Genomic DNA, 111,249 nt, shown 5'->3' on the forward strand with positions numbered 1-111,249 from the left:
ATACGAGGCCACGTTCACCATGGTGCCGCGCGCCTTGGGCTCGGGCACCTGGTCGTGGCTCTGCTCGTCGGTGAAGACGATCAGGCGATCGCCCTTGCGGTCGATCCCGGCGATAGCCTTGCCGAGATAGGTCGCACCGTGCGGCTGCGAGTTGATGATCGCGTCCCGCAGTGCGAAGCCGCGGCGGGGCGGGACCTTCACGACCTCATTGCTGAAGGTGAAGATCTCGACCTCGTCGCAGATCTCACGTGCGAGGATGGCCAGGCCACACGCCGCCTCCGCGCGCGTCATTTCCGACTGCGCGGAGAGGGCCGCGAACATCGAGCCCGACACGTCGATCAGGAGCCTGGTACGGCCCGGGAGCCGAACGTGATCCTTGACCGACTTGAGCATCGCAGCCTCGAGCTCGGGCTCGAAGTCCGGCGCATAGCGCGCCGCCGTGATGAAGCGATAGGGAAGGATACGATCCGTCCGCATCGCCTCGATTGCGCCTGCGATGGTCTCGCGCGGGACTTCTGCGTTCTGCATCAGCCGCAGATTGCGCAGGAGCGCCAGGCCGCCGAGCTTGCGCTCGGCGATCAGCCGCTCGAAGGTTTCGCGCTTGCGCTTGCTCTTGCCGGCCGAGAGCGAGACCTCCCAGGTGTCGGGGGAGGCGAGCTCGCCGTCGACGAGCTGCTTCCACACCTTGGCCTGGTCGGCGTCCTTCGGCTTGGCGTGCACCAGGAACAGCACGTCCCTGATCCGCACCGCACCGTCGCGGTCCCACTTGGCGAGCTGGTAGGCGTCGAACTTGGTCAGCGCGCGGGCAAGGCCCTTCTTGACCTGCGCGGAGACCGGCTGACGCTTGCGCTGCTGCTGAGGACCGAGTGCATCGGCCCAGTAGATCGCGAGCAGCTCCGTCATCTCGTCGGGGCGCTGGATCACCTGGGCGAGCGTGTCGGCAACGAGGGCGCGGTGCTTTTCGCTGCGCGCCATCTCGCGGATGACGAGCAGCGGCGCGTGCCGCAGCTTCATCACCTCGCGCGCCTCGATCGCAAGCTGCGCCACGCGGGCAGGGGCGACCTTGGGCACGAGTGCCTTGATGCGGTCGGCGATGGAGACGCCGTCCTCGTAGAACTGGTTCTCCCACAGGAGGCAGTTCATCAGCGCGCGCTTCAGCTCCATCTCGGGCGTGAAGCGAATGGCGCGCGCGCCCTCACGCGTGAAGGCGCGAACGATCTTGTTGAGCCTGACCATGACGGCCTCCTCTGGGTTTGACGGGGACATGAAAACGGGTGCCGGGGAACAAGCGAGGCTGATCGTGCTCTACCAACTGAGCTACGGACTGACGTCCGGGAGGGCTCGAACCTCCGACAGCGAAGTAACAGCGCTCTTCACCACCGGCGGTGGGGACGAGAAGGACACGATCCGGGAACGGACGATTGCTGTGACCCGGCAAGCAAAAGCCTGCCGGAAAGCGCTCTGGCCATTGAGCTACCGGTGCATGGCACACCGGGCGGGATTCGAACCCGCGTCTCTCGCTTTGGAGGCGAAGTAACAGAAATCTTCACCACGGACCGTGATGGGGTTGGCGGGGAACGGGCGATGCTGTCGCTGCTCTGTGAGCTTACTGAGCTACGGCATTTCAGCCGGCGGGAGTTGAGCCCGCGACCTCCGGCCCAGAAACAAGGCCGGCGCTCTACCGAAGTAACAGGCATCTTCACCACCGCCAGGCCGATGCTTTCGCATCGGCCGTTGATGGGTACGCTGGGGAACGGGCGATGTCGGCGTCAGTGACGACAACACAGGCCTGTCCTTGCGGACAAATCCTGCGCCGGGCCGCGTGCAAGCCTCTCCCAAGGCCGCATCCCGGTGCGTGTGTCAAGGGCGGGATTCGAACCCGCTTTACCGTGAAGAAGTATCCGACATCTTCACCACCAGCGTCGGTTGAGCCGCGATCATCGCGGCAAACCGAGTTACAAAAATTCTGTCGCGGCGCTGTCGACGCGCCGCACTTTGCGAACCATCGGGGTTCGCTCTGCCATCGGTGTCCGGCTCATCGCCTCGTTCCCTCCGGCAGGCCCCGCGCACTTGGGCACGCGCATCTCCAGCGCGAGCCCCGAGATCCGGGTCTCTCGTTCCGGCGATTGCCGGGATGTTCGATGGGGCCGCGGAAGGCAACAAAAAACCCTCCGGAGCGGCAGGCTCGGGAGGGTCCGTGAGAAACGGACTATCGATCTTGCGGTCAGGCAAGATCGCTCCCATGAGCCGGACATCCGACATCGAATAGCTTGGAGCTATTCAGCGTGCGGACAATTCTTTCGTAGCGGTTCAGCATCGCTCGGTTCATGGTGTCTGTCGCGAACGGAAGTGTTCGCGAGGCCGCGGGAAATACGCCTGCAACTTGCGGATGTCAAGCGACGCGCGTGTGAAAATTGAAAATGACGGACGCATGACGTGCCAAAATATCTCGGTCTCGATGGATTTCGTTTCGGCTGGGTTGCTGCGTGGATCGACGAGCATGGCGATCATGGTTTTGATTATTCGCCGGGCCTCACGCGATTGCTCGCGATGCCGCATGCGCGGGCGATGATCGACATGCCGATTGGTTTGGACGTGAGCGGCTATCGCGTTTGCGACCTGCGTGCGCGCGAACTGGTCGGCGCTGCGGTGTTCCTCGGCGCGCGGCGTGACCTCTGGACATTCCCCGACATGGCGGCAGCCAATCGCCACTACTGGAAGCATGAAGGCAAAGGTAAGGGTGTGTCGGCGCAACTCTGGAATATCCGGGACAAGATCAGGGACGTCGACGAGATCATGACGCCGGCGCGGCAGGCGACGATCGGCGAAGCGCATCCGGAATTGATCTTCTGGAATCTCGCAGGCCGCGTGCGGCTTGAACCCAAGACGTCACCGCGAGGTCGCGAGCAGCGAGTCGCGTTGCTGAGAGATCGTGGCTTCACAAAAATCGAAAGATGGCTGAAGCTTCGCTACGGCACCGGCATCGGCCGCGACGATCTCATCGATGCCTGTGCCTGCGCCGTTGCGGCGCGCGACAGCACGCAGCGTGTCGGCGGGGAGGAGGTCGATCCGCGCGGATTGCGGATGGAGATCAATTATTGAACCTTGCGTCGTTCCACTCGTTGCCTAGATTAGACACGCATCAACATCAGATTGCAGGTCCCGATGTCCGATCTTTCCTCTTTTCCCATCACCAAGCGCTGGCCGGCCAAGCACCCGGAGTTGCTCCAGCTCTATTCGCTGCCGACGCCGAACGGCGTCAAGGTTTCGATCATGCTGGAGGAGATCGGGCTTCCCTACGAAGTCCATCTCGTCGATTTCGGCAAAGACGACCAGAAGACGCCGGAATTCCTCTCGCTCAATCCGAACGGCAAGATCCCGGCGATCCTCGATCCCAATGGTCCCGGCGGCAGGCCGCTGCCGCTGTTCGAGTCCGGCGCGATCCTGCAATATCTCGCGGAGAAGACCGGCAAGCTTTTGCCGGAGGATGCAGCGCGTCGCTATCAGACGCTCGCGTGGCTGCATTTCCAGATGGGCGGCATCGGGCCGATGTTCGGCCAGGTCGGCTTCTTCCACAAATTCGCCGGCAAGGATTTTGAGGACAAGCGGCCCCGCGATCGTTACGTCAGCGAGGCCAAGCGTCTGCTCGGTGTGATGGAAACGCATCTCACGGGCCGGCAATGGTTTATGGATGACGACTACACCATCGCCGACATCTCGATGCTCGGCTGGGTGCGCAACCTCAACGGTTTCTACGGCGCCGGCGATCTCGTCGGATTCAGCGAGTTCAAGTCGGTTGGCGCGTGGCTGGAACGCGGCCTTGCGCGCCCGGCCGTGGAGCGCGGGCTGAACATTCCGAAGCGGCCGTGAGCTAGCTCAACGCCTTGTAGGTCATGTAGAGCGCCATCAGCGAGATGAGGGCGATCATGGCCCAGCGCAGCACCGATTTGCTGACGCCATTGGCTGCGCGTGCGCCGAGATCGGTGCCGATCCAGAGGCCGGCCAGAATGCCGACGATGGCCGGCCAGCCGACCATGAGGCCCTTGCTCCAGTAGATTGAGGCCGCCGGAATGTTGGCCGGGATCACCGAGAAGATGAGGCTGACGAGCTGCGCCTGATGTTGCGGCACGCGTAGCCCGGCGGTGAGCCCGACCGTGATCGCGAGGCCGCCGCCGATCCCCATGAAGCCTGAGGAAAAGCCGGCCAGCGTGCCGATGAGGAACAGGGGTAGCCAAGGCAGCTTTTCGCTGTCGCGGGTCTCGCTGCTCCCATTCTTTCCCTCACCGCGTACGATCAGAAGAACGAGCAACGCGACGAGATAGACGACATAGGTCCATTGCAGGACTGCGTCGGACACCGTGGCCGCGCCATAGCCGCCGCCCGCACCGCCGACGAGAAATCCGATGCCGATCCAGACGATCCATAGCAAGGGACTGCGATTGCCGTTCTGCCAGTAGCGGCGCACGCCGGCGAGACCCGTCGGAGGGATTTGCGTGATCAGCGAGGTGCCCTGGGCGACGTGTTGCTCGGCGCCGAGCAACAGCACCGAGAAGATCACGAGGCCGCCACCGGGGCTCGTGCCCGTGAAGCCCGATGCCAGCCCTGCGACCAGACCGACACCGCCACCGGCGATGAGTTCGTGAAGCCAGGACATCGGCTACGTCCTGGTTCGTCGCTTGATGTCGGGCTTGGTACGAAATCCTTCGATCACGCCGGTGACTGCGGCCATGCAGCCCTCGACGTCAAAATCCTCGCCCCAGCATTTTTGCAGCACAAAGCCCTGGAAGATCGCGATCAGCACGCGTGCGATTGCTTCCGCGCCGAGATCGCGCTTGATCAGGCCGTCATGCTGGGCGCGCTCGACCAACGCCACGATCAGGGCGCGCGGCATGTCGATGCCCTCGACGACGCTGGTGCGGACGCGGCGGTTGCGCAGCGCCTCGGCCCAGCCATGGATGCCGACGCGACGGCGAGCCTCGCCGGCGGGATCGGTGAGCCATTGTGCGTAGACGCGCACAAGCGCGTGCAGTCCTTCGATCGGATCGCCCGATCCTTGCGCCACCGAATTGAGCACGGTTTCGCGGCGATGCCGGTCGTCGGCGAGCGCCTCGATCAGATCGTCCTTGCTCTGGAAGTAGAGATAGACCGCACCGTGGCTCAAGCCCGACCGTTTAACGATGTCGGCCATGCTGGTCTGGTGAAAGCCGTCCTCGGCGAAGCAGGCAAGCGCGGCTTCGAGGATCTGCTGCCGCCGGCCTTCGCGCTGCTTGTCGCTGATCTTGGGCATTTTGGCCGTCCATAAATAACTGACAGGTCGATCGTTTTAGCTATGGGCTAGAAAGTGCCGGAACAGGGCCGATCTGGATAAAAAACGATCAGTCAGTCATTTTTATTGGCAAAATGGATTTTGGTCAAGTCCGGGTCGCCCGGAGTGGGGCACCAGGGGAGTAAACCGCGGTTAGTGCGCCGGCAGACGCGACGCTGCAGCTCGATCGCGCGCGGCTAAAACAGCCGTCCGCCGTTCGGCACGGGCTTGCCTGGCTGCACCAGCACGACCTTGCCGTCGGCATCCGGAAAGCCGAGCGTCAGCACCTCCGACACGACAGGTCCGATCTGGCGCGGCGGGAAATTGACGACGGCCGCGACCTGTTGCCCGACCAGCGTTTCGAGCGGATGGTTTTCGGTGATCTGCGCCGAGCTCTTGCGCACGCCGATGGCGGGGCCGAAGTCGATCCACAGCCGCCAGGCCGGCTTGCGCGCCTCCGGGAACGGTTTTGCATCGACGATGGTTCCGACGCGGATATCGACTGCGAGGAAGGTGTTGAAGTCGATGGTCGGCGACGCGGTCGCGGCGGGATCGTGGGTGACGTGCATCAGGTGTCCGTTCGGATGGCTTCGTTCGCAATATTGTCGCGCGAAGCAGAGTTTCGTACAACGCCGCAGCCGAAGCACCACGCATGCGCGAGGAACTGGTCTTGCCCAACATTATCTATGGCATCAAGAACTGCGACACCATGAAGAAGGCGCGCACCTGGCTCGACAGCCATGGCGTCGCGTATGAATTCCACGATTACAAGGCGGCGGGCGTCGAGAAGGACAAGCTCAAGCAGTGGAGCGACAAGGTCGGCTGGGAGACGCTGCTCAATCGCGCCGGCACGACCTTCAAGAAGCTTCCCGAGGCCGACAAGGAAGGCCTCACCGAGAAGAAGGCGCTGGCCCTGATGCTAGCGCAACCATCGATGATCAAGCGGCCTGTGCTGGAAGTCGGTGGCAAGCTGCTGGTCGGCTTCAAGCCGGATATCTATGTCAAGGACGTCAAGGCCAAGTAGGATCAGATCGCGCTGAGCGCTAGTTCAGCTCGACGATCTCGGTGGTGACGCCGGGCTGTTCGGCAAACTCGACCACGTCGGCCGCGGCAATGCGGCCGGGCGCGCGATGAAACAAGTCGCGATCGATCACCGCGCGCAATTTCGGCCGCGGCAGCGCGTCATTTCCGCGCATCAGATTCTTGATCTCGAAGCCGCCGTCCTCACAGAATGTCTTGAGCGAGGCGATGACGTGGCAGACCTTGCCTTCGGTCTGGAACGGCAGCAGCAGCCGCTCGTAGGCAACCACACGTCCATAGATGTCGTCGACGTCGGCAACGCTGTAGACCGGCAGCCCGCGCGCGACGCATTCATGATAGAACGGCATCACGAAGGGGACGAGCCGCGGCCCGATATAGTCGTCGAGCAGAACGCCCTTGCCGGTATGTCCATAGGCGCGCGAGATGCGCGTGCCTTCGCTCTGGATCGTAAGGCGTGGCGTCGGCTCTGAAATGTCCACTGTATAATAGATGAGATCGGACAGCTCTTCCTCGAGCCGCGCGGGCTGGTACTCCCAGATCGCCGGCGCCATCTGCTCGCGCGCATAAAGTCGCAGCCACGTGTTCAGGAGATCACGCTGCCTGATCGACTTGACGGCAGAAGGAGGGGCGCTTGCAAAATCCAAGACAATATTCCCGACGTCTGAAAACCCGCGCATGATGCAGCTTGCGGGAAAATTTTCTATGAAGGCTGGCGCGCGGGACGAAAGACCGTTAACGACGCCTTGATGACCGGTGCCTTGCGAACCGGGAGGCCGGGCAGGCAACATCAAAAAAGGTCCGACTAAGGGAGCATAAGTCTCCCGGCCGGAGACCTGATCTGCTCAGCTTTCCGCCTTGCCTAACCCCCGTCACCTCCGGCATATTCCGCGCCCGGAGGCGGCGTTCCGGGAAGGCTCCAAGGCCCCCGGAAAGCCGAAGCAACTAAGGACAGCCACGCGTATTGCGCGGGCGGGGGGAAATCTGTTTGGCCGATGAGTTCATTCTCGAAACGGAAGGCTTGACCAAGGAGTTCGCGGGCTTCTTCGCCGTCCGCGACGTTGCGCTCAAGGTTCGCCGCGGGAGCATTCACGCGTTGATCGGCCCGAACGGGGCCGGCAAGACGACGTGCTTCAATCTTTTGACCAAGTTCCTCAAACCGTCTGCCGGAAAAATCCTGTACAAGGGGCAGGACATCACCGCGATGGCGCCGGCCGACGTAGCCCGCCTGGGCCTGGTCCGTTCATTCCAGATATCGGCGGTATTTCCGCATCTCACCGCGCTGGAGAACGTTCGTGTCGCACTTCAGCGCCAGCACGGCAGCTCGTTCGATTTCTGGCGCTCCAAGTCCGTGCTGAACCAGTTCAACGATCGCGCGCGCGAGCTGTTGAACGATGTCGGCCTCAGCGAGTTTGCCGATACGCCCGCGGTCGAGATGGCCTATGGCCGCAAGCGCGCACTCGAGATCGCAACCACGCTCGCGCTCGACCCCGAGATGATGCTGCTGGACGAGCCGATGGCCGGCATGGGCCACGAGGACATCGATAAGATCGCAGCGCTGATCAAGCGCATCTCCGCGAAATACACCATCCTGATGGTCGAGCATAATCTGAGCGTCGTCGCCAATCTCTCCGACATCATCACCGTGCTGACGCGCGGGCAGGTGCTTGCGCAGGGCCATTACAGCGAGCTCACCAAGGACGAGCGCGTCAAGGAAGCCTATCTGGGAGCTGGTCATGGCTGAGAGTACAACTGCGGACGCTCCCGCAAAGGCTGCAACCGGCGGCAACATCCTTCAGGTGCGCAACCTGGAAGCCTGGTACGGCGAGTCGCACATCCTGCACGGGATCAATTTCGACGTGAACGCGGGCGAGGTCGTCACCCTGCTCGGGCGCAACGGCGCCGGCAAGACGACCACGCTGAAGTCGATCATGGGGATCATCGGCAAGCGCGCCGGCTCGGTGAAGTTCAACAACCAGGAGATCATTCGCACGACCTCCGACAGGATCGCGCGCATGGGTATCGCGTTCTGCCCGGAGGAGCGCGGAATTTTCTCCAGTCTCGACGTGCGGGAGAATTTGCTGCTGCCGCCGGTGGTGCGCCCGGGCGGATTGCCGCTCGAACAGATCTTCGACCTGTTTCCGAACCTGAAAGAACGTCTCAACAGCCAGGGCACCAAGCTCTCAGGCGGCGAGCAGCAGATGCTCGCGATCGCGCGCATCTTGCGCACCGGTGCGAGCTTCCTGATGCTGGACGAGCCGACCGAGGGTCTGGCACCGGTCATCATCCAGCAGATCGGCCACACCATCGCACGGCTCAAGAAGGAGGGATTTACGATCCTCCTTGTCGAGCAGAACTTCCGCTTCGCATCCACCGTCGCCGACCGCTATTACGTGGTCGAACACGGCAAGATCATTGACGGGTTTGCCAATTCGGAGCTTGCCGCCAACATGGACAAGCTCCACACCTATCTCGGCGTCTAGAACGGCCTGAATTAGGACGGCCACGAGAGAATTCACGAGGGAAGTCACATGAAAAAGTCGATTGCATCGTTTCTGCTCGGCACCGCGTTGGCCGTGACCACCGCGGGCGCAGCCTTCGCGCAGGACAAGACCGTCAAGATCGGCGCGCTGTCCGATCAGTCGGGCCTCTATGCCGACCTCGGCGGTCCCGGCTCGACGCTCGCAGCCCAGATGGCGGTCGAAGATTCCGGCCTGGCTGCGAAGGGCTGGAAGATCGACGTCATCTCGGGCGATCACCAGAACAAGCCCGACATCGGCACCGCGATTGCGCGGCAGTGGTTCGACGTCGACAAGGTCGACGTCATCGTCGACGTGCCGAACTCCGGCGTGGCGCTCGCCGTCAACAACGTCATCAAGGAAAAGAACGGCGTCTACATCAATTCGGGTGCGGCGACCTCTGACCTCACCAACGCGCAGTGCTCGCCCAACACCGTGCACTGGACCTACGACACCTACATGCTGGCCCACACCACGGGCCAGGCGCTGGTGAAGGCCGGCGGTGACAGCTGGTTCTTCCTGACCGCGGACTACGCCTTCGGTGCGGCGCTCGAGCGTGACACTACGGCCGTGGTCACCGCCAACGGCGGCAAGATCGTCGGCGGCGTCAAGCATCCGCTGAACACGCCGGACTTCTCGTCCTTCCTGCTCCAGGCGCAGGCCTCCAAGGCCAAGATCATCGGCCTTGCCAATGCCGGCGGCGACACCACCAACTCGATCAAGCAGGCGGCCGAGTTCGGCATCGGCAAGGGCGGCCAGAAGCTGGCGGCGCTGCTTTTGTTCCTCACCGACGTCAAGGCGATCGGTCTGGAGACCGCGCAGGGCCTCAACTTCACCGAGACCTTCTACTGGGACATGAACGACCAGACCCGTGCATTCTCGAAGCGCTTCGCCGACAAGATGAAGAGCAACGCACCGCCCACCATGGTGCAGGCCGGCGTCTATGCCGGCGTGCGCCATTATCTCAAGGCGCTGGACGCACTCGGCGGCAACCCTCATGACGGCGTCAAGGTCGTCGACAAGATGAAGTCGATGCCGACCGAGGACGATCTGTTCGGCAAGGGCGAGATCCAGCCCAACGGCCGCACCATTCACAGCGCTTACCTGTTCGAGGTGAAGAAGCCCTCGGAGTCCAAAGGGCCGTGGGACTTCTACAAGCTTGTTGGCAGTGTGCCGGGTGACCAGGCGTTTACGCCGCTCGCCGAAAGCAAGTGCGCGCTGCTCAAGAAATAAGACCAACAGCCCGCCGGCCTCGAGCCGGCGGGCAGCTATTTAGGGAACGCCGAAGGGACCGGGTGCGGGATCGATGCAGGCTCTTTACGCTCAGCTACTGGTGGGACTGATCAACGGCTCGTTCTACGCGCTGCTCAGTCTCGGGCTCGCCGTGATCTTCGGCATGCTCAACATCATCAATTTCGCCCATGGCGCGCTCTACATGATGGGCGCCTTCGTTGCCTATTTCCTGCTGAGCCTCGGCGGCATCAATTACTGGTGGGCGCTGCTGTTCGCGCCGATCATTGTCGGCATCTTCGGCATGATCCTGGAACGGACCATGCTGCAATGGCTCGCCGGCCTCGATCATCTCTACGGGCTGCTGCTCACCTTCGGCCTGGCGCTAATTATTCAAGGGGTGTTCCAGAACTACTTCGGCTCCTCCGGTTTGCCCTATTCGATCCCCGATGCACTAAAGGGCGGAATGAACCTGGGATTCATGTATCTGCCGATCTATCGCGGCTGGGTGGTGGTGTTCTCGCTCGTCGTTTGTTTTGCCACCTGGTATTTGATCGAGCGCACGCGGCTGGGTGCTTATCTGCGCGCGGCGACTGAAAACCCGACGCTGGTGCGAGCCTTCGGCATCAACGTTCCCAGGATGATCACGTTGACCTACGGGCTCGGAGTCGGCCTGGCCGCACTCGCCGGCGTGCTGTCGGCGCCGATCAATCAGGTCAGGCCGCTGATGGGCGAAAATGTTATCATCGTCGTGTTTGCGGTGGTGGTAATTGGTGGCATGGGTTCGATCATGGGCTCGATCATCACGGGCTTTGCGCTGGGCGTGATTGAAGGGCTGACGAAGTATTTCTATCCTGAGGCCTCCAACACGGTCGTGTTCGTGCTGATGGTGCTGGTGCTCCTGGTGAAGCCAACGGGACTGACGGGAAGGGCCGCCTGATATGACCGTAGCAACTGACGACACTTTGCCGGCGACCCCACGCGCATTGCGCGACGAGATGATCGTCTTCGTGGTGATGGCGGTACTGCTTGCCGCCGTGCCGTTCACCAAGATCTATCCGTTCTTTGTGATGCAGGCCCTCTGCTTCGCGTTGCTGGCCTGCGCCTTCAACCTGTTGATCGGCTATGGCGGTTTGCTGTCGTTTGGCCACGCGATGTTTCTGGGCACGGCGGGTTACGTCTCGGGCCACGCCTTGAAAGTCTGGGGCCTGCCGCCTGAGCTTGGCATTTTGGCCGGCACCGCCGCCGCCGCCGGGCTTGCCGTCATCACCGGCCTTATCGCAATCCGGCGCCAGGGCATTTATTTCGCAATGATCACGCTGGCGCTCTCCCAGCTATTGTATTTCATCTATCTGCAGGCGCCCTTTACCCACGGCGAGGACGGCATCCAGGGCATTCCGCAGGGCTATCTGTTCGGGATATTCAATCTCGCCAATCCGACGATCCTTTACTACACCGTGCTTGCGGGTTTTCTGTTCGGCTTCCTCGTGATCTTTCGCGCCATCAACTCGCCGTTCGGCGAGGTCCTGAAGGCGATCCGTGAGAACGAGCAGCGCGCGATATCGCTCGGCTACAAGACCGATCAATACAAGCTGATCGCCTATATCCTGTCGGGAACGCTGGCGGGGTTGGCCGGCGCACTGAAGGTGTTTGTCGCGCAAAATGCCTCATTGACTGACGTCGAGGTGGCGATGTCAGGGCTAATCGTGCTGATGACGCTGGTCGGCGGTCTCGGCACCGTGTTCGGCCCGGTTTTCGGCGCCTTTGTCATCGTCGCGATGCAACAATACCTGTCCGGTCTGGGGCAATGGGTCACAGTGATCCAGGGCTCGGTCTTCGTGATCTGCGTGCTCGTCTTCCGCCGTGGTGTGGTCGGTGAATTCGCGCATTTTTTCCGACGGTCTCTCTAAGATATTGATCTGGCGTCAATTTATTGGCGCGTGAAAGCGGTGGATGATCCGGCTCCGCGGGCGTGAGGTGACACGCGCGCGGATTGAAAATGGTCTATGACAGTTTCGTGACGGCCCGTCCGGGCCGGGCCATTTCCAACCGGTAGTCACTCCCCATGATGCGATGGTTTCGCGCTTTCCTGCCCAAGGAAGAACGGTTCTTCGAGCTGTTCGATCGCCACGCCCAGACCGTGATCCAGGGCTCCATCGCGCTCCAGGGCATGCTGAACGGGGGCGAGGAGACGCCGGTCTACTGCCAGCGCGTCAACCAGTTCGAGAACGACGCCGACAATATCACCCGCGAGGTGCTGACCGCGGTGCGCCGCACCTTCATCACGCCGTTCGACCGCCTCGACATCAAGAACCTGATCACCTCGATGGACGATGCCATCGACCAGATGCAGCAGACGGCCAAAGCCGTGATGCTGTTCGAGGTCCGCGCCTTCGAGCCGCCGATGCGGGAGATCGGTGGGCTCTTGATCGAATGCGCCAATCTGGTCGGCCGCGCGCTGCCCCTGATGCAGGAGATCGGCAAGAACGTCGCCATGCTGACCGCGATCACGGAAGAGCTGACCAAGCTCGAAGGCCGGGTCGACGACCTCCACGACATCGGCCTGAAGGAGTTGTTCCTCAAGCACCGTGACGGCAGCGCGATGAATTTCATCGTCGGTGCCGAGATCTACGACCATCTCGAAAAGGTGGCCGACCGTTTCGACGACGTCGCGAACGAGATCAACAGCATCGTCATCGAGCAAGTGTAGGGCAGGGCCTCGCCGTGGATGCTGCGTTGGGTGTTCCCGTCCTGATCGGATTGATCGCCGTCGCGCTGCTGTTCGACTTCCTGAACGGCCTGCACGATGCCGCCAATTCGATCGCGACCATTGTCTCGACCCGCGTGCTGCGGCCGCAATTCGCGGTGCTCTGGGCTGCGTTCTTCAATTTCGTCGCCTTCATGGTGTTCGGCCTGCACGTCGCCCAGACCATCGGCACCGGCATCATCGATCCCGCGATCGTCGATGCCCAGGTGATCTTCGCAGCCCTGGTCGGCGCCATCGTCTGGAATCTCGTGACGTGGGCCCTCGGTATCCCATCGTCTTCGTCACACGCGTTGATTGGCGGCTTGTTCGGTGCCGGTGTGGCCAAGGCCGGGCTCTCGGCCGCTGTCTGGAGCGGTCTGTCCAAGACGGTGATCGCGATCGTGCTGTCTCCGCTCGTCGGCTTCCTGCTTGCGGTGATGCTGGTCGCGATCGTGTCCTGGGCCTCGGTGCGCTCGACGCCGTTCGCCGTGGATCGCGCCTTCCGTATCCTGCAATTCGCCTCGGCCTCGCTCTATTCGCTCGGTCATGGCGGTAATGACGCGCAGAAAACCATGGGCATCATCGCCGTGCTGCTCTATTCGCAGGGCCATCTCGGCGGCGAATTTTTCGTGCCGTTCTGGGTGGTGCTGTCGTGCCAGGCTGCCATGGCGATGGGTACGCTGATGGGCGGCTGGCGCATCGTCCGCACCATGGGATTGCGAATTACAAAGCTGACGCCGATGCAGGGCTTTTGCGCCGAGACCGGGGGCGCTGCGACCCTGTTCATGGCGACCTTCCTCGGAGTTCCCGTCTCGACCACCCATACCATCACCGGCGCCATCGTCGGTGTCGGCGCCGCCCGCCGCCTTTCGGCGGTGCGCTGGAACGTGGCGAGCTCGATCGTCTATGCCTGGGTCATTACGATGCCGGCCTCGGCCATCGTCGCCGCGCTGACCTGGTGGGCGGTCAAGCTCCTCGTCAGGTAACGAATTTCAGCCCCGCGATGCCGGCGACGATCAGCCCGATGCTGGCGAGGCGGAACGCCGTGGCCGGCTCGCCGAACAGGATGATGCCGAGCGTCGCGGTCCCGACCGCGCCGATGCCGGTCCACACCGCATAGGCGGTTCCAATCGGCAGGGATTTGAGGGCGAGGCCGAGCAGGATGACGCTGCCGGCCATGGCCGCGAGCGTGAGAACCGATGGAACGAGCTTGGTAAAGCCCTCGGTGTATTTGAGACCGATTGCCCAGGCGATCTCCAGCAGACCGGCGACGAACAGGATGCTCCAGGCCATGACGACCCTCCATTGAAGGCAGGGTCGTCCCCGCGGCTGATATGCTGATGAGCAGGGAGGCCGTCCTCCCCCAAGGTCAATATGACCAAGGCCGATATGGGGCTGGCCGAAGGGCTCCGCAATCACCAAATGAGGCTTGATCCGGCCCATTTTCCCTGCCAAACGCTGCGGCCATGTCCGACATCGCCACCACCACAGCCGAATCGCCGGCCCGCTCCCCGCTTGCCGCTGAAGTGGCGCGGCGGCGCACCTTTGCGATCATCTCGCATCCGGACGCCGGCAAGACCACGCTGACCGAGAAGCTGCTGCTGTTCGGCGGCGCCATCAATCTCGCCGGCCAGGTCAAGGCCAAGGGCGAGCGGCGCAACACCCGTTCGGACTGGATGAAGATCGAGCGCGAGCGCGGCATCTCGGTCGTGACCTCGGTGATGACGTTCGAGTTCGAGGGCCTCGTCTTCAACCTGCTGGACACGCCGGGCCACGAGGACTTTTCGGAAGACACCTATCGCACGCTCACCGCCGTGGACTCCGCGGTGATGGTGATCGACGCTGCGAAGGGCATTGAGGCGCGCACGCGAAAGCTGTTCGAGGTGTGTCGTCTTCGCGACATCCCGATCATCACGTTCATTAATAAAATGGATCGCGAGAGCCGCGACGTGTTCGATCTGCTCGACGAGATCGAGAAGACGCTGGCGCTCGACACCACGCCGATGACCTGGCCGGTCGGCCGCGGTCGCGATTTCCTCGGCACGTATGACGTCATCAATGGCGGCGTGCGCCTGCTCGAAGGCGGCGGCGCCAAGACCGGCGCGGCGCAGCAGATCGAGATCGCGGAGCTCGCAAAGCTCAACGCGAATCTCGACATGTCGGCGGTGAAGGACGAGCTCGAGCTCGTCACCGCGGCTTCCAAGCCATTCGAGCTTGAGGCGTTCCGCGAGGGTCATCTGACGCCGGTTTATTTTGGCAGCGCGCTGCGCAATTTCGGCGTCGGCGACCTGCTGCAAGGTCTCGGCAAGTTCGCACCCGAGCCGCGTGCGCAGGAGAGCGATCAGCGCAGGGTCGAGGCGACCGATCCGCGCATGAGCGCCTTCGTGTTCAAGATCCAGGCGAACATGGACCCGAACCACCGCGACCGTATCGCGTTTGCGCGCCTGTGCTCCGGCAAGCTCAGCCGCGGCATGAAGGCGAAGCTCGTGCGCACCGGCAAGAGCATGCCGCTGTCGAGCCCGCAATTCTTCTTCGCGCAGGACCGTTCGGTCGCGGACGAAGCCTTTGCGGGCGATGTGGTCGGCATTCCCAATCACGGCACCCTGCGCATCGGTGACACGCTGACCGAGGGCGAGGATTTCAACTTCGTCGGCGTTCCGAGTTTTGCGCCGGAAATCGTTCGCCGCGTCCGTCTCACCGACGCGATGAAGGCGAAGAAGCTGAAGGAAGCGCTTCAGCAGATGTCGGAAGAGGGCGTCGTGCAGGTATTCCGCCCGCGCGACGGTGCACCTGCACTGGTCGGCGTGGTCGGCGCGCTCCAGCTCGACGTGCTCAAGGCGCGGCTGGACGCGGAATACTCGCTGCCGGTCGAGTTCGAGGTCAGCGAGTTCCAGCTTGCGCGCTGGGTCTCCTCGGACGACCGCAAGAAGCTCGACACCTTCATCGCGGCCAACACCTCCAGCATCGCCGACGATGTCGATGGCGATCCCGTGTACCTGGCGCGGAACGAGTTTTATCTCGGCTACACCAGGGAACGCGCCGAGGGCATCGCGTTCACCAACGTCAAGGACGTCAAGAAGAAGGGGTAGCGGCTGCGCCCCGGCCCCTTGAACGCGAGCATGTGAACGTTCACAGGCTTGACGTTGTCGGGGGCAATGCCACGTTCCACCCATATGATCTTGCGAGCTCGCATCATGTGGCGCGGCATTCTCGTTCTCATCCTGCTGGCGATCTCGACGGTTGCCGCCGACGCGCAGCGCCGCCAGATCAATCCGATCCCGTTTTCGCATGAGCCGTGCAGCGTGCTCGACGGCCGCCCCTGCACGCCGTCCTATTGCAGCCCGCTCGAGCCCGGCCCCTGCATTCCCGAGATCGATTATCCCTACGGGCAGAATCTCCAGCTCACGATTCAGAGCGTCCCATCCGATGCCGACCGCGCCAAATATCAAAAGCCCGATCACGATCTCGATACGATCGGCGACCTCTTCGCCGAGTTGCGCACCTGCTGGTCGCCGCCGCCATCAGACGATGCGCGCGCGGGGATGCAGATGTCGGTGCGCTTCAGCTTCAACAAGGCGGGCGGCCTGATCGGCCCGCCGCGGCTCACATATGCCACCGCGGGCGTCCCGGCCGACACGCGGACGACTTATCTCAACGCGATCAATTCATCGCTGAAAGCCTGTCTGCCGCTGAAACTCACCGGCGGTCTCGGCGGCGCGCTGGCCGGGCGGCCGATCGCGATCCGCTATGTCGATAATCGAGACCTGGGCAAGTAGCCGGATCGGTTGCGACCGGCGGCCAATCGATGATACCTCAGGGTGGGGGCTACTTGAGGGGAGGATGTCATGGGTCTGTTGGTCATGATCCTGGGGCTGGTGCTGTTTTTCGCGCCCCATATTTTCACAACGAAACGTGATGCGCGTGCGCAGGCGATCGCAAGGCTCGGCGAGGGGACCTATAAGATCCTCTATGCTCTGGTCTCGCTTGCGGGGCTGGCGCTGATCGTGTGGGGCTTTGCCCATTATCGCAGCTCCGGCTGGATCGACGTCTGGTACCCGCCGAAGGCGCTGAAGCACATCACGCTGGCGCTGATGCTGCCCGCGGTGATCCTGTTCGTCGCCTCCTACTTGCGCGGGCGCATCTATGCGACGCTGAAACATCCGATGCTGGCCGGCATCAAGCTGTGGGCGGCGGCGCATCTGCTCGCCAATGGCGATCTCGGCTCCATCATCCTGTTCGGCTCGTTCCTGGGCTGGGCGGTGTATGACCGCATTTCGCTGAAGCATCGCACCGATGGCGGCGGCCCGCCGATTCCGGTGGGCGGCGTCACCAATGATCTGATCGCGGTCGCGGTTGGCGTTGTCGCCTATCTGGCGTTGGCGTTTGCGTTCCATCCCGTCGTGATCGGTGTTCCCGTCGTGGGTGTCTAGCCGATCGGCGCAAGACAGGGCCGCGGGCCCATGCGCGGAAGGTGACAAGGCAACGAGCTCAGGGCATTCCGATGGACTGGTCGCAATCTCAGATCCCGCCGATGCGGCTCGAGGCGCGCTTTGGCGATCGGGTTGTCCCGGCGTTCCGCGACCGGCCGGCGAGCTTGTGGGCGATGATTGCGGACGCTTGCGCCCGCAATGCTGATGGCGAGGCGCTGATCGCAGGCAATGTCCGGCTGAGCTGGCGGCAGGCGGTGGAGCAGGCCGCGCGGCTCGCAGCGGGCCTTCGCAAGCTCGGATTGCAGCGCGGCGATCGTGTCGCGATCCTGCTCGGCAACCGCATCGAGTTTCCGTTGCTGCTGTTTGCGGCTGCGCATGAGGGGCTCGTGACGGTGCTGCTCAGCACGCGCCAGCAGAAGCCCGAGATCGCCTATGTTCTCGCCGATTGCGGCGCCAGGATCCTGATCCACGAGGCCGCACTCGGTGAGCGGCTACCCGATGCGCTAGACGTGCCTGATGTGATCCACCGCATCGCCGTCGACAGCGATCCGGCTTTGTCGCGCCTCGCCATACTCGCCGACAATGCGCCAGCTCCGGCGCCGGTCGAGGTGAGCGAAGAGGACACCGCGATGATCCTCTACACCTCCGGCACGACCGGCAAGCCGAAGGGCGCAATGCTCGCGCATTGCAACATTGTCCATTCCTCGATGGTGTTCGTGTCCTGCCTGGAACTGACGGAGGCGGAGCGTTCGATCGCGGCGGTGCCGCTCGGTCACGTCACCGGAATCGTCGCCAACATCACCACCATGATCGGCTGCGGCGGTGCGCTGATCATCATGCCGGAGTTCAAGGCGGCCGATTACCTCAAGCTCGCCGCGCGCGAGCGCGTCACCTACACGGTGATGGTGCCGGCGATGTATAATCTGTGCCTGCTCCAGCCTGATTTCGAAAGCTATGACCTGTCGAGCTGGCGCATCGGCGGTTTCGGCGGTGCGCCGATGCCGGTCGCGACCATCGAGAAGCTCAAGACGACGATTCCCGGTCTGAAGCTGGCGAACTGCTACGGCGCGACCGAGACGACATCGCCTTCGACGATCATGCCGGGCGAATTGACCGCGAGCCATATCGACAGCGTCGGCCTGCCGTGTCCCGGCGCGCGCATCATCGCGATGGGACCGGATGGGCGCGAACTGCCCCGTGGTGAGATCGGCGAGCTCTGGATTCAGAGCGCATCCGTCATCAAGGGCTATTGGAACAATCCGAAGGCCACGGCCGAGAGCTTCACCAGCGGATTTTGGCATTCCGGCGATCTCGGCTCGGTCGATGCGCAGGGGTTTGTCCGCGTGTTCGACCGGCAGAAGGACATGATCAATCGCGGCGGCCTGAAGATCTATTCGGCCGAGGTCGAATCCGTGTTGGCGGGCCATCCCGCGGTGATCGAGAGCGCGATCATTGCCAAGGCCTGCCCGGTGCTGGGCGAGCGGGTTCACGCCGTGGTGGTGACGCGCGCGCCGGTGGCCGGCGAGGCGTTGCGGGCCTGGTGCGCCGAGCGGCTGTCCGACTACAAGGTCCCGGAGACCATGGTGATCACTGCCGAGCCGCTGCCGCGCAACGCCAATGGCAAGGTGCTGAAACGGCAGTTGCGGGCGCTCTTGGGTGCCTGAGCCGGGTGGGCGGTCCCCGGGCTCTTCCGGGTGGTTAACGCCTTGATCGGGCTCGCTTTGCCTTGCCAGCGCCATATCGTTAGGGTACCCCGCCGCCATGTGGGGGACGGGATTCCTGACGCGACTGCTTTGGCGTGCGCACCCGGACGGGCATGGGATTAGCATAAGTGTCTGAATTATTTGACGAAGTCGACGAGGAAGTACGTCGCGAACAGCTCAAGAAGCTGTGGGATAGATATTCGGTCTATTTCATTGCTTTGATGGTGCTGATCGTGGCCGCCGTCGGCGGTTGGCGCGGTTACCAATATCTTGAGGCCAAGAAGGCCGCCGAGGCCGGCGCCGCCTTCGAGAAGGCCGCGGAGCTGTCCGAGCAGGCAAAGCATGCGGAGGCCGAGACAGCCTTCACCGAGCTCGCCGCCAAGGCTCCGTCGGGCTACCGAACCCTGGCGCGGCTGCGAGCTGCGGCCGAGGCTGCGGCCCGCGATCCCAAGGCGGCCGCCAAGCTGTATGACGACATTGCCGCCGACCGTAGTGTTGGTGGCGAGTGGCAGGATCTGGCGAAGATTCGCGCTGCCGGCCTGCTGGTTGACAGCGCCTCCTATGCCGACATGCAGCAGCGGCTGGAGTCTTCCGCTACACCCAAATCGACCTTCCGCCACAGCGCCCGCGAGATGCTGGCGCTGTCGGCCTGGCGCAACAACGACGCCACTGCGGCCCGCAAATGGCTCGACGCGATCGCCGAGGACGGCGAGACGCCGTCCGGCCTGCGCTCGCGCGCCGAGGCGCTCCAGGCCCTGCTGCCGCCCGTCGCCAAAAGCTGACGGCCAAGTAGGCTGAGCTACAAGTAAGCTAAGTGAGCTGAGACGAGATATCGATATGCGCCGTACGTCACGCTTGATCGCAGCCGCCGTCCTGATCGCCTTCACGGGCGTCCTGGGCGGCTGCTCCAGCTTCGATCCGAGCGACATGCTCGACTGGCTCGACACCAAGAAGAAGCTGCCGGGCGACCGCAAGCCGGTCTTCCCGGAGGGCGTGCCGGGCCTCGAGCAGGGCGTGCCGAAGGACATGTACAAGGGCGCCCAGCAACAGCAGCCGGATCCGAACGCGCCTGCCGTTGCCTCTCTGCCCTTGGAGCCGCAGCCGCCAGAGTCTGCAAAGCCGGCGAAGGGCGCAAAAGCCCGGAAGACGGCCAGGCAGCCGGCGGCCGCTCCGGCCGAGGCGCCTGCCGGCGAGGTCGATGGCGAGGCCCAGCTCGAGGCGGCACCGCCCGCAGCCGCTCCGCCGCCCAAGCAGAAGATTGTCCGCAAGCGCACCACCGCGCCGCCGCCGGATCAGACCGTCCAGCAGGCGCAACCGACCCAGACCACTCAGCAGCAATCGCAGGGAGCTTTCCCGGCGCCGATGCCGAGCGGCAGCTTCTCGCGCTGATTGTTTTCATTTCATTGACAGGCGCAGCCTCTGCGGCGCACGAATGACCCATGCCCTTTACGATTGCCATTATTGGCCGACCCAATGTCGGAAAGTCGACGCTGTTCAACCGTCTGGTGGGACAGAAGCTCGCGCTCGTCGATGATCTGCCCGGCGTCACCCGCGACCGCCGCGAGGGCGAGGCCAGACTAGGCGACCTCGAATTCACCATCATCGATACCGCCGGCCTCGACGAGGGCGCCAAGGGCTCGCTGACCGCGCGCATGCAGGAGCAGACGGAGGCCGCGATCGCGCAAGCCGACGCGCTGTTCTTCGTGGTCGACGCGCGCGCAGGCCTGACGCCGAACGACAGCGCCTTCGCCGATTTCGCCCGCCGCGCCAACAAGCCGGTGCTGCTGGTCGCCAACAAGAGTGAGGGCAAGCACGGCGATGCCGGCGCGATGGAGGCCTTTGCGCTGGGGCTCGGCGATCCCATCCAGATCTCCGCCGAGCATGGCGAGGGCCTCGGCGAGCTCTACGACGCTCTGCGTCCGCTGATGCCGGAGCCGGTGGAGGACGACGAGCTCGATGATGACGAGCCGCTGACCGAGGAAGAGGCCGCCACGCGCCCGATCCGGGTCGCCATCGTCGGCCGGCCCAACGCCGGCAAATCGACGATGATCAACCACCTGCTCGGCGAGGAGCGCCTTCTGACGAGCCCTGAGGCGGGCACCACGCGCGATTCCATCGCGGTCGAGATCAACTGGAAGGGCCGCGAATTTCGCGTGTTTGATACGGCGGGTCTGCGCCGCCGCTCGCGTATCGAGGAGAAGCTGGAAAAGCTCTCGGTTGCTGACGCGCTGCGCGCCGTGCGTTTTGCCGAAGTCGTCGTGATGATGATGGATTCGCAGAACCGCTTCGAGGAGCAGGATTTGCGTATTGCCGATCTGATCGAGCGCGAGGGCCGCGCCATCGTGCTCGCCGTCAACAAATGGGACCTGATGGAGAGCAAGGGCGGCGGCGCAATCTCCAACCTGCGCCGGGATGCCGACCACTTGCTGCCGCAGGTCAAGGGCGTGCCGATCGTTGCCGTCTCCGGCCTGATGGGCGAGGGCATCGACCGGCTGATGCAAGCGATCCAGGATGCCTACGCGCTCTGGAACAGGCGTGTGTCGACCGCGGCGCTGAACCGCTGGTTTGAGGAGGCGGTCCAGGCCAATCCGCCGCCCGCCGTGTCCGGCCGCAGGCTGAAACTGAATTACATCACGCAGACCAAGGCGCGCCCGCCGAGCTTCGTGCTGTTCTGCTCGCGTGCCGACGCGGTGCCGCAATCCTACATGCGCTACCTCACCAATTCCATGCGCGAGGCTTTTGAGCTGCCGGGTACGCCGGTGCGCATCACCTTGCGTGAGAAGGCCAATCCCTTCGCCCACAAGCGCAAGCGGCCGTCGTGAGCGGAGAGGCCGGCGAGGCGACGGCGCAAAGCGCTGCGCCGGTCCGGCGCGGGGCCGTCGCCTTCATCTTCGTCACCATCCTGCTCGACATGCTCGCGCTCGGCGTGATCATGCCGATCCTGCCAAAGCTCATCGAGAGCTTTGTCGGCAACGACACGGCGCATGCGGCCCGCATCTTCGGCCTGTTCGGCACCGCCTGGGCGCTGATGCAGTTCGTGTTCTCGCCGGTGCTCGGCGCGCTGTCGGATCGCTTCGGACGGCGGCCGGTGGTGCTGCTGTCGAATTTCGGGCTCGCGGCCGACTACGTGCTGATGGCGCTGGCGCCGTCACTGGTCTGGCTGTTCGTCGGCCGTGTGATCTCTGGCATCACCTCGGCAAGCATCTCGACGGCCTTCGCCTATATCGCCGATATCACGCCGCCGGAGCGGCGCGCGGCGGTCTTCGGCAAGATCGGTGCTGCGTTCGGTGCCGGCTTCATCCTGGGCCCGGCGCTCGGTGGTCTGCTTGGCGATATCGATCCGCGCCTGCCGTTCTGGGCGTCAGCGGCTCTCAGCTTTGCCAACGCTCTCTATGGGCTGTTCGTGCTGCCGGAATCGCTGGCGCCCGACAAGCGCGCGCCGTTCCGCTGGGCGAGCGCCAATCCGGTTGGGGCGTTGCGTCTGCTGCGCACCAACGCGGCGCTTGCCGCATTGTCGGTCGTCAATTTCATCGCGCAGGTCGCCCATGTCGTGCTGCCCTCGACCTTTGTGCTTTATGCGACTTATCGCTATGGCTGGGATTCCAAGACGGTCGGACTGACGCTCGCGATGGTCGGCATCTGCGCCATGGTCGTGCAGGGGCTCGCCATCGGCCCGATCGTGCGCGTGCTCGGCGAGCGGAACGCGCTGGTGATGGGCCTGTGCTGTGGCGCCATCGGCTTCGTGATCTTTGGCGCTGCGCCGACCGGGCCGCTGTTCTGGATCGGCATTCCCGTGATGTCGCTGTGGGGCATCTCGGGCGCCGCCATGCAGTCGCTGATGACGCGGCTGGTTGCGCCCGATCAGCAGGGCCAGTTGCAGGGCGCAACCGCGAGCGTGCAGAGCGTGTCGCAGCTCGTCGGCCCGTTCCTGTTCACGCTGACATTTTCCTATTTCATCGGCACCAGCGCGCCGTGGCAGTTGCCCGGCGCGCCGTTTTTGCTGGCAGGCGCGTTGATGGTGGTGTGCGTGGCGATCGCGATGCGGACGCTGGCTGCGACGAAGCCGGTTTCGTAGGGTGGGCAAAGCGAAGCGTGCCCACCGCTTCTTTCGATTACGGAGAGATGGTGGGCACGGCGCTTACGCGCCTTTGCCCACCCTACGGCAGCATCGACTTACTTCTTCACCAGCGGGCAATCGCTGTCCTTGAGCGGCTTGGCTGCTTCTTCCGCCGGGATGGTCGCGACCAGCTTGTAATAATCCCACGGTCCCTTCGACTCCTCCGGCTTCTTCACCTCGAACAGATAGGCCGGGATGATGCGGCGTCCGTCCTCGCGCAGGGGGCCCTTGCCGAACAGCGGATCGTCGGTCGGGATTTCCTTCATCTTGGCGACGACCTTGGCACCGTCATGCGGATTGCCGCCGAGGGCTTCCAGCGCCTTGAGGTAATGCAGCACGGCGGCGTAATTGCCGGCCTGCGTCATCGACGGCATCGCCTTGTTGGTCGCCTTCTCCTGGAAACGCTTCGAGAAGGCGCGGGTGCCTTCGTTCAGGTCCCAGTAGAAGGACTCGGTGAAGGTCAGGCCGTGGGCGGTCTTCAGGCCGAGCGAGTGGACGTCGTTGATGAAGAGCAGCAGCGCGGCGAGCTTCTGACCGCCCTCGACGATGCCGAACTCGGCCGCCTGCTTGATCGAGTTGGTGGTGTCGCCGCCGGCATTGGCAAGCCCGACGATCTTCGCCTTCGAGTTCTGTGCCTGGAGCAGGAACGACGAGAAATCCGACGTGTTGAGCGGGTGCTTGACGCCGCCAAGCACCTTGCCGCCGGTCGCGGTGACGACCGCGCTGGTGTCACGCTCGAGCGCCGCGCCGAAGGCGTAGTCAGCGGTCAGGAAGAACCAGGTGTCGCCGCCCGCCTTGGTCAGCGCCTTGCCGGTGCCGGTGGCGAGCATGTAGGTGTCGTAGCTGTAGGAGATGGTGTTGGCGTTGCAGGCCTTGCCGGTGAGGTCGGCGCTGGCGCCGCCATTGTTGAGCAGGACTGCGTTCTTCTCCTTGACGAGGTTGCTCACGGCGAGCGCGACGCCGGAATTCGGCGTGTCGGCGATTGCGTCGACCTTCTGGGTATCGATCCACTGGCGCGCGATGTTGACGCCGACGTCAGGCTTGTTCTGGTGGTCGCCGCTGATGACCTCGATCTTCCAGCCCTTCGCGAGCAGGCCGGAATCCTCGACCGCCATCTTGACCGCCATGACCGCGTTGGGGCCGCCGATATCGGCATAAAGGCTCGACATGTCGTTGAGCACGCCGATCGTGGCGGTCTTGTCCTGGGCGTAGGCGGATGTGGCAAAACCGAAAGCGGCACAGGCCAGAAGGGCCGCAGTGCGGCGCGCGAACGTCGTCGTCATAAAAGGTTTCCTCCATTGTCAAATATGCGGACGGCTCTCTTGCGGGGCCTTGGTCCGGTTGATGGCTCTACCGTGTCCGAGGGCTTGCGGCAATGCGCCTAAAGCCGGATGACGCTGCGTCGTAGCGTCATCCGTCGGTTAACTTTTGGGCAAAATGGGTCAAGGCGCTATTTCAGCGCGTCCGACGTCAGCTTGAACTTCTGGATGCGCTTTCCGGTGTCGACCTCAGCGGTATAGACGTTACCCCTCGCGTCGACCGCCATGGCATGCACCCAGTGGAATTGCCCGGCATTGCGGCCGTTGTGACCGAAGCTGCCGACCACGCTGCCGTCCTCGCGCTTGATCACCCTGATCTCGTTGTTCTCGCCGTCGGCGCTGAGCAAAAAGGTCTGTTTCGGATCGGGCCAGATCGCGACGTCCCACACCGCGCCGTTGCCGAGCGTGTTCTTCTCGAAAAAGAACTCCTTCACGAAGGTACCGTCCTTCCTGAACACCTGGATGCGGTTGTTGATGCGGTCGCAGACATAGACCAGGCCGTCATTGGCGAGCTTCACGCAGTGGACGGGGTTGGCGAACTGCTGCGAGACCGGCGCCTTGGGATCGTACGGGGCCTGCTTGCTGTCGTCAGGCTTGTTGCCATAGGCGCCCCAGTGCCGCTTGTAGGCGAGCGTCGTCGCATCGAACACGATGACACGGCGGTTGCCATAGCCGTCGGCGACATAGATCTCGTTCGCCTCCTTGTCGATCGCGGTCTCCGCGGGCTTGCCGAGCTGCGTCGTGTCGTTGCTGCCGAGGCTCGGCGCGATCTTGCCGATCTGGGCGACGAACTTGCCGTCGAGCGTGAATTTCAAAATGGCGTTGTCATTGTCGGCATTGCCGCCGACCCAGACGAAGCCGCGCTCGTCGACCTCGATGCCGTGCTCGCGGCCGACCCATTCATAGCCTTCGCCCGGGCCGCCCCAGGACCGCAGCAGATTGCCGTCCGCGTCGAATTCGAGCACGGGCGGGGCCGACACGCAGCACTTCGAGCGCGGCGGGTTGAGGCTTGCGCCCTTCTCGTCGTCGGTGAGCGAGCGCGGGCGATGGATGACCCAGATATGCCCCTGCCAGTCGACGGTGATGCCGCCGACCTGGCCGAGGATCCAGTTGTTTGGCAACTGCTTTGGCCAGGAAGGATCGACCGCGAAGGTGGGGATGTCGCCCGCCTGGGCCGGTGCAGGCAGGCCAATGAGGGCGGCCGCCGTAAGGCACGCGGAGATCAGGCCACACAGGTTGAAACGCACGCGAGTGAGTATCGGCGTCATGAGAATCTCCCGAGATTTCCTGCTTATTTGAGCGCGTCCGACGTCAGCTTGAACTTCTGGATGCGCTTGCCCTCGACCTCGCCGGTATAGACGTTGCCCTTGGCGTCGACCGCCATGGCGTGAAGCAGGGCGAACTGCCCGGCATTGCGGCCGCTGTGGCCGAAGGAACCGACCACGCTGCCGTCGTCGCGCTTGATGACGCGGATCTCGTTGTTGGTGCCGTCGGCATTCAACAGATAGGTTTGCCTGGGATCGGGCCAAAGTGCGAGGTCGAACACCGCGCCGTCGCCGCGGCTGTCCTTCTCATAGATCCACTCCTTCACGAAGGTGCCGTCCTTCTTGAACACCTCAATGCGGTCCTGGCTGCGGTCGCAGACATAGACGAGGCCATCATTGGCGATCTTGATGCAGTGGACGGGATTGCCGAACTGCTCCTGCGAGGCGGCGGCCGGATCGTAGGGCGGCTGCTTGTCGTCGTTCGGAGTTTTGCCGTGACCGCCCCAATGCCGCTTGTAGGCGAGCGTGGTGGCGTCGAACACGATGACGCGGCGGTTGCCGTAACCGTCGGCGATGTAGAGCTCGTTGGCATCCTTATCGATCGCGATCTCGGCGGGACGGCCGAGCTGTGTCGTGTCGTTGCTGTTGGTGCGCGGCGCAATCTTGCCGATCTGGCCAAGATATTTGCCGTCGAGCGTGAATTTCAGGATCGCACTGTCATTGTCGGCATTGCCGCCGACCCAGACGAAGCCGCGCTCGTCGACCTCGATACCGTGCTCGCGGCCGACCCATTCATAGCCGTCGCCGGGCCCGCCCCAGGACCGCAGCAGATTGCCGTCGACGTCGAATTCCAGCACCGGCGGCGCCGGTACGCAGCATTTGGCCCGTGGCGGGGTGAGGGTCGCGGCCTTCTCGCCGTCGATCAGCGAGCGCGGGCGGTGGATCACCCAGATATGCCCCTGCCAGTCCACGGTGATCCCGCCGATCTGGCCGATGATCCAGTTGTTCGGGAGTTGCTTGGGCCAGGAGGCATCGACCGTGAAGGTCGGAACATCGCCTGCTATGGCGACGCTCGGCAGCACGAATGCGACGGCTGCAATCAGAATGGAGAAAGCGTGAGAGACACTCGCGAGCGCACGCGTAAAGCCTGCGCGATCATGCCATGGCGCCATGGCAACCTCCCTTTTTTGGCTTGCGGCTTGCTGCCGCTTGAGCGCGGGCAGTCAATCGCGGGGAGGGACGCGAGTCAATCAGGCCGGGGAGCGGAAGCTCATCAAGGTGCGGGTCTTGTAGTCGTAGAACTTGCCGGTCTCGGTCCAGCCGGGCGCGCACATCGGCACGATCAATTCGGCGACCTGCTCGGCCGTCTCCAGCGTCGCAGGATCCTCGCCCGGCATCAGCGTCGCGCGCATGCGGGTGCGGACGGGACCCGGATTGAACAGGTTGACGCGCAGCTTGGTGTTCGCGGTCTCCTGCGCCCAGGCGCGCGCCAGCGTCTCCAGCGCGGCCTTGGAGGCGGCGTAGGGGCTGACATAGGCGGTGGCCTTGTTGGCGGCGCCTGAGGTGATGAACACGGCGCGGCCGGCGTCGGACTGCTTCAGCAACGGCTCCATGCAGCGGATCAGCTGGAAGTTCGCGGAGACGTTGATCGCCATCACGTCGGTGAAGGCCTTCAGCTCGATATGGCCGACCGGCGAGGACGGGCCGAGCACGCCGGCATTGCCGACGAGGATGTCGAGCTTGCCGTAGCGTTCGTGCAGGCCCGCGCCGAGCCGCGCGATGCCGTCGGAATCGGTGAGGTTGAGCGGCACCAGCGTGGCGCTGCCGCCGCTTTTCCGGATCTCGTCGTCGAGCTCTTCCAGCCCGCCTTGCGTCCGCGCCGTTGCAACGATATGCGCGCCGGCCTTCGCCAGGGCGATGGCCGTAGCATAGCCGATGCCGCGCGAGGCGCCGGTGACGAGAGCGATGCGGTCGGCGAGTGGCTTTGTCATGGCGGGGTTTTACAGGCGTGGATGGCCGGGACAAGCCCGGTCATGACGGAATTCTTGCCCTTGAACCTCAGCTACCGCCGCCCGACTGCATATTGTCGCTATTGGTAGCGTTTCCCGAGCCGTCAGGTGTCACCTTCATGCCCTGCCTAAAGGCAAAGACGATGAAGCCGATCAAAAGCCCTCCGCAGAGAATGGCAATGATCAGCTGCATCGTCGCGGCCTCGCGTCAGCTCGCTTCCGCCAGCAGCGACAATTGTCGCGGCTGCTGCTCGGTCTGGGTCTGGTCGGTGAGGTGGGTCGGATACGCCCCGGTGAAGCAATGATCCGAGAATTTCGGATTGGCGGGGTCGCGGCCGGGCTCGCCCATGCCGCGATACATGCCGTCGATTGACAGGAAGGCGAGCGAGTCGGCGCCGATGATCTCGCGCATCTCCTCCAGCGAATGCGTCGCCGCAAGAAGACCGCCGCGATCCGGCAGGTCGATGCCGTAATAGTCGGGATAGAGGATCGGCGGCGAGGCGAGGCGGAAGTGAACTTCCTTGGCACCGGCATCGCGCATCATGCGCACGATCTTCTTCGAGGTGGTGCCGCGCACCAGCGAGTCGTCGATCAGGATGATGCGCTTGCCTTCGATCGCGGCGCGGTTGGCCGAATGCTTCATTCGCACGCCGGACTCGCGGATCGCCTGCGTCGGCTGGATGAAGGTGCGGCCGACATAGTGGTTGCGGATGATGCCGAGCTCGAACGGAATGCCGGAATGCTGGCTGTAGCCGATCGCCGCGGGCACGCCGGAATCCGGCACCGGCACGACGACGTCGACCTCGACATGGCTCTCGCGGGCGAGCTGCGCGCCGAAATTTTTGCGCACCTCGTAGACCGAGCGGCCGTGAACGATTGAATCCGGACGGGAGAAGTAGATGTATTCGAAGATGCAGGGACGCGGCGCCATCGGCGGGAACGGCTTGTGGATGTCCTGGCCGTTCTCGTCGAACACAATGACTTCGCCGGGCTCGATGTCGCGGACGAAGCGTGCGCCGATGATGTCGAGCGCGCAGGTCTCCGAGGTCAGGATCGGGCAGCCGTCGAGGTCGCCGAGCACCAGCGGGCGGATGCCGCGCGGATCGCGCGCTCCGACCAGCTTCTTGTTGGTCAGCGAGACCAGCGCGTAGGCGCCTTCGATCTCGCGCAGTGCGTCGATGTAGCGCTCGATGAAGCGGCTGCGCCTGGAGCGCGCGACCAGATGCAGGATCACCTCGGTGTCGGTGGTCGACTGCATCATCGACCCGTTCTTCACGAGCTCGCGGCGCAGCGTCAGGCCGTTGGTGAGGTTGCCGTTGTGGGCGACCGCGAGGCCGCCGGCATTCAGCTCGGCAAACAGCGGCTGCACGTTACGCAGGATGGTCGCGCCGGTGGTGGCGTAGCGGACGTGGCCGACGGCCATATTGCCGGGCAGGCGGTCGATCACCTCGCGGCGGGAGAAGGTGTCGCCGACCAGGCCGAGGCGGCGTTCGGAATGGAAGCGGCTGCCGTCGTAGGAGACGATGCCGGCGGCTTCCTGGCCGCGATGCTGAAGGGCGTGAAGGCCGAGCGCCGTGATGGCGGCTGCGTCCGGGTGACCATAGATGCCGAAGACGCCGCATTCCTCGCGCAGCGTATCCCCCTCCAGATCGTCCTGTAGCTCGAGCGCGGCTGGGCCGAGATCAAATTGGGCGTCCTGGTCAGGGTATCGCATCTCGTCCGCGCCTCTCGTTAGGGCCAAATCAACGCGCCGCAGGTTTCTCGATCAGCTTTTTCAGGCCGTCACGAGCAGGTTTGCTGTAGCCGTCGCCAGTGCCCGAAGGCTGCTGGTCGGTATCAGCTTGATCATCATCTGGTTTGTTTTTCTTGAATCTCTTCAAGATGGTGTTCTCGGGGTCATCAGGCAAGAGGGCCATCAGCCAATCCCCGGTTCCCTGGAGCACCACGCGGGATTTGGCCCCCGCGACCCAGTCCGGGCGCTGCTTGTCCGGCACCAGCCAGGTGAAGAACAGGAACGCGACCACGACGATCAAAAGCCCGCGAGCGAGGCCAAACAGGAAGCCCAGGGTGCGATCCAGCGCGCCGATGCGCGAATCCAGGATCATGTCGGAGATCCGGACCGTGATCACGGAGACCACGACCAGGGTACCGATGAACACTCCCGCCACCACGACCACGCTCGCGACGGTGTCGTTGTTGAAATAGGTTTTTGCGGTCGGAAGCAGCTTCGAGAAGGAATACAGCGTCACGATCGCCGCGGCGCCCCAGGCCGCGATCGACAGGATTTCGCGCATGAAGCCGCGGACCATGGCGAGCAGGCCCGAGATCAGCATCACACCGAGCAGGATCAGGTCGAGGAGTGTTACTGGCATCGGCTGGTCTGGTCCGCTCGTACGTCGAAGGTGCTCAGCGAATCGGTGTTTGGCCGTGGCCCTAAGTGAGGGTCAGACGGCGTTCCCGGCAAGGCCGCAACCACGCAATCCCATGCTGCTTTTGTGACGGCTGTATAGCCGTGGAGGCCGGAAACGTCACCTCCACCTAACCCTCTCCACGGCGGAATCTTGCCGGTGTGGCATTTTTCTCCGCCGGTGGGCTCGGGTCGCCGCGTCGGGAGCCCTTGGCGGCGATCTCGGCGACCAATGTCGTGAGGCTGTTGACCGCGTTCAGGGTCAATCCGGCGTCGCCGCTGGCATCGCCGCCCCGTGCCGATTCGGGCAGCACAGCGCGCTTGAAGCCGAGCTTGACCGCTTCCTTGAGCCGCGCCGGGGTCTGCGCCACCGGCCGGATGACGCCGGAGAGCGAAATCTCGCCGAAATAGACGGCATCGGTAGGTAACTGCGCATTAACCAGGGATGACACCAGCGCGGCCGCTGCGGCCATATCGGCCGCCGGCTCGTGGATGCGCAGGCCGCCCGCGACGTTCAGATAGACGTCGTGGCCGGACAATTTCACGCCGCAATGGGCCTCCAGCACCGCCAGCACCATCGAGAGCCGGCTTTGATCCCAGCCGACCACAGCCCGGCGCGGGGTGCCGAGCGAGGTCGGGGCCACCAGTGCCTGCAATTCGACCAGAACGGGCCTTGTGCCCTCAATCCCTGCAAAGACGGCGGTGCCGGGTGTGCCGAGGTCACGCTCGGACAGGAACAGCTCGGAAGGATTGGTAACCTCGCGCAGGCCGAGGCCGGTCATCTCGAACACGCCGATCTCGTCCGTCGGACCGAAACGGTTCTTCACGGCGCGCAGGATGCGGAATTGCTGCGAGCCTTCGCCTTCGAAAGACAACACCGCATCGACCATATGCTCGACGACGCGGGGGCCGGCGATCTGGCCGTCCTTGGTGACGTGGCCGACCAGGATGATGGCGGCGCCCGTCTTCTTGGCAAACCGTATCAGCGCCTGCGCCGAGGCGCGCACCTGAGTGACGGTGCCGGGCGCCGATTCCACGGTGTCGGTCCACATGGTCTGGATCGAATCGATCACGATCAGCCGCGGCACCGCGCCTTCCGACAGCGTCGAGATGATGTCCTCGACCGAGGTCTCGGCCGCGAGCTGCACCGGCGCATCCGACAGCCCGAGCCGCTCGGCGCGCAGCCGCACCTGCGCGATCGCCTCTTCGCCGGAGATGTAGACGATGCGGTGGCCGGCGCGCGCCATCAGACTGGTGGCTTGAGTGAGCAGCGTCGATTTGCCGATGCCGGGATCGCCACCGACCAGCAGCACCGAGCCGCGGACGAAGCCGCCGCCGGTGACGCGGTCGAGCTCGGTCATGCCTGAGGACAGGCGCGGGGCGTCCTGGGTTTTTCCGGCCAGGCTCTCCAGCGCAAACGTGCGGCCCTTGCGCTTGGAGCGGATCGAGACCGGGACGCTGCCGGTCGCGTCCTCTTCGGCCAACGTATTCCACTCGCCGCAGGACTCGCACTTGCCCTGCCAGCGGTTATAGGCCGCGCCGCAGTTCTGGCAGACGAAGGAAAGCGTGTTCTTGGCCATGGGGACGGTTGAGTCGGAGGGCTTGAGGTCTGCTGATAGCACGGAATGGCGGGCCGTGAGGCCGATCACCCGCGCGCCAAATATCGCAATTCAATGCAACCGGTACACCCTTTGTTAGCTCTAGGCGGCCACGCCGCGCCGGACTTTGCCAAATGTTAGCGGACGCGGGTCCATTTTCGGAACCAATATCGGGTGGCGAAAAAAAATGACGGTCTTCTTGCGCATCTTGCTCGTTGTGGGCATGGCCTGCGGCGTGTTCACGCCGATCGGCGGCGCCGTCGCGTCCGATGCAAAGCCTCTCAACATCGTCTTCGTCAATCCCGGCAAGACCGGCGAGGTCTATTGGGACATGGTCGCGCAGACCATGCAGGCCGCCGCCCTTGAGCTCGATGCGCATGTCGAGGTGCTGACCAGCGAGCGCAATTACCGCATCATGCAGGAGCTCGGGCTCGGCGTGTTGGCGCGTTCCGACAAGCCCGATTTCCTCATTCTCTCGAACGAGGAGGCCGCCGCCGTTCCGGTCCTGGAAGCGGCCGAGGCTGCCGGGGTCAAGACGCTGCTGCTGTCGAACACCCTGATTGGCGAGGATGCGGCGCGTCTCGGACCGCCGCGCCAGAAGCTCAAGACCTGGCTCGGCGATATCACGACCGATCTCCAGACCGCCGGCGTGCGCATGGCCAACGCCCTGATCCGCACGGCGCGTGCCGAGAAATGGCAGAGCCCGGACGGCAAGATCCACATTCTCGGCATCGGTGGCGACGAGATCACGCCGGCCTCGATCGCCCGCAACGCCGGTCTCAAGCTTGCCGCAGACGCCGCGTCCGATGTCGTGGTGGACCGGATGCTGTTCGCCAACTGGACGCAGTCCGAGGCCGAGCAGGTCACGACGAATTATCTGAGTTGGGCCTCGCGCAAGGGGATCCGGCCGGCCGGCGTGTGGGCCGGCAACGATCCGATGGCGCTGGGAGCCATCAAGGCCATCTCGACGGCAGGCCTTGTGCCCGGCCAGGACATCCAGGTGGTCGGTCTCAACTGGTCGGAGGACGCCTTGCGTGCGATCAAGGCAGGCCGACTGCTTCTGACTGACGGCGGCCACTTTCTGCTCGGCGGCTGGTCGATCGTGCTGCTCCGCGACTATGCCGATGGTTGCGATTTCGCGGCGACTTCGCCCCATGTCGAGGTCAAGACGTCTGCGATCACCCGCGCAAACCTTGCATCCGTCAGTGACCTGATCAGGACCCGCGCCTTCGAGCGGATTGACTTCACGCGGTTCAGGGCGAGGGCGGGACGCTGCGGGCAATATGATTTCTCCATCAATGCGCTCATCTCGTCGCTGGCGCCTCTGGAAGGTACTGCTGACTGATGCGAAACGGCGACGACATGAGTAATCCGGACCGCAAGGCGGCGCCTTCACGCTCGCGCTCGGTGGTTCGTGCGATGATCTGGGCCACCGTGCCGGTGCTGCTGGTGGTGCAGTTGCTTGCCTCCGCCGGTGTCGAGGTCTCGAGCTTCTGGTCGCAGATCAAACAGCTCGACGCGCGCATTGCACGCGTTGCCGAGAGCCGTGCCGAGCTGATCGCCGAGCCGCTCTGGAAGATGCGCTACGACCAGGTCACGAGCGTGCTCAACGAGATCATGCACGACGAGACCATCGCCGCCGCGGCTGTCTATGACGACACAGGCGTTGCAATCGCCCGGGTGGTGGCGCGACCTGCGGATCAGGCGGTCTCGGAGGTTTCTCGTCCAATCGGCTACCGCAACGGCAACATCGCCGTTGAGGCCGGCCGCATCGTGATCGCCTATTCCTACGCGACGGTCTATGCCGACACGGGCAGCCAGCTGATGCTGCTTCTCGTCGTCGGCCTGCTCGCAACGCTTGCGACTGTCGTTGCCATGCGGATATCGGCCAACATCTTCATCGGCAGGCCGCTCGCCGCGATCACGTCGGCAATCCAGCGCAGCAAGCAGGACGGGCGCGCTTATCCGGCGGACATCAAATCGTCGAACGAATTCGGTCAGCTCGCGCAAGCCTTCAATGCCATGCAGCACACGACGTCGGGCGCGCTCGACCGGCTCGGGCACATGGCCTCGCACGATCCGCTCACCGGCCTGCCCAATCGCCGTTCGTTGTCCGAGCATTTGGTGACCTTGAGCCACGATGCCGGCTCGCCGGACTCGCTGATCGCCTTCTGCTTCATCGATCTCGACGATTTCAAGGGCATCAACGACACCTTTGGCCACGATTCCGGCGACAAGTTTCTGGTGCACATTTCCGAGCGCCTTCGCGCCGCGGTCGAGCCGCAGGACTGGGTCGCACGGCTCGGCGGCGACGAGTTCGTCGTCATCCGCCCCGAGGTCAGCAACGAGGCGACCGCGCAAGCATTCGCGCGCCAGCTGCTGGACGCCATTTCCGAACCGATCCGGCTGCACGACAAGCAGGTCGTGCCGCGCGCCAGCATCGGCCTTGCTGTGCGCCGCGCCGGCGATCCCGAATTGTCGCATCTGCCGGCGCTCGCCGACATCGCGCTCTACCATGCCAAGAGCAAGGCGCCGGGCACCGTGGCGGTGCTGGACGAAGCGCTCCAGCGCGACTATCGCCGCCGCCGGGATCTGGAACTCGCCATTCCCGCGGGCTTCACCGAGGGGCAGTTCGAGGTCTGGTATCAGAGCCAGGTCGATCTGGAGAGTCAGGCTGTCGTCGGCTTGGAGGCCCTCATTCGCTGGCGTCACCCCGAGCACGGGATCATCGGTCCCGGCGAATTCCTGCCGTTGATCGAGCGCAGCGGCAACAATGCGCGGCTGACGCGCTATGTGCTGACCGATGCCTGCCGTGCGCTGCAGCGCCTCATGGCCGCCGGCAAGCCGCAAATCCGGATCGCGATCAATCTGCCGCCGTCCGAGCTCGCCGACCATTCATTCGCCGCCGAGCTGCGTGCGACCTGTGCGCGCTTCGATGTCGCGCCTTCCTCGCTCGAGCTCGAGATCACCGAGGGCTCGCTGATCAACAACATCGCCAGCGCCTCCGAGACGCTACACCGCCTGCGGCGGCTGGGGGCCACGATCGCACTCGACGATTTCGGCACGGGCTACAGCTCGCTCGCGCACCTCAGGCGTTTCCCGCTGGACAAGGTCAAGATCGACAAGGCCTTCATCAGCGAGATCCCCGGCAGCGCGGAAGACAAGGCCATCGTCGGCGTCATCGCATCGCTCGCGGGTACGTTGGGGCTGACGCTCGTCGCGGAGGGCATCGAGCAGGCCGAGCAGGCCGAGGCCATGCGCGAGATGGGCGTGATGCTCGGGCAGGGCTTTCACTATCATCGACCGCAGCCGCTCGACGCCGTGCTGCAATGGCTCGAGACACAGGCGGCGCCCGAAAGCCGCGTCCTTGCCGACAGCCCGTCGATCGCGCCTGAATTCGCCTGAGCGCGGCTACGGCTGCGTCGCGTTCCAGAGCATGGAGAGCCCGGCCGCGATCATGATCGCGTCCATCACCAGGCGGAACATCTCCGGCTTCAGATGCAGCACGAACCGCTTGGCGATGAAGGCGCCCGACATCAGCGAGGAGCCTGCGACCAAGCCCTTGATGAAGACGTCCTGCGTCAGCGCGCCGAAACGTTCGAAAGTCACGGACTTCGCGAAATAGAGTCCGAGCGAGGAAGCGGCTTCGGTGGCGAGGAACGCGCCCTTGGACAGCCCGTAGAACAGGAACAGCGGCACACTGAGCGGACCGGTCGAGACCACGATGCCGGTGAGATAGCCGATGATCGCTCCGCCGATGGCGAGATGCCAGAGATTGGCCTTCAGGTCATGCCGGGCCAGCCAGTGCCGTACCGGCACCATCGCGATCAGGAAAATGCCGATGGCGAGATCGACGGCATGCGAGGGCAGCGCCAGCAGCGTGCGCGCGCCAAGGACTGCGGCCGGAATGCCCGTCACCGAATAGGCCGCGCAGGCCCGCCAGTCGACATCGCGCCACCAGGCGAGAATCCGCGAAAAATTCGCCATCACGGAGGCCACCGCCATGATCGGCACGGCCTCCTTTGGTCCATAGGCATAGACCAACACCGGCATCAGCATGATCGACGAGCCGGTGCCGACGATGCCTGAGACGGTGCCGGCGATCAGACCAATGATGAGGACGAAGAGAAAGGCCAAGATGCTCTCCACGAATCGGGAGAGTGTAGCCGTGACGGGCGCGGCGGGCGATCCGTTCTAGGCGAGGGAGCCCATCGCTTGGGACAGGCTTGCCCTCAGCCTTGCTCGTCCATGACGCGCAGCTTTTCCACGCGACGGCGGAAATCTTCATCCGTCGAGAATTCGGCGGAGAGATAAGACGAGACCAGATCCACGGCGAGCCAGGCGCCGACGATCTGGGCGCCGATGCACATGACGTTGACGTCGTCGTGCTCGACGCTCTGATGGGCGGAATGGATGTCGTGGCAGACCGCGGCTCGGATGCCCTTCATCTTGTTGGCGGCGATCGAGGCACCGACGCCGGTACCGCACACCATGATGCCGCGCGCGGCTTGGCCCGACGTCACCTTCTGCGCCACCGCGCGGGCGATGTCGGGGAAGTCCACCGGCTTGTCGTCATGGGAGCCGACATCGACGATGTCGTGGCCGAGGCTGCGGATGTGGTCGATGACGGTCTGCTTGAGCGGCCAGCCGGCGTGGTCGGATCCGATGACGAGACGCATGTGATGTCCTTCTTGATTTGCATGGGCCGTGACGGCCGGAATGCGGCCGTCACGGCTTTTTCTGATCTTAGCTACGCATGTCCGCCGGCAGATCGACGCCGTGGAATTTCTTGTAGATCGCGTTGAGCTTGCCGTTCTTGACGTTCTCGGTGATCCAGGCGTTGAGCTTGTCCATCAGGCGCTGCTCGCCTTTCTTCAGGCCGATGGCGAGATCGAAGGTCGCCAGCGGAATTTTGGATTCGAAGATGCGGGCCGGATTCTTGACGCCGATCTGGTTGATGATCGTCGCGGAAGTTCCGACGCAATCGACCTGGCCGGAGACGGCGGCCGTCACTTCCGTGGCGTCGTCGTCATAGCGGGCGATCTTCAGGTCCTTGTCCTTCATGTTCGACAGGGTGGTGTCCTGCGTGGTGCCGCGCGAGACGCCGATCGTCTTGTCCTTCAGGTCGGGCCAGTCCTTGACGTTGAGCGACTTCAGGCAGCCGACGTCGGATTGCAGCGTTGCATAGCGCTTGGTGAAGTCGATCACCTTGGCGCGCTCGGCCGTCACCGACAGGGTCGATATGATGATGTCGGCCTTGCCGGTCAGGACGTTGGGGATGCGGGTCGCGCCGGTGGTCTGGATGAATTCGAGCTCGAGGCCCCAATCCTTGGCGAGCAGTTGGGCGACTTCGACGTCCGAGCCGGTCGGCTTCATGCTGGAATCCATCATGCCAGAGGGCGGGATGGCGACGTCCGTTGAAATGCGGATTTTCTTGGCTTGCATGATGTCGTCGAGCAAATCGGCAGAAGCTGGCGTGGCTGATATCATGATGAGGCCGCATAGCGCGGCGGCAGCTCCAAGCAGTTTCTTGTTTGTCATCCTTGGTTCTCCTCTCCCTGTTATGATTTTAAGTTTCCGGTGCCGACGAACTGCGTCAGCTCCGGCGTCGTCGGCGTCGTCAGGATCGAGGCGGGTCCGGTCTCGTGGACCTTGCCGCGATGCATGAAGACGATGCGATCAGCGATGCCCTTGGCAAAACCCATCTCGTGGGTGACCATCACCATGGTCATGCCATCCGCCGCGAGTTGCTCGATCACCTTGAGCACCTCGGCGGTGAGCTCAGGGTCGAGCGCGGACGTGACCTCGTCGAACAGCATCACCTTCGGCTGCATCGCGAGCGAGCGGGCGATCGCCGCGCGCTGCTGCTGGCCGCCGGAGAGCTGCTCGGGATAAGCGTGCAGCTTCTCTTCGAGCCCGACCTGCGCCAGCACTTTTCGCGCGAGGTCCTTCGCCTGCGAGGCGGCCAGGCCTTTCACCGCGCAGGGCGCGAGCGTGATGTTCTGCTCGATCGTGAGATGCGGAAACAGATTATAGCTCTGGAACACGATGCCGACGTCCTGGCGCAGCGCGCGCAGATCGACGTCAGGACGGTCGACGCGGTGACCGCAGACAACGATCTCGCCGCCGTCGACTTTCTCGAAGCGGTCGATGCAACGCAGTGCTGTGCTCTTCCCGGAGCCGGAGCGGCCAATGAGGGCGAGCACTTCGCCGCGCTCGACGGCAAAGGAGACGCCGTCGAGCACAAGGAGCGGGCCAAAGCTCTTCTGCACGTCGCGGAGCGACACGATCGGTTCGGAGGAGGGGGGTTGCTGCATGTCAGGCTGGCGCGAGGTTGGATCTGCCACGCCCCATCCGCCGTTCCAGCTTCTGGCTGAACAGGGAGAGCGGATAGCACATGGCGAAATAGGTGACGGCGATGATGGCGTAGATGGCGAACGGCTCGAACAGCGAGTTGTTGACGATCTGGCCCGAGCGCATCAGCTCGACGAAGCCGACCACGGAGGCGAGCGATGTGTTCTTGACGATCTGCACCATGAAGCCGACGGTCGGCGGCGTCGCGATGCGGATCGCCTGCGGCAGGATCACCTTCATCATGCGCTGGATCCGGCTCAGCGCCAGGCCTTCTGCGGCTTCCCATTGCGGCTTCGGCACCGACTGGATGCAGCCGCGCCAGATCTCGCCGAGATAGGCGGCGACATAGAGCGTGAGCGAGGCGCCGGCGGCCGTGAGCGAGGAGACCTTGAGGCCGATCGCGGCGAGGCCGAAATAGCCGAGGAACAGAATGACGAGCAGCGGCGTGCCCTGGATCAGCTGGACATAGACGGCGCTGGCGATCCGCACGGATTTAAGCGGCGATATCCTCGCCAGCGCGATCGCGAAGCCGACGATGCCGCCGCCGATCAGCGCGATCACGGATAGACCGATGGTCCACAGTGCGCCCTGGCCGAGGAACATCAGATGGTTGATGTTGAGATGTCCGCCCATGGTCATCTCACAACGGCGTGCCGAGCCGGCGACGGCGCGGAAACAGCACCAAGCCGAGGCCCCAGAAGCCCGCGCGCATCACCAGCGACAGGATGATGTAGAGCACGGCGACGATGATGTAGGTCTCGAACGCGCGGTAAGTATCCGACTGGATGTAGTTGGCGACCGCGGTGAGTTCTTCCGCCGAAATCTGCGAGCAGACCGAGGACGCCAGCATCAGCAGCACGAACTGGCTGGTCAGCGCCGGATAGACCCTCTCGATCGCCGGCAGCAAAATGATGTGCCAGTAGATCTGCAGGCGCGACAGCGCCAACCCTTCGGCGGCCTCGATCTGTCCGCGCGGGATCGCCTCGAAACCGGCGCGCATGATCTCGGCGGTGTAGGCGCCGACATTGATTGTCAGTGCGGCCACCGCCACGGTGAAGGCCGAGAATTTCAGGCCGAGGCTGGCGAGGCCGAAATAGACCAGGAAGATCTGCACCAGCAGCGGCGTGTTGCGGATGGCCTCGACATAGATCTTGCAGGCGCCTGCGATCAGCGAATTGTGCGCGCCGCGTCCAACCGCGGCAAGCGTGCCGAGGACCGCACCGCAGACCGTCGAAAAGGCCGCCAACTCCAACGTCAGCGCAGCGCCGGCCAGGAAATGCGGCCAACGCTCCAGCACTGCGGGAAAGTCGAGTTGGAGGCTCATCGTATCAGGGTCAGCCGGTGGTCTGGTTGGTCATGCGGTCATAGACGCGGAACAGCGCCTGGTTGCCGTTGTTGCCTTCGCCGTGTGCGCGGGCGTCGACATACTGGCTGGTGACGAGGGCGGTGCCGGGCAGCGGCACGCTCAGCGCCTGCGCGTGCTCTTGCACGAGGCGAAGGTCCTTGAGCTGCAGATCGATCCGGAAGCCGGCGGAGGCGTCGCCCGCGATCATCGCGGGGCCGAGCTTGTCGAGCATCCAGGAGGCGGCGGAGCCGCCGAGCAGCACGCGGCGCAGCAGATCGAGATCGAGGCCCGAGGCGCGTCCGAGCGCGAGCGCCTCGCAGATGGCCTGGATGTTGATGCCGCAGATCAGCTGATTGCAGAGTTTGACGGTCTGGCCGGCACCGGACGCGCCAACATGGGTGATGGTCGTCCCCATCGCGCGGAAGAACGGCTCGGCCTGCGCGAAGGCTGCCGCATCGCCGCCGGCCATAATCGAGAGTGCGGCATTCTTGGCGCCAACGGGCCCACCCGAGACCGGTGCATCGATAAAGCTGACTCCGATTTTTTGCAGGTCGGCATGGATGCGGCGGACCGCGACCGGCGAGATCGTGCTCATGTCGACGACGAGCTTGCCGGATGGCGGCGACTTCAGCAGGCCGTGCTCGCCGTAAATGGTTGCCTCGACATGGGGCGTGTCGGGCAGCATGGTGATGACGATGTCGGCGCCTTGCGCGGCATCGGCAGGACTTTTGGCGCGTACCGCGCCTTCCTTGACGATGCCAGCCACGACGGCTTCGTTGAGATCGAACGCGTGCACCGTGTGCCCGGCTTTGAGAAGGTTGCGCACCATCTCCAGGCCCATCGTGCCGATGCCGATGAAGCCGACACTGCCCTTGTCGTTCCGTCCCATGTTGTCAGTCCGTTTCTTGATTGGCCTGCGATCAGCCTGAGGCGCTGGTCTTGTCGATGTCGCCGACGACGGCGCGCCTGCGGTATTCGTCGCCGATGGCAAAATGCTTGCGCAGCGTCGCATCCGCCCGTTCCGGATCGCGTGCGATGATCGCGTCGAAGATGCGCCGGTGGTCGTCGATCAGATACGTCTTCATCGACGGGAAGGCCTGCACCAGCTCGCGGCGGCTGCGATGCGAATGCGTCAGCAGGCCCGCCATCGAACCATGCAGGACCGTCAGCGTCTCCGAGTGCGATGCCGTCACGATGGAGCGATGGAATTCGAAGTCGGCCATGCCACCGGCATCCGCCTCGTCGATCGTCTCGCCGATCTTGGCGAGCGTGCGCTGCAGGCGCTCGAAATCGGCAATGTTGGCGCGCTCGCAGGCGAGGCGGATCGCCTGACATTCGATCGCGACGCGCGCCTGCATGACGTCATCGAGCATGTCGGCCTGCTGGGCGAGCGCAAAGGTGAAGAAGTCGTTCAGCACCGAGACGTCCGGCCGGGTCACGACAGTGCCGATGCGGTCGCGGATCTCGACGATGCCGAGCACAGTGAGGGCGCGCAGCGCCTCTCGGACGATCGGCCTGCTGACGCCGAGCAGGGTTGCGAGCTCGCGCTCGGAAATCAGGCGATCGCCGGGCTTGAGCGAGCCTGCAAGCAGGCGCTCGCGCAAGAAGGCGAACACCTTCTCGAACCCTTTTTCGCCTTCGGCGGCCCGCTTCAGTTCCATCCCGGTCTCTTGTTGGTCTGATCTTGGTCAGACCAGTAGGCTAACCAGAGCGGCCGCGTCAAGGGCCCTGGTTAATGGCCGATGTCGCAGGCGTCGCCAATCCGACCGGTTCCCCGGCCGGATACTTAGAATTTGAAGCTTATTGATCGGAGCGTTCGCCTAGAGAATTTGAGGTCTGCGATGCCCGATCATCATTCCTTCTCCGCGCTCGACCGCTATGCGGTGCTCAGCGGATCCGACAACGGCTTTCCCTGGTTTGCCGGCGCGATGCTCGCGGTTGAAGCGAGCGAAGTGGTGCGGCTGCGCTGCGAGAAGCTCAGCCATGGTGATGAGGCTGCCGGGTTGGAGGCCGTGCTGATGGTGAGCGAGAAGATCGCTGCGGCATTCGAGGCAACCGCGAGCCTGCTCGCCGGCGCGACGCCGGCGGCCGTCGTCCAGCGCTATCGCGAGCATGTCGCGGCGAATGCCAAGCGGCTGTCCACGAACGAAACTCCCTGACGAAGCTTTCGCTGCTGACAGCATGTTGGCAGCAGGGCCGGGCTACGACCATCTCCTGACAAAACGGGGAGCGGGTTATGCCGATCGAGGCAAGCTGTCATTGCGGTGAAACGGTATTCGAGGTGACGGAGGCGCCGTCGGGTGTGACGCGCTGCACCTGTTCGCTCTGCGCCAAGCGCGGCGCGCTGTGGGCCTATTACACGCCGTCACAGTTTCGCCTGCTGTCGCCCGCCGACAACGTCGCGACCTATCGCTGGGGCAGCCGCACGGTCAAACACCATTTTTGCGCGAACTGTGGCTGTGGCACCTATTCGGAGTCGCCGGACTGGTCGACCGGCAAGCCCGATTTCGACAATCCCAGGGTTGGCGTCAACGCGCGCTTGTTCGACGATTTCGATCTCGAGGCCGTGCCGGTGAACATGATCGACGGCAAGAATTTGTGGTGAGCACTTTGGGCGCACGCATAGCTGCTGCACGTCCGTGCTCTTGAGGCCTTTTTGAAAAGCTGATTTGTTCCGCCTCTAGAAAAAGGGGAGGAAGCCGATGACGCGTCTTTTTGCGCGAGTGATGCTCGCAATGTGTCTGGCCGTTGCAGCCGGCTTCAATGCACAGGCGCAGACCAGGCCGAAAGTTATCTCGCTCGGACCTGACTTCCCTAAGGCCGCGCTGTTCGTCGGTAACAGCTTTTTCTACTACAACAACGGCATGCCCGGGCATCTCTCGTTCATGGAGCGGGCCGCGGATGCCGACAACAAGGCGGCGTATCGCAACACCATGGCCACGATCGGCGGCTCCGGCCTCGACTGGCACGACATGGACAATCTGCTGCGGCCGGGCGGCATCGGTGCTTATTCCTTCGACGACCAGAACGTCGTCGTCTTCAACAAGCCGGGCAGGCAGTTCGATGCCGTCGTGATGATGGATTGCAGCCAGTGCCCGATCCATCCGCAGTTGAAGGATGCGTTCACGACCTACGCGAAGAAGGACAGCGAGATCGTTCGCACCCACGGCATGCGGCCGGTGTTTTTTATGTCCTGGGCCTATGCCGACAAGCCGGAAATGACGGAAGGATTGGCCGAGGCCTACACGATCGCGGGCAATGCCAACGATGCGCTGGTGATTCCCGCAGGTCTCGCGTTTGCACGCGTGCGCAAGCTGCAGCCGGAGCTCAATCTCTATGCGCCGGACAAGCGGCATCCGAGCCCCGCGGGAACGTATCTGGCAACCTGCGTGACGCTGGCTGCGCTGACGGGACGCTCGCCGGTCGGCAATTCCTACACGACAGGGCTGGACCCGGAGACGACGCAGCTTCTGCAAAAGGCAGCGTGGGACACGGTGCAGGACTATTACGGGCGCTGACCTATCGGAGCACCACCCATGCCGGCGCATGATCACTCGCGCCATCCTCGCCGCGAACCTTCTTATCGACGCCGGCTTTTGCCAGCCGCGAGACGAGGGCAGGGCTCAGCAGCAGATGATCGAGCCGCAAGCCCGCATCGCGCGGCCAGCGGTTTCGCTTGTAATCCCAGAACGTGTAGATGCGTTTCTCGGGATGCAACTCGCGGATCGCATCGCACCAGCCTTGTTCGACCAGCGAGGCGAAAGCCGCGCGGCTCTTCGGCTGGATCAACGCATCCTTGTCCCATGAACGCGTTGGATAAATGTCCACCTCCGTTGGCGCGACGTTGTAATCGCCGGCGAGCACGACGGGCAGATCCTGCTTGATGAAGGTTTTGGCGTGGCGCTTGAGCCGCGCGAACCAGTCGAGCTTGGCGTCGAATTTCGGCCCCGGCTGCGGATTGCCGTTTGGCAGGTAGATGCTGGTGACGATGACACCGCGCACCGCGGCCTCGATGTAGCGGGCTTCGAGATCGCCCGGTTTTCCCGGCAAGCGATCACGGGTGAGAATGGGGTCAGTGTTGCGGGCGAGGATGGCGACGCCGTTCCAGGTCTTTTGTCCGCGCCAGACTGCGCCGTAGCCGGCCTTTTCGATCGCGGCTGCCGGAAATTCGCCATCACTTGCCTTCAATTCCTGAAGCGCGACGACATCGGGTTTTGCCGCCTTCATCCATGCCAACAGATTGGGCAGGCGGCGGTTGATGTTGTTGATGTTGAATGTCGCAATCTTCATGTAGAGCTACCGGCCTCTCACCTTCCGTCACCGGAGATACAATGTCCAAGTTGAACTTTGCTGCTTTCGTCGTCGTTGCCGCGATCTCCGGAGCGGCTTCGGCACAATCGTCCGATCCGCGCGGTGCTTGCAAGGCGGACTATGACAAATTCTGCGCCGGCATCGCGCCCGGTGGCGGCAAGATCATCGCCTGCCTCGACGCCAAGCGCGATCAGCTCAGCGCGTCCTGCAAGACGGCGCTGGACGGCCGGAAGAAGAAGTAAGCGACCGCTCTCGTGTCCCGGACGCGGCGCAGCGTACAACGCTGCTCCGCAGAGCCGAGACCCATCTCTCCACGAAAACTGGGCCCCGGCTCTGCAGTGCACTACGCCGCGAAGCGCGGCGCATTGCGCTGCGTCCGGGGCACGAGAGCGTTGACTAGGACGGCAGCGGTGGCGGAGCCGCTGGCTGCTCGATCGGCGGCGGGGAGGGCGGCTGCTCGGCCGCTTGCGCGGGCTCCGGCTTGGCCAGCGGCTCCACCACATTGCCGCCCTTGTAGATTCGGGCGTAGCGGTGGCCGAGGCTGGTCAGCACCTCATAGCCGATCGTGCCGAAATGATGCGCGAGCTCGTCGACGGTGATGCCCTCGCCAATCAGCGTCACCATGTGGCCGCGTCGCGCCGCGTTCGGCGGCAGATCGGTGATGTCGATCGCGATCAGGTCCATCGAGACGCGGCCCGCGACCGGGCAGCGCTTGCCCGCGACGATCACCTCGGCGCCGCGGGTGCCGTCGTTCGAGCTGGCGGCGCGGAAATAGCCGTCGGCATAGCCGACCGCGATGATTGCGAGTTTCGTCGGCCGCCGCGCGGTCCAGGTGCCGCCATAGCCGACGCTCTCGCCGCGCTCGATGGTGCGGATCTGCACGATCCGCGCCTTGAGGTCGACCACCGGCTGCATCGGATTGTCGGCCTCCGGCGTCGGGTTGACGCCGTAGAGCGCAGCGCCCGGCCGCACCAGGTCGAACACGAAGGGCGCGCCGAGGAAAATTCCCGAGGAGTTGGCGAGCGCCGCCGGCACGCCGGAGAATTCGCTGGCGATGCCGCGGAAGGACGCGAGCTGCTTTGCGTTGATCTGGCTGTTGAGCTGCTCGGCCGAGACCAGATGGCTCATCACCAGCGTGATGCCGTGATCGCCGGCATTGATGCGGGGGATGATGGCCTGCGTTTCCGATAAAGTCAGTCCGAGCCGGTTCATGCCGGTGTCGATATGGATCGCGGCGCCCCCGGACCAGCCGGTGCGGCGGCAGAACACGTCCCATTCGGCGAGCTCGTTGAGATCGCCGATCACCGGCCGGCAGTTGATCTTGGCGTAGTGCTCGCCGGTGTTCTGGAAATAGCCGCCGAGCACGTAGATCGCGGCGTCCGGCACGGCACCGCGGACGTTGCGGGCTTCCTCGATGGTGGCGACGAAGAAGGTCTTGCAGCCGGCCTTGTTCAGGGCCCGCGCGACCTGCGCGGCGCCGCAGCCATAGGCATCGGCCTTGATCACCGCCGAGCACTCGGCCGGCACGGCGGTTTTCTCGAGCTTGCGCCAATTGGCGATGATGGCGTCGAGATCGACGGTGAGCACGCCGCCGAAGGCAGCGAGCGCGGCAGCCTGATTGGCCTCCGTGGAGAGAAGGCCGGATTGCGGGATCATGTTTGGGTCGGACGCCATTGTCATGGCGTCGTTTTACGCAAGAGGCAGGTCCGGTTCAAGGAACTCAGTAGTCGTTGTTGCTGCGAGCCGGCATCTGAGTGTCAGGCGCGAGGTCGCTGAACCGCGTGACCGAGGCTTCGAACGCCAAATCGACGGTGCCTGTCGGGCCGTGACGCTGCTTGCCGATGATGACTTCGGCCTTGCCGAACGCAAGGTCCATGTCCAGGCGCCATTTCTCGTGTTCGGGCGTGCCCGGGCGTGGTTCCTTCATCGCGAGGTAGTATTCCTCGCGGTAAACGAACAGCACGACGTCGGCGTCCTGCTCGATTGATCCGGATTCACGCAAGTCGGAGAGCTGCGGCCGCTTGTCCTCGCGGGATTCGACCTGACGCGAGAGCTGCGAGAGCGCGATCACGGGGACGTTGAGCTCCTTCGCCAGCGCCTTCAGGCTGGTCGTGATCTCCGTGATTTCCTGCACCCGATTGTCGCTCCGCTTGCCTGAGCCGGAGAGCAGCTGGATGTAGTCGATCACGAGCAGATCGAGGCCCTTCTGTCGCTTCAGCCGGCGCGCACGCGCCATCAGCTGCGCGATCGACAGGCCGCCGGTCGCGTCGACATAGAAGGGCAGCGATTGCAGCTCGATCGAGACCTCCCGGATCTTGTCGAAATCGGCTTCCGTGATGCCGCCGCGACGGATGTGGGAGGAGGAAATGCCGGTGCGCTCTGACACGATACGGGTGGCGAGCTGGTCGGCCGACATTTCGCAGGAGAAGAAGCCGATCACGCCGCCATTGGCGGCCTTCATGGTGCCGTCGGCCTGGAGCTCGGCGACATAGGCCTTGGCGACATTGTAGGCGATGTTGGTCGCCAGCGACGTCTTGCCCATGCCGGGACGTCCGGCCACGATGATGAGGTCGGAGTGTTGCAGGCCGCCCATCTTGTTGTCGAGGTCACGCATGCCCGTGGAGATGCCGGACAGCTTTCCATCGCGCTGGAACGCCTTTGCAGCGAGATCGACCGCGACCGCCAACGCCTGCGAGAATTTTTGGAAGCCGCCGTCATAACGGCCGGACTCGGCGAGCTCGTAGAGCCGCCGCTCGGCGTCCTCGATCTGCGCCCGCGGCGCGAAGTCGACCGGCGCGTCATAGGCGACGTTGACCATGTCTTCGCCGATGCCGATGAGATCGCGACGCAGCGCCAGATCATAGACAGTGCGCCCATAGTCCTGGGCGTTGATGATGGTGGTCGCCTCAGCCGCGAGGCGCGCCAGATATTGCCCGATGGTCATGCCGCCGACGTCGGTATCGGCGGGGAGGAACGTCTTCAGCGTCACGGGCGTAGCGATCTTGCCCATTCGGATCAGGCTGCCGGCGGTCTCGTAGATGGTCTGGTGCAGCGGCTCGAAATAGTGCTTCGGCTCCAGGAAGTCGGAGACGCGATAGAAGGCGTCGTTGTTGACCAGGATCGCGCCCAGAAGGCTCTGTTCCGCCTCGATATTATGCGGCGCGCTCCGATAGGCGGGAGTTCCGGCTTCGGGCGCGAGTTTGAGGACGTTCGAATCAGTCAGGGCCATGGTCGAGCGATAGCAATTTTCTGGGGCGGATGCGGGGCCGGGATAAAGCGCCGCCTCGGCTCAAAGCGGAAGCGAAAGCTCGCTGCTATCAACTGATCTTAAAAGCGGTGGATGATTAGCAGCCGCAGCACGCGCCGTGCTTGACGGATTTTTACGGAACTCGCGCGGCCCAGAAGTGGCCGCGACCGCGCCGTGGAAAAATCCTGAAACCGTGAACCTAATGAATTGGCGCGAAGACGTATCGGAGAGCGTGCAAAATAGCACGCGCCGGGAGCTTTCGGCTCGCCTTCAGACCAGCAGGAGGTAGACCAGCGCAACCAGGGCCGCTCCGACGCCGGTGGCGATCAGGGCGTAATCGGTGCGGAGGTCGTCCTGCACGTCGAATGAGGTTTGGGTCTCTTTGCTCATGGCGACGGTCTAAGCCAGACCCGACGAGACTTGTGTGAAGCAGATCACATCTCCCCGGATTCTTTCGGGGTTAGAGCCGGAACAGGCAGGCGGGCAGAGGATTGTCCCCGATGACCCGCCAACAGGGAACGAGGCTAGCGATGCGGCCCGAACGGCAGCAGCAGAATTGGCGAAGCGAGGCAGGCAGCCGGCTTTGGTTGTCCGGGCTGATCGCGGCCATGCAGCATGCCGAGCAGCCGGAAGTCCGCCGCCAGCCGGTCGCACCCGAGATCCTGGACGAACTGCGGGCGCAACTGTCGTTAACGGCTTCCTTCCGATCTTGCCCGATTTCGACCCTGCGTCACTAGGGTCTGTTCACCAGTCAGTTTCAGGCTTGGCACGTTCAGGTTTGGCACGGCACAGCCCTTATGGGCCGGAGCCGCGCTCATGCGACGTTGTGACTTTGCGACCATCTGCCACTTTCCGACAAGTTGGGCATCATCGCGCAGCTCCAGCGTTCGAATGAGGTGCAGTGCTATTGCGTTGTGTTCAAAGCCGATATTCCAAAAGCGCTTAATCACATCCTTGCGCTTGGAGCCTGCTTCCATTCGCGGCTCAATCGGCTAAAAGGTGACCGCCGCCGCGCCTTATGCCGGCTGTACCTCTCGGAATTCAATGGAGATGATGGGAATGTCGAGCCGAGCGCTCAGCCTCGCGACGGTATTGGTTCTGATCGGCTTCGGCGCGACCGATACCGTTCTTGCGCAGGCGACGAACCTCGAGGCCGGCAAAAGCCCGTCCCAGATTTTCGCGCAGACCTGCAATGCGTGCCACAAGAGCCCGCGCGGTCTGTTGAAGACCGTGCCGCCGGGCTCGCTGCCGGGCTTCCTGCGTCAGCATTACACGACCAGCTCGGACATGGCGGGCATCCTTGCCTCCTACCTCGTCTCCAATGGTGCCACCGACACCCGCTACCAGGCCAAAGACGGTAAGGACGGCAAGGACAAGAAGGACGGCGCCAAGGAGAAAGAAGCGAACACAGCGCCTGGCCAGCCGCCCGAGCATCAGGGTCGCCGCCAGCGTTCGCCGGAAACCGCCAAGCCGGAAGCTGAGGGTGCAGCACCGCCTGCCGAAGGCCGCCAGAAGCGCGCGGCGCGGCCGAGCGAGGAGGGCGCCAAGCCAGAGGGTCAGGCTGCGCCTGAGGGACGCAAGGGCAAGCGTCGCGGCAAGCCCGGGACCGAGGAAGCGCCGAAGGTCGACGCCGCCGCACCGGCAACTGAAGAGAAGAAGAGCGAGCCGAAGGCCGAGTCCAAGCCCGAGATCGCCAAGCCCGAGACCGCCAAGGTCGAGCCCGAGGCCAAGCCTGACAGCGGCAAGCCGTCCGAGAAGCCTGCTGAAGCCAAGCCTGAGAGCGCCAAGGTCGAGCCGCGCGGGAGCGAGGCTCCGACATTGCGGTCCGATCCGGTGCCGCAGGTGACGCCGGCTCCGCCGGCTGCCGCCGCGCCCAAGCCGGTGGAAGAAGCGGCTCCCAAGCCGGCTGCGCCCGCCGCGAGCTCCGAACCGGCGGCCAAGCCGCAGGAGCCGACCCGGCCCGCGACCGCCGCGGCTCCGCCTCCGGCAGAGTCCTCCGGACCGCCCGCACCGCCGATCTCGCGCTAACACCCCACAATTTCCGATCGCCTTGCGGAGGCCGCGTTCATCGCGGCCTCCGCATTGTCTTGACCGTGACTAGAGCAATACTCTAGAGTGAAACTCTAGGAGACGCCCATGACGGCGAGCGTGCGTGACGATTTGCTGGCGGCGGGACTTGCCGTGTTCGACCGTGTCGGCTTCGAGGCCGCGACGGTGGCGGCGATCCGCACCCGGGCGCGCGCCTCCAATGGCAGCTTCTTTCATGTGTTCGGATCGAAGAAGGAGCTTGCGGGGGCGCTGTTCCTGGAGGTGCTCCGGCACTATCACGCCGCAGTGCTGGCCGCGCTCGATCCTGTCCCCGATGCCGGGCAGGGCATCGATCGCCTGATCCGGGCGCATCTCGACTGGGTGGTCACCAGCCGCCGTGAGGCGCGCTATCTGTTCGAGATCTCGCGCAGCGAATGGGGCGAGGACGTCCGCGACGCCCAGCGCGCACAGAATGCACGCCTTGCCGAAGGCATCGAGCGCTGGCGCGCGCCGCTGGTCGCACACGGCGAATTGCTGCCGATGACACCGGTGATGTTCGTCAGCCAGCTGATCGGCTCGGCCCAGATTTTTTGCCGCGCCTTCCTGTCGGGACGCGATCGCACCGATCCGCGCGGCGAGGCCGATACGCTGATTGCCTGCGCCATTCGCGCGCTGGTGCCGCCCGATCGCATCAGGAAACAATAAGGAGAGGCCGCATGCGTAACGAAGCAGATCCCGAATTCGCAGCCGTCGCCGAACGCATCCACGCCAATGTCGGCCGGCAGGGTTTTATGAATCTGGTCGGTGCCGAGCTGTCCGAATTGTCGCGCGGCACCTGCACGATTGCAGTCGAGCGCCGGCCGGAGCTCTTGCAGCAGCACGGCTTCTTCCACGGCGGCGTCACCGCCTTCCTGGTCGACAACGCCACGACGATCGCGGCCGCCACCTCGCGCGGCCAGGCGGCGCTGACGGCGGAATACAAGCTCAATCTGCTCTCGCCTGCGGTCGGCGAGAAGCTGATCTGCCGGGCCAGGGTGATCAAGCCGGGCCGTCAGGTCTCGGTGGTTGCGGCCGACGTGTTCTGTGTCAGTGACGGTGTCGAGAAGCACACGGCAACCGCGCTCGCCTCGATCGCGATGCTGAGCGAGGACGTCGCCGCCAAAACGAAAAGCCCGGCCGCCTGAGGCGACCGGGCTTCGCAGCCTGCGTGAATGCGCGGCTTACTTTTCGGTCTCTTCCGCAGCCGGCGCCGGCTCTTCGTCGTCCTGCTGAGCTTCCGGATCGAAGAACTCGCCGGCGGCGGCGATCGCCTCGGCGGCGGCATCGCGGTCCTCGTTGCGGGTCGAGATGTTCTCGCCGCGGTTGATGCGCTCGGCCTCGTCCTGGCTGCGTGCAACCGTGACGGAAACCTCGACCTCGACCTCGGGGTGGATGGCGACGGTGATGGAGTGCTTGCCGATGGTCTTGATCGGCGCGTCAAGCTGCACCTGCGCGCGATCAAGCGTAACGCTGTCGGCCTCGAAGGCGGTCACCACGTCGCGAACCGTGACCGAGCCGAACAGCTGGCCGGCTTCCGACGCCTGACGGATCACGATGATGTTCTTGCCCTGGACCTTCTCGGCGATCTTGGAGGCCTCGCCCTTGCTCTGGAGGTTGCGAGCCTCGAGGTCGGCCTTCATGCCGTCGTACTTGGAGCGGTTGTCGGCGGTGGCGCGCAGCGCCTTGCCGCGCTTGAGCAGGAAATTACGGGCATAGCCGTCGCGAACCTTCACGACTTCGCCCATCTGGCCGAGCTTGGCGACGCGTTCCAGCAAAATGACTTCCATATTCGTTCTCCTTTTGAAGTGTTGAGTGAGTTGGATTTTCAGACTTGAACTTAAACGGTTGGCAGCGGTGGTGGCTGTCGCGTGCGCAGGAAGCGCTCGCGGAAACCGAACACGGCGTCCGCAAGGCCGAGGATCACCATCGCGATGACGGGCCATCCGAACACGACGACGACGGCGTAGGTCGAGCCGAGCCAGAAGGTGCGGCTCTTCAGTGCCAGCGTCAGCGTATGCAGCACGGCAAAGCCGGCGAGCGCGTAGCCCATCATCAGCGCCGCCGTGGCGATCTGTGCGACGATCGCGAGCAGCCCGCCGGTGAAGCAGAAGGCAAGGGCGATGCAGAGCGCCACCAGCGTCATCGGCGGCAGCTCCGCCGTCATCATATCGGGCCAGGGACGGCGCAGCCGGCCCGACGTCGCCGTCACCTTGGCGCTGAGCCAGAGATTGAGCGTCAGCGTCATCATCGCCACGATGGTCGCGGCGGCGGGTGCGACGTGCACCAGCGCGTCGACGAACCGGTCGGCTTCGCCTGCGGCTTGCGGATCCGTGGTGCGGAGGAGGCGCATCAAGCCGCGCCGCAGCGTGCCGATGATGGTCTCGGCGTCGGTGCCGAGCGTCAACAGGGCGGCGATCGTGGTCAGCGCAGCAAAGCCCGCGATCCACAGCAGGATGCGTCCGACCGGATACCATTCGAGCTCAGGCTCCGCCGCCGGCTCGGTGGCGCCGTCAGGCGCAGCAGGCTCGATGCGTCGGCTGAGCAGGACGAGATGGCCGAGCCACCAGGCCGGCAGCGCGACGGTGACGGCAAAGGCGATGCAGTAGGGCAGGCCGAACAGTGCGCCGAGGCCGATCGCGGCGGCGATGCCTCCGAGGCTCGCGCAAAGCGGTCCCCAGCCGATTGCGGCGACCATCAGCGGCAGCGGTGCGAGATAGAACAGGACGAGCGAGATCAGCGCGCCCGATGCGATCGAGGCGAACATCAGGGCCGACGCAGCGCCGGCGATCAGGGCTATCAGTCCAAAGACCATCATCAGCTGTCCCGCTCCTTTCGAGCGGTTAGAGGCATTTCGCCCCAACCATCGGCGACCGGACGACCCGGAAGCCTTATGAGTTCAGAAAATCACGACCGGCGGCGTGATCGCCGCCGGTCGAATTCGTCTTAGCGAATGACGTAGGGCAGGAGGCCCAGGAACCGCGCGCGCTTGATGGCGCGGGCGAGTTCACGCTGCTTCTTCGCGGACACTGCGGTGATGCGGCTCGGCACGATCTTGCCGCGCTCGGAGACGTAACGCATCAGCAGCTTGGAGTCCTTGTAGTCGATCTTCGGAGCATTCGCGCCCGTGAACGGGCAGCTCTTGCGGCGACGGAAAAACGGACGGCGTGCACCAGCTTCAGCCATTGTTCTTACTCCGCATCCGTCGTGGTGGTCGGGGTTTCAGCATCCTCGCGCGGACGGCGCGGGCCGCGATCGCCGCGGAAGCCACCACCGTCACGATCGCCGCCACGGAAACCGCCTTCACGGTCGCCACGGAAGCCACCGCCTTCGCGGTCGCCACGGAAGCCGCCGCCACGGTCGTCACGCTCGCGGTCACGGTCGGCCTTGCGCATCATCGCGGACGGGCCTTCCTCGAGCTCCTCGACGCGGACGCTGATATAGCGGATCACGTCTTCGCTGATGCGCTCCTGGCGCTCGATCTCGGCGATCGCCGCGGACGGCGCGTCGATGTTGAGCAGCACGAAGTGCGCCTTGCGATTCTTGTTCATGCGGTAGGTGAGGGAGCGAACGCCCCAATTCTCGGTCTTGGTGACCTTGCCGCCGAGACCCTCGACGATGCCGGTCATCTGCGCAGTCAGCTCTTCGACCTGCTGAGTGCTCGCGTCCTGACGCGCAAGAAAAACATGCTCATAGAGAGCCATGGTGGTCCTTTCCTCGTGTTGGCGCATCGCCCGGCGTCAAGCCCTTAAGAGGCCTTGGGAAAGGACTCTGGGATTAAGCTCAGAAGGCGGAAGCACGGGACGACGGGCCGACTGGCCCTGCCACACCAAAATCACGAATGATTTGTTGAGACCGTCCGTTCAGCTCCCGGCCGGGGTCTGCGGATGGCGCGCTTATACGGATTTTGGCCGGCTTTGCAAGGTTGGAGGCCGCATTTTCGGCCCGGAGGGTTCCGGTTCGGGCGGCCGGGATCGGTCCTCCCATACCACATCCTGCTTGATCTCATTGTTTGTATGTCATACAAACAAATCGAATGAGAGGCCCTCCATGGCGGAAAAGTCGGCCCATGAGCCGTTAGAGGTGGCAGGCGACCCCAAGCACGCGGCGCGCGCCACGCGCTCGGCCGGGCGCAAAATGCGCTCGCTGCTGCTGGACGCGGCGAGCCCGCTGTTCCGGGAGCGGGGGCTGTCGGGCACGGCCATCACCGACATCGCGGCCGCCGTGGACGCATTCCCGAGCCAGATCACCTATTATTTCCGCACCAAGGAGTCGCTGTTCGTCGAATGCGCCTGCCGCGACCTCCTGTATCTGGCGCGCGCGACCGAGCAGGCGGCGCTGAAGGCGCGTACGCTTGGGGATTACACCCACGCGCTGGCCGAGACGGTGACGGCGAGCGATTCGGTCGCTTTCTTCGCCGAGGCGTTGACGCTGACGCGGCGTCGGCAGGATCTCGCGCCGCTGGTCGAACGCACCATCGAGCGCCTGCACAGCGAGGGCGCGCGGGCCTATGCGAGCCAGGTCGCACGGCATGGCTGGCGCTCATTGCGCGCACCCGACGAAAGCTCGCGGCGGTTCTGGGCCGTCGCCATCGGAATCATCCTCGAAGGCTACGCCATGGGCCGTTCGCCCGACGCATTGTGCGCCGAGATGCTGCGCGTGCTTGGCGAGCAGGCGAAATCCACCGGCGAGGCCGCGCGCCTGCGTCTCGTCGACGAGCGCGACGCATCAAGCAATTCGAACGAGGAGGGCTAGGCCATGACCGCGCTTCGCATGCGTGCCCGCGATTTCCTGACCGACGATCAATTGGCCGACATACGCCAGCGCGTGACGTGGAAAGGCGTTGCGCTGATCGCGCACGCCTGGGCCCTCATGATCGGTGCGATCGCGTTGGTCGCGTGGTGGCCCAATCCGGTCACCTACGTTCTGGCGGTCGCCATCATCGGCTCGCGCCAGCTGGGCTTGGCGATCCTGATGCATGACGGCGCCCATGGCTGCCTGTCCGCCGACGAAAAAACCAATCTGACGCTGAGCCAGTGGTTCTGTGCCTATCCGCTCTTTGCGGAGACGCGCAGCTATCGGCGTTACCACCTCCAGCACCATGCGCGCACTCAGCAGGAAGACGACCCCGATCTCGTGCTGTCGGCGCCATTTCCGATCACCAAGCTGAGCTATCGCCGCAAGTTCATTCGCGACATCACCGGGCAGACCGGCTATCAGCAACGCAAGGCGCAACTGCTCAACGCGTTCGGGCCGAAGGACTGGCCGTGGCGCCAGCGTGCCGCGCATTTCCGGGAGAAGCTCGGCCCGCAATGCCTCGTCAATGCCGCGATGTTTGCTGGCCTCGCGGCGGCCGGCGTGTGGTGGGCCTATCCGCTGCTATGGCTGGTGCCGCTGCTCACCTGGATGATGGTGATCACCCGCATCCGCAACATCGCTGAGCACGCCGTCGTGCCCGATAGCAGCGATCCCCTGCGCAACACCCGCACCACGCATGCCAATTTTCTCGAGCGTCTGTTCATCGCGCCGTACTACGTGAACTATCACCTTGAGCATCATCTGCTGTTCTACGTGCCCTGCTACAATCTGCCGAAGGTGCATCGCCTGCTTAGCGAGAGCCGGCATGCCGGTCGCATGGAAGTGCAGCCGAACTACGCCGCTGTGCTGAGGCTCGCCACCGCCAGGCCGAACCGCGACGACCGGCCGGGCCAGCTGGCCAGCAGCGCGCGCCGCGCGCAGGCCGGCGCAGAGGTCGGTGCGGATCAGAAGGCAGGCGGATTCTAGCCGACCAGCGCCGGGGCTTGTGCCGCAGGGACGAGCGGCACGATCTCGGTGAGCAGATCGACGCCGGAGGCGTGGATCACGAAGCCGCCCTTGCCGCGGCGCTTGGCCTCGTACATTGCGCGGTCGGCCGCGCTCAGCAATTCGTCGGCGGTCATCCCGTCCTGTGGCGCAGATGCGAGGCCGATGCTGGCGCCGACACGCGCGGCGGGCGCAAACTCGAACGGCTCCGAGATCCGCGTGATGATCCGACGCGCAATGTCGGTGGCCTCGCCATTCGTGATGTCGGGCAACAGGACGACGAATTCGTCGCCGCCAACACGGCATACGACGTCGGCCTCGCGCACGCTGGCGCGCAGGCGACCTGCGACCGCGATCAGGACGGCATCGCCGGCTGCATGTCCGAGCCGGTCATTGACACTCTTGAAGTTGTCGAGATCCACACAGAATACGGTGAGCTTTGCGGCCGATGGCGTTGCCACCGGCCATGGACCGTCGAGCAGCTCGGAAAACAGCTTCCGGTTCAGGGCGCGATTGGGCAGGCCGGTGAGCAGATCGTGATGCGCCATCAGGCGATTGTTGCGCTCGGAGCGATGCAGGTTGAGCAGGATCTTGTGATTCTCGAGCAGCAGGAAAATCATCCCGGCGGTGTAGACCGGCGTTTGCAGGCCGATGACGAACAGGAAGGAGATCGGCGACAGCATCGTGGCGACCGCAAAGGGTAGCGTCAGGATGCAGATCATGAGGATGCCATAGCGCGGGGTGGCGGCGCTGCGCGAGGCGATGCCGCCGATCAGATTGGCAAGGCTGATGCCGGCTGTCAGCACCAGCAGCAAGTGCCCCGACGCGACGCATTGATAGCAACCGGCGGAAATCAACATCACTGAGAGCAGCCCGGCCCAGATCGGCGTGCCGCTCGCAGCCGCGGGGCCCTCGGCCTTCGCCCGCGCGGCGGCTTTCATCATCAGGTAGAGGCGGGTGCCGCCCATAACCAGCTCCGCCAGCACCCAGGCATAGGCCCAAATGGCTCCAGTCATGGCGGCGGCAATGCACGCGATCAGCAAGGATGCGAGAACCGCCACCACGAGCGTCCTCGTTTTGGTCGACCTCTGCTGAAGAAACTCGCTCTGGATATCGTCGGACTGCGGGCCCGGTCCGGCGAGCAACCAGTCGACGAAGCTTTGCCACAGCCGCGGTTGCGCGGCAGCGGTTGACGCTGTCGAAGTCGATGGAACTACGAATGCCATGGCGGCAGTTTTGGCACCCTGAATTTAGGGCGGCTTAAGGCGCGGCGCCGAGTTCCAGACAGCGTAAACGTTTGCCTGCGAAGTCACTGACGACTGACGGCATGGTGGCACCGCCCGTGGCGACGGGCGGGGGTCCAAACGGGGGGGGCCCGCAGGGCGTAGTCCGTCGCCGATCCCCAGCCCTGGACGTGGTCGCGGCTTGACAGTTTGGCCTCTGTCAGTGTCTACGGCCCCCTTTGGAGCATGATCGGGAACCAGGGGCGCGTCCCGGCGTAGAGAATGGCCGCCCGGTCTGACCGATGTTCGAACGATCCAGGGAGCGCCGATGACGGCAGCATTCACATTTCCGGGGCAGGGGTCCCAGGCGGTCGGCATGGGCAAGGCCCTGGCCGATGCCTTCCCGGTGGCGCGCGCCGTGTTCGACGAGGTCGATGCCGCGCTTGGGGAGAAGCTGACGTCGACCATCTGGGATGGCCCGGCCGAAACCCTCCAGCTCACCGAGAACGCGCAGCCGGCCCTCATGGCTGTGTCCGTTGCGACCCTGCGCGTGCTGGAGGCTGAAGCCGGTTTTTCCGTGGGGCGGGATGCGGCTTTCGTCGCCGGCCACTCGCTCGGTGAATATTCAGCGCTGGCTGCTGCCGGCAGCCTGACGGTGTCCGACACCGCGCGGTTGCTTCGCATCCGCGGTCTCGCCATGCAAAAGGCCGTCCCGGTTGGGGTCGGCGCGATGGCCGCGCTGCTCGGCCTCGATTATGAGGCCGCCATGGCGGTCGCCCATGAGGCGGCGCAGGGCCAGGTCTGCCAGGCTGCCAACGACAATGGCGGCGGCCAGGTGGTGGTCTCCGGCGACAAGGCTGCGGTCGATCGCGCCGTCGAGATCGCCAAGACCAAGGGCGCCAAGCGTGCAATGCTGCTGCCGGTGTCCGCGCCGTTCCATTGCAGGCTGATGCAGCCCGCGGCCGATGCCATGGCCGAGGCGCTCGCGAAGGTCACGATCAAGGCGCCGGCGGCGCCCCTGGTATCGAACGTGCTGGCGAGCGCCATCACCGATCCCGACGAGATCCGCCGTCGCCTGGTCGAGCAGGTCACCGGCACCGTGCGCTGGCGCGAGTCGGTTACCTATATGGCAGGGCAGGGCGTCACCCGTTTCTTCGAGATCGGCGCGGGCAAGGTGCTGACCGGTCTCGTCAAGCGTATTGCGGAAGGCGCTGTCGGCGTTGCGGTTGGCGGTCCCAACGACATTGCCGCCGCTAGGGATGCATTGGCCGCTGCGACGCAGGCCTAGAGGAGTTTTCAATGTTCGATCTGACTGGCAAAAAGGCGCTCGTCACCGGTGCGACCGGCGGCATCGGCGGCGCCATCGCGCAGGCGCTGCATGCGCAGGGCGCCACCGTTTCGATCTCGGGAACGCGCAAGGAAGTGCTGGATGAGCTAGCCGGCAAGCTCGGCGAGCGCACTCACGTGTTGCCCTGCAATCTCTCCAAGGCCGACGAGGTCGAGGCACTGGTGCCTGCCGCGGAAGCGGCGATGGGCCAGGTCGACATCCTCGTCGCCAATGCCGGCATCACGCGCGACAATCTCTTCGTGCAGCTCCGCGACGAGGATTGGGAGGAGGTCATCAACATCAATCTGACCTCGACCTTCCGCCTGGCGCGCGCCGCGACCAAATTGATGATGCGCAAGCGCTTCGGCCGCATCATCGCCATTACCTCGGTGGTGGGTGTCACCGGCAATCCCGGGCAGGGCAATTACACGGCGTCAAAGGCGGGCCTGATCGGCATGATCAAGACGCTGGGTGCCGAATACGCCAAGCGTGGCGTGACCGCGAACTGCATCGCGCCCGGCTTCATCAAGACGCCGATGACGGACGCGCTCAACGACAAGCAGCGCGAGACGATTCTGACCAAGGTTCCGGCCAACCGCCTGGGGACGCCAGAGGACATTGCGGCCGCCGCCGTCTACCTGAGTTCGAACGAAGCAGCCTACGTCACGGGGCAAACCATCCATGTCAATGGCGGCATGGCCATGATCTGAAGCCCTCGTTCCGCACTGCCCACAGGGGCGGTGCGGGATGCGGCAAACGGCCGTTTCCGGAGCGAAATGAGGCTTGTAGTCAAGGCAGTTGAAGTATGATAACCGGACCTTCAACGGATGGGCAAAGAACGCCATTGCAGGTTTTTGAAACCCTGTATATTGGCGATGCGGTGCCTTGGCCGTCGTTCGCCGGGGCCCTGCATCGGTTTGGATGGGGCCAAATCTAAAGTTCGTAAGCGAAGGCAGTAACACGACCACGACGGCTCGTATCGTCCCGGGGGGTCGGGTCTACAGGGAACAACACGAGGTTATGCAATGAGTGAGATTGGCGAGCGGGTTAAGAAGATCGTGGTCGAACACCTTGGTGTTGAACCCGAGAAGGTTGTCGACGCGGCGAGCTTCATCGACGACCTCGGCGCCGACAGTCTGGACACCGTCGAGCTGGTGATGGCGTTCGAAGAAGAATTCGGTTGCGAGATTCCGGACGACGCGGCGGAGACGATTCTCACCGTCGGCGACGCCACGAAGTTTCTCGAGAAGAACGCGAAGAGCTAAGGCTCTTCATTTTCGCGGGGACAACATTGAAACCGGACGGGCCGCTTCCCAGCGGTCAGCCGGTTTCTTGTTATTTGCCGTGAATCTTTCGATGCGGAGTTTTCGGATATGAGGCGGGTTGTCGTCACGGGTCTCGGCATGGTGTCGCCGCTCGGCTGTGGCGTCGAGCCGACGTGGAAACGTATCCTCAACGGCGAAAGCGGTGCGCGCAGGATCGAGAGCTTCGATGTCTCCGATCTTCAGACCAGATACGCCTGCACGGTCGTGCGCGGCGACGGCAGCAACGACAGCTTCAATCCCGATATCTGGATGGAGCCGAAGGACCAGCGCAAGGTCGACGACTTCATCATCTTCGGCATGGCCGCAGCCGGCCAGGCGCTCGACGATGCCAACTGGCATCCCGAGACCGAGGAGGACAAATGCGCGACCGGCACCATGATCGGTTCCGGCATCGGCGGCCTCAACGGCATCGCTGACACCGCGATTCTGTTGAAGGAACGCGGACCGCGCCGGGTGTCGCCGTTCTTCATCCCGGGACGCCTGATCAATCTCGCCTCCGGCTATGTCTCGATCAAGCACGGGCTGAAGGGACCGAACCATTCGGTGGTCACGGCCTGCTCGACCGGTGCGCATGCGGTCGGTGATGCCGCCCGCCTGATCGCGCTCGGCGATGCCGACGTCATGGTGGCCGGCGGCGCCGAATCGCCGATCGGCCGTATCGGCATTGCCGGCTTCAACGCCGCGCGCGCGCTCTCGACCGGCTTCAACGAGACGCCCGAGAAGGCATCGCGTCCCTACGACAAGGATCGCGACGGCTTCGTGATGGGCGAGGGCGCCGGCGTCCTGGTTCTTGAAGAGCTCGAGCACGCCCAGCGCCGCGGCGCCAGGATCTACGCCGAGGTGATCGGCTACGGCCTCTCGGGCGATGCCTATCACATCACGTCGCCGGCGCCCGACGGCGACGGCGCGTTCCGCAGCATGGCGGCGGCGCTCAAGCGCGCCGGCCTCACGGCATCCGATCTCGACTACATCAACGCGCACGGCACCTCGACACCACTGGGTGACGAGATCGAGCTCGGTGCGGTGGAGCGCCTGCTCGGCAACGCCGCCTCAAAGGTCGCGATGTCCTCGACCAAATCGTCGACCGGCCATCTCCTGGGCGCGGCCGGTGCGCTCGAGGCGATCTTCGCCATTCTCGCGATTCGCGATAATGTCGTGCCGCCGACCATCAACCTGGACAATCCGTCGGTCGAGACTGCGATCGATCTCGTGCCGCATATTGCGAAGAAGCGTGAGGTCAACGTCGCGTTGTCGAATTCTTTCGGTTTTGGCGGTACCAACGCGTCGGTGATCTTCCGGCGCTTGGTCCATTAGTTTGTGGTTGAGACGAATCCACCGTTTTGCCGTATTCGGCGATAGTCATGGGTGTGGGCGCGTGCATTTGGCCGGACAAGCGATTGTCGGGCCGCGATTGAACCGGCAGGATTCAGGTTGTTTCGATGAGTGAAAGGCCGCCCATTTCGCCCCGGAGTCCGCGGGCAGCGCTCGAGCCCGAGCAGGTCCCGCCGCCGCCGAAGCGATCGGACCGTGCGCGCAATCCGTTCGTGATCGTCGGCAACGCCATCATCACCTTGCTGCTGATCTCCATGATCGGCGCCGGCGGCGTCTACTATTACGGCCGGCAGGTGCTCGAGGCCCCGGGTCCGCTCAAGGACGACAAGATCGTCAACATCCCGCAGCGTGCGGGCAAGCGCGACATCGCCGAGACGCTGAACCGGGAAGGCGTGACCGACGTCAATCCGTGGATTTTCATCGCCAGCGTCGCCGCGCTGAAGGCGAGCTCGGACCTCAAGCCCGGTGAGTATTCGTTCCAGAAGAATGCCTCGTTGCGCGACGTCATCGGCACCATCGTCGAGGGCAAGGTGGTGCAGCATTCCGTCACGATCCCGGAAGGCCTGACCTCCGAGCAGATCGTGGCTCGGCTGTCCGACAACGACATCTTCACCGGCAGCGTGCGCGAGCTGCCGCGCGAGGGTACGCTGCTGCCGGAGACCTACAAGTTCCCGCGCGGGACCCCGCGTGATCAGGTGATCCAGCGCATGCAGCAGTCGCATAAGCGCGTGCTCGCGGAGATCTGGGATCGCCGCAGCCAGGACGTTCCGGTCAAGACGCCGGAGCAATTGGTGACGCTGGCTTCCATCGTCGAGAAAGAAACCGGAAAGCCGGATGAGCGTAGCCGGGTCGCCGCCGTGTTCACCAATCGGTTGAAGCAGAAAATCAAGCTCCAGTCCGATCCCACGATCATCTACGGTCTCGTCGGCGGCAAAGGCACGCTCGGCCGCCCGATCAAGCGCAGCGAGATCACGCAGCCCTCGCCCTACAACACCTATGTGATCGAGGGCCTGCCGCCGGGCCCGATTGCCAACCCTGGCCGCGCCTCGCTCGAGGCCGCCGCCAATCCGGCCCGCACCCGCGACCTGTTCTTCGTTGCCGACGGCACCGGCGGGCATGCCTTCACCGAGACCTACGACGCGCATCAGAAGAACGTCGCCAAGCTGCGCGCGATGGAAAAGCAGATCCAGAACGACACGGTCGAGCCGGCCGAGGATGCGCCGCCGCCGGCTGCTGCGGCGCCCACAGCCGCCGACACGCCGACCGCGACGACGCCCAGGCCGAATCAGCAGAAGAAGCCGCCGGCTGCGCGCCCGGCCAATCCTGCGCCGGCCCGGCAGGGCGCGGCACAGCCGACCCCGCCGGTGATCCAGCGCTAGGCTTTCGCAGACCTGCCTACGGGACTTTGCGGATTACACTTTCCCGCAAAATAGTCTTAAGATTCGCGTGGCCTGATGGCCTCGCGAATCCTGTGTTTCCGGAGAATTTGACCTGATGGCCTTGTCGTCCATGACCGGCTTTGCCCGAAGCCACGGCGCGAGCGGGCCGTATACGTTCGAATGGGAATTGAAGTCGGTCAACGCCAAGGGCTTTGACCTCAGGGTGCGGCTGCCGCAGGGGTTCGATGAGCTCGAGGCCCACGCCAAGAAACGCGCCGGCGAGTTGCTGTCGCGCGGCACCGTCTACGCCAATCTCACCGTCAAGCGCGCCAATGCGGCGGCCTCCGTCCGCGTCAACGAGGACGTGCTCAACGCCGTCCTCAAGGCCGCCGCGGTGATCGCCGGCAAGGTCGACGCGGTCGCGCCGAGCGTCGACGGTCTTCTGGCCATCAAGGGTGTCATTGAGGTTGCCGAGCCCGAGGGCGACGAGGAGGAGGACAACGCCGCGCGTACTGCTGTGGCCGAAGCCTTCAACAAGGCGCTTGCCGAACTCGTCGAGATGCGCAAGCGCGAGGGGACGTCGCTCGGCCAGATCCTGATCCAGCGGGTGGACGAGGTCGAGCAGCTGGCGAAAAAGGCGGAAGGCTCGCCCGGCCGCAAGTCCGAGGCGATCAAGGCCAGGCTCGCCGAGCAGATCGCGACACTGCTGGACACCTCCGACCGTTTCGATTCCGACCGCCTGATGCAGGAAGCGATCCTGATCGCGACCAGGGCCGACATCCGCGAGGAGCTCGACCGCATCGCCTCGCACGTCGCGCAGGCGCGCGAGCTGATCGGCAAGGGCGGCCCGGTCGGCCGCAAGCTCGATTTCCTGGCGCAGGAGTTTCACCGCGAGGTCAACACCTGCTGCTCGAAGTCGAACGACATCGAGCTGACCAATACGGGGCTCGCCATGAAGAACGTGGTCGAGCAGTTCCGCGAGCAGGTCCAGAATCTGGAGTGATCGATGACGAAGGGCGGTCACGGAACTGACGGTGTCGAGCGGCGCGGCTTGATGTTCGTGCTGTCCTCGCCCTCGGGCGCGGGCAAGACGACGCTGTCGCGGCTGCTGATCGATCGCATGCCCGGGCTGAAAATGTCGGTGTCGGCGACCACGCGCGCGATGCGGCCAGGCGAGGTCGACGGCCGCGACTATCTGTTCGTCGACAAGCCCCGCTTCGAAGCGATGGTGAAGGACGACGAGCTGCTCGAATGGGCGACCGTGTTCGACAATCGCTACGGCACGCCGCGCAGCCCCGTCGAAGCCGCGCTGTCGGCCGGGCAGGACGTGCTGTTCGACATTGACTGGCAGGGCACCCAGCAGCTGCGCGAAAAAGCGCGCGCGGATGTCGTCAGCGTGTTCATCTTGCCGCCGTCAGCCGCCGATCTCGAGAAGCGCCTGCACTCGCGCGCGCAGGATTCCGACGAGGTGATCCGCAAGCGCATGAGCCGCGCCAGCCACGAGATGAGCCACTGGGCCGAGTACGACTACATCGTGATCAACCATGACGTCGACGAGGCCTTCGCCGAGGTGCAGTCGATCCTGAAGGCCGAACGCCTCAAGCGCGAGCGGCGGACTGGCCTCGTGGGCTTCGTGCGAGGTCTACAAGGACAGCTCCAGGACTAAAGTCGCGACTGGAGCCAGGGGTAGGCGGCGACAGCCGCGGCCCTTCCTGCGCCAACCGTTCCAGCATCGCCGTGATGATGTCGATGTCGACGGAATCCTCGGCCTGCACCTCTTCGTTGCGATCGGCGGGCTTGTCGTCGACAGGCTCTTGGTCATGAGTGTCGTTGACCGCGAGCTGAGGCGCTGACGCCTCGATCTCGAACTCTCCGTTGAATATGTCGGCCTCGTCGAGGTCTGCTGCGACCTCATGACGAGGGGAACGGGATTGTGCCGCGATCCGGCCGATCTCGTCCCCGAACGCGGCGAGTTGCGGGGCTTGCGGACGCGTGGCCAGCGGACGTGCGGCATCGAAGTCGATCGGGTGCGTCAGCTGCGCGCGTCGCGTGACGGCCGGGGTCGCGTCGAGCCAGGGGGCGCGGTTGTCGTCGAGATCGTGCGGCTCCCGATCGTCCCAATTCACGCGGCGGTGGTCGGCTGCCTGGACGCGGACGCGCCCGCCGGCAAAGCGGTAGATGACGCTGGCGAGGAGGCCTGCGAGCGCCAGCGCGCCGCCGATCACGAGCAGCAGCATCTGCAGCGAGCCGGTCGGCTTGTCGGCGGGAATTTCAGCTGAAGCAAGCGCCACCGGAGTTGCGGGCTTTGCCGGTTTCGCGCTCGGCTGCGGCGCAGGGGCCGTCGCAGAGGCATCGGGCCAGCGCGCGGCGACAGCGGGCTGCTCTACGTTGCTATCGGTCACGGTGCTCGATGGTTGCTGCGCGACCGGCGGCGCGCTCGCTACAGCCGGGGCTTGCGTGGTCTGCGGCGCGATGTATTCGGCACGCGCGTTTTGCACCGATGGCGATGCGGCTGAATCCGTGCCTGGTGTGTCGGTTGCCTGCGCGCTCTGCGTGACCTTGCCGCCTTCGGCGCGCAGATACCAGCATTGCCGCTTGGTCGCGCGATCGAGGCGATAGTACCAGTGCTGGCCCTGCGGCGCGGTGCCTTTTGCCGAGGCGAGACAGTCGCTCGCGGCGTTGGCCGCGTTCGGTGCGGCCGGCGCGTTCTGTGACACGGCGGCCAGCGGCACGCCGGCAATGATACTGCCAACAAGCGCGGATATGAACTTTGCGGTGCGGTTGCCCATCCTGGTCTCCCGTTTACGCATGACGCAACTCTTTACCGGCCCTTTGTCATCAAAAACTTGGGTAGCAATGAGCCGCAAATCCGGAGAGGATGTGGCTTGAATTGGGCCCCGCGCGCGTTGGTTCCGCCGCGAAATCAGGCTTTTTTCTGGCGCCGTTGCTTGCGCGCGCATCGAACGGCGAGGGGGCATGGCGACGGCGCGGTGCGGCAAGGTGAGGGGAGAATAGCCATGAACCGGATCGCCGGGCTCGCAATGACAGGATGGGTGGTGACCTGCCTCGGCGCCAGCGCAACGCTGGCTGCAACAAACAAGACAGACCCGAAATTCGTATGGCCGAAGGACAATCGATTTACCTGCCGCGGCGTCATGGCCGAAGAACAGGGCGTTTTGCTGCTGACGCCGGATCAGAATATGCTGACATGGAGTGATGCCGATATCGATGACAAGGACAGAATCCGCGTGCTGAAGGTCTGCAAATTGGGGGATCGTTGCGAGATCAAAGGCACCATCAGGGGGCACGGGACCTTTGGCTGGGTCGAGATCAATTCGATCGTCCGGCCTGTCTCGCCGCGATGAGCTGCCTTGCGGAAGTTATCTCCACACCCGCGCCAGCATCAGCGCCAGGCACCCCAGCACGGCGCTGATCAATCCTACCATCGCATAGGACTGCGCAAACACACCGGTCTGGATGAAGACCTGGCACGCGATGGCGATGCAGACGGCGGCGAGCAGCAGGCAGGCGCAACCGACGGCGATCGAGAGATAGCGGATCGCGGTTGCGACCGGCTTTGCGGGTGATGCGGGATCGTTCATGCAGGGGTACAACGGCGCGGTCGGCGGCAGGTTCCTCCGCCGCTGCGCACGGCGGGCGCGTCAATCGCGTGCGCAGCAATCGACGAGCGCGCGCCAGATGCGCTGAACTTCGATCGTTCTCTCGAGCTCCAGGACATGGTTCGCGCTCGCAGCCGGGGCTGTCGCCCGAAGGCGCGCTTCACGCGGTGCGATCCAGCGCTCGGATATCGGATCGTACCATTTGCCTGTCATGACCAAGCGCGTCTCTCCTCTTCGGTCCCCCGAATGAGTGTCTGGTGTCCCTGACGAAAGGCAAACGCATGGGAGGCGCGTGGCGTTCCAATTTCGATCCTGTTGTGATCGGTCGTGAAAAGGCGCCGAGGGCTATCGCTTCGGCTCATCTCGCGCATCATGCGGCGATACGTCGGTCTGTTGTCGCGCCTCGCCGGCGCGGACCTCTTCGAGGATGGTCTCCAGCGATCGTTCGCTGGCTGCGGCCCCGGGCGGCGGGCCCGACTTGCAGTATTTCCTGACCAGCCGCTTGATGTCGTCGGCCGCTTGCAGCAGCGGCGGCGTCAGCGAGAACAAAGCGCCCATTGCGATGGCGATGATGGTGTGCCGAAGCGACACCTTGTCGTCTTCGTCGAAGGGGTAGGCGTTGCCCTCGATCGCTATGGGGGCGAGGCCTTCCTGCGATCGCGGACGATCCGGCTTCTGCGGCTTTCGCGGCGGCATCATGATCACGACAAAAAGCACGTTGATCAGGAGCCAGATGCCGAGGACGACGAGAAATGTTTGCATTCCAAAAGACCGGAAAAATAATGTACTGTGGGCTAAACGAATATTGAATGGCCGTTCGCGCACTAACGCAAGTTGTGCCTGAGGAGCGCAAGCCGATGACGGGCGAAGCGCGGCGAAATCGCTATCGAAATTTGGCAACGACGGCGTTGCGGTGTCGCCAAATCCATCCTGCGGAGTTGGCGCGACCGCCTAGCTCGCCGAGGACGCGCGACCAAACACCTCGCCAAAATGCTTCTTCACCGCGCCATTGCAGGTGCAGGCTCGGGCCTGGAGCGCGGGCGCATCGAGGATCAGGATGGCGCCGCGGCGGGTTGCGAGGATGCGCCTTGCCTTGAACATCTGGATGACGCGGCTGGCATAGCTGCGGGAGACGCCAAGCATGCCGGCGAGCTGCTCGTGGGTGAGGGGGATCTCGGCCTCGCCGATATGCTCGTGCACGGAGACGATCCATTTGGCGGCGCGCTGCTCGATCGAATGTGCAGCGTTGCAGGCCGCGGTCTGGAGCAGCTGCGCCAGCTGGCAGTCGACATAGCGCGACAGCATGTCCTGGAGCGTTGCCGATTTCTGCTGCGCCTGCTCGAGCGCGCGCTGCGGCAGCCGGACGAGTGTACCGCTCAGCTTCACGACGATGCGCGAATAGGCGAGCGAAGCGGTGCGGCCGGCGGCAACGCCCACCGCCCCCTCGCGGCCCACCAGCAGGCTCTCGACCTCGCGGTCATCCTCGACCGGCACGGCGAACGACACCAGCGCGGAGCCGCAGGGAAAATGCACCGCCGTCACCGCGTCGCCGGCGTGATGCAGGATGTGGCCGGCCGCGAGGTCGACCGGCTGGAGGTGCGGCGCGATCAGTTCGAAATCGTGAGGGGTGAGCTGCCGGAGCAGATCGTTCTGGGGCCGACCGGTCACTTGTTGTTGTCTCTTGCCGTTTTTTGCCGGGAATCGGCACCGGCCAGAACCCTACGTTTCCGCAGCGGAACCGACGGTTCCAAAGTGCACACAAGGAATTCTTGGGCGTTGAAAACTTGGACGTTGAAAACTTGGACGTTGAAAAATCGACTCAGCCTTGCGGAGTTTCGGAATGCGCGGGGACAATGGGCCGGATGGCGTGGCCCTGACTTCGCGCGCTCTGTTCAGGAGTGAACACAAGGGGTGGGCGGATCGGCGTAGCGTCCCCCTGCGGAAGCGCCGTAACCCCGTGCGCTCTGCCCGACGACCGCCGGCCCATAGCTCTCGAACGCCGCCGGGCCGGCGGGTCCGAGGGCATCGCCTCCGATCAGCCGAAGCGCGCTTGCTGCGGCGGCGGGCTTTGCGTTGCGTGCGCGCGCCAGGCGTCGATCGCCTTGTTGGCGAGCATCAGTTGCCGGCGTTCGCCGCGCCTGAGCTGCGCTTCGATGGCGTCGAGAAGGACGTTTGCGGTCTCGTCCGCGGGGCCGAGCTCGCCGCTACCCTCCAGAAAATTCCAGGCGATGAAGAATGCGCTCTCGACGGTGCAGCGAATGGACATGCGCTGCCAACGCGACGGCCGCGGGGGCGTTCCGCGCGCGGGGAGTGCCGTGAGTGAACGGCGTTGCTTTACTTCAGCGAGGCGCTGATCGAGCCGAACTTCAGCTTGAGCGTCGAGCCGAGATTGTTGACCACGGCGATGATCGCAAGCGCGATGCCGGCGGCGATCAGACCGTACTCGATCGCGGTGGCGCCGGATTCGTCGGCCAGAAATCGGCGGATGGTCTGCATGGTCTCACCAGAATTCCGAAGAGGGGTTTGGCGAGGACTATAGTCCGCTGATCGCCGGTTCCCCTATGGGGAACCACGGCATGCGTCAATTCCGAGTTAATTGCATGAAGGAATGCGGGCCGGCGAGACCTGCATCTCGCCGCCAAGCCTGACTTGATGTTTGCGTCAGTTCTTCAGCACGATGCGGCCGACGACCTTGCCGGCGCGAAGCTCCTCGATCCATTTCTGGACATCGCCCATCGGTTCCTCGCGCATCGGCGTCGGCTTGATCTTGCCGGCGCGGGCCAGCGCCATCAATTCGTGCGCCTCGGCAAGCGTGCCGACCATGAAACCTTCGACGGTGAGGCGCTTGTAGACCCATTGCACCATCGGCAGCGTGAACTGGCCGCCCATCAGGCCCGAGACCACGACCTTGCCGCCGCGCGCGGCAACCGCCACGGCAAACGCCATCGACTTCTCGTTGCCGGCGAAGTCGACGACCTCGTCGAAGCCGCCCTCGGTTTCCTTCAGGATGCGCTTGATCACATCGGGCTCGGACGGATCGTAGGCGTTGGCAGCACCGTTCTTCAGCGCGGTCTCGCGTGCGGCCGGCGAGAGATCGGCGACCGTGATCGGCTGCTTGAACATCGCCTGCGCGAACGACAGGCCCATCATGCCGACGCCGCCGAGGCCGATCAGCAACAGGTTACGCTGACGCGGACGGTCGACCAGGCGCTTGAGCGCGCCATAGGCGGTGACGCCGGAGCACATCAGGGTCGCGGCCTGGTTGACGGGCAGGGGATCGTAGTCGAGCAGGTATTTCGCGTCGGGTACCAGCACGTGGGTGGCAAAGCCGCCGTCGATGGAGACACCGAGGAAGCGTTGCTTGGCACAGAGGTTCTCGTCGCCATTGGCGCAGTCGCGGCACTGGCCGCAGCCGATCCACGGAAACACCGCCTTCTTGGCGCCGACGAGGCCAGCCGCAACGTCAGGCCCGACCTCGTCGACGACGCCCGCGATCTCGTGGCCGAGCGTGAAGGGCAGATTCATGCCGCGCGTGGTGTCGAGCTTCTTGCCGCCGCCGAGATCGGCATAGCCGTCCTGAATGTGCAAATCGGAATGGCAGAGGCCGCAACGCTCGATGCGCACCAGCACCTCACGTCCCTGCGGCCTTGGCGTGTCGACGATGGTCTCGCACAGGGGCGCATCGAACTTGACCAGCGACTGCCGACGCATCAACGCCATATTCTCTCCTCCGGAATTTGCACCAAAGCGCGATCGCGCGCTTTGGTTTTGTTATTTAAGCATGATCTCTTCGGAAAACCGCTTCACACTTTTCCGGATCATGCTTTATTCAGCTTGCTTTCGTATATCCGCCAATTCACGCGCCATGGCAACAAAGCCCGAGATCGGAATGGTCTCCGCGCGTCGCGTCGCATCGACGCCTGCGGCAGATGCAAGCCGCGCGGGATCGACGCCGAGCGATTTCAGACTTTGCCGCAGCATTTTCCGGCGCTGGCCGAAGGCGCTGGCTGCGACCTGCTCGAGCAGTTTCCGATCGCAGGGAAGCGGCTCTGCGCGCGGCACCAGACGCACGACGGAGGAGGTGACCTTCGGCGGTGGCACAAAAGCGGAAGGCGCAATGTCGAACAGAATCTTTGTCTCGCAGCGCCAGTTGGCGAGCACGCCGAGGCGGCCATAGGCCTCCTCGTCTTCGCGTGCGACGATGCGCTCGCCGACCTCGCGCTGGAACATCAGCACCAACATGTCGTACCAGGGCGGCCAGGGCTCGGTGGTGAGCCAGCCGATCAGGAGCGGGGTCGCGATGTTGTAGGGCAGATTGGCGACGATTTTTGCGCGCTCGCCCGCGAGCAGCGGACGCGGATCGAAGGTCATGGCATCGCCATGCACGATCTCGAGCCTATCGGGGTAGCGCGCGGAAATATCCTGTAAGGCCGGGATCGCGCGCTCGTCGTGCTCGATCGCGATGACGCGCTTGGCGCCGAGCGCGAGCAGCGCGCGCGTCAATCCACCGGGGCCGGGACCGATCTCGACGATGGTGGAGTCTTCCAGGGGAGCAGCTGCCCGCGCGATGCGCGCGGTCAGGTTGAGGTCGAGCAGAAAATTCTGGCCGAGCGATTTGCGGGCCGACAGCGCGTGCTGGCGAATGACCTCGCGGAGCGGCGGGAGGTCGTCGATCGCGCTCATCAGCTTGTTGCAGCCGTCATGCGGCTGGCGAGCTTCAGCGCGGCGATCAGGCTGGCGGGATTGGCCTTGCCGGTGCCGGCGATGTCGAAGGCGGTGCCGTGGTCCGGCGAGGTGCGGATGAAGGGCAGGCCGAGCGTGACGTTGACGGCGTCGTCGAAGGCGACCGTCTTGATCGGGATCAGCGCCTGGTCGTGATACATGCAGACCGCGCAGTCATAGGTCGCGCGCGCGGCCTCGTGGAACATGGTGTCGGCGGGCAGCGGGCCTTTTGCCTCGATGCCGTCATTGCGCAGAACTTTGAGCGCCGGGGCAATCACGGTCTGCTCCTCATGGCCGAGCGAGCCGTCCTCGCCGGCATGCGGATTGAGGCCGGAGATCGCGATCCGCGGCCTGTCGATGCCGAAGCGGGATTTCAGCTCGCCTGCAACGATGCGCACGGTCGAGACGATCAGCTCGCTGGTGAGCTGGACAAGCGCATCGCGCAAGGCGACGTGGATGGTCACGGGCACGACTGCGAGCCGCGGCGACCACAGCATCATCACCGGCTGCGGCACACGGCCGTCGCTGCTAGCAAGCTCGGCGAGGAATTCGGTGTGGCCGGGATGGCGGAAGCCTGCGCGGTAGAGCACGCTCTTGGCGATCGGATTGGTGACGACGGCGCTGGCACGGCCTGCGCGCACATCGCCGACCGCCTGGCGGATCGAGGCAAGTGCGGCCGGCGCGCTCGATTCATCGGGCTTGCCGGGTTCGGCGGTGGCGTGCTCGCCGGTTGCCACCACGGGCAGGGCCTCGGTGAAGGTGGCTGCGGCTTCGCTCGGGCTCACAGAGGCGATCCGGAAATCGGCGCCGAGCGCCTTCCCCAGGGCCTTGGCGCGGCGGGCGATGAAAGCCTCGTCGCCGAGCAGATAGAAGGCGGGCAGGTTCAGCTCACGGCGCCGGAGCCAGGCTGCGATCGTGATGTCGGGACCGATGCCGGCGGGCTCTCCCAGGGTCAGGGCGAGGGGCTTTATCGGGTGGTTGGCCATCAGCGGTTGCGGTATTCGATCATCGCCGCCTTGCGGAGCTCTTCGAGATAGGTCTTCTGGGTCTTCTCGTACTTCTCCTGATACATCTTCTCGCGGACCTCGCGCTTCTTCGGCGTGTCGATCATGGTCGGCTTACGCGCGCACAGCACCACCATCTCGATGCCCGCCTTGGTCACCTCAGGCGCGGTCAGATGGCCGATCGGCAAGTCGTCGAGCACCTTGCGGAGCGCCTCGGGCAGCTCCGCCGTGGTCTTGGTGACGCTCTCGCGGATGGTGGCGTTCGGCGTCGAGCGGAACAGCGAATTGGCTTCCTCGCAGCTCCCGACGCGCGAGCGATATTGCTCGGCTTCCTTCATGCGCGTCTCCTGGAAGGCCGGGGACGAACCGCGCGGCACGATCAGCACGATCGGCTGCATCTTGTATTCGGTGCCCTCGATCTGGAGCTTGTCGCCGTTCTGGGCCTGCACCGCCTGCGCGACGTCGCGCTCGCCGACCATCAGCTTCTCCTTGTAGCGGCCGCGCACGAGACTGGTCCAGACCATCTCGGACTTCATGCGGCCCTTCAGCGTCTCGGGGCGGACGCCTTTCGATTCCAGCGACTTGGTGAGCTGGTCCGGGGTGAGGCGCATGCGCTGTGCCATGCCCTCGTAGGAGCCGTTGATGTCGGAGACACCGGGGTCGACGCCATACTTCTTGCCCTCCTTCATCTTGATCTTGTCTTCGATCAGCTCGTTGATGACGTCCTGCCGGGCCGGGACCTTCTGCGTCGTCAGCTGGTCGAGCTTGGAGCGCTGCTCGATGTCGAAATCGGTGATCGGATCGCCGTTGACCATGACGACGATGTTCTGCGCGCGCGACGGCGCGGGCAGACCGGTCAGGATCAGTCCGGCACCGAAGGCGAGGAGAAGGCGGAAGACAGGCAATGGGGTCGTCATGATTGTTGTCGCTCGCATGTCAGCCGGATGAGCTCGTGATCGGGAGCGCCGGGCCGTCACTTCAAATGGTTCACTGCAGGCCGGAAGTGCTTGACCCCGTCGAGGTCGCCAGCGTGCGCAGGCCGATCTGGAACATGAACGCGTGGCTCAGCGTGGGCGGTATCGAGCCGGCTGAGTAGCTATACGAAGTTACATAGTTCGCCGCCAGTACGAAGCAATCGTCGACATAGCCTGCACCGACCACATACTGGTTGATCTTGTTGGCCTCGAGGTCCCACCGCGCCGAGCCCGTCACCACCCAGTTGGTCGCGACCTTCAGCGAGCCCGACGTCAAAATGCCCTCGCGGCGCGTCAGATAGCCGAGTTCCGGCTGCGCCGCGTAATTGCCGTACATCATGCTGATCGACCAGCGATTGAAGTTGGCGCGGCCTTCGGCCTCGAAGCGCTGGATGTTCCAGGTCTGCTCGTCCATGCGGGAGCGGACGCTGAACGTGTAGGTGCTGTTGGGCGAGTAGGCGACGCTCGCGACGTAGTCGGAGCGCGGCTTCTGCAGGCCGGAATCGACGCCGGTATTGATGGTATCCTGGACCGCAAAGGAGTTCATGCCGAACAGCTGGTAGGACTGCCCGAACAGCGTCTTGACGGCGCCGCCCTTGTCGAATTGCGTGGTGGCCTGCACGCCCACATTGGCGCGGCCGCCGCCCTCGACGCGGTCGTAACCGGAGAACTTGTCGACACTGAACAGGTTCGAGGTGTCGAACACCAGGCTCTGAGCGTCCTCGTTCGGCAACTTGCCGGCATAGGTCTCGTTCGGCCGGATGATGATCTGCGCGATCGGTTCGATGGTGGTCGAACCCCACGGCTGAACGTTGATGAAGGGATAGCGGTATTCGAGGCCGACGGTCGGCATCAGGCGCAGCGCCTGGGTGTCGCCGACGGGCAAATAGTTCGACACGCCCGGCTGGTTGGAGACCGAGGCGTTGATCGCGTCGGCGCGGACGATGGCGAACGGCGTCCAGATCTCACCGAACGGGTCGGTGAAGGACTTGCGCCACTGCGCTTCGGCCGTGAGGCGGGTGTAGGTGCCGGGAACGCCGCGCAACAGGCACTGCGACGGTGTGCGGGCGAGCGGATCGGCCGACGTCGTCGTGCACAGGCTGCTGGTGTTGGCGACCGTCGTGATCGGATCAAAGACGGCGTCGTTGCGGGTCAAATTGACGAAGTTCGTCTTGTAGGAGAACTCCCCGCCGAACACCGGATAATTGAGCACGTTCGAGTAGTCGATCACGGGATAGACGACCGGGACCTGCTGCTGGTTGCCCGAGAAGCTCAGCCAGTACATCGTGCGCGCGTCGAAGAAGCTGCGATTGCCGACGCCGGTCAGATAGAGCTGCGAGATCGCGTCGGTCGGCAGGTTCAGGAACGAGCCGAGCGGATCGCGATAGGCCGACAGGCGATAGTCCGACATGAAATAATAGTCGGAGAGCACGACGCCGTCCCAGCCCCAGACCCATTTGTCGTTCAGTGCGAACTGGCCCTTGGTCTCGACGCCGCCGCGGAACTGGCGGTCGCCCGGCAGGCCGGCGAACTTGTCGGGGTTGAGCTGGTCGATGCCGTAGACGCGGATCTGATAGGCGCCGTCCATCAGGCGCTGGCGGAACTCGGCCTGGAACAGCACGCCCTGCTTGGAGGTGATGCGCGGGCTGAAGGTCGCGTCCATGTCGGGCGCGATCGCCCAGTAGAACGGGACTTCGATGCCGTAGCCGAATGCGGTGTAGGAGGTGAAGCCCGGCATCAGGAAGCCGGTCTTGCGCTTCACGGTCGGATCGGGCGTCGAGAAATACGGCATGTAGGCGATCGGCACGCCGAAGAACTCGAGCTGCGCCGTCTCGAAATACAGCATCTTCTCCTGCTGGTCGTGGATGATGCGGGCACCCTTGACCTGCCAGAGAGGCGGCTTCTTCGGATCGTCCTTACACGGTGCGCAGGCCGTGTAGACGCCGTTCTCGAACACCGTGTAATTGCCGCTGGAGCGGTCGGCGCGGCTCGCGGCCATGCGGGTCTGGTCGGCGGTGTCCACGCGCAGCGAATCGACGAAACCATCGCGGTAGTCGTCCGACAGATCCAGGATCTCGGCATAGGTGATCTTGCCGTCGGCATCCGTCATGCGGATGTTGCCTTCGGCATGCAGCCGCTTGGTCTTCTGGTCGTAGATGACCTTGTCGGCCTCGACGCTGGTGCCGTTATAGAACAGCTGGACGTTACCGACCGCGGAGACGCGCGAATTGTTGTAGTCGTAATCGACCTCGGTCGCCTGAACCAGCATCTGGTTGTCGTTGGCGGCCTTCGGCGGCGTCGGGCGCGGCGGTCGCGGATTGTAGGTGAAGCTCTGGGCGGAGGCGGGGGCGACGAGGGCTGCATCCATCAGCCCGCCGAGCGATGCCATTGCGGCAACGGCCAGCAGGAGCTTGCGAATAGACAAGCCGAATCCGTTCGCGCGCATCACAATGCGGCGCGCCAAACGAGACACGTGTCCTCGATGGACGGCAGTCACTAACCGTCCTCCTGGTACAACAAGGCCAAAAAGCCGGTGAGGCCACCCACCACCACGGGCAACCACGCCGCAGCGATCGGATGCATCAACTCAGCCTTGCTCAAGTCTTCAGTCACTTTCGACAAAACGTAGAGCAGAAAGCCTGCACCCACGCCACTCAAAACCATCTTCTGCACGCCGCCCATCCGGAAGAAACGCAACGACACAGAAGCCGCAAGCATCACCATGGCGGCGAGCAAAAACGGCTGCGCCAACAGCTTGTGATACTGGAGTCGATAGCCGGCTGTCGCGAAGCCCGAGCTTTCGGACGAGCGGATGTAGCTCGGTAGTTGCCAAAAGGACACAGTCTCGGGTGTGGAAAAGCTGTTGCGGACCTGGGCCTCGGTCAGCGACGTCGGAATCTCCAACGTGGCCTGATCGACCGGCGGCGAGTCCAGCGAGTAGCGGCGAACGGTCTTGAACAGCCAATGGCCCGACTCGAGCGTCGCCTCGCGCGCCTCGATCCGCTCCTTGAAGTGCTGCTCTGTGTCAAACCGGAACAGCGTCATCCCGGTGAGACGAACGCCCTGCTGCTCGCTGCGCGCGGCATTGATGATGGTCTGTCCGTCGCTGGTGACCTGGTTGAGCCAGAAACCTGAGGCATCCTGGATGCCGCCGCCGGGCGCCGAGCCGAACAACTCGGCCTCCATGCGCTTGGAGAGCTCGCGCAGATTGGCCGACATCGGATTGTAGGCGACGGTGGCGATCACACCGATCAAGAGCGCGCTGCCGAGCGCCGGCGAGATGAACTGCCAGGCCGAGATGCCGGCGGCGCGCGCCACCACGAGCTCGAGCCGGCGAGAGAGGGCGAGATAGCAGGTCATGGCGCCGATCAGCATGCAGAACGGCGTCAGCTTCTCCAGCAACTGCGGCACCCGGAACAGCGAGGTCTCGGCCACCATGATCGCGGACGCCGATGCAAGGCCTGAGGTCTTGCGCACCATCTCGATGTAGTCGACCAGCACCAGCAGCAGGAAGATGCTCGCGAACACGCCGAGTGCGGCGACCACGAAGCGGCCGGCGAAATAGCGCCCGAGTGTGTTGGTGAGCATGCTCATGCGGCGGCCGGCCGTCCGAACAGCCGCGCGATGCGCGCGTTCGATTTGTTGATGGCCTCCATCAGGCCGGCGGGCGGCTCGACCACGACGCCGCCGATGATCATCCACAGCCCGACGCCGATGCCACCGAAAACCATCGCGTATTGGACCAGCACCGGGCCCTGCGATTTCACCGCCATCACCGAGCAGGCGAAGCCGGCCATGCGCAGGCCGAACACTGCGATGATTGAGCCGCCGATCGAGAAATTGCGGCTCTGGCGGGTGGTGCGCGGCGCGCCGAGGAAGGCAAAGGTCAGCACGGCAAACGCGAAGGGATAGATCGGCGCCAGCAGGCTGTCATGCAGGGCCGAGCGGAACTGCCCCGGAATCTGCTTGTAGACCGGGTCGTCCTCGGTGGGTGAGAACAGCTCCCAGAGATAGCGCTCGCGAATGCCGAGGGTGACGTCATGGCCCTGGTTGCCGAATTTCGACATGTCGAAGCCGTAGCGGCCGAACGCCACCAGCGCGGGATCGCGTTTGCCGGCCTCGAAGCGCTGGAGGTTGCCGTCCTTCAGCACCAGGAACGAGCCGTTCTCGTTCTTCACGACCTCGCCCTGCTCGGCGACGATCGAGACGCGCTCGTTCGGATCGCGGCGGTCGTCGATGAAGATGCCGGCGAGAATGCCGCCGGGCTGGCGCTCGCGGATGCGGATCGTGAGATTCTTGTCGAGCTGGGCGAAACGGCCGGGCTGGAGGATGTTGGTGAGCACGTCGGCGGTGATCTCGGCGTCCCATTGCTTGATCCGCCGCATGCCGTCGGGCGCCAGATACGCCGCGATGAAGGCGACCAGCGCCGCCACGACGCAGGTGGCGTAGAAGAACGGATAGAACAGCCGGAACGGCGAGAAGCCGGCGGCATTCATCACGATGATCTCGGAATCGGTCGCGAGCTTGTTCAGCGTGTGCGAGATCGCGATCATCAGCGCGATCGGCGAGATGATCAGGACGAGCGCGGGCACGACGAGGCTGGTGATGCCGAGGAAGGTCAGGATGGTTTGACCCTGGCTCGTCATCAGGTCGATGCCGCGCAACGCCTGCGTAATCCAGATCACGCCGGTGAGGCTGACCAGGACGAGCGCAAACGACGCCAGCGTCGTGCGGAAGATATACTTATCGATCGACCCCATGCGCTACCGCACGAATCCCCAACCAAGACCCCAATGCAGGCCGGAAGTCTGGCTGCCCAACCAATCCCCGATCAGGAGATCCCCAAGGTCGGCCAACCGCCTCTTCCGCTTGCTTACTTTCTCACTACCATCCCTTTGATCCGTCAACAAAATGGCTGCCCCGTGGCGCCCTCAACATATGGTTAATATTTCCCTCGTTGTGGCCTGGCGGCCACGGGGGCGCTTGGCATCTGCCGCGCCGGTGGCCCATAGTGGGGAAAGTCCAGTGAATCGTCATTCAGCTCCGGCCCGTGGCCGAGGCCAAGGTGTGGCGAAAAGCAATATGTTTTGAAGGAGTTATCCATGTCCGATGCCATCAAGGTCGGCTTCGTCCCGTTGTCATCAGCCGCCCGTGGCATCCTCGTGGTGTTCTGCGACGACGGTTTGAAGCTGGGCCCGGCGACGGCCAAGGCGCTCGGCGGCGCCGTCGACCTTGTGAAGCGGGCGGCCTCCGCCGCCGGCTTCAAAGGTAAAAGCGGCGCGGCGCTGGACATCCTCGCGCCGGAGGGGGTGAAGGCCACCCGCCTGGTCGTGATTGGTGCCGGCAAGGCGGCCAGCCTGAAGGGGAACGACTTCCTCAAATTCGGCGGCGTGGCGGCGAGCAAGCTCACCGCAGCGGCCGCCGCCATGACCATCATGGCGGAACTGCCAAACGGAGCCATGACGAGCGAGCAGGCGGTCGCGATTGCCTCGGGCCTGCGGCTGCGCGTCTACAAGTTCGACCGCTACAAGACGAAAAAGAAGGACGGCGAGGAGGGCGGCTTGCGTGCCGACGTCTCCCTTGCGGTCGGCGATGCCGCTGCCGCGAAGAAGGCGTTCGTCTCGGCTGGTGCGATCGTCGATGGCGTGATCATCGCACGCGACCTCGTCAACGAGCCGCCGAACGTGCTGTTCCCCGAGGAATTCGCGCGCCGCGCCAGTCAGCTGCGCAAGCTCGGCGTCAAGGTCGAGGTGCTCGACGTCAAGGCGATGGACAAGCTCGGCATGGGCGCGCTGCTCGGTGTCGGCCAAGGCTCGGTGCGGCCGAGCCGCACCGTGATCATGCGCTGGGACGGCGGCAAGAAGGGCGAGGCGCCGGTCGCTTTCGTCGGCAAGGGCGTCTGCTTCGATACTGGCGGCATCTCGATCAAGCCGGCCGGCAGCATGGAGGACATGAAGGGCGACATGGGCGGGGCGGCCTGCGTCGTCGGCCTCATGCATGCGCTTGCCGCGCGTAAAGCCAAAGCCAATGTGGTCGGCGCTATCGGCCTCGTCGAGAACATGCCCGACGGCAATGCGCAGCGGCCGGGTGATATCGTCACCTCGATGTCCGGCCAGACCATCGAGATCATCAACACCGACGCCGAAGGCCGCCTCGTGCTGGCCGACGTGCTCTGGTATGTCGCGAAAAAGACCAAGCCGAAATTCATGGTGGACCTGGCGACGCTGACCGGCGCGATCATGGTCGCGCTCGGCACCGATCATGCCGGCATGTTCTCCAACAATGACGAACTCGCCGACCGGCTGCTCGCGGCCGGCATCGAGAGCGGGGAGAAGGTCTGGCGCATGCCGCTCGGCCCCGAATACGACAAGCTGATCGATTCCCAGTTCGCCGACATGAAGAACACCGGCGGCCGTCACGGCGGCTCGATCACCGCGGCGCAATTCCTCCAGCGCTTTGTCGACGGCACGCCCTGGGCGCATCTCGACATCGCCGGCACCGCGATGGGCGCACCGAAGACCGACATCAACCAGAGCTGGGCCAGCGGCTATGGCGTCCGTTTGCTCGACCGCCTGGTCGCCGACCATTACGAGCGCAAATGACCCAAAATGACTGAAGTGCTATTCTACCATCTGCAAAACATGACGGTGGAGAACGTGTTGCCGCCGCTTCTCGAGAAATCGCTCGAGCGCGGCTGGCGCGTCGTGGTGCAGTCGACGTCGGAGGAGCGCGCCGACGCGCTCGACGCGCATTTATGGACCTATCGCGACGATTCCTTCCTGCCGCATGCGACATGGCGGGTGAACGATGCCGCCGATCAGCCGATCGTGCTGGCGATCGAGGAGGGCAATCCCAACGGCGCCAATGTCCGTTTCCTGGTCGACAGCGCCGTGCTGCCGCAGGACGCGCAGGGCTATGAGCGCATGGTGCTGCTGTTCAACGGCGACGATCCGGACGCGCTCGATTTGGCCCGCAGCGCCTGGACGGATTGCAAGGCGCGGGGATTTGATGTCACCTATTGGCAGGCCGACGAACGGGGCCGGTGGCAGAAGCGGAATTAGCGGTCGTTTGCAATTAATGATAATTTGCACTTTCCGGGCGATCATGGTTTTGGCCACCTTCGTGCCGCAAAGTGATGTTGGGACAAACGCTTAGGGCCGATCCTTCACGCGGGGAATTTAGTTTATCGTGCGACATCAAAAGCTTCCCAGCTCGCTCATAGTTGCGTTGGCTGCCGTAGCACCGCTGATCGCGGGCTGCTCGGGCGGCACCGATCTGCTGTCCAAGGACGCCCAATGGTTCAATACGCCGAGCCGCCTGTTCATCCGGAATATCTCGATTGAGTCGCCGCCGCTGACGCCCGAAAGGGCAGTCGGGGCTGAGGATCTGGTGAGCGCCGACGGCGCCTGTCCCGGCATGGCGCCGCCTCCCGGCCCGGCCGACGCCAATGCATCGACGACCACGCCGGCGCCCGTCGGCGGCACCGTCGCGCTCGGTCACACCGAATGCGACGTGGTGCGCGGCATCGGCGCGCCCTCGAACGTCAACCTCTCCGGCGATGCCGCCGGTCGCCGCGTCGCCGTGGTGACCTGGACCACCGGTCCGCGCGCGGGCATCTACACGTTCACGGCCGGACGCCTGTCCTCGATCGAAGGCACGCCGGAAGCGCCGGTCGTGCCGAAGGCGGTGAAGCCGAAGCCGAAGAAGAAGCCGGCAGCCTAAGGCCTGCGGGTCACGCGACTTTGCGTCCCTTGATCGCCGTCGCCCAGGCGTGAACCGTGATCTCGCCCTTGGCGCTTGCTGGAAGTCTGTCCTGCAGCCGACGCTTCAATTCGGCTTTCTCCCCATCCGACAGGTTGCCCACGACCCCGCTCGGGCTGCTCACGACCATCGAGAGCCAATAGTCGTCGAAATCCGCAAAGGTGCGCTCGACGACCAGTTCGCGGGTTTCGACGTCGCGGATGCCGAGTTCTGCCCAGAGCGCCTTCAGCGCCGCGAAACGCGAGATGTCTGCGCTCGGCGGACGCGCCGACGGCTTCCCCATCGCATCCAGCTCCTCCCACACAGGCTGTGGCGGCGTGCCGCCGCGCATGACGTCCCAGGTGTAGGATGCGATCATGCCGCCGGGCTTGGTCACGCGGATCATTTCCGAGACGCCCTTGCGCGGATCGGGGACGAAGAACAGCACCAGCGCCATCACGGCGACGTCGAAACGGTTGGCGTCGTAGGGAAGGGCCATCGCATCGCCAATCGACAGTTCGACCTGCTTTGCCGAGAGCTTTTGGCGCGCCGTCGCGATCTGCGCGTCCGAGGGATCAATCGCGCAAACGGACGATGGCGCCGACTTCGCAAGAAGCAGCTCGGTGAACGCGCCGTTGCCGGAGCCGACATCGACCCAGGCCAGTCCGGGGCCAGTCGCCAGCCAGTCGAGAAAAAGAGTGCCGGCCGAACGGCTCCACGGCGCCATGAAGCGCTCGTAGGCCGCGCCGTCGGTGAATTTAATCGGTTCTGGTGATGACATCCGAGAGCTCCCTCTAATATTCCCCGTTTGAAATTCCCTTCGGCCGAAAAGGCCGGTTGGCGACTGGCCTGCTGAGCCGGACCGTCCGCCGCAAATTCCACAGGCAAGCTTAGTATCAAATGCGGGAAGCGACACGGACAATTTTCGCGCGGCGGGCGCGGCCATTTTCCGATTTGAAACACAGCCTGCACCTATCAAACGCCGCGCTTGAGCAGTTACACTGACGGCAATTGAGCTGTTGGGAGCTGGGCATGAGGCGGCGCGAATTCATCGCGGGATTGACGATCGCTGCGGCTTTGCCGTCAGGGGTGCGCGGGCAGCAGTCCAGACAGGCGCGCCGCGTGGGCGTGCTGGTCGGTCTTGCTGCGAATATCGACGTGCCGGTCGCGCGGGCCTTCCTCAAGCCGTTCCGCGAGGCCATGGCCAAGGCCGGCTGGCTCGAAGACGGCAATGTCCACATCGACTATCGCTTCGGCGGTGCGCTGTCCGATCTGGCCAACACCAGGGCGTCCGCCGCGGAACTGGTCGCGCTCGCGCCCGAGGTCATCTATGCCCAGGGTCTGCCGGCAACGCTCGCGCTCCGTCAGCAGACCAAGACGATTCCCATCGTGTTTACACAGGTGATCGATCCGGTCGGCTTCGGTCTGGCCGACAGCCTCGGGCATCCCGGCGGCAACGTGACCGGCTTCGTCACCTGGGATTTTGCGATCGGCGGCAAATGGATGGAGCTGTTGCGCGGGCTTGATCCAAACCTTGCCCGTGTCGGCATCCTCTTCAACCCCGATACCGCGCCGTACGCGCCGGGCCTCGTCGCTGCGGCCAGGGATGCTGCGTCTGGAATTCAGGTGCTCGAGATTCGCACGCACAATGACGGCGAGACCGAAGTCCAGATCGAGGCGTTCAGTCGCGAGGGGAACGGCAGCCTGCTCGTCATTCCCGAGCCCTTCACCAACGGGCATCGCGACCACATCGTCGCTCAGTGCGCGCGCTTTCGCGTGCCGGCCCTGAACTCGGTGCTGGGCGCGGTCGATGGCGGCGCACTGATGTCGTACACCTTCGTCTGGGACGAACTGGTCAGCGCGCCGGTCGCCTACATCGATCGCATCCTGAAAGGGGCCTCGCCGCACGATCTGCCGATCCAGGCGCCCCGCCGCTACGAGTTGGTCATCAATTTGAAGACGGCCAAGACGCTCGGTCTTGATATGCCGCCCGTGCTGCTCGCGCGCGCCGATCGCGTGATCGAATAGAAAGTCCTAACCCGCGGCTTCGTCGAACTGCGTGCTCGCCTCGAGCCATTGCTGCTCGGCGCGGGCCAGCGCGCCCGCCGCATTGGCGCGCGCCTTCGACAGTTGCGCCGCCTGCTTGGGATCGCGGGTAAAGATGTCGAGCAGCGCCAGCGCGGTGTCGATCTTGGCGATGATCTCGGTGACGCGGGCGATCTCGCCCTCGGCCTCCGCAATGCGCTTCTTCAGCGGACCGCGATTGTCCGACTTCGGGCGCTGCGGCTTGTCGCTCGCGGCGCTGCGCTCGCGCGGGGCGGGCTCGCCGTTGCGCGACGACAGCACGAGGCGGCGATATTCGTCCAGGTCGCCGTCGTAATTGGTCACGGTGCGGTCGGCGACGATCCAGAGCTGATCGGCGCAGGACTCGATCAGATAGCGGTCGTGCGAGACCATGATGACGGCGCCTGGAAATTCGTTGATCGCCTCCGCCAGCGCGGCGCGGCTGTCGATCTCATAGTTGCGTTGGCTGCCGTAGCACCGCTGGTCGCGGGCTGCTCGGGCGGGACCGATCTGCTCGCATCCGCCAAGGACGCGCAATGGTTCAACACGCTGAGCCGCCTGTTCATCCGGAATATCTCGATTGAGTCGCCACCACTGACCCCCGACAAGCCCGTGACATCAGAGGATCTGGTCAGCGCCGACGGCGCCTGTCCTGGCATGGCGCCGCCTCCCGGCCCGGCCGACGCCAATGCATCGACGACCACGCCGGCGCCCGTCGGCGGCACGGTCGCGCTCGGTCACACCGAATGCGACGTGGTGCGCGGCATCGGCGCGCCCTCGAACGTCAACCTCTCCGGCGATGCCGCCGGCCGCCGCGTCGCCGTGGTGACCTGGACCACCGGTCCGCGCGCGGGCATCTACACGTTCACGGCCGGACGCCTGTCCTCGATCGAAGGCACGCCGGAAGCGCCGGTCGTGCCGAAGGCGGTGAAGCCGAAGCCGAAGAAGAAGCCGGCTTAAACGTATTGCTTGCCATTGGGGTTGCGCGCCTCGGACGCTGCGCAGCACCGAAAGCGTGCTCACGCGCGTCTTCGACGCGCGATAGTGATGCGCTGCAGAACCGGGGCTCAGAGCTTGTGGTGAGATGGGTCCCGGCTCTGCGCAGCAGCGCAAGCGCTGCGGCGCGTCCGGGACACGAGAGCTATCTAATCCGACATCTCATCAATTCCTTCGCTCGTTAGTGCGTCGGCAGCATTCGCGCGCGCCTTTGACAGTCGCGCGGCTGTTACCTGTGATCAGGCGCCTCGCAATGTGAGACTCGGCCGGAGGAAATCTGGAGGAAATCTCCAGAATAATCATGCGCGTCTCAAGCAGCGGCTCAAGCATGTCATGTTCGCGGCTGCTACGCATCGAGGGGAGGGGCTAGATCGACCGCAAGGATCATTTGGATGTCTACTACCTCTGTTTTTTCCCCGGTTACGGGGCAGCTCACCATTTTCGGCGACAGCGCGAATAACGGCCTCGTGATCAGCCGCGACAAGTCAGGCCGTATCCTGGTCAACAACGGGCACGTGAAAACGGTCGGTGGCGAACCCACCGTCGGCAACACCACCGGGATCGACATTTTCGGTCAAGGCGGCAACGACACGATCACCGTCGACGAATGCCATGGCCCGATGCCCGCGGTGCACATTTTCGGCGGCGACGGTGACGACAAGATCACGGGCGGCTCGGGGGCCGATCTGCTGTTCGGTCAGGCCGGCAACGATACGATCAAGGGTGGCGGCGGCAACGATCTGCTGTTCGGCGGTGCGGGCAACGACACGCTGGACGGCGGCAGCGGCGATAATCAATTGTTCGGCGAGGCCGGCAACGACCTCATGATCTGGAATCCCGGTGGCGGCACCAATCTGTTCGAGGGCGGTGACGGCAACGACACCGCGCAGGTCAACGGCAGCAATGATTCCGAGACGTTCGCGATCACCGCGAACGGCACGCGTGTGCGGTTCGACGGCACGGGTGCTGTGCCATTTTCGCTCGACATCGGCACGACGGAGAATCTCGTGCTGCACGCCGGTGGCGGCGACGATGTCATCACCGCGGGCAATGGGCTCGGCAGCCTGATCTCGCTGACGCTCGACGGTGGCGCCGGCAACGACAGGATCACTGGCGGCGACGGTAATGATCTCATCATCGGTGGTAGCGGCGACGACATCGTCAATGGCGGACGTGGCAACGACGTCGCCCAGCTCGGCTCTGGCGACGATACCTTCATCTGGAATCCCGGCGACGGCAACGACACGGTCGAAGGCGGATCGGGCAACGACAAGCTGCTGTTCAACGGCGCCAATATCAACGAGACCATCAACATTTCGGCCAATGGCGGAAGGGTGCGCTTCACCCGCGACGTCGCCAACATCACGATGGACCTCAACAGCGTCGAGCAGATCGAATTCGATGCGCGCGGCGGTGCCGACAACATCACCGTCGGCGATCTCACCGGGACCGGCGTCAAGCAGATGCTGATCGATCTCGGAGCGACGCCAGGCGGTACGCAAGGCGACGGCGCGGCGGATACGGTGACCGTCAACGGCACCAACGGCAATCAGCACATCCAGGTCACGTCCGTGGGTACGACGGTGACGGTGACGGGCCTGCCGGAAGTCGTGACTATCGCAAATGCGGAAGGCGCCAACGACCGGCTGGTAATCCAGGCGCTCGGCGGTAACGATGTCATCGATGCATCCCTGCTCGCCGCGGTGATTGGACTGACCATCGACGGCGGCGCGGGGAACGACACCATCACCGGCAGCCAGGGCGCCGATACCCTGATCGGCGGTGACGGCAACGACAAGATCACTGGCGGCCGCGGCAACGACGTGGCCTTTCTCGGCGCGGGCGACGACATCTTCACGTGGAATTCCGGTGACGGCAGCGACACCGTCGAAGGCGGCACGGGAACGGACACGCTGGTGTTCAACGGCTCCAACGTCGCCGAGAACACGTCGATCTCGGCGAACGGCGGTCGTGCGCTCCTCACCCGTGACGTCGGCGCCATCACCATGGATCTCAACGGCGTCGAGCGCGTGCAGATCGCGGCCGCAGGCGGCGCCGACAACATCACGGTCAACGATCTGACCGGCACCGGTGTGACACAGGTCGCCATCGACCTCAGCGCGGCCCCCGGCAGCCAGAGCGGCGACGGGGCGGCGGACCGCGTGACGGTGAACGGCAGCAACGGTGACGACAACATTTCAGTCGCAACCTCAGGCGGATCGATCGTGGTCAACGGCCTGGCCGCGCAGGTGACGATCGCACATGCCGACGCCGGTGACGTGCTGACCGTCAACGGCGGAGGCGGCAACGACGTCATCAACGCGTCCACGATCAAGGCGGGACAGCTGTTCAGCCTCAACATCAATGGCGGCGATGGCAACGACACCATCACCGGCAGCGCCGGCAATGACACGGTGAATGGCGGGCGCGGCAACGATTTCGCCAACCTCGGCGCCGGCGACGACACCTTCGTCTGGAATCCCGGCGACGGCAGCGACGTCGTCGAAGGCGGCAAGGGCACCGATACGCTGCTGTTCAACGGCGCCAACATCAACGAGAATATCAACATCTCGGCCAATGGCGGCAGGGCTCTGTTCACCCGTGACGTCGCCGCGATCGCAATGGACCTGAACGGCGTCGAGCATATCGACTTCAATGCCCTCGGCGGTGCCGACAACATCACGGTCAATGATCTCACCGGCACCGGCGTGAACCAGGTCAATCTCGACCTCGGCGCCAATGACGGCGCCGCTGACACCGTGACCATCAACGGCACCGGCGGCAGCGACGTCATCACGGTGACCGAGCACGACGGCATCGTCACGGTCTCTGGGCTTGGCCAGGACATCAACATCAGCGATGCCGGCGCGGGCGACAGGATCGTCATCAACGGCCTCGATGGCGACGATGTCATCACGGCCTCCGGCCTGCACGGTGGCATCCAGCTCGTTGCCAGCGGCGGCAACGGCGACGACATCCTGATCGGCAGCTCCGGCAACGACACGCTGACGGGCGGGGCAGGGGACGACGTGCTGATCGGCGGTGGAGGTACCGACATCCTCGACGGCGGCACCGGAAGCAACGTCGTCATCAATGGGGGCGGGGCATTCGCGGCCGCGATGCTGCTCAACCAGGCCATGGCGGCGAACCTCATTCCGGCAGGTGACGGTCACGGCGAGATGCCGTTGCCTGATCCGCACGCGGCGCAGACCCAGACGCTCGCTCCGCCGCAGCACGCCTGACATCAACTGCTCCGGCCGGGAGAACGCCCATGACGACGAACGCGGTCTCGACCGATACGGGTCTCGACGCGCTGCTCACCCTGCTGCATTTGCAGGGTGTTGCCGCCGATCGCGACCAGCTCAGGCACCGGCTAGGCGCGGCAAGCTTTGGCGCAGCGGACATCATCCGCTGCGCCAAATCTCTCGGATTGAAGGCACGAACCTATCGGACGGAATGGAAGCGCCTGTCCGGCAGCCCGCTGCCCGCGATCGCGATGCTGCGCGACGGCAGCTTCATGGTCATCGCAAAAGCCTCCGCCGACAAGGTTCTGGTGCAGTCGCCGCAAGCGCAGCGCCCGGTGCTGATGGAGCGCGACGAGCTATGCGCGATCTGGGATGGCGGATTGATCCTGATGGCCCGGCGTGCCGGGCTCTCCGACCTCGGCCGCCAGTTCGATATCACCTGGTTCATCGGTGCGATCGGCAAATACCGGCGGCTGCTGGGCGAGGTGGTGGCTGCCTCGTTCTTCCTCCAGCTGTTCGCGCTGGTCTCGCCGCTGTTCTTCCAGGTCGTGATCGACAAGGTGCTCGTTCACCGCTCGCTGTCGACGCTCGATGTGCTCGTCATCGGCCTCGTCGTGGTCTCGCTGTTCGACACGGTGCTCGGAATCCTCCGCAATTACCTGTTTGCGCACACCACCAACCGCATCGACGTCGAGCTGGGGGCGCGGCTGTTCCATCATTTGCTGGCGCTGCCGATGGCCTGGTTCCAGGCGCGTCGCGTCGGCGATTCAGTAGCGCGGGTTCGCGAGCTCGAGAACATCCGCAATTTCATCACCTCTTCGTCGCTGACGCTGCTCATCGACCTGTTCTTCACCTCGGTGTTTCTGGCGGTGATGTTCGCCTATTCGCCGCTGATGACCTGTATCGTGCTGGCCTCGTTCCCGTTCTACATCGCGATCTCGGCGGTGGCGACGCCGCTGTTTCGCCGCAGGCTCGACGAGAAATTCCGCCGCGGCGCGGAGAACCAGGCCTTTCTGGTCGAAAGCGTCAGCGGCATTGAGACGCTGAAGGCGATGGCGGTCGAGCCGCAGATGCAGCGGCGCTGGGAAGAGCAGCTCGCCGGCTATGTGTCGGCGAGTTTCGGCGTCACCAGCCTCGGCAACACCGCAAGCCAGCTGGTGCAGTTCGTCAGCAAGATCGTCACCGCCGCCATCCTCTATGTCGGCGCGCGACTCGTGATCGGGGACGCCTTGACCGTTGGCGAGCTCGTCGCCTTCAACATCTTTGCAGGTCGCGTTTCGGCCCCGGTGCTGCGGCTGGCGCAGGTCTGGCAGGACTTTCACCAGGCGCGACTGTCGATCGCGCGGCTCGGCGATATCCTCAACAGCGCCGCGGAGCCGGCATACTCGGCTGGCCGCGCGGGGCTGCCGTCGCTCCGGGGCGACATCCGCTTCGAGCACGTCGCGTTTCGCTACCGGCTCGACGGGCCGGAAATCCTGCACGACGTCTCGTTCGACATTCCGGCTGGGCAAACCGTCGGCATCGTCGGCTCTTCGGGATCGGGCAAGAGCACGTTCGCAAAACTGGTGCAGCGGCTTTACGTGCCGCAAGGCGGCCGCGTGCTGATCGACGGCATGGATCTGGTCATGACCGATCCGGCCTGGCTGCGACGGCAGATCGGCGTGGTGCTCCAGGACAACATGCTGTTCAACCGTTCGGTACGCGACAACATCGCGCTGGCCGATCCGACCCTGCCGATGGACCGCATCATGGATGCGGCAAAGCTTGCGGGCGCGCATGATTTCATTCTGGAGCTTCCCGAAGGCTACGACACTGTCGTCGGCGAGCGCGGCTCGACACTCTCGGGCGGGCAGCGGCAGCGTATCGCGATTGCGCGTGCGCTGGTGACCAATCCCCGTATCCTGATCTTCGATGAAGCCACCAGCGCGCTCGATTATGAGAGCGAGCGGATCATCCATGACAATATGAGGGAGATCGCCAAAGGCCGCACGGTCTTGATCATCGCGCATCGTCTGTCCACCGTCCGCGGCGCCGATCGCATCTTCACGCTGGAGCGGGGACGTCTGGTCGAGGACGGCACGCATGACGCGCTGATCAAGACCGGCGGCCGCTACGCCGCGCTGCATCGCCTTCAGGGAGGGATCTATGAGGTCGGCTAGCGCCGTGCCGGCCCCAAAGCCGGAGCAGACAGTCGTTCCCTTCCGGACGACGAAGAGCCGGAGGGTCGAGGAGACCGCATTCCTGCCGGCGGCGCTGGAAATCACCGAGACGCCGCCGTCGCCAATAGGCCGCGCCATCGCGCTGGCGCTGATGCTCATGGTCTGTGCGGCGCTCGCGTGGTCGGTATGGGGCACGATTGACATCGTGGCGTCCGCAACCGGGAAGGTGGTGTCGAGCGGGCGGAGCAAGGTGGTGCAGCCGTTCGAGACCGGCGTGGTGCGCGCCATCCACGTGCAGGACGGGCAGGCGGTCAAATCCGGCGATGTGCTGATCGAACTCGATCCGACCGTGAATGCCGCGGAGCGCGATCGTCTGCACGACGATCTCATGGCCGAACGGCTCAATGTCGCGCGCCTCCGCGCGGCGCTGGCAAGCGGCGAAGATAGCTCCGCCGATCTTGTCCCTCCCGCGGATGCCGATCCCTTGTTGCTCGCGACGCAGCGGCAGCTGCTCGCCAGCCAGGTCAGCGAGCATCGGGCCAAGCTCGCCGCGCTGTCGCGCCAGGAGGCGCAGAAGGAGGCCGAGCATCAGACCATTGCGGCAACGATCCACAAGCTGGATGCGCTGCTCCCGGTGACCCAGCAGCGCGTCGAGATTCGCAAGATCCTGATGGAGAAGGAGATCGGTTCCAAACTGACCTACTACGAGACGCTTCAGCTCCAGATCGAGCAGCAGGAGGAGCTTGGTGTCCAACGCAGCCATTTGAAGGAAGCCGAGGCGGCCGTCGCAGCGATCCGCGAGACCCGTCTCCAGGCCGTTGCCGAGTATCGCAAAAGCCTGTCCGACGAGTTGGCCAAGAGCGAGCAGAAAGCCAATGGCGTCGCGCGCGATCTGATCAAGGCGCAGCAGCGGACCAAGCTTCAGGAACTCACGTCACCGGTCGACGGCGTCGTGCAGCAGCTTGCGGTCCACACCGTCGGCGGCGTGGTGACGCCCGCACAATCGCTGCTCGTGATCGTGCCGAGCGACACGCGGCTCGAGATCGAGGCGATGATCTCCAATCGCGATATCGGTTTCGTCGAGGCCGGGCAGGGCGTCGCCATCAAGATCGACACCTTCAACTTCACCCGCTACGGCCTGCTGGAGGGCCGTGTGCTGAGCGTCTCGCAGGATGCCATCATCCGCGACCGCCCGCCGGAGCGTGGTGACCGCGCCCTCGGGATGCAACACGACAGCAGCGAGCCCAGCGGCCAGGAGCTCAGCTACAGCGCCCGCATTTCTCTTGATCGGACGCAAATGCAGGTGGACGACCGCCTCGTCAGCCTGTCGCCGGGCATGGCAGTGACGGTGGAGATCAGAACGGGCTCGCGCACCATTTTGAGCTATTTGTTATCGCCATTGCAGCGCTACCGGCACGAGATCATGCGGGAACGCTAACCCGCCGCCTCGTCGAACTGCGTGCTCGCTTCCAGCCATTGCTCCTCCGCGCGCGCCAGCGCGCCCGCCGCATTGGCGCGCGCTTTCGACAGTTGCGCAGCCTGCTTGGGATCGCGACTGAAGATGTCGGGCAAAGCGAGGGCGGTGTCGATCTTGGCGATGATCTCGGTGACGCGGGCGATCTCGCCCTCGGCTTCCGCAATGCGCTTCTTCAGCGGACCGCGATTGTCCGATTTCGGACGCTGCGGCCTTTCGCTTGCGGCGCTGCGCTCGCGCGGGGCGGGCTCGCCGTTACGCGATGACAGCACCAGGCGGCGGTATTCGTCGAGATCGCCGTCGTAATTGGTGACGGTGCGGTCGGCGACGATCCAGAGTTGATCGGCGCAGGACTCGATCAGATAGCGGTCATGCGAAACCATGATGACAGCGCCGGGAAATTCGTTGATGGCCTCGGCCAGCGCGGCGCGGCTGTCGATGTCGAGATGGTTGGTCGGCTCGTCCAAAATGATCATGTTGGGGCCGAAGAAGGTCGCCAGCCCCAGCAGCAGGCGCGCCTTCTCGCCGCCTGACAATTTGCCGACCTTGGTATCGCCCGCCTTGCCGGAGAAGCCGATAGCGCCGGTGCGTGCGCGCACTTTTGTTTCGGGCGCATCGCCCATCAGCTTGCGGACGTGGTCGTAGGCGGAGGCGTCCTCGTTGAGTTCGTCGAGCTGATGCTGCGCGAAATAGGCGATCGACAACTTGTCCGCGCGCGTCACCTTGCCCGAGAACGGCGCGAGGCGGCCGGCAAGCAGCTTCACCAGCGTCGACTTGCCGTTGCCGTTGGAGCCAAGCAGCGCGATGCGGTCGTCATTGTCGACGCGCAAGGTGACGCGGTTGAGCACGGGCGCCGCAGGATCGTAGCCGACCACGACGTTGTCGACGGCGATGATCGGCGGCGACAGGATTTTCTCCGGTGCGGGGAAGGTGATCTCGCGCACGTCCTGGGTGACCAGCGCGGTGATCGGCTTCAGCCGCTCCAGCATTTTCACGCGCGACTGCGCCTGGCGCGCCTTCGAGGCCTTGGCCTTGAAGCGGTCGACGAAGGCTTGCAGGTGCGCGCGCTGGGCCTCCTGCCGCTTGACCGCCTTGGCGTCGAGCATCTCGCGCATGGCGCGCTGCTCCTCGAAGGAGGAATAGGTGCCTTTGTAGAGCGTCAGCTTGCTGCGCTCCAGATGCAGGATCTGGTCGACCGAGCTTTCCAGGAGATCGCGGTCATGGCTGATCACGATCACCGTGCGCGGATAATGCGCGAGGTGATCCTCCAGCCACAGCGTGCCCTCGAGGTCGAGATAGTTGGTGGGTTCGTCGAGCAGCAGCAGGTCGGGGGCCGCGAACAGCGTCGCGGCGAGCGCGACGCGCATGCGCCAGCCGCCCGAGAATTCGGCGCAGGGGCGGAGTTGGTCGGTGGCGGAGAAGCCGAGGCCGGACAGGATCGCAGCGGCACGGCTTGGCGCCGAATGCGCGTCGATGTCGACGAGCCTGGTCTGGATTTCTGCGATCCGGTGCGCATCCGTCGCGGTCTCGGCTTCGGAGAGCAGCGCGTCGCGCTCGAGATCGGCCTTGAGTACGACGGAGATCAGGCTTTCGGGGCCGTTCGGGGCTTCCTGCGCCAGGCTGCCGACGCGCCAGCGCGGCGGCAGGGTCACCGTGCCGTGCTCGGCCGAGAGTTCGCCCCGGATCACCTTGAACAGGGTCGATTTGCCGGTGCCGTTGCGCCCGACCATGCCGACGCGCGATCCGGGCGTGATCTGCACGGAACTCTGGTCAATCAGAAGGCGTCCGGCGAGGCGGATAGAGAGGTCGGTAATGGACAGCATGCGGCCTTGTCACCGCAAGGCGCGTCGAACGCAACCCGATTTTTCGTCAGTGCGGGTCGCGTTCGCGCTGCTTCAGCTCGTCGAGGAGTTGCTCCAGATGCGTCGGGAGCCGGGGTTCGGGGCGAAGGCTCTGCTGGAGCCGTTCGCCCACGGCATCGCAAATCGAGCGGCTGGTGCGCCGGTCGATCTGTTCGCTGTCATTGGCAAGAAGGCCAGCCATCGCAGGGTTCCGTGTTTCAAAGTGAAGACACGGTACCAAGTCCTTGGCCCCCCAAATAGTTTCCCGGACGGTGGGGGATGCCCGGCATTCCAGTCAAAATTGTATGAATTCGTCGTGTCTGCCCAAATACAAAGCCCCGGCGCAGGGGGGGACGCCGGGGCTTCGCTTGGAAGGTACCCTGGGGGGAAGGTACCTCTGGGGTATTTAAGGTGCTGTCGGGCTCAGTAGCAGCGGTTGATCAGCCGCCAGCGGGGTCCCCAGGGGGTCGGGACCAGCCGGCGCACATAGCAGCCGCCGCCATAACCGTAGGAGACGGGGGCGTAGAAGCGGGGCCCACCCCAGCCGTAGCCGCCGCGGTGCCAGCCACCGCCGCCATGCCAGCCACCGCCGCCATGCCAGCCGCCACCGCCGCCGTGCCAGTGTGCGGAGGCGGAGGTCGGGGCCAGCGCGGCACCCAGCGCGACCGCAGCGACAGCGGCAAGCGAAAGTTTCCTCAACATGGTGATCTCCTCAAAACTGCCGGCGCGGGGTTATCGCGTCGATGCAAGGCCGCCGAAACGGTCCGCCTTATATTCAGGCTTCGGTTTCGATAGTGCCGACCTTACGCCGGCGAAGCTGAACCAAAGCCTGAATGCGGCCTTCAGATTGGGTTCATCTGGGTGAAATCTTGGTAATCCATGCCTACGTTCGGCCCGGCAGCCCTGCGGCGAAGCGCCCGTGGGCGGTTTTGGCGGTCGCTTGCCGTCCGGCAAAGGCGCCGATATAAGCCGCGCAACTCGCAAAACCACCGCTTTCTTCTCAAGGACAAGATTATGGCCATCGAACGCACTTTCTCGATCATCAAGCCCGACGCGACCGCCCGTAACCTGACCGGCGGGGTTAACGCCGTGATCGAGAAGGCGGGTCTGCGCATCGTCGCCCAGAAGCGCATCCTCATGACCAAGCAGCAGGCCGAGACCTTCTATGCCGTCCACAAGGCCCGCCCGTTCTTCGGCGAACTCGTCGAGTTCATGACCTCGGGCCCCGTGGTCGTCCAGGTGCTGGAAGGCGAGGGCGCCGTTGCCAAGTACCGCGACGCGATGGGCGCGACCGATCCGTCCAAGGCGGCCGATGGCACCATCCGCAAGCTCTACGCAAAGTCGATCGGCGAGAATTCCGCTCACGGCTCGGACGCAACGGAGACCGCCGCGATCGAGATCGCGCAGTTCTTCTCGGGCAACGAGATCGTCGGCTGATCCATCAGCCGGCACTAAAGCGCGATGAACGTCATCGCGCTTTAGTTTATTGTTGGAGCATGATCTTTTCGGAAAACCGCTTCGCACTTTACGCTAGCGCGGCCCTCCGGGTCCGGATCATGCTTTAATTTCGACGGGGCGAAAGGACGTATTGTGAACTGGCTCTGGCAGATCTTCGATCCCGCTACGATCGGGGCATTCTTCACCCAGTTTCGCAACGAGATGGCCGAACCGACCTTCTGGATTGCGGTCGGCAAGATCATCTGGATCAACATCCTTCTCTCCGGCGACAACGCGCTGGTGATTGCGCTTGCCTGCCGCGGCCTCAAGCCGCGGCACCGGCTGTGGGGCATGATCCTGGGCGCCGGCGCGGCGGTGCTGCTGCGAATCATCTTCACCGGCATCGTCGCGAGCCTGATGGAGCTGCCGTATCTCAAGCTCGTCGGCGGTCTCGCGCTGATCGTGATCGCGGCCAAGCTGCTGGTGCCGGAACAGGAGGACGAGGACGGCGTCGAGTCGGCCTCGCATCTGTGGCAGGCGGTGCAGATCGTCGTCGTCGCCGACATCGTCATGAGCCTCGACAACGTCATCGCAGTCGCCGCCGCCGCCAATGGCAGCGTGCCGCTGCTGGTGCTCGGCCTCGCCATCAGCGTTCCCCTGATCGTCGCCGGTGCCGCGCTGATCATGGCGCTGCTCGCCAAACTGCCGGTCTTGGTCTGGGCCGGCGCGGCGCTGCTCGGCTGGGTCGCGGGCGAGGTGATCGCGACCGATCCCGGCATCGCACCGTGGCTGCACAAGCTGTTCGACGGCCCGTTCGGCGCTTCGCTGGACAAGATGCTCGGCAGCCTGCACATCCCGCCGCAGTTCACGCATGGCGGCGCAGGCGGTGAAAACCTCTGCGCAGCGCTCGGCGTCGTCGTGGTGATCGTGGTCGGCTACATCTGGCGCTGGCGCAGCATGACCCAGGCCGCGCTCGAGGCGTCCGAGCGCCACGCCAAGGCGTCGGCGGAGTAGTTCTTTTAGCGCCTCACGATCGGGCCCGCGCGACCGATCAGGCGGGTGAGCTGCTTGACACGGCTGCCGACGCGGTCGGCGACGTCACCTTCGCATAGCCAAAACAAGGCCAACCAGTGCGTCGGGCAGACGGCAACGAACAAGACCTGGCTCAATTATCCCACGGCAACGCCCGGCACGACCAGCTACGCCGCCAACGCGCTGAACCAGTACAATGCGGTCGGCGCAGTGACGCGCTTTCGCGCGCATCTGCGCGGCAAGGACGACGGCATGACCACGCTGGCGCTGGGGATCGCGAATAATAGAATGCACTGTCACCGTAATCACGAGATGGTCCAGCCCGGCTATTCCTATTACGCCCCGGTGCAGACGGGCTGCGCCTCCTGCGGTTACTGAGCCGACCGAAGCAACGAACGGTTTCAGGCGGCGCTCCTCACGGGGCGCCGTTTTTCTTTCGGGGCCAGCAAAACGAGGCCCGGAGACGGAGGCCAGTCCGAGGCTACGGAGGCGCGGGCTAAGTGAACACCCTCATGTTCACCTGACAGAACCATTTCTGCGACAACGTTCCATCTCTGTCTCAACGAGATGAGGTACGAGGTTAAGTTCAACGTTGATGCCACGTTTGTCGGCTTCTCAGAAGACAGTCGCCTTAAACGGTCAGTGTTATTTGGGTAGATATCTAGTTGGCTTGACACAACCATAACTAGATTGATCAAATACCTTCGCGTTCTCGCCACCTCCAGCAGTCGGGCTATTGAGTATGGAAGTCAAGGATGTTGTTTCGGTTACACTTAGCACAATCAGCATGGTCTTGTCAGTTACGGCTCTCTATTTGAGCCAATTTCGCCCTTCAAATGTGACTGTCTCAACAGGACCAATGATTCATCTGTTCTATATAGTGCCGAGTCAGCCTACGGTGTTTTTGCCTGTCGTATTTCATAATTCCTCTCCAACGAAAGCGATCATCTATAAGGTTTTCTTGGAGATAGAGGACACGAACGGAAACCACTTTGCCCTCAAGTGGATTGGTTCTGTAAAGATTGATCTCAAGAACAACTATGCGGACACAGAGGTTGCCGGCCCTTTCAAAATTGATGGCTATGAAACCATACCAAATGCCCTCAGGTTCTTCTGGTTCAATGCAGAGGGAGGACCTCAGTTGGATTGGCTAGAGGGTGACTACGGATTAAAGTTGCACGTTTGGACCTCGGATTCGGTAAGTCCGGATTATTCGACGACTGACAAGCTTCACATCGATGCCGACGTGGCTAAAATTATGGCTGACAAAAAGGTGACGTCCGATAATACTTCGAGGTATCTACCGCTAGCCGGCAAGAATCTCTTGTCGTTCGCTACCGGCAAGAACCCTGTAGATTTCAGAAACCTACCGCCCGGTACGCCGCACTGAGTGTTGTACCCGCTCCGCAGCAGAATCCTTTCTCGTGCGTCTCAGGACTACGTTAAGCGACAGCCGTTCCTGGTTTGGAAGGGTGGCCGAGTGGTTTAAAACACCGGTCTTGAAATTCGCGAGACCACGTCAAAAGTGGTCCCGCCGCTTCCCGGACGGTCCTGATTTTGCTGAGCAATCCGGTTCGGGAAGGGGCTCCTTTCCAGCCCTGTCCCGGCGTGTCCTGCCGGGTTTGAATTACGGTGACAGTGCACTCAATTGCTTCCGTGTGCGGCGGATTCCAATTTGAAGTGCAACACCCCGTACCCATATTGAGGGTGAGCATGGGACGCTACTACAGCCAATTGAGCGCGACGGAGCGCGACGATCTTCATAGCCGGGTCTTGAACGGGGAAAGCCTGCGGTCGATCGCCCGGGGACTTGGTCGAGCAGCTTCGACGCGATCGCGGGAGATCTCACGCAATAGCGAGGGTGGCGAAGAGTACGAGGCATCTATTGCAGGAAGACGCCGACGGCCGCGACGGCGCGGCGAAGTTTGCCCTGTTTTGGGATCGAATGGTTCGCTGTGTGTGTCATCAGAGGCTCCTCCGAAGGTGACGTTCGGCCTCGCGCTAAGTCCCTCGGGCGCTCGTGGAACGGCGTTTCTACGACGGGATCGGCGCGGGAGAAATTCCGGCTGACTTTCCTGTTGCGGTGCGCGCGAGCCAGGTGCTCGACCTTGGCCGCGGTCTGACCATGCGTGCGCAGATGGGCGCGCCGCGCAGCGAGTTCCTTAAAGACGCGGAGGAAGCGGCCGACTTGGTGCTCCCGCCGCGGCGTGGAAATCCAGAACGTTGATGCTATCTGACAAGCCTTTCGAGGGTGACCGGCCTGACGCGATCTCGAAAGGGGCAGCATGGCATAATGCCACTGTTTTGCCCGACGCGTCAAGCTGCGATTCGAAAAATACGAAATGTGTACGACCGGGAAGCGAGCTTGGCCGATGGCGCGTCAGATCGCGAAAACGAACCTGCGGCGCAGGGGCCGCGGGCCTTGCCGGTTTGCTCGTGATTTGCTCGACGCGGCAATGGCTTGAGCGACCGGCCGCTGCGCTGGCCGGCAGACCTGGCTCTACTGTGCATGGGGTTGTTTTCCATTTTTGCTGGAGAAGCCTCCAGCGCCCGCCAAGCGGAGAGGGAGCCTAGTCTCTCGCCCTAGCGCCTCACGATCGAGCCCGCGCGGCCGATCAGGCGGGCGAGCTGCTTGAACCGGCTGCCGACGCGGTCGGCGACGAGGTCGCCAAGCCGGTGCTCGAACACCAGCATCAGATTGCGCCCCTGGGTCCGGAAATGCGTGGCCGGCAGCACGCCCGGGCGCGCTGCCGAGATCAGATGGGCGACGCGGAACGCCGCTCCGAGGAGACGGGCGCGTTCGAGCTGGGCCTGCGTCAGCAACTCCTGCGTCGTGAGCGGCGGCTGGTTCTCCTCGCTGAGGCCCGCATAACGATAGAACACCGACAGGCCGACGAAGGCGCGCTCGGTGTGGGTGACCGCGCCGAAATTGCCGTTGACGACGAGGCTGAGCGTCTGCTCGCCGCGATGATCGGGATGCACGCGCCAGCCGATGTCGGACAGCAGGCAGGCGGTGTGACGCAGCCGTCGGTCCTCCGCGGTCTCACGCAGCTTCACGACGCGCACCAGACGATCGGTCCAGGCGATCAGCTCACGGGCGTGCTTGGCCGAACGCGACAGCAGTTGGTTCAGCTCTTCCGCGGCGCAGATCAGCCCGTCCTTGTTGCGTTCGGTCTCGGACAGCTTTTCGTGCAGCAGGCCCTCGCGCACGCCGAAGGTCGAGAACACGATGGTCTTGGGTTTCGCAACGCGGATGATGTGCTCGAGCACCAGCGCCGCATAGGTGAGGAGCGGGCGGCGCGCATCGGCGACGATCTCGATGTCGGCGAGCATGCCAGTGGCCGCAAGCCGGCGCAGACGACGCGAAAAATCGAGCGCTTCGGCGGCCGAGATCGAATAGCCGTGCATCACCTGGAGCGGATAGCCGCTCTGGATGATGTGGATGCGCGCCAGCGCGCGCCAGGTGCCGCCGACGGCGTAGAAGGTGCGGCCGCGTCCCGCGGCGAGCAGCGGCACCTCGTCGATCTCCTCGCGCACGATGCGGTCGGCGCGCTTGAGCGATTTGTGCGCGAGGTCCTGGAGCGCGAGGCCGCCGAGCGGCAGCGTCACACCGCTACGCACGGTGTTTTTGCGCACGTCGATCAGCTCGAGCGAGCCGCCGCCGAGATCGCCGACGATGCCGTCGGGATGGTGGATGCCGGAGATCACGCCGAGCGCCGACAACCGCGCCTCGCGCGGGCCCGACAGGATCTCGATCTTCACGGCGCAGATCCGCTCGGCCTTGGCGATGAAGTCGGGGCCGTTGGAGGCGTCGCGGCAGGCTGCGGTCGCAATCGCGAACACACGCCCGACCTGCATCACCCGGCACAGCGCACGAAAACGCCTGAGCGAGGTCAGCGCCTTGTCGACGGCATCGGGCGCGAGCAGGCCCGTGCTCTGCACCTCGCGCCCGAGGCCGCACAGCGTCTTCTCGTTGAAGATCGGAATGAGGCTCCGCGTCAGTCCTTCGTAAACGACGAGACGGACCGAGTTGGAGCCGATGTCGATGACCGCGACGCTGGAGCCGCGCTTGCGCGGCCGCGTCACGTCACAAATCCCGGATCAGGATTGATGGCGTTCATTGCGGCGCGTGAGACGACGCGGCGAGGATTCCTTGAGCGACTTTCCACGGCCAGACAGACTCGGATTTGTCATGAAGTAGTTGTGGACGTTGAAAGGCTCCTCGCCCTTCGCGGTCTTCATACGCGTTGAGGACCCGTCCGGCAACAATTGCCAGCTCTGCTCATTGTCCTTCAGGTTCGCGACCATGATCTGTTCGAGAACCTGCTGATGCACCGTGGGATTTTGCAGCGGACACAGCACCTCGACGCGGCGGTCGAGGTTGCGCGGCATCATATCGGCCGAGGAGATATACACAGCCGCTTTGGCGCTCGGCAGGCCCTGGCCCATGCCGAAGCAGTAGATTCGGCCGTGTTCCAGGAAGCGTCCGATGATCGACTTGACGCGGATGTTCTCCGACAGGCCGGGAATGCCGGGCCGGAGGCAGCAGATACCGCGTACCACGAGCTCGACCTGCACGCCGGCCTGCGAGGCCTCGTAGAGCGCGTCGATGATGTCGGGGTCGACCAGTGCATTCATCTTCATCCAGACCGCGCCGGGACGGCCATGCTTGGCATGCGCGGTCTCGCCCTGGATGTGCTCGATGATGCGCTTGCGCAAGGTCAGCGGCGATACCGCCATCTTTTCCAGATCGCTCGGCGCGGCGTAGCCGGTGATGAAGTTGAACACGCGCGCTGCGTCGCGGCCGATGGTGGGGTCCGAGGTGAAGTAGGAGAGGTCGGTATAGATGCGCGCGGTCACGGGGTGATAATTACCGGTGCCGGTGTGGACGTAGGTCGTCAGGCTGCCGCCCTCGCGACGCACCACCATCGAGAGCTTTGCGTGGGTCTTCAGTTCGAGGAAGCCGTAGACGACCTGCACGCCAGCGCGTTCGAGGTCGCGTGCCCAGCGGATATTGGCCTCCTCGTCGAAGCGCGCCTTCAGCTCGATCAGCGCGGTGACGGATTTGCCGGCTTCGGCGGCTTCCACGAGCGCACGCACGATCGGCGAGTTGCTGGAGGTGCGGTACAGCGTCTGCTTGATGGCGACGACGTCGGGGTCGCGCGTCGCCTGCTGGAGAAACTGCACCACGACGTCGAAGGATTCATAGGGGTGATGGACGACGAGGTCCTTCTGCCGGATCGCAGCGAAGATGTCGCCGCCTTGCTCGCGCACGCGCTCGGGATGGCGCGGCACGTAAGGGGTGAATTCGAGGTCGGGCCGGTCGACGCGGGTCAGCTGCGAGAGCTCGTTCATGGCGAGCACGCCGTCTACGAGGAAGACCTCGTCGTCGGCGGTCGACAGCGCGTGCTGCACGAAGCTGCGCAGCTGCTCCGGCATCTTGGCGTCGATCTCGAGCCGGATCACCGACCCGCGGCGGCGCCGCTTCAGCGCGGTCTCGAACAGGCGGACGAGATCCTCGGCCTCTTCCTCGATTTCGAGCTCGGAGTCGCGGATGACGCGGAAGGCGCCCTGGCCCTGGAGATTGTAGCCGGGGAACAGGCGGTTGATGAACAGGCCGGTCGCCTGTTCCAGCGTGATCAGCCGGACCACCTTGCCTTCGACCGGCAGGCGGATGAAGCGGTCGATCTTGCCAGGCATGCGGATCAGCGCGTTCATCTGCTTGCCGTCGGCGGCGCGTGTGAGCTGGAGCGCGATGGTGAAGCCGAGGCTCGGAATGAACGGGAAGGGGTGGGCTGGGTCGATCGCCAGCGGCGTCAGCAGCGGGAACACGTTGTGGAGGAAGTAATCCTCGACCCAGGTCCGTTCCGCCTTGGTGACGTCCTTGCCCTCGACCAGCACGATGCCGACATCGGCGAGCGTGCCGCGCAGATCGGCCCAGATCGCCTGCTGGTCGGAGGCAAGCTGGGAGACGGTGCGGCTGATCAGCGTGAGCTGCTCGGAGGGGGTCAGGCCGTCAGGGGCCCGCTCGGCAATGCCCTCGCGGACCTGGGCCTTGATGCCGGCGACGCGGACCATGAAGAACTCGTCGAGGTTATTCGCCGAAATCGACAGGAATCGCACCCGCTCCAGCATGGGGTGGCTGGGATTGACCGCTTCCTCCAGGACGCGGCGGTTGAAATGCAGCCAGGACAGCTCGCGGTTGATGAACCGCTCCGGGCTCGACGCGATTGCCGGCTGGCCCTCGATCTCCGTGTCTTTTTCTTTAGTTTCAACAGCTTGCACGGAGTCCATGAGAAGTCGATCCATCCAGTTCGCCCCAATTCGCGACTTAGGCGCAAAATCGCCGGGAGCATGTGTTAGTGCGATGACGTTTCGATGACATTGATGTTCCGCCACCGCGCCGCGTCAAGCGGCCTCGGAGGCGGGCGACGGCTCAAGCGTCCCGGAGCAGCTCGGCGGCCAGCGCCCTCGTGACCGGGCGGCCGAGGCGCAGGGCCTCGCTGTCGAGCATTTCCACGGCTTGCCGGGCGGCGGCCGAGGACCGCTCCAGGCGGGTGGTGAGGTAGCTGACCACGCTCTCGTCCACGCTGAGCTGGCGGTCGGCACAGAATTTCACGATCAGGCCGCGGAAGAGCTGGTCGTCAGGCGGCAGCAGCGAAATGACAGGTACGGCGCGCAGGCGCGAGCGCAGGTCGCGAAGCTCGATCGCGAGTGAAGCCGGCAGCTCGCGTCCCGTGAACAGGACGTAGGCGCCGTCCTCGCGGGCCAGGTTCATCAAATGGAACAGGGCGCGCTCGTCAAAATCCCCGGCCTTGAGATCCTCGACCACCAGCGCGCCGGTGGCGAGCGCGCCCGGAACGCCTGCGGCGGCGAGCGCATTGCCGGCGGTCGACCGAGCGCCGGAGTCCTCAGCCCAGATCGCGGCAAGGTGGCTCTTGCCGCTGCCTTCGGGGCCGGCCAGCCACATGATCCGGTTCGGCCATTCCGGCCAGGCGTTGACGAGGGTAAGACCAGCGGCGTTGGCAGGGCCTTCGAGGAAATTGTCCCGGCTAAGGCTTTCCGCATGCGGAAGCGAGAACGCCAATTGTCGGGGGTGAACGCGGCCTGCCACGCTTGGTTTGCTCCATGCCGGATGGCCGGCCTCGGTTGAAAGATTCGACTTCATCGAGCGGGAGTTGGCCTTTTGCGGGGCCGCATCCCGGCTCATTTGGCCTCGATCGCGCTACTTGGCCTCGATCGTGCTCATGTGCCGCAGCCACTCGACGAGGTAGAGCGACACCGAGGAGAGCGTGAAGACCGTGACGAGGCTCATCAGGATAATATCATAGGGCGCCGGCTTGAAGCCGAAGGCAAGGGAGGCCAGCATCAGGGCGGCATAAGCAACCTGGGCCGCTGTGTTTAACTTGGATACTTTCGACGGCTTCATCTCGACCGGCTTGTCGAACAGCCAGGATACGATCACCGCGGTGACGATCATGATGTCGCGCGACACCACCAGGATCACGATCCAGCGCGGGATGGCGCCCCAGATGCCGAGCGCGAGGTAGATCGACACCAACAGCGCCTTGTCGGCCAGCGGGTCGAGCAGGGCGCCGAGCTCGCTCGTCATGTTGAAGCGCTTGGCCAGGAAGCCGTCGACGGCGTCGCTGATGCCGGCGATCAGGAAGAGGGCGAACGCCACCTCCATTTGGCTCGACACAATGGCCCAGACGATGATCGGGACCAGCAGGATGCGGCCCAGGGTAATGATATTTGGAATACTCACACGGCGCTTCCCGGCACCCGGCCTGACCTCGAATCCGGCCCCTTCAGGAGGCTGAACCGGTTGATATCTACATAGTACGGCCGGGCGCGCCATGCGAGCCATTGCGCGTCCCCGGAATTCGACGTAACCAGCCGCAAACCCACTGGAAATCGGGCATGACCGACCGCAAAAACGGCCTCACATACGCCGATTCAGGCGTCGATATCGACGCGGGCAACCGCCTCGTCGACTTGATCAAGCCGATGGTGCGCGCCACTGCGCGCCCCGGCGCCGACGCCGAGATCGGCGGCTTCGGGGGCCTGTTCGACCTCAAGGCGGCCGGCTTCAAGGACCCCATCCTGGTCGCCGCCACCGACGGCGTCGGAACCAAGGTCAAGATCGCGATCGAGACCGGGCTGCATGGCGGGATCGGCATCGACCTCGTCGCCATGAGCGTCAACGACCTCGTCGTGCAGGGCGCCGAGCCGCTGTTCTTCCTGGACTATTTTGCTTGCGGCAAGCTCGACCCGGAGGCCACGGCTTCGATCGTCGCCGGTGTCGCCGAAGGCTGCCGGGAATCCGGCTGCGCCCTGATCGGCGGCGAGACCGCCGAAATGCCCGGTCTCTACAAGGACGGCGACTATGACCTCGGCGGCTTCGCAGTGGGCGCCGCGGAGCGGGGCACACTGTTGCCGCGCAAGGACATCGCCGCGGGAGACGCCGTGATCGGGCTTGCCTCATCGGGCGTGCACTCCAACGGCTTCTCGCTGGTGCGCAAGATCGTCGAGCAATCCGGCCTCGGCTTCGAGGCGCAGGCGCCATTTGCCCCCGTGATGACGCTTGGCGGCGCGCTGCTGACGCCGACCAGGCTCTACGTCAAATCCTGCCTGCGCGCGATCCGCGAGACCGGCGCGGTGAAGGGGCTCGCCCACATCACCGGCGGCGGTTTCACCGACAACATTCCGCGCGTGCTGCCGCAGAACCTCGGCGTCGGCATTGATCTGGCGCGCCTGCCGGTGCTGCCGGTGTTCAAATGGCTGGCTGCCCAAGCCGGCATTGCCGAGCTGGAGATGCTGCGGACCTTCAACTGCGGCATCGGCATGATCGCGATCGTCGAGCCTGACAAGGTCGATCAGGTCGTGCAGGTCTTCACCGACGCCGGCGAGACCGTGGCGCAGCTCGGCACCGTGATCCCGGCCGAGGGCGAGCACCGCGTCGTCTATAACGGTCACCTCGATCTGGCGCTGTGATGAAGCGCCGCGTCGCCATCCTGATTTCCGGTCGCGGCTCCAACATGTCCGCGCTGATCAGGGCCGCCAGCGTGCCGGATTTTCCGGCGGAGATCTCGCTCGTCATCGCGAACAAGGCCGATGCGCTCGGGCTCGAACGGGCCAAAGCGAGCGGCGTGAACACGCTGGTGATCGAGAGCAAGCCGTTCGGCAAGGACCGCGCCGGCTTCGAGAAGGTGCTGCAGGCAGCCCTCGACCAGCACGGCATCGAGCTGATTTGCCTCGGCGGCTTCATGCGCCTGTTCACGGCTGAGTTCACCAGGGCCTGGTACGGGCGGATGCTCAACATCCATCCGTCGCTGCTGCCGTCGTTCCCAGGCTTGGACCCGCACGGCCAGGCCTTGCGCGCCGGCGTAAAGCTGTCTGGCGCGACAGTGCACTTCGTGATCCCCGAGACCGATGCCGGCCCGATCGTGATGCAGGGCGCGGTGCCTGTCAGCGACCATGACACGGGCGATACGCTGTCGGAACGCATCCTCGAAGTCGAGCACCGCATCTATCCCGAAGCGCTGCGGCTGCTCGCGACCGATAAGGTCCGGATCGAGGGCGATGTCTGCAAGACGGCGGGAAGCGCAGCGTCGGAGAATTTTTTGGTTGCGCCGGTGGTGAGCTGAAGGGCCGCCGACGTTTCGTCGCGGCAAAACAAAATCCCCCGGCAGAGCCGGGGGCATCGTCATGATCTCTCACGCGTAGCTTTGAGAGAAATCAGGAGACCTTGAGGTTCTCCGCGGATGCTTTTCCGCGGTTCTCCACGAGGTCGTATTCAACCGCCTGGTTTTCATTGAGGGTCGAAAGTCCGGCGCGCTCGACGGCCGAGATGTGGACGAACACGTCCTTATCGCTGCCGTTCGGCTTGATGAACCCATAACCCTTGGTCGGGTTGAACCATTTGACGGTGCCCTTTTGCGACATCCTCAGTCTCCTCCGCTAGATACAAAAACGACGCGGCCGCTTTTCGCGTGCCACGCCACAAACGGGCTTCCGGAAGTCTGTTCGAGTCTCATCGTCGCGAAACGCACAGCTGAGCGGCCAATTCCGATTGTGTCCGATATTGCAACATGAAAATCGCGCGTTAGCAAGCCGCGTGCGGATTTCAAGGTCGGGCCTGATATCGCCGCCTGCTATTTGTGCCCTGTGGCATCGGAACCACAATCGAGGGCAATAGCCTCGGCCATGGTGCGCCAGCCGTTGACCCTCCGTGGCAGTTCGGCCCAAATCGCCGCGCGCGCTGCAGATCGTGTTGCATTTTTGCGCGCCGCCACCTTGCTTTGGGATTCATCGTCATGCGCTGCGCCTCGCAGCTCTCCGGCACACGGCAGATGATCGGGCTGGACCGCGTCCGCCGGATCGCGGCTGCGATCGCCATGATTTTTGCGTTTGCGCTCGTCGTGGTGATGCCGGCGACACCTGGCTTCGCGCAAAGTCCGACGCCCGTTCCGTCTCCGACGCCCACCCCGTCGCCGACGCCGATCCCAATGCCGACCTCGACCAATTACGACCAGTCGGCCGGCAACAGCGCGCTCAATCTCGGCTCGAATTTCCTGGAGCGCCTCGGCAATCAGGCATCCGGCGGCGTCAATCGGGCGTTCCGGACCAATCCCGGCGGCGGCGGCGCCTCAGCGAGCACCGAAGATCCGCGCTACCGGACCTGGTTCGAGGGCTACGGCATTTCGGTGCGGACCGATGCGCAGGGCGACTTCCTCGGCGACAAGCGCAAGACGTTCGGCGGCGTCGCCGGTTTCGGCGCGCGGGTCGCGCCCGGCGTCAATCTCGGCTTCTCCGTCGACCAGAGCCATACCGATATCGACGTGCCGCTGGCGCTCCAGTCGGCGACGCTCGACCTGACCCAGATCGGCTTCAACGGCTCGGTCGACAAGGGCCCATGGACCTGGGCCTTTGCGGTGGTGCACGGTTTTGGAAAAGTCCATTCCAGCCGGGATACCGGCTTTGGCCTTGCCACCGCGGGCTATCGCGCCGCGGTCGACGGCGCGCTGACCGAGATCAGCTATTACTGGACCAAGGACCAGATGCGCGTCGTGCCCAAGGGCGCGCTCGAATATGTGCGCGCCACCAGCGTGGCGTTCCAGGAGGCGGGCGGCCTCGATCCGCTCAACGTCGGTTCCAGCGCGCTCTCTCGCGCGCGCGTCATGATCGGCGCGGAGATCGGGCGTTACTTCATCTTCGACCAGAAGATCCTGGACCTGTCGGCCTACGGCAAGTTCGTCGACAATTTCTACCAGAATTTGGGATCAGTGCAGGTCAGCCTCGGGACCCAGAATATCGTTGTCCCCGGCATCGGCGAGAGCCGCTACGGCATGGATGCCGGCGCCTCGGCCTCACTCAGCCTGACCAACACCGCGCGGCTCTACATCAACTACGACGGCAAGTTCCGCAACGAGCTGACCTCGCACCAGGGCACGGTCGGCTTCGAATACAGGTGGTAGGACGCCGATCGTTCGAGCTTACGTCGGCGTTGCCGCGACATAACCGGTCAATCCAAAGCCCTCGCGCGCGGCCGTCATCATCGGCACCAGCGCGTTCGGATGGATGAACTCGTCGCGGAAGCAGGGATGAGTCTTGGGATCGAAGATCTTCTTGAGCCACTCGACCACGATCTTGTGGCGTTCGGAGTCACGGAATTCCTTGTGATAGGTGAGCCAGAGATCGGCATGATGGCTGACGCCGAGATCGACGGCAACGAGCGGCGCGCCGAGCGCGATCGACACGGTCGGCAGGAAGCCGATGCCGGCGCCGCGCTCCACCGCATAGAGCACGCCGACAGAGGAGTTGGTCTTGATCCCGACGATGCCCTCGAGTGATTTCAGCCCGAGCACACGGGCGTAGGCGCTATCGTCGACCTGCGGCGCGCTTTGCTTGATGATGCGGTGGTTCGGCAAGTCCGCGAGCGTGGCCGGCACGCCGTAGAGGTTTTCATACTCTTTGGAGACGAAGGGATAGATGTGCAGGCGGCCGAGCTTGGCGACGATCAGGTCGGGATTGGTCGGCGGCTCGAGCTGGATCGCGATGTCCGACTCCAGGCGTGCGACGTCGGCCTGCTCCATCGCGCAGCGCAGATCGACGGTGATCTTGCGATAGGTCTTCTGGAAATCGATCAGCCGCGGCAGGATCCAGAAATTGCCCGGGCCTTCCGTGACCGCGACGCGCACGGTGCCCGACGTATCGTTCGACGCGCGCGAGGCACGTCGGAACACGTTGAAGGCGTGACGCTCCATATGCGCGACGTCGGCGATCATCCCGGTGCCTTCATCGCTCAGCGTGAGCCCGCTCTGGTCGCGCAGGAACAGCTTGCAGCCGATGCTCTCTTCGAGCCGGTCGATCCTGCGCATCAAGGTGGTGGAGGTGAGCCCGAGCTCCTCGGCGGCGTTGCGGAAACTTTTATACTTTGCGCAAGCTAAAAACAGTTTCAAATCGTCCCAGGACGCGTCCAGGGCTTCTTCACGGTGCTGCATCATCGCAGCACCCCGGTGCAATAACTGCTGCATACTCCTGATCCCCAGCCGCTAAGCTCATCGTCATAGCGGGGTACGAAAGCCGCGAACGATAGAGGGGCGAGGTAGGTATGGAAAGGGGCTCGTTTGCCGCAAGGCATGATTTCGACGCGCTGCAGCCCAGTCCGGACATCGACGTCCGCTGCGCGCAATTTTCCGAAATCGCGGCCCTTTCCGAAATGGCGCAGCGGCTGGTGCCCGGCGTGCAGATCGGTGCGGCCGAGCTCGCCAGATACTTCACATTCGATCCCCAGAGCATCCTGACCTTCAGCCGGCAGGGCCATCTCGTCGGCGGCATGGCCTTCCTGTTTTTGAGCGAGCGCGGGCACGATGCCCTGCTGCTCGACGAGATCTGCCTCACCGCGCCCGAGATGCATTATCTTGCCTCTCCGCAGGAAGACGTTGCTGCCATCTACATCTGGGCGATCGCGGCGACCGGGCGCGGCGTCGCCGGTCTCGGCAAGGCCGCGGCTCATCTGCGACAGTTAAGATTTCGCGGCGCCGATTGCTATGCGCAGCCGTCAACCGTGGCCGGACGCGAGATCATGAGAGCGACCGGCTTTGCGCCTGTCCCGAGCTTCCAGCCCGACCTCTGGTGTTACGAGCGCCCCTGGCACCGGCAGCCGATGCTCATGCCGGGCGCGGTTATCCAAGCAAGGAGTTTTGCAGATGCACGGCACTAGGATCCCCCTCGCCAAGCCTGACTCCCGCGCCATCACGATCCGCCTCGCGCGCGACCCCAGCGATCTCATGCTGGTCATCGCCATCCGCTCGGCGGTCTATCTCGCCGAGCAGGATTGTCCGTTCGACGAGGAGTTCGACGGCAACGACATGGTCGCTGCCCATTTCATCGGCTATGTCGGCAACGAGCCCGCGGGCTGCCTGCGGGTGCGCTTCTTCGGCGATTTCGCCAAGGTGGAGCGGCTCGCAGTACGGCACCAATACCGGCGCTCGCGCGTCTCGTTCAAGCTGGTGCAGGCGAGCGTCGACTACGTGAAGCGCAAGGGGTTTCGCAAGATCTACGGCCAGGCGCAGGACCGGCTGGTCGATTTCTGGGCCCATTTCGGCGCCAAGCCGCTCGGTCACAATCGCAAGATCACCTTCTCGGATTTCGCCTACACGGAGATGCTGCTGGAGATCGAGCCGGGGCCGGATGCCATCACGCTGGACAGCGATCCCTATGTGATCATCCGTCCCGAGGGCGATTGGGACCGGCCCGGCGTGCTCGACGCATCGGCGGGGCGGGCAGTGACCTCGCCGCTGCGCGACCTCGCAGCCGCCGACCGCTGAAACTGGTGCAGCTCTGCGCAAGACAATGTTGGCTTCCATCCAAGACGATCCACCGATCCTGGTCTGTGCGGATCTCCAGGTCGAATATCTGACCCCCGGGCGTCGCCACGTCGTCCTCGACGGCGACGCCTCTACATTGCGCTGCCTGGAGCTTCTGGCGCTGTGGCGCACCAATCTCTGGCCGGTGATGCATCTGAAGCGCATCGCCCAGGCGGCGTGGTTCAATCCGGCATCGAAGCTGACCGATTGGATTGCGGAGGCGAAGCCGAAGCCGGGAGAGATGACGTTCGAGCACCCGCTGCCGTCGGCCTACAGCTCTGCGCGGTTTGTGGACTACATGTCCAATATCCGCAATGTGCGCTGCGTGGTGATCGGTTTCTCCCTGGACGAGACCATCCTGGCCACCGCCGTGGACGGGTTTCACCGCAGCCATCGCTACCAAATCGTCACAGACGCCGTGGCCTGCCGGCAGCCGGGCACGGGTGAGCCGGCCGCCTACAAACAGTCGGTGGTGAATGTCATCGGGAATTTTGCTACGATCCAGTCCAGCGCCGAACTGATCAGAGCCAGCGGCGCCGTTGCGGTGTAGGCGGCCGCGATCGGCGGATGGGGTGGGACATTGTCACGGGGAGACGAGCTCAAGGAGCTGGCCAGTGAGCTGTCGCGTGCGGCCGAGGCGGCGCGCCGCGTTGGTTTGCCCACAACGGTCTATCTGCTCTCGATGGCACTCGTCGAGGTGAGGGAGGCCGTTGCCGCCGCCGACGACGGCGATGACGACAGCGCGGCCTGAGGGCCGCCAGCTCTGCAAGCTACCCGTGTGCGGCTTTGTGCAACGCTGCTGAGCGCTCGCTGCCGATGAATTGGCGTTGCAAGTTCTGCCTCATGGCAATAGCCAGTAACTTCGTAATCAAGTGATGACGTGAGCCGCGCCGGCAACGCGACGACTTTAAGGGATCCCCGCAAATGTCCATGCTGCCCAATTCGCAAGAAGCCCGGGATGTGGCCTACCAGCTCCATTCTTACACCAATGCGCGCGCCCATCAGCAGGCCGGTCCGCTGGTGATCGAGCGCGGCGAGGGCCCTTACGTGTTCGACGCGTCGGGCAAGCGCTATTTCGAGGCGATGGCGGGCCTGTGGAGCGTCGGGCTCGGCTTCAACGAGAAGCGGCTGGTCGACGCCGCGCACAAGCAGATGCTGGCGCTGCCGTTCTACCACACGTTCTCCGCCAAATCGCACGGGCCCTCGATCGATCTCGCTGAGAAGCTGGTGTCGCTCGCGCCTGTGCCGATGAGCAAGGTGTTCTTCACCAATTCCGGCTCGGAGGCCAACGACACCGTTCTGAAGCTGATCGCCTACCGCTCGAACGCGCTCGGCCAGCCCCAGCGCAAGAAGATCATCAGCCGCATGCGCGCCTATCACGGCGTCACCATTGCGTCCGCAAGCCTCACGGGCCTGCCGAACAACCATCGTTCGTTCGACCTGCCGCTGCCGAACATCCTGCACACGGGCTCGCCGCATTTCTACAAGGACGGCGCGCCCGGCGAGAGCGAGGAAGCTTTTGCGACGCGCCGGGCGGAAGAGCTCGACGCAATGATCCAGAAAGAAGGGCCGGAGACGATCGCGGCCTTCTTCGGTGAGCCGGTGATGGGGGCGGGCGGCGTCATCGTGCCGCCGGCGACCTATTGGGACAAGATCCAGGCGGTCCTGAAGAAGTACGACATCCTGCTTGTCGCCGACGAGGTGATCTGCGGTTTCGGCCGCACCGGCAAGATGTTCGGCTGCGAGACCTATGGCATCAAGCCTGACGTGCTCGTGGTCTCCAAGCAGATCACCTCGAGCTATTTCCCGTTCTCGGCGATCCTGATGAATGACAAGATGTTCGAGCCGATCGCGGACGAGAGCAACAAGATCGGTGTGCTCGGCCACGGGTTCACCGCGGGCGGCCATCCCGTCGGCTCGGCGATCGCGCTCGAAAACCTGAAGATCATCGAGGAGCGCGGCCTGGTCGCGCATGCCGCCGAGCTCGGCGGCTACATGCAGGGCAAGCTGCGCGAGCTCACCAGCCATCCGCTGGTCGGCGAGGTCCGCGGCGTCGGCATGATCGCGGCGATCGAGCTCGTGCTCGACAAGGGCCGCAAGACGGCAGCAGCGACGCCCGGCGCCGTCGGCGGCATGGCCAGCCGCATGCTCCAGGAGCGCGGTGTGATCTCGCGCAACATGCTCGATGCCATCGCCATCTGCCCGCCGCTGATCGTCACCAAGGCCCAGATCGACGAGCTGATCGCGGCGATCACTGGCGTGCTGAATGATATGATGCCGGAAGTCGCGAAGCTGACGCCGGCGTAAGCGAAGCCGGCCCGTCAAATTCCGTCATTGCGAGCGTAGCGAAGCAATCCAGACCGCATCCGCGGAAAGACCCTGGATTGCTTCGTCGCAAGAGCTCCTCGCAATGACGAGGTTGAAACAGCGAGCCCTTGATCTACCCCCATCACCCCCGCGCAACCGCGAAGCGGTTGTCGCTGGAGGTGCTTGCCATACTGGCTCGCACCTCATCAGGATGGCGGTTTGACCGCGTCCGCCCGCTGAACCCCGATCACGCGGCCTTTCTCGACCGCAAGCGCCAGCTCGCCGCGCTTCAGCTTCAGCGCGGCATCGCCGAACAGCTCGCGGCGCCAGCCGTGCAGCGCCGGCACGTCGGCTTCGTCATTGGCTGCGATCTCTTCGAGATCGTCCACGGTGGCGATCACCTTGCTGGCGACGGCATGGCGCTCGGCGGTCATCCGCAGCAGCACCTTCAACAGCTCGACGATCGCTGCGCCATTGTTATTGTTGCGCGGCTTTTCCAGCTTCGGCAGCGTGGCTGGGTCCCGCGCCAGCCCGCGCGTGACCGCGGCAACGATATCCGCGCCCCATTTCGACTTCTCAAACCCCTTCGGCACCGAGCGCAGGTTCGCGAGCTTTTCCAGCGTGTTCGGCGCGTGGGTCGCGATATCGCTGATGGCCTCGTCGCGCAGCACGCGGCCGCGCGGCACGTCGCGGCTCTGCGCTTCCTGCTCGCGCCAGGCGGCGACCTCCATCAGGACCGCGAGGTCCTTCGGCTTGCGCACCCGTGTCTTCAGCCGTTCCCAGGCGCGTTCGGGGTGGAAGTCGTAAGTCTTCGGCGAGGTCAGGACCTCCATCTCGATGGAGACCCATTCGCTGCGGTGGCGCTTCTTCAAATCGGCATCGAGCGCCGCGAACACGTCGCGCAAATGCGTGACGTCGGACTCCGCGTAATGCATCTGCTCCTTGGTCAGCGGCCGGCGCGACCAGTCGGTGAAGCGGTGGGTCTTGTCCGGGCGATGGCCGGCGACCTTCTCGACCAGCGCGTCGTAAGCGATGCTGTCGCCATAGCCGAGCACCATGGCCGCGACCTGGGTGTCGAACACCGGGTGCGGAATGATGTTGGCCTGGTGCCAGATGATCTCGATGTCCTGCCGGGCGGCGTGGAACACCTTCAGCACGGCCTCGTTGGCCATCAGCTCGTAGAACGGCTTGAGGTCGATGCCCTCGGCCAGGGCGTCGATGACGATCGCTTCCTCGGCGCTGGCCAACTGCACCACGCACAACAGCGGGTAATAGGTGGTCTCGCGCAGGAACTCGGTATCGACTGTTATGACGGGGTGCTTGGCCAACCGGCTGCAGGCAGCCGCGAGGTCAGCGGTGGTGGTA

The 111,249-nt window shown here is 64.3% G+C and carries 115 protein-coding genes and 1 pseudogene (2 of these 116 only partly in view); 59 read left to right on the forward strand and 57 right to left on the reverse strand.

The genetic code is table 11. The features are described from left to right. Positions 1-1,236, reverse strand: partial view of a TROVE domain-containing protein gene (locus BMW89_RS10800; protein WP_092025614.1) — the 5' portion only. It extends 96 nt beyond the left edge of the window; only the first 1,236 of its 1,332 coding nucleotides appear in the window; its start codon is at positions 1,234-1,236; its stop codon lies beyond the left edge, outside the window. Between the two features lie 1,200 nt (positions 1,237-2,436). On the opposite strand from BMW89_RS10800, the gene BMW89_RS10810 reads away from it, so the two are divergent. Together BMW89_RS10810 and BMW89_RS10815 are read left to right on the forward strand one after the other, a co-directional pair. Next, positions 2,437-3,102, forward strand: coding sequence for a DUF429 domain-containing protein (locus BMW89_RS10810; protein WP_092025620.1), 666 nt, complete (start codon positions 2,437-2,439; stop codon positions 3,100-3,102). Positions 3,103-3,165: 63 nt separating this feature from the next. After that, positions 3,166-3,870 carry a glutathione S-transferase family protein gene (locus BMW89_RS10815; RefSeq protein ID WP_092025623.1) on the forward strand — a complete coding sequence of 235 codons (705 nt, stop codon included), beginning with the start codon at positions 3,166-3,168 and terminating at the stop codon, positions 3,868-3,870. Between the two features lies 1 nt (position 3,871). Here the strand turns inward: BMW89_RS10815 and BMW89_RS10820 are convergent, their stop codons facing one another. From BMW89_RS10820 to BMW89_RS10830, 3 genes are all read right to left on the reverse strand, one after another. Then, positions 3,872-4,654, reverse strand: coding sequence for a sulfite exporter TauE/SafE family protein (locus BMW89_RS10820; RefSeq protein WP_092025626.1), 783 nt, complete (start codon positions 4,652-4,654; stop codon positions 3,872-3,874). A gap of 3 nt (positions 4,655-4,657) precedes the next feature. Then, complete coding sequence (locus BMW89_RS10825; RefSeq protein ID WP_092025629.1) at positions 4,658-5,287, reverse strand: TetR/AcrR family transcriptional regulator; 630 nt, start codon at positions 5,285-5,287, stop codon at positions 4,658-4,660. Between the two features lie 215 nt (positions 5,288-5,502). Then, on the reverse strand, positions 5,503-5,874 hold the full coding sequence (locus BMW89_RS10830) for a tRNA-binding protein (RefSeq protein ID WP_092025632.1): 372 nt from the start codon (positions 5,872-5,874) through the stop codon (positions 5,503-5,505). A gap of 101 nt (positions 5,875-5,975) precedes the next feature. Here BMW89_RS10830 and BMW89_RS10835 point away from each other — a divergent pair, with 101 nt between their 5' ends. Beyond that, positions 5,976-6,329 (forward strand): ArsC family reductase, encoded by a 354-nt coding sequence (locus BMW89_RS10835; protein WP_092026307.1) that lies wholly within the window; start codon positions 5,976-5,978, stop codon positions 6,327-6,329. Between the two features lie 19 nt (positions 6,330-6,348). Here BMW89_RS10835 and BMW89_RS10840 read toward each other — a convergent pair whose 3' ends face one another. Beyond that, the gene (locus BMW89_RS10840) at positions 6,349-7,023 is read right to left on the reverse strand and encodes a hypothetical protein (protein ID WP_177195959.1); all 675 of its coding nucleotides are present in this window, start codon (positions 7,021-7,023) and stop codon (positions 6,349-6,351) included. A gap of 308 nt (positions 7,024-7,331) precedes the next feature. Here BMW89_RS10840 and BMW89_RS10845 point away from each other — a divergent pair, with 308 nt between their 5' ends. From BMW89_RS10845 to BMW89_RS10875, 7 genes are all read left to right on the forward strand, one after another. Beyond that, the gene (locus BMW89_RS10845; protein WP_092025637.1) at positions 7,332-8,087 is read left to right on the forward strand and encodes an ABC transporter ATP-binding protein; all 756 of its coding nucleotides are present in this window, start codon (positions 7,332-7,334) and stop codon (positions 8,085-8,087) included. Further along, positions 8,080-8,826: an ABC transporter ATP-binding protein gene (locus tag BMW89_RS10850; RefSeq protein ID WP_092025639.1), complete on the forward strand. Its 747-nt coding sequence runs from the start codon at positions 8,080-8,082 to the stop codon at positions 8,824-8,826. Before BMW89_RS10845 ends, BMW89_RS10850 begins: the two co-directional genes overlap by 8 nt. Before the next feature lie 48 nt (positions 8,827-8,874). After that, complete coding sequence (locus tag BMW89_RS10855) at positions 8,875-10,095, forward strand: ABC transporter substrate-binding protein (RefSeq protein ID WP_092025641.1); 1,221 nt, start codon at positions 8,875-8,877, stop codon at positions 10,093-10,095. A gap of 73 nt (positions 10,096-10,168) precedes the next feature. Then, entirely contained in the window at positions 10,169-11,032 is an 864-nt protein-coding gene (locus BMW89_RS10860; RefSeq protein WP_092025644.1) for a branched-chain amino acid ABC transporter permease, read from the forward strand. A gap of 1 nt (position 11,033) precedes the next feature. Then, a complete protein-coding gene (locus BMW89_RS10865) occupies positions 11,034-12,002 on the forward strand; it encodes a branched-chain amino acid ABC transporter permease (protein WP_092025646.1) in 969 nt (322 codons plus the stop codon). A gap of 155 nt (positions 12,003-12,157) precedes the next feature. Further along, a complete protein-coding gene (locus tag BMW89_RS10870; RefSeq protein WP_092025649.1) occupies positions 12,158-12,802 on the forward strand; it encodes a DUF47 domain-containing protein in 645 nt (214 codons plus the stop codon). A gap of 14 nt (positions 12,803-12,816) precedes the next feature. Then, complete coding sequence (locus BMW89_RS10875; protein ID WP_092025652.1) at positions 12,817-13,824, forward strand: inorganic phosphate transporter; 1,008 nt, start codon at positions 12,817-12,819, stop codon at positions 13,822-13,824. Here the strand turns inward: BMW89_RS10875 and sugE are convergent. Beyond that, positions 13,817-14,131: a quaternary ammonium compound efflux SMR transporter SugE gene (gene sugE / locus BMW89_RS10880; protein ID WP_092025655.1), complete on the reverse strand. Its 315-nt coding sequence runs from the start codon at positions 14,129-14,131 to the stop codon at positions 13,817-13,819. The genes BMW89_RS10875 and sugE overlap by 8 nt on opposite strands. A 173-nt stretch (positions 14,132-14,304) precedes the next feature. Here sugE and BMW89_RS10885 point away from each other — a divergent pair, with 173 nt between their 5' ends. From BMW89_RS10885 to BMW89_RS10920, 8 genes are all read left to right on the forward strand, one after another. Beyond that, on the forward strand, positions 14,305-15,927 hold the full coding sequence (locus BMW89_RS10885; protein ID WP_092025658.1) for a peptide chain release factor 3: 1,623 nt from the start codon (positions 14,305-14,307) through the stop codon (positions 15,925-15,927). Between the two features lie 105 nt (positions 15,928-16,032). Beyond that, positions 16,033-16,614: a UCP034077 family protein gene (locus tag BMW89_RS10890; RefSeq protein WP_092026310.1), complete on the forward strand. Its 582-nt coding sequence runs from the start codon at positions 16,033-16,035 to the stop codon at positions 16,612-16,614. A gap of 69 nt (positions 16,615-16,683) precedes the next feature. Next, on the forward strand, positions 16,684-17,268 hold the full coding sequence (locus BMW89_RS10895; RefSeq protein WP_092025661.1) for an NnrU family protein: 585 nt from the start codon (positions 16,684-16,686) through the stop codon (positions 17,266-17,268). Between the two features lie 71 nt (positions 17,269-17,339). Continuing rightward, on the forward strand, positions 17,340-18,932 hold the full coding sequence (locus tag BMW89_RS10900; RefSeq protein ID WP_092025664.1) for a class I adenylate-forming enzyme family protein: 1,593 nt from the start codon (positions 17,340-17,342) through the stop codon (positions 18,930-18,932). Between the two features lie 167 nt (positions 18,933-19,099). Then, positions 19,100-19,753, forward strand: a complete 654-nt coding sequence (locus tag BMW89_RS10905) for a tetratricopeptide repeat protein (RefSeq protein WP_092025667.1) — start codon at positions 19,100-19,102, stop codon at positions 19,751-19,753. 55 nt (positions 19,754-19,808) lie between these two features. After that, complete coding sequence (locus BMW89_RS10910) at positions 19,809-20,360, forward strand: hypothetical protein (protein WP_092025670.1); 552 nt, start codon at positions 19,809-19,811, stop codon at positions 20,358-20,360. Positions 20,361-20,410: 50 nt separating this feature from the next. Then, positions 20,411-21,793: a ribosome biogenesis GTPase Der gene (gene der, locus BMW89_RS10915; protein WP_092025673.1), complete on the forward strand. Its 1,383-nt coding sequence runs from the start codon at positions 20,411-20,413 to the stop codon at positions 21,791-21,793. Then, the gene (locus BMW89_RS10920; protein WP_092025676.1) at positions 21,790-23,046 is read left to right on the forward strand and encodes a TCR/Tet family MFS transporter; all 1,257 of its coding nucleotides are present in this window, start codon (positions 21,790-21,792) and stop codon (positions 23,044-23,046) included. Before der ends, BMW89_RS10920 begins: the two co-directional genes overlap by 4 nt. Before the next feature lie 98 nt (positions 23,047-23,144). Here BMW89_RS10920 and BMW89_RS10925 read toward each other — a convergent pair whose 3' ends face one another. From BMW89_RS10925 to radA, 8 genes are all read right to left on the reverse strand, one after another. Next, entirely contained in the window at positions 23,145-24,371 is a 1,227-nt protein-coding gene (locus BMW89_RS10925) for an ABC transporter substrate-binding protein (protein ID WP_092025678.1), read from the reverse strand. 167 nt (positions 24,372-24,538) lie between these two features. Continuing rightward, on the reverse strand, positions 24,539-25,675 hold the full coding sequence (locus BMW89_RS10930) for an NHL repeat-containing protein (RefSeq protein WP_092025681.1): 1,137 nt from the start codon (positions 25,673-25,675) through the stop codon (positions 24,539-24,541). Between the two features lie 23 nt (positions 25,676-25,698). Then, positions 25,699-26,844 carry an NHL repeat-containing protein gene (locus BMW89_RS10935; RefSeq protein ID WP_092025682.1) on the reverse strand — a complete coding sequence of 382 codons (1,146 nt, stop codon included), beginning with the start codon at positions 26,842-26,844 and terminating at the stop codon, positions 25,699-25,701. Between the two features lie 78 nt (positions 26,845-26,922). Next, positions 26,923-27,663 (reverse strand): SDR family NAD(P)-dependent oxidoreductase, encoded by a 741-nt coding sequence (locus tag BMW89_RS10940; protein ID WP_092025685.1) that lies wholly within the window; start codon positions 27,661-27,663, stop codon positions 26,923-26,925. Positions 27,664-27,730: 67 nt separating this feature from the next. Further along, a complete protein-coding gene (locus tag BMW89_RS37820; RefSeq protein WP_177195960.1) occupies positions 27,731-27,874 on the reverse strand; it encodes a hypothetical protein in 144 nt (47 codons plus the stop codon). Positions 27,875-27,889: 15 nt separating this feature from the next. Then, the gene (gene purF / locus BMW89_RS10945; RefSeq protein WP_092025687.1) at positions 27,890-29,395 is read right to left on the reverse strand and encodes an amidophosphoribosyltransferase; all 1,506 of its coding nucleotides are present in this window, start codon (positions 29,393-29,395) and stop codon (positions 27,890-27,892) included. A gap of 28 nt (positions 29,396-29,423) precedes the next feature. Then, positions 29,424-30,053: a CvpA family protein gene (locus BMW89_RS10950; protein ID WP_092025690.1), complete on the reverse strand. Its 630-nt coding sequence runs from the start codon at positions 30,051-30,053 to the stop codon at positions 29,424-29,426. Positions 30,054-30,219: 166 nt separating this feature from the next. Next, positions 30,220-31,668, reverse strand: a complete 1,449-nt coding sequence (radA, locus tag BMW89_RS10955; RefSeq protein WP_092025692.1) for a DNA repair protein RadA — start codon at positions 31,666-31,668, stop codon at positions 30,220-30,222. Positions 31,669-31,873: 205 nt separating this feature from the next. Here radA and BMW89_RS10960 point away from each other — a divergent pair, with 205 nt between their 5' ends. Continuing rightward, the gene (locus BMW89_RS10960) at positions 31,874-33,031 is read left to right on the forward strand and encodes an ABC transporter substrate-binding protein (RefSeq protein ID WP_092025695.1); all 1,158 of its coding nucleotides are present in this window, start codon (positions 31,874-31,876) and stop codon (positions 33,029-33,031) included. Next, positions 33,031-35,091 (forward strand): putative bifunctional diguanylate cyclase/phosphodiesterase, encoded by a 2,061-nt coding sequence (locus BMW89_RS10965; RefSeq protein ID WP_092025699.1) that lies wholly within the window; start codon positions 33,031-33,033, stop codon positions 35,089-35,091. Before BMW89_RS10960 ends, BMW89_RS10965 begins: the two co-directional genes overlap by 1 nt. Before the next feature lie 6 nt (positions 35,092-35,097). Here BMW89_RS10965 and BMW89_RS10970 read toward each other — a convergent pair whose 3' ends face one another. From BMW89_RS10970 to BMW89_RS11005, 8 genes are all read right to left on the reverse strand, one after another. Then, positions 35,098-35,823, reverse strand: a complete 726-nt coding sequence (locus tag BMW89_RS10970) for a sulfite exporter TauE/SafE family protein (RefSeq protein WP_092026313.1) — start codon at positions 35,821-35,823, stop codon at positions 35,098-35,100. 95 nt (positions 35,824-35,918) lie between these two features. After that, a complete protein-coding gene (gene rpiB, locus BMW89_RS10975; protein WP_092025701.1) occupies positions 35,919-36,365 on the reverse strand; it encodes a ribose 5-phosphate isomerase B in 447 nt (148 codons plus the stop codon). Between the two features lie 67 nt (positions 36,366-36,432). Continuing rightward, positions 36,433-37,227, reverse strand: a complete 795-nt coding sequence (locus tag BMW89_RS10980; protein WP_092025703.1) for a transporter substrate-binding domain-containing protein — start codon at positions 37,225-37,227, stop codon at positions 36,433-36,435. Between the two features lie 20 nt (positions 37,228-37,247). Beyond that, positions 37,248-38,003 carry an amino acid ABC transporter ATP-binding protein gene (locus tag BMW89_RS10985; RefSeq protein WP_092025706.1) on the reverse strand — a complete coding sequence of 252 codons (756 nt, stop codon included), beginning with the start codon at positions 38,001-38,003 and terminating at the stop codon, positions 37,248-37,250. Between the two features lies 1 nt (position 38,004). Next, positions 38,005-38,673, reverse strand: a complete 669-nt coding sequence (locus BMW89_RS10990) for an amino acid ABC transporter permease (protein ID WP_177195961.1) — start codon at positions 38,671-38,673, stop codon at positions 38,005-38,007. Between the two features lie 7 nt (positions 38,674-38,680). Beyond that, on the reverse strand, positions 38,681-39,364 hold the full coding sequence (locus tag BMW89_RS10995; RefSeq protein WP_092025714.1) for an amino acid ABC transporter permease: 684 nt from the start codon (positions 39,362-39,364) through the stop codon (positions 38,681-38,683). A 10-nt stretch (positions 39,365-39,374) separates the two neighbouring features. Next, on the reverse strand, positions 39,375-40,274 hold the full coding sequence (locus BMW89_RS11000; protein ID WP_092025717.1) for an NAD(P)-dependent oxidoreductase: 900 nt from the start codon (positions 40,272-40,274) through the stop codon (positions 39,375-39,377). A gap of 31 nt (positions 40,275-40,305) precedes the next feature. Continuing rightward, positions 40,306-41,046 (reverse strand): FadR/GntR family transcriptional regulator, encoded by a 741-nt coding sequence (locus BMW89_RS11005; protein ID WP_092025720.1) that lies wholly within the window; start codon positions 41,044-41,046, stop codon positions 40,306-40,308. A 180-nt stretch (positions 41,047-41,226) separates the two neighbouring features. Between BMW89_RS11005 and BMW89_RS11010 the strand changes: the two genes are divergently transcribed. The 3 genes from BMW89_RS11010 to BMW89_RS11020 all read left to right on the forward strand — a co-directional run bounded on the left by BMW89_RS11010 (position 41,227) and on the right by BMW89_RS11020 (position 42,903). Then, on the forward strand, positions 41,227-41,544 hold the full coding sequence (locus BMW89_RS11010) for a hypothetical protein (RefSeq protein ID WP_092025722.1): 318 nt from the start codon (positions 41,227-41,229) through the stop codon (positions 41,542-41,544). Positions 41,545-41,621: 77 nt separating this feature from the next. After that, entirely contained in the window at positions 41,622-41,990 is a 369-nt protein-coding gene (locus tag BMW89_RS11015; protein WP_092025726.1) for a GFA family protein, read from the forward strand. Positions 41,991-42,087: 97 nt separating this feature from the next. Then, positions 42,088-42,903: an SGNH/GDSL hydrolase family protein gene (locus tag BMW89_RS11020; RefSeq protein WP_092025729.1), complete on the forward strand. Its 816-nt coding sequence runs from the start codon at positions 42,088-42,090 to the stop codon at positions 42,901-42,903. A gap of 1 nt (position 42,904) precedes the next feature. On the opposite strand, the gene BMW89_RS11025 is transcribed toward BMW89_RS11020, so the two are convergent. Continuing rightward, on the reverse strand, positions 42,905-43,675 hold the full coding sequence (locus BMW89_RS11025; protein WP_092025732.1) for an exodeoxyribonuclease III: 771 nt from the start codon (positions 43,673-43,675) through the stop codon (positions 42,905-42,907). Positions 43,676-43,716: 41 nt separating this feature from the next. On the opposite strand from BMW89_RS11025, the gene BMW89_RS11030 reads away from it, so the two are divergent. Continuing rightward, positions 43,717-43,938, forward strand: a complete 222-nt coding sequence (locus tag BMW89_RS11030) for a cysteine rich repeat-containing protein (RefSeq protein ID WP_092025735.1) — start codon at positions 43,717-43,719, stop codon at positions 43,936-43,938. Positions 43,939-44,092: 154 nt separating this feature from the next. On the opposite strand, the gene alr is transcribed toward BMW89_RS11030, so the two are convergent. From alr to BMW89_RS37830, 4 genes are all read right to left on the reverse strand, one after another. Further along, entirely contained in the window at positions 44,093-45,376 is a 1,284-nt protein-coding gene (gene alr, locus BMW89_RS11035; RefSeq protein WP_092025738.1) for an alanine racemase, read from the reverse strand. A gap of 40 nt (positions 45,377-45,416) precedes the next feature. Beyond that, positions 45,417-46,925, reverse strand: a complete 1,509-nt coding sequence (locus BMW89_RS11040) for a replicative DNA helicase (protein WP_092025741.1) — start codon at positions 46,923-46,925, stop codon at positions 45,417-45,419. A gap of 542 nt (positions 46,926-47,467) precedes the next feature. Then, positions 47,468-47,626 carry a hypothetical protein gene (locus tag BMW89_RS37825; protein ID WP_177195963.1) on the reverse strand — a complete coding sequence of 53 codons (159 nt, stop codon included), beginning with the start codon at positions 47,624-47,626 and terminating at the stop codon, positions 47,468-47,470. A 6-nt stretch (positions 47,627-47,632) separates the two neighbouring features. Further along, positions 47,633-47,920 (reverse strand): hypothetical protein, encoded by a 288-nt coding sequence (locus tag BMW89_RS37830; RefSeq protein ID WP_177195964.1) that lies wholly within the window; start codon positions 47,918-47,920, stop codon positions 47,633-47,635. A gap of 82 nt (positions 47,921-48,002) precedes the next feature. Here BMW89_RS37830 and BMW89_RS11050 point away from each other — a divergent pair, with 82 nt between their 5' ends. From BMW89_RS11050 to BMW89_RS11060, 3 genes are all read left to right on the forward strand, one after another. Next, on the forward strand, positions 48,003-48,971 hold the full coding sequence (locus BMW89_RS11050) for a hypothetical protein (protein WP_177195965.1): 969 nt from the start codon (positions 48,003-48,005) through the stop codon (positions 48,969-48,971). Positions 48,972-49,079: 108 nt separating this feature from the next. Then, positions 49,080-49,676: a TetR/AcrR family transcriptional regulator gene (locus tag BMW89_RS11055; protein WP_092025743.1), complete on the forward strand. Its 597-nt coding sequence runs from the start codon at positions 49,080-49,082 to the stop codon at positions 49,674-49,676. Between the two features lie 11 nt (positions 49,677-49,687). After that, complete coding sequence (locus tag BMW89_RS11060; RefSeq protein WP_092025746.1) at positions 49,688-50,155, forward strand: PaaI family thioesterase; 468 nt, start codon at positions 49,688-49,690, stop codon at positions 50,153-50,155. A 36-nt stretch (positions 50,156-50,191) separates the two neighbouring features. On the opposite strand, the gene rplI is transcribed toward BMW89_RS11060, so the two are convergent. From rplI to rpsF, 4 genes are all read right to left on the reverse strand, one after another. After that, entirely contained in the window at positions 50,192-50,797 is a 606-nt protein-coding gene (gene rplI / locus BMW89_RS11065) for a 50S ribosomal protein L9 (protein ID WP_092025749.1), read from the reverse strand. 50 nt (positions 50,798-50,847) lie between these two features. Beyond that, a complete protein-coding gene (locus BMW89_RS11070; RefSeq protein WP_092025752.1) occupies positions 50,848-51,825 on the reverse strand; it encodes a YybS family protein in 978 nt (325 codons plus the stop codon). 128 nt (positions 51,826-51,953) lie between these two features. Continuing rightward, positions 51,954-52,193 carry a 30S ribosomal protein S18 gene (gene rpsR, locus BMW89_RS11075; protein WP_007592020.1) on the reverse strand — a complete coding sequence of 80 codons (240 nt, stop codon included), beginning with the start codon at positions 52,191-52,193 and terminating at the stop codon, positions 51,954-51,956. A gap of 5 nt (positions 52,194-52,198) precedes the next feature. Beyond that, positions 52,199-52,711: a 30S ribosomal protein S6 gene (gene rpsF, locus BMW89_RS11080; RefSeq protein ID WP_092025755.1), complete on the reverse strand. Its 513-nt coding sequence runs from the start codon at positions 52,709-52,711 to the stop codon at positions 52,199-52,201. A 346-nt stretch (positions 52,712-53,057) separates the two neighbouring features. Here rpsF and BMW89_RS11085 point away from each other — a divergent pair, with 346 nt between their 5' ends. Further along, positions 53,058-53,762 (forward strand): TetR/AcrR family transcriptional regulator C-terminal domain-containing protein, encoded by a 705-nt coding sequence (locus BMW89_RS11085; RefSeq protein ID WP_092025758.1) that lies wholly within the window; start codon positions 53,058-53,060, stop codon positions 53,760-53,762. Between the two features lie 3 nt (positions 53,763-53,765). Then, the gene (locus BMW89_RS11090; protein WP_092025761.1) at positions 53,766-54,791 is read left to right on the forward strand and encodes a fatty acid desaturase family protein; all 1,026 of its coding nucleotides are present in this window, start codon (positions 53,766-53,768) and stop codon (positions 54,789-54,791) included. Here BMW89_RS11090 and BMW89_RS11095 read toward each other — a convergent pair. Next, entirely contained in the window at positions 54,788-55,825 is a 1,038-nt protein-coding gene (locus tag BMW89_RS11095) for a GGDEF domain-containing protein (RefSeq protein ID WP_177195966.1), read from the reverse strand. The genes BMW89_RS11090 and BMW89_RS11095 overlap by 4 nt on opposite strands. Before the next feature lie 535 nt (positions 55,826-56,360). On the opposite strand from BMW89_RS11095, the gene fabD reads away from it, so the two are divergent. The 7 genes from fabD (at position 56,361) to gmk (ending at position 63,061) form a co-directional block, all read left to right on the forward strand. Continuing rightward, a complete protein-coding gene (gene fabD / locus BMW89_RS11100; RefSeq protein ID WP_092025768.1) occupies positions 56,361-57,320 on the forward strand; it encodes an ACP S-malonyltransferase in 960 nt (319 codons plus the stop codon). 11 nt (positions 57,321-57,331) lie between these two features. After that, positions 57,332-58,069, forward strand: coding sequence for a 3-oxoacyl-[acyl-carrier-protein] reductase (gene fabG, locus BMW89_RS11105; protein WP_092025771.1), 738 nt, complete (start codon positions 57,332-57,334; stop codon positions 58,067-58,069). 315 nt (positions 58,070-58,384) lie between these two features. After that, positions 58,385-58,624 (forward strand): acyl carrier protein, encoded by a 240-nt coding sequence (locus BMW89_RS11110; RefSeq protein ID WP_006020277.1) that lies wholly within the window; start codon positions 58,385-58,387, stop codon positions 58,622-58,624. A gap of 108 nt (positions 58,625-58,732) precedes the next feature. Further along, positions 58,733-59,998 (forward strand): beta-ketoacyl-ACP synthase II, encoded by a 1,266-nt coding sequence (fabF, locus tag BMW89_RS11115; RefSeq protein ID WP_092025773.1) that lies wholly within the window; start codon positions 58,733-58,735, stop codon positions 59,996-59,998. A 125-nt stretch (positions 59,999-60,123) separates the two neighbouring features. After that, complete coding sequence (gene mltG, locus BMW89_RS11120) at positions 60,124-61,395, forward strand: endolytic transglycosylase MltG (RefSeq protein ID WP_092025776.1); 1,272 nt, start codon at positions 60,124-60,126, stop codon at positions 61,393-61,395. Between the two features lie 115 nt (positions 61,396-61,510). Then, positions 61,511-62,398, forward strand: coding sequence for a YicC/YloC family endoribonuclease (locus BMW89_RS11125; protein ID WP_092025778.1), 888 nt, complete (start codon positions 61,511-61,513; stop codon positions 62,396-62,398). A 3-nt stretch (positions 62,399-62,401) separates the two neighbouring features. Continuing rightward, the gene (gene gmk / locus BMW89_RS11130) at positions 62,402-63,061 is read left to right on the forward strand and encodes a guanylate kinase (protein WP_092025781.1); all 660 of its coding nucleotides are present in this window, start codon (positions 62,402-62,404) and stop codon (positions 63,059-63,061) included. Here the strand turns inward: gmk and BMW89_RS11135 are convergent. Further along, a complete protein-coding gene (locus tag BMW89_RS11135) occupies positions 62,994-64,205 on the reverse strand; it encodes a hypothetical protein (protein WP_092025784.1) in 1,212 nt (403 codons plus the stop codon). The genes gmk and BMW89_RS11135 overlap by 68 nt on opposite strands. Positions 64,206-64,412: 207 nt before the next feature. Here BMW89_RS11135 and BMW89_RS11140 point away from each other — a divergent pair, with 207 nt between their 5' ends. Beyond that, on the forward strand, positions 64,413-64,760 hold the full coding sequence (locus BMW89_RS11140; RefSeq protein ID WP_092025787.1) for a hypothetical protein: 348 nt from the start codon (positions 64,413-64,415) through the stop codon (positions 64,758-64,760). 15 nt (positions 64,761-64,775) lie between these two features. Here BMW89_RS11140 and BMW89_RS11145 read toward each other — a convergent pair whose 3' ends face one another. From BMW89_RS11145 to lptF, 12 genes are all read right to left on the reverse strand, one after another. Continuing rightward, on the reverse strand, positions 64,776-64,997 hold the full coding sequence (locus BMW89_RS11145) for a hypothetical protein (protein ID WP_092025789.1): 222 nt from the start codon (positions 64,995-64,997) through the stop codon (positions 64,776-64,778). Between the two features lie 363 nt (positions 64,998-65,360). Then, positions 65,361-65,777 (reverse strand): phosphonate metabolism protein PhnM, encoded by a 417-nt coding sequence (locus tag BMW89_RS11150; protein ID WP_092025793.1) that lies wholly within the window; start codon positions 65,775-65,777, stop codon positions 65,361-65,363. 189 nt (positions 65,778-65,966) lie between these two features. Beyond that, complete coding sequence (locus BMW89_RS11155; RefSeq protein WP_092025796.1) at positions 65,967-66,683, reverse strand: Crp/Fnr family transcriptional regulator; 717 nt, start codon at positions 66,681-66,683, stop codon at positions 65,967-65,969. 367 nt (positions 66,684-67,050) lie between these two features. Beyond that, on the reverse strand, positions 67,051-67,281 hold the full coding sequence (locus BMW89_RS11160) for a hypothetical protein (RefSeq protein ID WP_092025799.1): 231 nt from the start codon (positions 67,279-67,281) through the stop codon (positions 67,051-67,053). Between the two features lie 68 nt (positions 67,282-67,349). Continuing rightward, on the reverse strand, positions 67,350-67,511 hold the full coding sequence (locus BMW89_RS11165; RefSeq protein ID WP_092025802.1) for a Flp family type IVb pilin: 162 nt from the start codon (positions 67,509-67,511) through the stop codon (positions 67,350-67,352). Positions 67,512-67,676: 165 nt separating this feature from the next. Continuing rightward, positions 67,677-68,735: an alcohol dehydrogenase gene (locus BMW89_RS11170; protein ID WP_092025805.1), complete on the reverse strand. Its 1,059-nt coding sequence runs from the start codon at positions 68,733-68,735 to the stop codon at positions 67,677-67,679. A 105-nt stretch (positions 68,736-68,840) separates the two neighbouring features. Continuing rightward, a complete protein-coding gene (gene rsmA / locus BMW89_RS11175; protein WP_092025808.1) occupies positions 68,841-69,698 on the reverse strand; it encodes a 16S rRNA (adenine(1518)-N(6)/adenine(1519)-N(6))-dimethyltransferase RsmA in 858 nt (285 codons plus the stop codon). After that, on the reverse strand, positions 69,698-70,723 hold the full coding sequence (gene pdxA, locus BMW89_RS11180) for a 4-hydroxythreonine-4-phosphate dehydrogenase PdxA (RefSeq protein ID WP_092025810.1): 1,026 nt from the start codon (positions 70,721-70,723) through the stop codon (positions 69,698-69,700). The genes rsmA and pdxA overlap by 1 nt, the downstream gene beginning before the upstream one ends. Further along, complete coding sequence (locus BMW89_RS11185; protein ID WP_177195967.1) at positions 70,723-71,658, reverse strand: peptidylprolyl isomerase family protein; 936 nt, start codon at positions 71,656-71,658, stop codon at positions 70,723-70,725. The genes pdxA and BMW89_RS11185 overlap by 1 nt, the downstream gene beginning before the upstream one ends. A 70-nt stretch (positions 71,659-71,728) precedes the next feature. Continuing rightward, positions 71,729-74,161, reverse strand: coding sequence for an LPS-assembly protein LptD (locus tag BMW89_RS11190; RefSeq protein WP_502686390.1), 2,433 nt, complete (start codon positions 74,159-74,161; stop codon positions 71,729-71,731). Positions 74,162-74,211: 50 nt separating this feature from the next. Next, a complete protein-coding gene (gene lptG, locus BMW89_RS11195; RefSeq protein ID WP_092025817.1) occupies positions 74,212-75,309 on the reverse strand; it encodes an LPS export ABC transporter permease LptG in 1,098 nt (365 codons plus the stop codon). Further along, positions 75,306-76,475, reverse strand: coding sequence for an LPS export ABC transporter permease LptF (lptF, locus tag BMW89_RS11200; RefSeq protein WP_092025820.1), 1,170 nt, complete (start codon positions 76,473-76,475; stop codon positions 75,306-75,308). The genes lptG and lptF overlap by 4 nt, the downstream gene beginning before the upstream one ends. 342 nt (positions 76,476-76,817) lie before the next feature. Here lptF and BMW89_RS11205 point away from each other — a divergent pair, with 342 nt between their 5' ends. The 3 genes from BMW89_RS11205 (at position 76,818) to BMW89_RS11215 (ending at position 79,437) form a co-directional block, all read left to right on the forward strand. Further along, positions 76,818-78,317 (forward strand): leucyl aminopeptidase, encoded by a 1,500-nt coding sequence (locus BMW89_RS11205; RefSeq protein WP_092025823.1) that lies wholly within the window; start codon positions 76,818-76,820, stop codon positions 78,315-78,317. A gap of 6 nt (positions 78,318-78,323) precedes the next feature. Continuing rightward, complete coding sequence (locus BMW89_RS11210) at positions 78,324-78,776, forward strand: DNA polymerase III subunit chi (protein WP_092025826.1); 453 nt, start codon at positions 78,324-78,326, stop codon at positions 78,774-78,776. Between the two features lie 166 nt (positions 78,777-78,942). After that, on the forward strand, positions 78,943-79,437 hold the full coding sequence (locus BMW89_RS11215) for a hypothetical protein (protein ID WP_177195969.1): 495 nt from the start codon (positions 78,943-78,945) through the stop codon (positions 79,435-79,437). 10 nt (positions 79,438-79,447) lie between these two features. Here the strand turns inward: BMW89_RS11215 and BMW89_RS11220 are convergent, their stop codons facing one another. Continuing rightward, the gene (locus BMW89_RS11220) at positions 79,448-80,236 is read right to left on the reverse strand and encodes a class I SAM-dependent methyltransferase (RefSeq protein WP_092025832.1); all 789 of its coding nucleotides are present in this window, start codon (positions 80,234-80,236) and stop codon (positions 79,448-79,450) included. Between the two features lie 251 nt (positions 80,237-80,487). On the opposite strand from BMW89_RS11220, the gene BMW89_RS11225 reads away from it, so the two are divergent. Then, positions 80,488-81,483 carry an ABC transporter substrate-binding protein gene (locus BMW89_RS11225; protein WP_092025835.1) on the forward strand — a complete coding sequence of 332 codons (996 nt, stop codon included), beginning with the start codon at positions 80,488-80,490 and terminating at the stop codon, positions 81,481-81,483. A 6-nt stretch (positions 81,484-81,489) separates the two neighbouring features. Here BMW89_RS11225 and BMW89_RS11230 read toward each other — a convergent pair. After that, positions 81,490-81,972 (reverse strand): annotated as a pseudogene (locus BMW89_RS11230) (ABC transporter ATP-binding protein); the annotation flags it as partial. Positions 81,973-81,981: 9 nt separating this feature from the next. On the opposite strand from BMW89_RS11230, the gene BMW89_RS11235 reads away from it, so the two are divergent. From BMW89_RS11235 to BMW89_RS11250, 4 genes are all read left to right on the forward strand, one after another. Further along, complete coding sequence (locus BMW89_RS11235; RefSeq protein ID WP_092026322.1) at positions 81,982-82,479, forward strand: hypothetical protein; 498 nt, start codon at positions 81,982-81,984, stop codon at positions 82,477-82,479. Positions 82,480-82,907: 428 nt separating this feature from the next. Continuing rightward, positions 82,908-85,757, forward strand: a complete 2,850-nt coding sequence (locus BMW89_RS11240; RefSeq protein WP_092025838.1) for a beta strand repeat-containing protein — start codon at positions 82,908-82,910, stop codon at positions 85,755-85,757. Positions 85,758-85,786: 29 nt separating this feature from the next. Beyond that, positions 85,787-87,919 (forward strand): type I secretion system permease/ATPase, encoded by a 2,133-nt coding sequence (locus BMW89_RS11245; RefSeq protein ID WP_092025842.1) that lies wholly within the window; start codon positions 85,787-85,789, stop codon positions 87,917-87,919. Beyond that, positions 87,906-89,357, forward strand: coding sequence for an HlyD family type I secretion periplasmic adaptor subunit (locus BMW89_RS11250; RefSeq protein WP_092025845.1), 1,452 nt, complete (start codon positions 87,906-87,908; stop codon positions 89,355-89,357). Before BMW89_RS11245 ends, BMW89_RS11250 begins: the two co-directional genes overlap by 14 nt. Here BMW89_RS11250 and BMW89_RS11255 read toward each other — a convergent pair. From BMW89_RS11255 to BMW89_RS11260, 3 genes are all read right to left on the reverse strand, one after another. Next, positions 89,354-91,216: an ABC-F family ATP-binding cassette domain-containing protein gene (locus BMW89_RS11255; protein ID WP_092025848.1), complete on the reverse strand. Its 1,863-nt coding sequence runs from the start codon at positions 91,214-91,216 to the stop codon at positions 89,354-89,356. The genes BMW89_RS11250 and BMW89_RS11255 overlap by 4 nt on opposite strands. Before the next feature lie 46 nt (positions 91,217-91,262). Then, on the reverse strand, positions 91,263-91,436 hold the full coding sequence (locus BMW89_RS37835) for a hypothetical protein (protein ID WP_177195970.1): 174 nt from the start codon (positions 91,434-91,436) through the stop codon (positions 91,263-91,265). 221 nt (positions 91,437-91,657) lie between these two features. Beyond that, a complete protein-coding gene (locus tag BMW89_RS11260) occupies positions 91,658-91,936 on the reverse strand; it encodes a sulfur globule protein precursor (protein WP_092025851.1) in 279 nt (92 codons plus the stop codon). Positions 91,937-92,248: 312 nt separating this feature from the next. On the opposite strand from BMW89_RS11260, the gene ndk reads away from it, so the two are divergent. The 6 genes from ndk (at position 92,249) to BMW89_RS11290 (ending at position 95,930) form a co-directional block, all read left to right on the forward strand. Next, on the forward strand, positions 92,249-92,671 hold the full coding sequence (gene ndk, locus BMW89_RS11265; RefSeq protein WP_092025855.1) for a nucleoside-diphosphate kinase: 423 nt from the start codon (positions 92,249-92,251) through the stop codon (positions 92,669-92,671). Between the two features lie 153 nt (positions 92,672-92,824). Then, positions 92,825-93,685 (forward strand): TerC family protein, encoded by an 861-nt coding sequence (locus BMW89_RS11270; protein ID WP_092025858.1) that lies wholly within the window; start codon positions 92,825-92,827, stop codon positions 93,683-93,685. A gap of 54 nt (positions 93,686-93,739) precedes the next feature. After that, the gene (locus tag BMW89_RS11275; protein WP_092025861.1) at positions 93,740-94,081 is read left to right on the forward strand and encodes a hypothetical protein; all 342 of its coding nucleotides are present in this window, start codon (positions 93,740-93,742) and stop codon (positions 94,079-94,081) included. Between the two features lie 364 nt (positions 94,082-94,445). Further along, on the forward strand, positions 94,446-95,093 hold the full coding sequence (locus BMW89_RS11280) for a hypothetical protein (RefSeq protein WP_143062744.1): 648 nt from the start codon (positions 94,446-94,448) through the stop codon (positions 95,091-95,093). Between the two features lie 323 nt (positions 95,094-95,416). Continuing rightward, positions 95,417-95,773 (forward strand): helix-turn-helix domain-containing protein, encoded by a 357-nt coding sequence (locus BMW89_RS38690; RefSeq protein WP_143062745.1) that lies wholly within the window; start codon positions 95,417-95,419, stop codon positions 95,771-95,773. Beyond that, positions 95,724-95,930 (forward strand): hypothetical protein, encoded by a 207-nt coding sequence (locus tag BMW89_RS11290; protein ID WP_210187569.1) that lies wholly within the window; start codon positions 95,724-95,726, stop codon positions 95,928-95,930. Before BMW89_RS38690 ends, BMW89_RS11290 begins: the two co-directional genes overlap by 50 nt. Positions 95,931-96,286: 356 nt before the next feature. On the opposite strand, the gene ppx is transcribed toward BMW89_RS11290, so the two are convergent. The 4 genes from ppx to BMW89_RS11310 all read right to left on the reverse strand — a co-directional run bounded on the left by ppx (position 96,287) and on the right by BMW89_RS11310 (position 101,471). Next, complete coding sequence (gene ppx / locus BMW89_RS11295) at positions 96,287-97,789, reverse strand: exopolyphosphatase (RefSeq protein ID WP_092025869.1); 1,503 nt, start codon at positions 97,787-97,789, stop codon at positions 96,287-96,289. 15 nt (positions 97,790-97,804) lie between these two features. After that, complete coding sequence (locus tag BMW89_RS11300) at positions 97,805-99,997, reverse strand: RNA degradosome polyphosphate kinase (RefSeq protein WP_177195993.1); 2,193 nt, start codon at positions 99,995-99,997, stop codon at positions 97,805-97,807. 142 nt (positions 99,998-100,139) lie between these two features. Further along, complete coding sequence (locus tag BMW89_RS11305) at positions 100,140-100,817, reverse strand: P-loop NTPase family protein (RefSeq protein ID WP_092026324.1); 678 nt, start codon at positions 100,815-100,817, stop codon at positions 100,140-100,142. Positions 100,818-100,928: 111 nt separating this feature from the next. Beyond that, positions 100,929-101,471: a CDP-alcohol phosphatidyltransferase family protein gene (locus tag BMW89_RS11310; protein ID WP_092025872.1), complete on the reverse strand. Its 543-nt coding sequence runs from the start codon at positions 101,469-101,471 to the stop codon at positions 100,929-100,931. A gap of 155 nt (positions 101,472-101,626) precedes the next feature. Here BMW89_RS11310 and purM point away from each other — a divergent pair, with 155 nt between their 5' ends. Beyond that, entirely contained in the window at positions 101,627-102,700 is a 1,074-nt protein-coding gene (gene purM, locus BMW89_RS11315; RefSeq protein WP_092025875.1) for a phosphoribosylformylglycinamidine cyclo-ligase, read from the forward strand. After that, on the forward strand, positions 102,700-103,353 hold the full coding sequence (gene purN, locus BMW89_RS11320; protein WP_177195971.1) for a phosphoribosylglycinamide formyltransferase: 654 nt from the start codon (positions 102,700-102,702) through the stop codon (positions 103,351-103,353). The genes purM and purN overlap by 1 nt, the downstream gene beginning before the upstream one ends. A 91-nt stretch (positions 103,354-103,444) precedes the next feature. Here purN and BMW89_RS11325 read toward each other — a convergent pair whose 3' ends face one another. After that, the gene (locus BMW89_RS11325) at positions 103,445-103,651 is read right to left on the reverse strand and encodes a cold-shock protein (RefSeq protein WP_092025880.1); all 207 of its coding nucleotides are present in this window, start codon (positions 103,649-103,651) and stop codon (positions 103,445-103,447) included. A gap of 371 nt (positions 103,652-104,022) precedes the next feature. On the opposite strand from BMW89_RS11325, the gene BMW89_RS11335 reads away from it, so the two are divergent. Beyond that, complete coding sequence (locus BMW89_RS11335; protein ID WP_092026327.1) at positions 104,023-105,183, forward strand: autotransporter outer membrane beta-barrel domain-containing protein; 1,161 nt, start codon at positions 104,023-104,025, stop codon at positions 105,181-105,183. 18 nt (positions 105,184-105,201) lie between these two features. On the opposite strand, the gene BMW89_RS11340 is transcribed toward BMW89_RS11335, so the two are convergent. Continuing rightward, positions 105,202-106,242, reverse strand: a complete 1,041-nt coding sequence (locus BMW89_RS11340) for a LysR family transcriptional regulator (protein ID WP_092025883.1) — start codon at positions 106,240-106,242, stop codon at positions 105,202-105,204. Between the two features lie 77 nt (positions 106,243-106,319). Between BMW89_RS11340 and BMW89_RS11345 the strand changes: the two genes are divergently transcribed. From BMW89_RS11345 to BMW89_RS11360, 5 genes are all read left to right on the forward strand, one after another. Continuing rightward, positions 106,320-106,931, forward strand: coding sequence for a hypothetical protein (locus BMW89_RS11345; protein WP_092025885.1), 612 nt, complete (start codon positions 106,320-106,322; stop codon positions 106,929-106,931). After that, the gene (locus BMW89_RS11350) at positions 106,918-107,538 is read left to right on the forward strand and encodes a GNAT family N-acetyltransferase (RefSeq protein WP_092025887.1); all 621 of its coding nucleotides are present in this window, start codon (positions 106,918-106,920) and stop codon (positions 107,536-107,538) included. The genes BMW89_RS11345 and BMW89_RS11350 overlap by 14 nt, the downstream gene beginning before the upstream one ends. A 25-nt stretch (positions 107,539-107,563) precedes the next feature. Beyond that, positions 107,564-108,127, forward strand: a complete 564-nt coding sequence (locus BMW89_RS11355; protein ID WP_092025890.1) for an isochorismatase family protein — start codon at positions 107,564-107,566, stop codon at positions 108,125-108,127. 30 nt (positions 108,128-108,157) lie between these two features. Then, the gene (locus BMW89_RS37840; protein ID WP_177195972.1) at positions 108,158-108,328 is read left to right on the forward strand and encodes a hypothetical protein; all 171 of its coding nucleotides are present in this window, start codon (positions 108,158-108,160) and stop codon (positions 108,326-108,328) included. Positions 108,329-108,501: 173 nt separating this feature from the next. After that, the gene (locus tag BMW89_RS11360; RefSeq protein WP_092025893.1) at positions 108,502-109,884 is read left to right on the forward strand and encodes an aspartate aminotransferase family protein; all 1,383 of its coding nucleotides are present in this window, start codon (positions 108,502-108,504) and stop codon (positions 109,882-109,884) included. 206 nt (positions 109,885-110,090) lie between these two features. On the opposite strand, the gene rnd is transcribed toward BMW89_RS11360, so the two are convergent. Then, positions 110,091-111,249, reverse strand: partial view of a ribonuclease D gene (rnd, locus tag BMW89_RS11365; protein ID WP_092025896.1) — the 3' portion only. 11 nt of this gene lie beyond the right edge of the window; 1,159 of the gene's 1,170 nt are visible here — the last part of the coding sequence; its start codon lies beyond the right edge, outside the window; its stop codon occupies positions 110,091-110,093.

The sequence above is a fragment of the Bradyrhizobium sp. OK095 genome, assembly GCF_900109945.1.
Taxonomy (GTDB): Bacteria; Pseudomonadota; Alphaproteobacteria; order Rhizobiales; family Xanthobacteraceae; genus Bradyrhizobium.

What these genes read in the sequence shown, in the direction of transcription:
- rsmA (WP_092025808.1), bottom strand. Translation starts at nt 69,698, where the DNA reads ATGAGCGCGATCGACGACCTCCCGCCGCTCCGCGAGGTCATTCGCCAG.
- BMW89_RS11165 (WP_092025802.1), bottom strand. Translation starts at nt 67,511, where the DNA reads ATGCAGACCATCCGCCGATTTCTGGCCGACGAATCCGGCGCCACCGCG.
- BMW89_RS37830 (WP_177195964.1), bottom strand. Translation starts at nt 47,920, where the DNA reads ATGGAAGCAGGCTCCAAGCGCAAGGATGTGATTAAGCGCTTTTGGAAT.
- BMW89_RS10890 (WP_092026310.1), top strand. Translation starts at nt 16,033, where the DNA reads ATGTGGCGCGGCATTCTCGTTCTCATCCTGCTGGCGATCTCGACGGTT.
- rplI (WP_092025749.1), bottom strand. Translation starts at nt 50,797, where the DNA reads ATGGAAGTCATTTTGCTGGAACGCGTCGCCAAGCTCGGCCAGATGGGC.
- BMW89_RS11335 (WP_092026327.1), top strand. Translation starts at nt 104,023, where the DNA reads ATGCGCTGCGCCTCGCAGCTCTCCGGCACACGGCAGATGATCGGGCTG.
- BMW89_RS10995 (WP_092025714.1), bottom strand. Translation starts at nt 39,364, where the DNA reads ATGAGCCTCCAACTCGACTTTCCCGCAGTGCTGGAGCGTTGGCCGCAT.
- BMW89_RS11300 (WP_177195993.1), bottom strand. Translation starts at nt 99,997, where the DNA reads ATGGACTCCGTGCAAGCTGTTGAAACTAAAGAAAAAGACACGGAGATC.
- fabF (WP_092025773.1), top strand. Translation starts at nt 58,733, where the DNA reads ATGAGGCGGGTTGTCGTCACGGGTCTCGGCATGGTGTCGCCGCTCGGC.
- BMW89_RS11170 (WP_092025805.1), bottom strand. Translation starts at nt 68,735, where the DNA reads ATGGCGTTGATGCGTCGGCAGTCGCTGGTCAAGTTCGATGCGCCCCTG.
- BMW89_RS11190 (WP_502686390.1), bottom strand. Translation starts at nt 74,161, where the DNA reads ATGCGCGCGAACGGATTCGGCTTGTCTATTCGCAAGCTCCTGCTGGCC.
- BMW89_RS10825 (WP_092025629.1), bottom strand. Translation starts at nt 5,287, where the DNA reads ATGCCCAAGATCAGCGACAAGCAGCGCGAAGGCCGGCGGCAGCAGATC.
- BMW89_RS10855 (WP_092025641.1), top strand. Translation starts at nt 8,875, where the DNA reads ATGAAAAAGTCGATTGCATCGTTTCTGCTCGGCACCGCGTTGGCCGTG.
- lptF (WP_092025820.1), bottom strand. Translation starts at nt 76,475, where the DNA reads ATGGGGTCGATCGATAAGTATATCTTCCGCACGACGCTGGCGTCGTTT.
- radA (WP_092025692.1), bottom strand. Translation starts at nt 31,668, where the DNA reads ATGGCCAAGAACACGCTTTCCTTCGTCTGCCAGAACTGCGGCGCGGCC.
- rpiB (WP_092025701.1), bottom strand. Translation starts at nt 36,365, where the DNA reads ATGCGTCTCGTCATCGGATCCGACCACGCCGGCTGGCCGCTCAAGCAG.
- BMW89_RS11140 (WP_092025787.1), top strand. Translation starts at nt 64,413, where the DNA reads ATGAACCGGATCGCCGGGCTCGCAATGACAGGATGGGTGGTGACCTGC.
- BMW89_RS11205 (WP_092025823.1), top strand. Translation starts at nt 76,818, where the DNA reads ATGTCCGATGCCATCAAGGTCGGCTTCGTCCCGTTGTCATCAGCCGCC.
- BMW89_RS11055 (WP_092025743.1), top strand. Translation starts at nt 49,080, where the DNA reads ATGACGGCGAGCGTGCGTGACGATTTGCTGGCGGCGGGACTTGCCGTG.
- BMW89_RS11245 (WP_092025842.1), top strand. Translation starts at nt 85,787, where the DNA reads ATGACGACGAACGCGGTCTCGACCGATACGGGTCTCGACGCGCTGCTC.
- BMW89_RS11135 (WP_092025784.1), bottom strand. Translation starts at nt 64,205, where the DNA reads ATGCGTAAACGGGAGACCAGGATGGGCAACCGCACCGCAAAGTTCATA.
- BMW89_RS11000 (WP_092025717.1), bottom strand. Translation starts at nt 40,274, where the DNA reads ATGGGACGGAACGACAAGGGCAGTGTCGGCTTCATCGGCATCGGCACG.
- BMW89_RS10910 (WP_092025670.1), top strand. Translation starts at nt 19,809, where the DNA reads ATGCGCCGTACGTCACGCTTGATCGCAGCCGCCGTCCTGATCGCCTTC.
- BMW89_RS10885 (WP_092025658.1), top strand. Translation starts at nt 14,305, where the DNA reads ATGTCCGACATCGCCACCACCACAGCCGAATCGCCGGCCCGCTCCCCG.
- sugE (WP_092025655.1), bottom strand. Translation starts at nt 14,131, where the DNA reads ATGGCCTGGAGCATCCTGTTCGTCGCCGGTCTGCTGGAGATCGCCTGG.
- BMW89_RS11240 (WP_092025838.1), top strand. Translation starts at nt 82,908, where the DNA reads ATGTCTACTACCTCTGTTTTTTCCCCGGTTACGGGGCAGCTCACCATT.
- BMW89_RS10930 (WP_092025681.1), bottom strand. Translation starts at nt 25,675, where the DNA reads ATGACGCCGATACTCACTCGCGTGCGTTTCAACCTGTGTGGCCTGATC.
- BMW89_RS11255 (WP_092025848.1), bottom strand. Translation starts at nt 91,216, where the DNA reads ATGCTGTCCATTACCGACCTCTCTATCCGCCTCGCCGGACGCCTTCTG.
- BMW89_RS11030 (WP_092025735.1), top strand. Translation starts at nt 43,717, where the DNA reads ATGTCCAAGTTGAACTTTGCTGCTTTCGTCGTCGTTGCCGCGATCTCC.
- BMW89_RS10950 (WP_092025690.1), bottom strand. Translation starts at nt 30,053, where the DNA reads ATGCCAGTAACACTCCTCGACCTGATCCTGCTCGGTGTGATGCTGATC.
- BMW89_RS10985 (WP_092025706.1), bottom strand. Translation starts at nt 38,003, where the DNA reads ATGCAGCAACCCCCCTCCTCCGAACCGATCGTGTCGCTCCGCGACGTG.
- BMW89_RS11090 (WP_092025761.1), top strand. Translation starts at nt 53,766, where the DNA reads ATGACCGCGCTTCGCATGCGTGCCCGCGATTTCCTGACCGACGATCAA.
- BMW89_RS10935 (WP_092025682.1), bottom strand. Translation starts at nt 26,844, where the DNA reads ATGGCGCCATGGCATGATCGCGCAGGCTTTACGCGTGCGCTCGCGAGT.
- BMW89_RS11280 (WP_143062744.1), top strand. Translation starts at nt 94,446, where the DNA reads ATGGAAGTCAAGGATGTTGTTTCGGTTACACTTAGCACAATCAGCATG.
- BMW89_RS11345 (WP_092025885.1), top strand. Translation starts at nt 106,320, where the DNA reads ATGGAAAGGGGCTCGTTTGCCGCAAGGCATGATTTCGACGCGCTGCAG.
- BMW89_RS11210 (WP_092025826.1), top strand. Translation starts at nt 78,324, where the DNA reads ATGACTGAAGTGCTATTCTACCATCTGCAAAACATGACGGTGGAGAAC.
- BMW89_RS10850 (WP_092025639.1), top strand. Translation starts at nt 8,080, where the DNA reads ATGGCTGAGAGTACAACTGCGGACGCTCCCGCAAAGGCTGCAACCGGC.
- BMW89_RS11020 (WP_092025729.1), top strand. Translation starts at nt 42,088, where the DNA reads ATGACGCGTCTTTTTGCGCGAGTGATGCTCGCAATGTGTCTGGCCGTT.
- BMW89_RS11025 (WP_092025732.1), bottom strand. Translation starts at nt 43,675, where the DNA reads ATGAAGATTGCGACATTCAACATCAACAACATCAACCGCCGCCTGCCC.
- BMW89_RS11085 (WP_092025758.1), top strand. Translation starts at nt 53,058, where the DNA reads ATGGCGGAAAAGTCGGCCCATGAGCCGTTAGAGGTGGCAGGCGACCCC.
- BMW89_RS10840 (WP_177195959.1), bottom strand. Translation starts at nt 7,023, where the DNA reads ATGCGCGGGTTTTCAGACGTCGGGAATATTGTCTTGGATTTTGCAAGC.
- BMW89_RS11070 (WP_092025752.1), bottom strand. Translation starts at nt 51,825, where the DNA reads ATGATGGTCTTTGGACTGATAGCCCTGATCGCCGGCGCTGCGTCGGCC.
- BMW89_RS11325 (WP_092025880.1), bottom strand. Translation starts at nt 103,651, where the DNA reads ATGTCGCAAAAGGGCACCGTCAAATGGTTCAACCCGACCAAGGGTTAT.
- BMW89_RS37835 (WP_177195970.1), bottom strand. Translation starts at nt 91,436, where the DNA reads ATGGCTGGCCTTCTTGCCAATGACAGCGAACAGATCGACCGGCGCACC.
- BMW89_RS11005 (WP_092025720.1), bottom strand. Translation starts at nt 41,046, where the DNA reads ATGGAACTGAAGCGGGCCGCCGAAGGCGAAAAAGGGTTCGAGAAGGTG.
- purM (WP_092025875.1), top strand. Translation starts at nt 101,627, where the DNA reads ATGACCGACCGCAAAAACGGCCTCACATACGCCGATTCAGGCGTCGAT.
- BMW89_RS11110 (WP_006020277.1), top strand. Translation starts at nt 58,385, where the DNA reads ATGAGTGAGATTGGCGAGCGGGTTAAGAAGATCGTGGTCGAACACCTT.
- BMW89_RS10990 (WP_177195961.1), bottom strand. Translation starts at nt 38,673, where the DNA reads ATGGGCGGACATCTCAACATCAACCATCTGATGTTCCTCGGCCAGGGC.
- BMW89_RS11220 (WP_092025832.1), bottom strand. Translation starts at nt 80,236, where the DNA reads ATGTCATCACCAGAACCGATTAAATTCACCGACGGCGCGGCCTACGAG.
- BMW89_RS11355 (WP_092025890.1), top strand. Translation starts at nt 107,564, where the DNA reads ATGTTGGCTTCCATCCAAGACGATCCACCGATCCTGGTCTGTGCGGAT.
- BMW89_RS10860 (WP_092025644.1), top strand. Translation starts at nt 10,169, where the DNA reads ATGCAGGCTCTTTACGCTCAGCTACTGGTGGGACTGATCAACGGCTCG.
- BMW89_RS11145 (WP_092025789.1), bottom strand. Translation starts at nt 64,997, where the DNA reads ATGAACGATCCCGCATCACCCGCAAAGCCGGTCGCAACCGCGATCCGC.
- BMW89_RS10895 (WP_092025661.1), top strand. Translation starts at nt 16,684, where the DNA reads ATGGGTCTGTTGGTCATGATCCTGGGGCTGGTGCTGTTTTTCGCGCCC.
- BMW89_RS11040 (WP_092025741.1), bottom strand. Translation starts at nt 46,925, where the DNA reads ATGGCCCTGACTGATTCGAACGTCCTCAAACTCGCGCCCGAAGCCGGA.
- der (WP_092025673.1), top strand. Translation starts at nt 20,411, where the DNA reads ATGCCCTTTACGATTGCCATTATTGGCCGACCCAATGTCGGAAAGTCG.
- rpsF (WP_092025755.1), bottom strand. Translation starts at nt 52,711, where the DNA reads ATGGCTCTCTATGAGCATGTTTTTCTTGCGCGTCAGGACGCGAGCACT.
- BMW89_RS10940 (WP_092025685.1), bottom strand. Translation starts at nt 27,663, where the DNA reads ATGACAAAGCCACTCGCCGACCGCATCGCTCTCGTCACCGGCGCCTCG.
- BMW89_RS11010 (WP_092025722.1), top strand. Translation starts at nt 41,227, where the DNA reads ATGCCCGATCATCATTCCTTCTCCGCGCTCGACCGCTATGCGGTGCTC.
- BMW89_RS11225 (WP_092025835.1), top strand. Translation starts at nt 80,488, where the DNA reads ATGAGGCGGCGCGAATTCATCGCGGGATTGACGATCGCTGCGGCTTTG.
- fabD (WP_092025768.1), top strand. Translation starts at nt 56,361, where the DNA reads ATGACGGCAGCATTCACATTTCCGGGGCAGGGGTCCCAGGCGGTCGGC.
- BMW89_RS11185 (WP_177195967.1), bottom strand. Translation starts at nt 71,658, where the DNA reads ATGACGACCCCATTGCCTGTCTTCCGCCTTCTCCTCGCCTTCGGTGCC.
- BMW89_RS11015 (WP_092025726.1), top strand. Translation starts at nt 41,622, where the DNA reads ATGCCGATCGAGGCAAGCTGTCATTGCGGTGAAACGGTATTCGAGGTG.
- BMW89_RS11250 (WP_092025845.1), top strand. Translation starts at nt 87,906, where the DNA reads ATGAGGTCGGCTAGCGCCGTGCCGGCCCCAAAGCCGGAGCAGACAGTC.
- BMW89_RS11340 (WP_092025883.1), bottom strand. Translation starts at nt 106,242, where the DNA reads ATGCAGCAGTTATTGCACCGGGGTGCTGCGATGATGCAGCACCGTGAA.
- BMW89_RS11060 (WP_092025746.1), top strand. Translation starts at nt 49,688, where the DNA reads ATGCGTAACGAAGCAGATCCCGAATTCGCAGCCGTCGCCGAACGCATC.
- purN (WP_177195971.1), top strand. Translation starts at nt 102,700, where the DNA reads ATGAAGCGCCGCGTCGCCATCCTGATTTCCGGTCGCGGCTCCAACATG.
- fabG (WP_092025771.1), top strand. Translation starts at nt 57,332, where the DNA reads ATGTTCGATCTGACTGGCAAAAAGGCGCTCGTCACCGGTGCGACCGGC.
- alr (WP_092025738.1), bottom strand. Translation starts at nt 45,376, where the DNA reads ATGACAATGGCGTCCGACCCAAACATGATCCCGCAATCCGGCCTTCTC.
- BMW89_RS10820 (WP_092025626.1), bottom strand. Translation starts at nt 4,654, where the DNA reads ATGTCCTGGCTTCACGAACTCATCGCCGGTGGCGGTGTCGGTCTGGTC.
- BMW89_RS11350 (WP_092025887.1), top strand. Translation starts at nt 106,918, where the DNA reads ATGCACGGCACTAGGATCCCCCTCGCCAAGCCTGACTCCCGCGCCATC.
- BMW89_RS10815 (WP_092025623.1), top strand. Translation starts at nt 3,166, where the DNA reads ATGTCCGATCTTTCCTCTTTTCCCATCACCAAGCGCTGGCCGGCCAAG.
- BMW89_RS38690 (WP_143062745.1), top strand. Translation starts at nt 95,417, where the DNA reads ATGGGACGCTACTACAGCCAATTGAGCGCGACGGAGCGCGACGATCTT.
- gmk (WP_092025781.1), top strand. Translation starts at nt 62,402, where the DNA reads ATGACGAAGGGCGGTCACGGAACTGACGGTGTCGAGCGGCGCGGCTTG.
- BMW89_RS10960 (WP_092025695.1), top strand. Translation starts at nt 31,874, where the DNA reads ATGACGGTCTTCTTGCGCATCTTGCTCGTTGTGGGCATGGCCTGCGGC.
- BMW89_RS10865 (WP_092025646.1), top strand. Translation starts at nt 11,034, where the DNA reads ATGACCGTAGCAACTGACGACACTTTGCCGGCGACCCCACGCGCATTG.
- purF (WP_092025687.1), bottom strand. Translation starts at nt 29,395, where the DNA reads ATGCGATACCCTGACCAGGACGCCCAATTTGATCTCGGCCCAGCCGCG.
- BMW89_RS11095 (WP_177195966.1), bottom strand. Translation starts at nt 55,825, where the DNA reads ATGACTGGAGCCATTTGGGCCTATGCCTGGGTGCTGGCGGAGCTGGTT.
- BMW89_RS10900 (WP_092025664.1), top strand. Translation starts at nt 17,340, where the DNA reads ATGGACTGGTCGCAATCTCAGATCCCGCCGATGCGGCTCGAGGCGCGC.
- ndk (WP_092025855.1), top strand. Translation starts at nt 92,249, where the DNA reads ATGGCCATCGAACGCACTTTCTCGATCATCAAGCCCGACGCGACCGCC.
- BMW89_RS11260 (WP_092025851.1), bottom strand. Translation starts at nt 91,936, where the DNA reads ATGTTGAGGAAACTTTCGCTTGCCGCTGTCGCTGCGGTCGCGCTGGGT.
- BMW89_RS10925 (WP_092025678.1), bottom strand. Translation starts at nt 24,371, where the DNA reads ATGACGACGACGTTCGCGCGCCGCACTGCGGCCCTTCTGGCCTGTGCC.
- BMW89_RS37820 (WP_177195960.1), bottom strand. Translation starts at nt 27,874, where the DNA reads ATGCAGCTGATCATTGCCATTCTCTGCGGAGGGCTTTTGATCGGCTTC.
- BMW89_RS10870 (WP_092025649.1), top strand. Translation starts at nt 12,158, where the DNA reads ATGATGCGATGGTTTCGCGCTTTCCTGCCCAAGGAAGAACGGTTCTTC.
- lptG (WP_092025817.1), bottom strand. Translation starts at nt 75,309, where the DNA reads ATGAGCATGCTCACCAACACACTCGGGCGCTATTTCGCCGGCCGCTTC.
- mltG (WP_092025776.1), top strand. Translation starts at nt 60,124, where the DNA reads ATGAGTGAAAGGCCGCCCATTTCGCCCCGGAGTCCGCGGGCAGCGCTC.
- BMW89_RS11125 (WP_092025778.1), top strand. Translation starts at nt 61,511, where the DNA reads ATGGCCTTGTCGTCCATGACCGGCTTTGCCCGAAGCCACGGCGCGAGC.
- BMW89_RS10980 (WP_092025703.1), bottom strand. Translation starts at nt 37,227, where the DNA reads ATGACAAACAAGAAACTGCTTGGAGCTGCCGCCGCGCTATGCGGCCTC.
- BMW89_RS10830 (WP_092025632.1), bottom strand. Translation starts at nt 5,874, where the DNA reads ATGCACGTCACCCACGATCCCGCCGCGACCGCGTCGCCGACCATCGAC.
- BMW89_RS10965 (WP_092025699.1), top strand. Translation starts at nt 33,031, where the DNA reads ATGCGAAACGGCGACGACATGAGTAATCCGGACCGCAAGGCGGCGCCT.
- BMW89_RS11360 (WP_092025893.1), top strand. Translation starts at nt 108,502, where the DNA reads ATGTCCATGCTGCCCAATTCGCAAGAAGCCCGGGATGTGGCCTACCAG.
- BMW89_RS11150 (WP_092025793.1), bottom strand. Translation starts at nt 65,777, where the DNA reads ATGCAAACATTTCTCGTCGTCCTCGGCATCTGGCTCCTGATCAACGTG.
- rpsR (WP_007592020.1), bottom strand. Translation starts at nt 52,193, where the DNA reads ATGGCTGAAGCTGGTGCACGCCGTCCGTTTTTCCGTCGCCGCAAGAGC.
- BMW89_RS11050 (WP_177195965.1), top strand. Translation starts at nt 48,003, where the DNA reads ATGTCGAGCCGAGCGCTCAGCCTCGCGACGGTATTGGTTCTGATCGGC.
- BMW89_RS11160 (WP_092025799.1), bottom strand. Translation starts at nt 67,281, where the DNA reads ATGTCCATTCGCTGCACCGTCGAGAGCGCATTCTTCATCGCCTGGAAT.
- pdxA (WP_092025810.1), bottom strand. Translation starts at nt 70,723, where the DNA reads ATGGCCAACCACCCGATAAAGCCCCTCGCCCTGACCCTGGGAGAGCCC.